Below are 112472 nucleotides of genomic sequence, written 5' to 3' on the forward strand. Positions count from 1 at the left end.
ATGGCGTAACGACTTCCCCACTGTCTCCAGCATGGGCTCAGCGAAATTGAATTCCCCGTGAAGATGCGGGGTTCCCGCGGTCAGACGGAAAGACCCTATGAACCTTTACTGCAGCTTCGCCTTGGCGTTAGCAACAACATGTGTAGGATAGGTGGGAGGCTATGAAACTTGGGCGCCAGTTCGAGTGGAGCCATCCTTGAAATACCACCCTTATTGTTGTTGACGTCTAACCGCGGCCCGTTATCCGGGTCCGGGACATGGCGTGGCGGGCAGTTTGACTGGGGCGGTCGCCTCCCAAAGTGTAACGGAGGCGCGCGATGGTGGGCTCAGACCGGTCGGAAATCGGTCGTCGAGTGCAATGGCATAAGCCCGCCTGACTGCGAGACTGACAAGTCGAGCAGAGACGAAAGTCGGCCATAGTGATCCGGTGGTCCTGCGTGGAAGGGCCATCGCTCAACGAATAAAAGGTACTCTAGGGATAACAGGCTGATTTTGCCCAAGAGTCCATATCGACGGCAAAGTTTGGCACCTCGATGTCGGCTCATCACATCCTGGGGCTGGAGCAGGTCCCAAGGGTTCGGCTGTTCGCCGATTAAAGTGGTACGTGAGCTGGGTTCAGAACGTCGTGAGACAGTTTGGTCCCTATCTGCCGTGGGTGTACGAGACTTGAGAGGATCTGTCCCTAGTACGAGAGGACCGGGATGGACACACCTCTGGTGGACCTGTCATGGCGCCAGCTGTGCAGCAGGGTAGCTAAGTGTGGACTAGATAACCGCTGAAAGCATCTAAGCGGGAAACTAACCTCAAAACAAGGTCTCGCTGAGAGCCGTGGAAGACCACCACGTTGATAGGCCAGGTGTGGAAGCGCTGTGAGGCGTGTAGCTTACTGGTACTAATAGCTCGATAGGCTTGATCGTTCTTCAGCCAAACCTATGCAAATGCTCTTTGTAGAGCTCAGACATACGATGTCTTCTTCGACTTGATATAACCAGCGCCCCTCAAAAGGCGCTGCTAGCATCCTTTTTGCTGACCTGGTGGCTATGCCGGGGGTTCCCCACCCGATCCCATTCCGAACTCGGTCGTTAAGTCCCCCTGGGCCAATGGTACTTCGTCTCAAGGCGCGGGAGAGTAGGTCGCCGCCAGGTCCGCTAAAAGGATGCCAATACCAAGTCTTCAAAGTCCAACCCTACCTCACGATACCAAACTACCGACTTCGCCGCGGGGTGGAGCAGCCCGGTAGCTCGTCAGGCTCATAACCTGAAGGTCACAGGTTCAAATCCTGTCCCCGCACCCAAGCTTAAGAACGGCCTCCTTCGGGAGGCCGTTTTTGCTTGTCCGCTCCGGCTCCGTGACGCCGGTCACGCGCTCCGCTCTCCACTTGCCTTACCGATCGATCCGAAGCCGACGGCCGGCCAGGTCCGTCTGGTCTTCGACGTCATCGGATTTCTGGCCCGGAGAACGGCAATGCCTACAGGTCGCTCGCTACATATCGGTTTGAACAGCGTTGACCCCCACGCCTACAGCGGGTGGTCGGGCCCGCTCATCGCCTGCGAAAACGATGCGGCGTCGATGAGCTCCATCTGCGCCCAGGCCGGCTTCCAGCCGCGCACCCTGCTGACGGCGGCCGCGACGCGCGCGGCCGTGCTGAACGAATTGCAACAGGCGGCCGCGCTCATGGCCGCGGGCGACACGCTCGTCATCTCCTACTCCGGTCACGGCGGCCAGTTGCCTGATCTGAATGGCGACGAAAGCGACAGCCTCGACGAAACCTGGTGCCTGTATGACGGCCAGCTCCTCGATGATGAACTCCAGGCATGCTGGGCGAGGTTTCCGGCCGGCGCGCGGATCGTGGTGTTCTCCGACAGCTGCCACAGCGGGACGGTGATCAAGATGCTCCTGATGAACGGGCGTCTGCGATCGATGGGCCTGACGCCGGAGGCGGCCGATGCGGTCAGCGCGGCGCGGACCGTCGACCCGCTGCTGCTGAACAAGGTCTATTTCGAGCATCGGGCCTTCTATGACGGGCTGCTGCGAAAGCCGGCCCCGCCGCCGGAGCCGGCCTGTTCCGTCATTCTGGTCTCGGGCTGTCAGGACAACCAGCTGTCGATGGACGGCCCCTTCAACGGCGCCTTCACCGGTGTGCTGATGGCGGTCTGGGCCAACGGCGCCTTCAGGGGCAGCTACAAGGAACTGACCGCGGCGGTCCGCAAACGCCTGCCGCCGTCGCAATCGCCGCAGTATATGGTTACCGGCGTCCGCGACGGCCGGTTCATCAGCGGTCAGGCCTTGTCGATCCAGGGGTAAGACCCCCGTCGAGCTAGAACGACAGCTCCGGCTGCATGGCGCCGGGCTGCTGGGTCTCGGGCAGGTGGCAGGTGAAGGTCGAACCGGCCCCCGGCTCGCTCTCCAGCGCCACCCAGCCGCCGTGCAGCTCGACCAGCGCCTTGACCAGGGCCAGGCCCAGCCCGGGCCCGCCGCGATCGCGGCCGACGAAGCGGTCGAAGATGTGGGCCTGGACGTGGAACGGCACGCCGCGCCCGGTGTCCTTGACGTCCAGCCGCACCTCGCCCAGCGCCCGGCGGGCCGACAGGGTGACGATGCCGTCCGGCGGCGTCTGGCGCAGGGCGTTCTCGACCAGATGGTCCAGCGTTTGGGACAGGCGCTTGAGGTCGCCGCGGATCAGGCCGACATCCTCGTCGCATTCGATGGCGACGGTCACGCCGCCCAGGGTGGCGTCCTTGCTGGCGCGTTCCCTGGCGCCGACCAGCAGGTCCTCGACCCGGATGTCCTGGATCTCCAGGGCCATTTCGCCGGCGTCGATCTGGGCCATGTCCAGCACGTCGTCGATCGAGCGGGCCAGCTGGGTGGCGGCGGCGCGAACGGCGGCCACATGGTTGCGGCCCCGCTCGTGCAGGCCGTCGGCCCGCTCCAGCAGTTCGGAATAGCCGATGATCGTGGTCAGCGGGGTGCGCAGCTCGTAGGAGACATTGCCGACGAAGTCGCGCTTCAGGCGCTCGGCCTCGGCCAGGGCGGCGGAGCGGTCGGCCAGGGCGCTTTGCAGGTCGCGGGTGTCGGTGACGTCGGTGAAGCCGATCAGCGTCGCGCCGTCCGGTAGAGGACGCGACTGATAAAGCACGATCCGACCGTCCGAGGTGCGCACTTCGCCCGAGGTCGGCGAGCGCATCTGCGGATCAGGATCAGCGACCCGGCCCTTAAGCTCGCGCCAGAATGACAGGTCGTGCAGGCGCGGCACGCACAGATCGACCACCCCCTCGAAATCGACCGCGGCCTCGAGGGCGAAGGCGGTGACGTTCCAGAAGTTCTCGAAGGCCTCGTTGTGCAGACGCAGACGGCCGTCCGAGCCGAACACGGCGACGGCGTCGTTGAGCTTGTCCAGCGTGGCCTGCTGCACCTGGATCAGGGCGTTGTACTGGGCCTTCAGGCGCAGCTCGCCGGTGATGTCGGAATAGAGCAGCAGCATGCCGCCCATCGGGTGGGGCTGGCGGATCACCTTCAGGGTGCGGCGATCGGGCAGGTCCCACAGCTCGTCGGCCTGGGGACCCAGGTCCTCGTAGTGGGCGAGTTCCTCGGCCTTCCACTTGGCGTAGTCGATGGTCTCGGGCAGGCGCCGGCGCTGGCGCAGGCGATCGAGCACCTCGCCATGGGTCGGGCGGTCGGCCAACCAGGCGGGCTCCAGGCCCCAAAGCTCCGCGAAAGCGGTGTTATAGAAGGCCAGGCGCTTGGTCTGGCTGAAGATCGCCACGGCGTCGGCGATGTGGTTCAGGGTCTCGTCGTGAGCCGCGACGTGCTTCTTCAGCGCGTCCCGCATGTCCTCGACCTCGGTGACGTCGTTGCAGAACACGCCGACGCCGCCGCCTTCGAGCGATTGGGCGGCGATGCGGAAGGCGCGGCGGCGACCCTCGACATTGACCCAGCGCACGGCTTCGCGGGGCTCACCCGTATTGGCGGCCTCGATCGCCAGGGTGTCGGCGGCGCGATCGAAGGTCTTGCCGGTCAGGGCGGCGGCCATGGACGAGGTCGCCCCCACGGCGCGCACGAAGGCCGCGTTGCCCCAGATCGCCGCGCCGTCGGCGCTGGCGATCCAGGCCGGTTCGACCTGGCTGTCGAGGAAGGCGGCGAAACGGGTGGCCGAGGGCAGGGCGGACTTGTGAGAGGTCGAGATCGACAGCCGCAGCCAGGCCAGGGCGCCGGCCGAGCGGCCTTCCACCAGGACCGAGCCGTTCTTGCCCTGGGCCTCGAACGCGCACGGCTCGCCCCGTTCGAACAGCTCGGAGAGCTTGCCGGCATGGTGGGGGTCGACCCGGATCAGGGCCGCCACCACCTGCTGCGCGTCGGCGGGCGCGCCCAGGCGTTGCGCGCAGGCCGTCAGGCTGTCGGCGCCCGAGACCAGGGCGGCGCGACCGTCCTCCACCGAGATCAGGGCGTTGTCGAACGCTTCGGCCGAGGCCTGCGCGGCCAGAACGCCGCTGCCCAGGCCGGACAGCTTGCCTTGCAGCAGGGCCAGACGCGCCTCAAAGCTGCGACGCTGGGCCAGGGCCCAAAGGGTGGCGCAGATGGCGAGGCAAACCGCGCCGGCCGCGGCCGCTAGGATCAGTTCATAAGAGGTCATCAGGCCGGTCGCTAAAGCCCCAAGCCGGTCCGTGAAGGCGGACCGCGAATCAGAATCACAGATTAGTCCGGCCGTGACCAGAGCGCGATCAGCGCCGCTGTCGCAGTGTTTCGCCGAGGCGCGCCGGATGACTGGCGAAACGGCCCAATCGGTCTATGTGGAGAGCATGGACTGGAACACCCGCCCCGCCCCATCGCTCGACGACTTCGCCGCCCTGGCCGACGCGGCCTTCAAGGCCCTGCCCGAGACGTTCCGCGCCCTGGCCGGCGACGTCGTGATCAGGGTCGACGATTTCGCCGACGACGCGGTGCTGGACGATCTGGGCATCGAGGACCCCTTCGAACTGACCGGCCTCTATCAGGGCGTCGATCTGGGTCGCCGTTCCGTGCTCGACGCCCAGGTCATGCCGTCGATGGTGTTCCTGTATCGCCGCCCGATCCTCGACGAATGGTGCGAGCGCGGCGACGTGGCGCTGGGCGAGCTGATCACGCATGTCCTGGTCCACGAAATCGGCCACCATTTCGGCCTGTCCGACGACGACATCCACCGCATCGAGGACGCCTGATGAGCCCGCCCCTTTTCGATCTCGACGCCTTCCGCGAGCGCATGAGCGAAGGCTCGTTCGCCAATGGCGCCGAGCTGGCCCAGAGCGGCGCGGTCGACCTGGTGGCGATCGAGGACGAGGTGGTCACCGCCTACGTTCAGGGCGGCGCGCTCTATGTCGTCGAAATGCGGCCGCCGGCCGACGGAACCTGCAGCTGTCCGGGGTTCGACAAGTTCGGGGCCTGCAAGCATCAGGTCGGCGTCGCCACGGCGGTCAACGCCCTTGATCCCGCCGGCCTGCAGAAGGTCCAGGCGCGGATGGCCCGGCTGCGCGACGGCCTGGCGCTGGAAAGCCAGGACGCCCTGATCGAACGACTGGTCGAACTGGCGCGGCTGCGGCCCGACGTGCTGTCGGCGCTGGAGGGCGGGCTGTGAGGTCGGCGGTCTCGCCCTGGATCGCCGGCGGGGGTTCCAGACTTTCCGAGCGTCTGCGAAGGGTGGTGAGCGGACAAAGGTCTGCCAGGTCACTGGCCCCCGAGGCTGACCGTCCGCCCAAGCTTTCGCCTCAGTCACGGTATCGAAGTCAGGAGAAGAGCCGACGTGATCAAGCAGGACTACCCTGCGACGTGAGAGGCTCCTCACGAGAAGCGGGCTGGTTGCAAAACTGCCGCGCTTGGCCATCTTGTCGGGATGGCAGTTGATCTTGCGGACCTCGCTGAGGAGAAATTCCCGCCCGAGTTCACCATCGAAAGCGAGCAGCTTGGGCCGCTTGGCTTTCGAGCGGTGTACGGGATCGATTCTCCGTACCTGACCCGCCGTGCCAGCGAGGGCTCGGACGAGGAGTTCATCGGCAAGCTCATGGTGGCCATGGGCTGGACAATGGATGGGCCTGCAAAGCTCACTGACAGGCAGCGGTCCGCTCTAGTCCGTGCTGACATGGAGGCCTTCTGCGAAGCTCTCGTTCAAAGCGAGACCTCCATCTTTGGCGAGTCGCCCCGGAGTGAAGGGGAGGACTGGCTAGCTTGCGTGCGCCGGGTTGGGGGCGATGCAATAGATAAGCGTCGCGGGCCTTTCGAGCACAGCGCGCTCCTTGACATGGAGGAGAGCATCAACCGGCACCTCAAATTGGCTGGGTTGGACCCAAGCTCTTCGGCGCTGTCGCGCAACCTCGATGCATCTTCGCATTTGAAATCTATTTTAGAGGCCCGCCTGCCCAGGTTTGAGCTGCCGCCCATCCCGCGTAATCCAATCGTAGATACGAACGCGATCCTGCACCGGGTGGAGGAACAGATCAGCCGAATGGCTGAGGTGAGTGAGGCGAGCGCTGCGATGCAGACTACGCTCAACGACTATGCCCAGAGCGCCATCACGGAAATGAAGACCGGTTCAAAACAGACGAACCGAAATGCCAGTCTGGCCCTCGGCGTTGGTGTCGTAGGTGTATTGGTGGCGGTAATCACCATTGTCATTTCCGCTAACCAGCAGAGCAAGGCGGACGCAGTGCGAAAAGAGGATGCACGTGTCGCCGCTCGGGAGCGTCAGGCTGATCGTACGCTGATGGAGCGGCAGCTCGAGGCCACCCGTCGGAACACCGAGGTTTTGGAGAAGCTGGTCGTACGCGACGCGCCCGCCAATGTGGCGAAGTAGCCGATCTGCATGTCAAGCTCACTCATCGTGTAGTGCACGAACTGCCGTCCAAGCTCGTTGAGCTCGTAGGCAAAGCTCTCCCGTATAGGAATGTGTGAGCCCACTCGGGGCGGCAACGTCCGCAACGGGTCGAAAGCACGCCTTGCCCTTCCTCCCGCAAGCGGACGCCCTTGCGTCGCGCTCATCCTTACATCTCTTGGAGGCTGCAGCGTGCCGGTCTGTCCAGGTCAGTCAAGGCCCGGTCTGCGACCGGCCGCTCTGCGGCGGCCCGGAGGGCCGGCCTTGAGTGACCTGGACAGACCGGCGATCGTCTCGCCGTGAGATTTGGGGATGGCTCCCTTCGGCGCGAAGGTGAGCTTCGCGCCCATCCCATAAATCTCCGTCATCCCGTGGCTTGTCCACGGGACCCATGGTTCCGTTGCACCGTGAGCGACCGGCGATCCGCCGACCGTGAAGCCGACAAATGGGTCCCGTGGACAAGCCACGGGATGACGGGAGTATGGGGATTGAGCACGCTCAATCCCCGTTCTTTCCGGGGCCGAGTTCAACGAAATCAACGCGCTGTAAAATAGTTGATCGCGCCAATCCTCCGCGCTGAAACCTCCCGTATTCTTGATCCTGTCCCCGTCGCAGGGGGAGGGCGCTTGGTACCGGCCCAAAGCGGCGACGGGTGATGAAGCTGAGCGGGGCCGCGACGCCCTGGGCGGCGGGTCGAAGCGGGCGGACTGTCTCAGAAGGACGGACCGGGCGCCGAGGGGCTCGTCGGCCGAGCGAGCGCGGATCACAGGGCGGGGATCAGAGTCCGCCTATCGCACATCGTCGGCGTCGAGACGGATTAGCCGATCGACAAGATGCGCGCCCGTCCGGGGGCTAGTTGGGAATCAGAGCTGAAACCGACGCTCGTGTGCCCCAATCCTCACGGTCAAGAACAGCTTGGCGAAGCGGACAGGTCGAGCCGAAACGCACAAAACACATCACGGTCATCCGGGTTCGTCCCGGCCGCTTCGCGCCTCCCCGACTAACTCAGTGGCTCATGCCGCGTGAGGCTGAGAACTCGTGTCCGCCAGACTGGCCCCCTCCTGACCTGCTGCGCAGGTCGTCCTCCCCCGTAGGGGGAAGATGAAAGGCTGCGGGGCTGTGAAGATCCACTCAAGCCAGGAGAACGCCTCCATGCCCAAGTCCAAACCGCCGCGCCGTCGTTACCGCCCGCTGCGTCGCATCAGCGACTTCGATGAGCGCGCGATGGCGGTCTATGACCAGCTGGAAGACGCCAACAACAGGTTCGAGCGACAGGTCACGCCCTTCCTCGAGCAGATTCCCGCCAAGGAACGCAGCTGGCTGCTGGCCAAGTTCGCCGAGAACCGCGCCCTGTTCGCCGAATGCCGCGCCGACATTCTGACGCCCAGCCCGACGCCCGTGCTGGACGGCCTGTTGCGGGAAGACGCCGAGCGCCGGCAAGGCGCGCGCTAGGTCCGATCGCCGCCGCTCCAGGAGCGCCGATCTTCCCCCAGCACCTCGGCCACCCACTGCGGGACCTTCTCCGTCGCCGGGCCGTAAAGTCGCTTGTCGAAGGCATGGGCGTTGTCGGAGCGGCGGACATTGATCTCGCAGGTGGGGATGCCCAGGGCGCGGGCCTCGGCCACGAAGCCGGCGGCGGGATAGACCGAGCCGGAGGTGCCGATGGCCACGAACAGGTCGGCCTCTTCCAGCGCCTGTTCGATCTGGCCCATGTGCAGGGGGATCTCGCCGAACCACACCACATGCGGCCGCGTGGTTCCGATCGCGCCGCACTCCGGGCAGACCTGCTGGGCGCTGAGCGGGCCACGATCGGTCCAGCGGCCGGCGCACAGCGTGCAGCGGGTGACGGTCAGCTCGCCGTGCATGTGAAACACCCGCTGGCTCCCGGCCTTTTCGTGCAGGTCGTCGACATTCTGGGTGCACAGGAACACCGAGCCGCCGCGCGCGGTCATCTCACGCTCCAGCCGGGCCAGGGCCAGATGCGCGCTGTTGGGCGCGGCGATCTCCAGGATCTTGCGGCGGGCCGAGTAGAAGTCGCGCACCCGACCAGGGTTTTCGGCGAAGCCTTCCGGCGTGGCCAGCTTGACCAGGTCGTTCTGGGTCCACAGGCCGTCGGCGTCGCGGAAGGTGGACAGGCCGCTCTCGGCCGAGATCCCGGCGCCGGTGAGGATGAAGAGGTTCAGCGGTTCGGCCATGGGATCCTTCAAACCTGACGCAGTCGTCACTTTTAATTTGACCCACCCCAAGGATTGAGTGGACAGTGTTTAGATCGTTGGAGGCTGGCGCAAGACCCGCCCCAACCCGGCCACCGGAGGAGCCCCCATGACGGACAAGAACATCACCAAGGACGCCATGTACGACGCGGTGGCGCCGGACGACTTCGAGTCGATGCTCGAACTGGACCGCTACAACAACCGCTCGTCGGCCTTCGACAAGATCATCTCGGCGACCCATGACCATTTCTGGGATCCGCTGGACAAGGCCTATATCGATTTCGACGTGCCGTTCGACATGGAGAACCAGGCCCTGGTTCCGGAAGATCTCGTGATCGCCCTGTCGACCGACTACGTCTCCAATCACCTCAGCGATCCCAAGACGCGCATCCGCTTCATCAACCAGTCGGTGCTGCGCAGCTTCTCGTCGATCCTGCACGGCGAGCAGGGCGCGCTGAACCTGTCGGCGTCGCTGTGCCACGTTCTGAAGGACCAGGGCGCGCAGGAATATGCCGCCAACCAGACCCGCGAAGAAGCCCGCCACGTCACGGCCTTCGCCAAATATATCAAGGCCCGCTGGGGCAAGCCGGTCGAGTGCGGCCCGGCCCTGAAGACCCTGCTGGTCGAGATCATCGGCGCGCCGGAAGTCTACAAGAAGATCATCGGCATGCAGATGCTGGTCGAGGGCCTGGCCATGGGCGCCTTCGCCACCTTCTACACCCAGATCAACGACCCGGTCGGCAAGAAGATGCTGCAGCTGGTGATGACCGACGAGGCCTTCCACCACAAGTTCGGCAAGATCTGGGCCGACCGCACGGTGCCCAAGCTGTCGCCGGAAGAGCACGCGATCATCGAGGACTGGGCGGCGCACTGCTTCCAGACCCTGCTGTTCAACCTGGTCTCGCCGCACCAGCAGCTGGATCTCTATGCCGAGTTCGGCCTGGATCCCGACAAGGTGGTCGAGGAGTACGGGAAGATCATGACCGACGACGTCCGTCGCGAGGCCATGAAGGAGCAGACCAACATCTTCCGCGTGCTGGTCAAGACGCTGCTGAACGCCGGCATCATCACCGACCGCACCAAGGCTTTCTACGCCATGTATGTCGACCTCGACGAACTTCGCGGCGAGGGCGAGCGGATGGTGGGCGACGATATCGCCGAAGAGGGCATCCGCCACCTGCAGGCCATCAACTTCAAGGACCGCCCCGTCAACGCCGTGAGCATCGCGGCCGAATAGGCGCTCTGGACGTTCAAGAAAGACCGCCCGCCAGGAACACTGGCGGGCGGTTTGCGTTTGAGTTCCCTTGTTGGCAAGGTTTGACGATGCGCAGTCTCCAGCTCACGACCGTCGGGGCCCTGCTATGTGGCGCGCTCACGGGATCGGCCCTCGCCGCGGCCAGTCCGCCCGCCAAGCCGGTGTCGACCGCGTTCTATGCGGGCAAGTGGTACGAGATCGCCCGGACGCCCAACGCCGGTCAGCGCGACTGCGAGGCGGCCAGCACCGAGTTCAAGGCCGCTCCCCCTCGGGGCGATGTGCAGTTGATCTCCGACACCGGCGCCTTTTCGGTCGTCCAGGTCTGCCGCAAGGGCGATCCGTCTGGGCCGGCCAAGGTGTTCAACACCAAGGGCAAGATCGTGATCGGCTCTCGCAACGCCAAGTTCTCGATGAGCTTCCTGGGCGGCCTGAAGACCCAGGAGTACTGGGTGATTGAACGCGCCGACGACCAGTCCTGGGCGATCATGGCGACGCCGGGCGGCAACTATGTCTGGCTGCTGTCACGTCAGGCCGTGATGGCACCCGCCGAAAAGGCCGCCGCCCTCGCCCGGGTCAGGGCCCTGGGCTATGCCAAGCTCGAATTCCCCAAACAGCCCCCCGCGTGAGACCCCTCATGAAGATCCAGATCCCAACCCTCGCGGGCGCAGCGCTGCTGCTGACCGCCTGCATCGCCGGGCCGAGCGGCAACCCCAGCCCGCCGCAACCCGCCAAGACGGTCGATCTCGAACGCTATGTCGGCAAATGGTACGAGGTCGCCCGCTACGACATGCGGTTCGAAAAGGGCTGCGAGGGCGTCACGGCCGAATATTCCAAACGGTCCGATGGGCTGATCCGGGTGCTCAACACCTGCCGTCAGGGCGCGGTCGATGGGCCGGTCAAGACCAGTGAAGGCAAGGCCCGCGTGGTCGATACGGCCACCAACGCCAAGCTGAAGGTCTCCTTCTTCGGCCCGTTCTGGGGCGACTACTGGGTCATGGACCATGCCGACGACTACAGCTGGAGCATCGTCGGCGAAGGGTCTGGCAAGTACCTGTGGCTGCTGTCGCGCAAGCCGCCCAGTGCGCTGGAACGCGAAGCGCTGACAGCTCGCGCCAAGGCCCTGGGCTATGACGTGTCGATGCTGCGACCCACAAAGCAGCCCGCGCCCTAGGGTCTTGATCGGCGAACAAAGCTGGAACATGATCGTTCCATGGACGTCGTCATCGACCTTCGCCCTTCGCGGCCCGAGACCACCGACGCGGTCACCCGCGGGGCCGCGCGGTTCTTGGTGTCGCTGGGCTATGCGCCGTTGCTGGAGGTCAGGCTGCCCAACGGCCGGCGGGCGGATCTGATGGCTCTGGGCCCCAAGGGCGACATCCTGATCATCGAGGTGAAGTCCGGACTTGAGGACTTCCGCATCGATCGCAAGTGGCCTGAATACGCGCCCTATTGCGACGGCTTCTACTTCGCGGTGGCGCCGCACTTTCCAGAGGGGATCCTGCCGGAGGAGCCTGGCCTGATCGTCGCCGACGCCTTCGGCGGCGCCGTCATCCGCGAGGCTCCGGTGATCCCGCTGGCGCCGGCGCGCCGGAAGGCCCTGACCCTCGCGTTCGGACGACTGGGCGCGATGCGGGCGTCTGGCGTGGTCACCGACCAGCTCTAGTTCTCCCGCACCACCTTCAGCACCGCTTCGCCGTAGCGATCCAGCTTGCCCTGGCCCACGCCGCCGGCTTTGGCCAGGGCCGGGAGGCTGCCCGGACGCGCGGCGGCGATCTCGGCCAGGGTGGCGTCGTGGAAAATCACATAGGGCGGGACGTGCTGGGCCTGGGCCTGTTCCCGACGCCAGGAGCGCAGGGCCTCGAACAGGGCCTGGTCCTCCAGCGGCACGGTCAGGGCCTTGCCCTCGCGGCGCTTGCGGGGCGCGCCGGAGCGCGTGGTCGGGTCGGAGGCCTCCACCTGCTGGCGCAGGCTGACCCGGCGCTCGCCGCGATAGACCGCCTTGACGCCCTCGACCTCGCCCAGACCGATCAGGGGGCGGCCATCATTGGGGTCTTCGCGGAGCAGGCCTTCGAACACCAGGGTGTCGAGCAGGTCGCGCCAGGTGACCGGGCTGAATTCGCGGCCGATGCCGAAGGTCGACATCTGGGCTTCCTGCGGGGTGACATCCTTGGTCTTGCCCAGCAGATGGTCGATCAGCCGGCCCCGCCCGAACCGTCCGCCCAGGCGGTGCGCGGCCGACAGGGCCTTCTGCGCCGCCTCGGTGGCGTCGATCCCCTTGGGCGGCGAGGTGCAGATGTCGCAGACGCCGCAGACGGCCACGCCCTCTTCGCCGAAATAGCGGCGCACCGCGGCGGCGCGGCAGGTGGTCCCCTCCAGCATCGCGTAGAACTGCCGCAGCTTGCGCGACTGAACCTGGCGGACCTCGTCGGGCGCCTCGCGGCCCTCGATGCGCTTGCCCGCCCAGGCCATGTCGGCCGAGCCATAGAGGGTGATGCCCTCGGCAGGCTGGCCGTCGCGGCCGGCGCGGCCGATCTCCTGCCAATAGGCCTCGATGGCGGCGGGCGGATCGGCGTGGATCACGAAGCGGACGTCTGGCTTGTCGACGCCCATGCCGAAGGCGATCGTGGCCACCATCACGGCGGCGTCGGCCTCGAGGAACTCTTCCAGCCGGCGGGCGCGGACGTTCTTGTCGAGGCCGGCGTGGTAGGCCAGGGCCGGAATACCCTCGGCGATCAGCTTCTCGGCCAGCTTTTCGGTGGAGTCGCGGCTGCCGGCATAGACGACGCCGGCCCGGTTGGGACGCTCCAGAACCAGCTCGACAACGCGGTCATGGCCCTTGCCGCGCTTGCGCTCGGCGCTCAGCGCCAGTTCGGGGCGGGCGAAGCTGTCGACAAATTCGGCCGCGCCCTCCAGGCGCAGTTCGGCGCGGATGTCGTCGCGGGTTCGGGCGTCGGCGGTGGCGGTGACGGCCAGGCGCGGAACATTGGGGAACACCTCGGCGATGCGGCCCAGCATCCGGTATTCGGGCCGGAAGTCATGGCCCCACTGGCTGACGCAGTGAGCCTCGTCGACGGCGACCAGGGCCAGGTTCAGCCGCGACAGCCGGTCCAGCATCGACGGCTGCATCAGGCCTTCGGGCGATAGGTAGAGCAGATCGAGTTCACCGGCGTCGATGCGGCGCCAGATGTCGGCGCGCTCGCCCGGCAGGGTGTTGGAGTCCAGCCGCTCGGCCGCGACGCCGGCCTGCTGCAGGCCCGCCACCTGGTCGGCCATCAGCGCGATCAGCGGCGAGACCACCAGGCCCAGGCCCGGCCGGATCAGGGCGGGGATCTGGTAGCACAGGCTTTTGCCGCCGCCCGTGGGCAGCACGGCCATGGCGCTGCGCCCGGCCAGCAGTTCGCCGATCACGCCCGCCTGCAGGCCCCGGAAATCGGCGTGACCGAAAGTCCGGCGCAGCACGTCGCGGGCGGTGTCGAGAGGGGCGGAATCAACGATCGTGGGCACGGCGGACTTGTGACAGCGGGGAAGCGCAGCGCCAAGGCATTCCTCGCGCCGCCGCCGGATTACAGATCCCATGACTCAACCCAAAATAGCAATATCCTGTGGTATATCGCGCGGCCACAACAGCGCCGTGTTCCACGTTCACCTCTCGTCAATCTTGTCGCGCGTTCTGTGGGCTTCGGCTAAACGGGGCGCTGGCGCGCGCGCCGCGACGCACCCTCGATGCACCCTTGGGATAAGGACGATATGGCCAACGGTACCTTCGGCGGGAACAGGCCGGCGAAGCCGCAACGCACGCCGCTGCAGGCCACGCTCTACTGGGGCGCGGTGGTCGGCGTCTGGGGCCTGATCTTCATCGTCGCCTTCTTCGCCGTGTTCGCCAGCGACCTGCCCGACACGTCCAAGCTTTATGACGTCAAGCGCCAGCCCTCGATCAACTACCTGGACCGTTCGGGCGCCCTGCTGGCCGTGCGCGGCAGTCAGTACGCGCCGCCTGTCGACATCGACGCCTTGCCCGAATATGTGCCGGCCGCCTTCGTCGCCATCGAGGACCGCCAGTTCTATCACCACTTCGGCTTCAACCCCTGGGGCATCATCCGGTCGGTCGCCTGGAACATGACCCATGACGGGCCCCAGCGCGGCGGCTCGACCATCACCCAGCAGCTGGCCAAGAACCTGTTTCTCAGCCCCGCCCAGACCTATCGCCGCAAGGCCCAGGAGCTGATCCTGGCGGTGTGGCTGGAGATGAAGTTCTCCAAGAAGCAGATCCTGGCCCTCTACATGAACCGGGTCTATTTCGGGGCCGGCGCCTATGGCATCGAGGCGGCCTCGCAGCGCTATTTCAACAAGCCCGCCTCGCGCCTGACGATCGGCGAGGCCGCGTTGCTGGCGGGACTGATGAAGGCCCCCGCCCGCTATTCGCCCGTGTCGGCCAGCGAGCGGGCCGCCCGCCGCGCCACGGTCGTGCTGGACGAAATGGTGCGCACCAAGGCCATTACCGCCGAGGAGATGGAAGCGGCGATCAAGGAGCCGGTCCGCGTCTCGGCCACCCTGGCCAACCAGCGCGCCCAGTATTTCACCGACTATGTCGACGCCCAGGTGCGCGCCCTGGTCGGCGAGCCGACCGAGGATCTGGTGGTCGAGACCACCCTGGACCTGCCGATCCAGGTCGCCGCCGAACGCTCGGTCAAGCTGGGCGTCGAGGGCCACATCAAGCAGGGCGTCGAGCAGGCGGCCCTGGTGGCCATGGACGGCGAAGGCCGCATCCGCGCCTATGTCGGCGGCGCCGACTATGCCGAGACCCAGTTCGACCGCGCCACCACGGCCCGTCGCCAGGCCGGCTCGGCCTTCAAGCCGTTCGTTTATCTGACCGCCATGGAGCAGGGCCGCACGCCGGCCGTGATGGTGGTCGACGAGCCGGTGAAGATCGGCAACTGGGAGCCGAAGAACTATACCAACAAGTATCTGGGCCCCATGACCCTGCAGACCGCCCTGGCCCAGTCGATCAATACGGTCGCCGCGCGCCTGGCCAACGAGGTCGGCACCAGCAACGTGGCCTCCACCGCCCGCCGTCTGGGCATCGGCAGCAAGATCCAGCTGGATCCGTCCATGGCCCTGGGCGCCGTCGAGGTCAGCCCGCTGGAAATGGCCCAGGCCTATGCGCCGTTCTCGAACGGCGGCTTTCTGGCCAAGGGCTATGGCATCGAGCGCATCCGCACCGCCAGCGGCAAGGTGCTGTACGACCACGGTGTCGAGCGCGCGGCGCGCCCGGCGGTGATCGGTTCGCCGGCCCTGCAATACATGAACCAGATGATGCGCCAGGTGGTCACCAGCGGCACGGGCGCCCGCGCCAAGGTCGCGGGCTATGACATCGCCGGCAAGACCGGCACCACCAGCGACTACCGCGACGCCTGGTTCGTCGGCTACAGCGGCGGCTTCGTGGCCGCCGTCTGGACCGGCAAGGACGACAATTCGCCGATGAAGAAGGTGACCGGCGGCGGCGCCCCCGCCGAGATCTGGCGCAACTTCATGACCGCCGCCCTGCCGCGCCTGAAGGCCACCCCGATCCCCGGCGGGATCATCGAACCGCCGCCCTTTGTTGGCGAGGACCCGATCGGCGACCTGATCGACCCGGCCGCGACGCCCGAGGGCCCCACCGCCGAAATCCCGGCCTCGGCCGGAGCGCCGCCGGCGGACCAACTGCCTTACTAGGGTCATGGCGGCCTCCTGGCGCTTCAAGATCCTCCCCCAAGCGGGGGAGGTGTCGGCATAGCCGACGGAGGGGAAGTCCCTTCTGTTCATGGCATCCCCTCTCCGTCGCCCTCCGGGCGACCCCTCTCCCACAGGGAGAGGATCTTGGAGCGCACGGCTTCTCGCCCTCGCGCGAGATCACTCGCTGAGTTAGGTGGGGAGGCGCGAAGCGGCCGGGACGAACCCGGAGACCGTGATGTGTTTTGTGCGTTTCGGCTCGACCTGTCCGCTTCGCCAAGCTGTTCTTGACCGTGAGGATTGGGGCACACGAGCGTCGGTTTCAGCTCTGATTCCCAACTAGCCCCCGGACGGGCGCGCATCTTGTCGATCGGCTAATCCGTCTCGACGCCGACGATGTGCGATAGGCGGACTCTGATCCCCGCCCTCTTCAACCCGCGCTCGCTCGGCCGACGGGCCCCTCGGCGTGCGGTCCGTCCTTCTGAGACAGTCCGCCCGCTTCGACCCGCCGCCCAGGGCGTCGCGGCCCCGCTCAGCTTCATCACCCGTCGCCGCTTTGGGCCGGTACCAGGCGCCCTCCCCTTGCGACGGGGACAGCCTCAAGAATACGGGAGGTTTGAGCGCGGAGGATTGGCGCGATCAACTATTTTACAAGCGGTTGATTTCGTTGAACTTGGTGTTGGAAAGAACGAGGATGCAGCGCCCTCTATCCCCATACTCCCGTCATCCCGTGGCTTGTCCACGGGACCCATTTGTCGGCTTCACGGTCGGATGATCGCCGGTCGCTCACGGTGCAACGGAACCATGGGTCCCGTGGACAAGCCACGGGATGACGGAGATTTGTGGGATGGGCGCAAGCGCCTTCGCGCCGAAGGGAGCCATCCCTAAATCTCACGGCGAGACGATCGCCGGTCTGTCCAGGTCACTCAAGGCCGGCCCTCCGGGCCGCCGCGGAGCGGCTGGCCGCAGGCCAGTCCTTGACCAACCTGGACAGACCGGCACGCTGCAGCCTCCAAGAGATTTAAGGCTTGGCGCGACGCAAGGCGTCGGATTCCCGGAAGGAGGCCAAGGCGTGCTTTCAACCCTAAGCGGGCCTTTCTTCGACTAGGCTTTCTGCCTGCTCCAAAATTTTGTGAAGGTCAGCCCCGGGCGTGGTGGCCTGCAGGCGGATGTTTTCGAGTTCGGGATCGGTGATCGGGACGCTCTCAAACTCATCCCAATCCCACTGACCGCCGCTGTTATCGAGGAAGTCACGGAGGAAGCCGACGACTTCGTTAGCAGTGCGATCGACAGTTTTTTTTCCGGGCCAAAGGCCAAAAAGTAGCGCGAGCGGCAAGGCTATTGGGGCGAGCAAGATAGCGCGCCAGCCGGTGATCACTGCAGGTGAGGTCCGCTGCATGGAGCCCACGATACCCGAATGGCCAATATCCGCCATCCACCCATTGCCGACCCTCGACATGTCCGCGTGCCGCGCAAGCGGCCGGGTCTGCAGACGCCGCTGTATCCTCGTCACCTCAGGGCGCACTACCGAAGCTGTCGCAGGCTGAGCCCTCTCACGCCGAGATCGCGTGCAGCTCCGCCGCATGGGCCCGCAGCCAAGCCCGGTGCGGCGCCGGATCGCCCACCAGGCGCTCGCACAGGGCCCAGAATTTCGGCCCGTGATTGGCCTCGATCAGGTGGGCGCATTCGTGGGCCACGACATAGTCGGCCACGGCGGCCGGGGCCAGGATCAGGCGCCAGCTGTAGCGGATCGCCGCCGGCGCGCCGGGGCGGGCGGGGCGGCACGAGCCCCAGCGAGCCTTGGGGTCGGCCACGGCGACGCTGGGCGTCGGACGGCCCAGGGCGTCGGCGTGAACGATGGTGCGCTCGGTCAGCACTGACAGGGCCTCGCGCTTGGCCAGGCGGATGATCTTCAGGCCCCAGTTGGCGTCGTCGGGGGCGAGGATCCGGTCGCCGTCGATGCGGGCGCGGCCGGGGCCGACCTCCAGGCGGTAGGCTTGGTCATACAGCCGCAAGGTCCCGCCGGGGGCGATCTGGATGCGGCCGGGCAGGGCGGCCAGCTGGCCGGCGATCCAGGCCGACTTGGCGTGGGCGAACGCGACCGCTTCCGACAGACGGCGCGGCGTGGGGGCCAGGGCCACCACCTCGGATCTGGCGCGATCGACCCGCAACGAGATGCGCCGCGCCCGTCCGTCGACCTTCAGGCGCACCGGACAGCCGGCCACGTCCAGTCGGTCGCCGTCGGAAAAGCGCTGCGCAGCGGTGAACAGACCCATGGTCCCTACATCGCGTTTGCGTGGGCGGGATGCAAGGTCGGTGCGTGATCCCCGCCCTTGCCCCTAGACCTCGTCGGGGAAGTTCGGATCGCTCTTGCGGATGAACGACCGGACGCGGGGATAGATCTCCTCGCGGAACCGGCGGCCGTTGAAGACGCCGTAGTGGCCGACGCCGGGCTGGACGTAGTCAGTCTTCATCTCGGCGGGGAGGTTGGGGGTCAGGCCGTGGGCGGCCTGGGTCTGGCCGATGCCGGAGATGTCGTCGTTCTCGCCCTCCACCGTCATCAGGCCGATGTCGGTGATCAGGTCGGGGCGCACCAGGCGGCCGCGATGCTCCAGCTCGCCCTTGGGCAGCAGGTGCTGCTGGAAGACGATGTCGATGGTTTGGAGATAGAACTCCTCGGTCAGGTCCAGGACCGACAGGTACTCGTCATAGAATTCCAGGTGCTTGTCGGCGCTGTCGCCGTCGCCCGAGACCAGGTGGCTGAAATAGCGACGGTGGGCCTCGCGGTGCTTCTCGGCGTTCATGCTCATGAAGCTGGCCAGTTGCACGAAGCCCGGATAGACGCGCCGGCCCGCGCCCACATAGGGCGGCGGCACGGTGTAGATCATGTTGGACTGGAACCAGGCGAAGGGCTTTTCCTCGGCCAGGTTGTTGGTCACGGTCGGCGACAGGCGCGCGTCGATGGGCGAGCCCATGAAGGTCATGCTGGCCGGTCGCGAGGGGTGGTTGTCCTGCGCCATCAGGGCGGCGGCGGCCAGGACCGGCGGGCCGGGCTGGCAGACGGCCACCACATTGGGGCGCGGGCCCAGCACGGCCAGCATCTGGATGATGTGGTCGATATAGTCATGGAAGTCGAAGCGGCCTTCCAGCATCGAGACTTCCCGGGCGTTGACCCAGTCGACGATGAACACCGCGTGGTCGGGCAGGAAGGCTTCGACCGTGCCGCGCAACAAGGTCGCGTAGTGACCCGACAGCGGCGCGACGATCAGCACGGCGGGGTCGAGGCTGAACTTCCCGGCCCGGCGCATGTCGGCCATGTCGCGGTCGAACTGGATCAGGCGGGCCCAGGGGCTTTCCCAGACCACGGTGGGGCGCACCCGCACATCGACCTGGCCGACCTTGATGGTGTCGATGTTCCAGGCCGGCTTGCCGTAGCGCCGGGTGACGTTCGAGAACAGATCGGCGCCGGCGTGCATGCGGCGGCCAAGATCGGTGTTGGCGGCGGGGTTTAGCGGCGAGCCCCAGAAGTCGCGCGCGACGCGGGCCGCTTCGCGCAGGGGGGAGGAGGCGTAATAGGCCGCTTCATGAAGGGCGTAGAGCATGGCGCATCCAATATGTTGCGCCGCAGCATAGCATATCGAAAGCTAAGAAAGTCCACCCACAAGCATGCGGCGGCTTGTCCCGGCGGAAAATCGGCCCAGGTTCAGCCGCCGCGCATCGCATCCGCGATACGGCGCGCGATGTCCTCGGGCGGCAGGTTGTAGGGGATCACGGTGACGAACCGGCCCTTGGGATCCATCAGATAGATCGCGGTGGAATGGTCGACCGTGTAGCCGGGTCCGTCGCCGACCTTGGCGTAATAGACGCGATAGGCCTTGGCGGCCGCCGCCACCTGCTCGGGCGTGCCGGTCAGACCCAGTGTGGTCTTGGGCACGTAGTCGGCCGACAGATAGGCCTTCATCTGCTTGGCGTCGTCGCGGCCCGGATCGACCGAGACGAAGACGATCCGCAGGTTCTTGGCCTTGGGGCCCAGGATGTCGGTCGCCGCCGCCAGGCCCTGCAGCGTGCCGGGGCAGACGTCGGGGCAATAGGTGAAGCCGAAGAACACCGCGTTCCACTGGCCCTTGAGGACCTTTTCGGTGGTCGGGCGACCATCCTGATCGACCAGCTGGAAGGGCCCGCCGACCGCCGCCGGAGCGGGCGCGGAATTGAAGACGCCGGCCCTGAACGCCAGTCCAGCCGTGACGAGAGCGGCCACGACGCAGGCCAGGATCAGGTAGAGGCGGTGACGCGGCATGAACATTTCACCTTTGGCGCTCGCCAGATGCGTTTTTCTGGACAATCCTGCGACATGGCTGACGTTTCGTTCGCAAGAGCGCCCGACGACCAGCGTACGAAGGGGCTCGATAAGCCGGGTGCGGATCCGGCGCAAGATGATGACTGGTCCTGGGCCGCCCCAGGACTGCGTCGGGGACGTCTGCGGGTTCGCTCGCTCCTCGCGCAGCGCTGGTTGGCGGTGGCTGGTCAGACCCTTGCGATCCTCTTTGTCGGTCTGGTCCTCAAACTGCAGGTGCCCTGGGCGCTGTGCTTTGCCCTGATCGCGTTGTCGGCCTGGCTGAATGTGCTGCTGGGCCTGGCCTCGACCGGTCAGAGGCTGGCGCGAGAGGGCGAGGCCACGGCCCAGATCGCCTTCGACATCCTGCAATTGGCGGGCCTGCTCTATCTGACCGGCGGGGCGCAGAACGTCTTCTGCCTGCTGCTGATCGCGCCGGTCACCCTCGCGGCGGCCACCCTGCCGGCCCGCTTCGCCCTCGGGCTGGGCCTGCTGGCTATCGCCTGCCAGATCGCCCTGGCCTTCCTTCACATGCCCGTGCCCGTTCTGCAGGGCGCCCCGCCCGCGCCCGGGCCCACGGCGCCGATGATGATCACCATGGTGATGGCGCGGATCCTGGGGATCGTCATCACCGGCGCCTATGCCTGGCAGGCCGCCAGCGAATCGGCGCGCATGGAGCTGGCCCTCAACGTCACCGAGACGGTGCTGGCCCGCGAGCAGCGGCTTTCGGCCCTGGGCGCCCTGGCCGCCGCCGCCGCGCACGAGCTGGGCACGCCCCTGGCGACCATCTCGGTCGTGGCCCGCGAAATGGCCCGCAACGCGCCCGACGAGCAGACCCGCGAGGACGCCGAGCTGATGATCGGCCAGGCGGCCCGCTGCCGCGAGATCCTGCAACGCCTGACCGAGATGCCCGAGGCCCAGGACGCCGTGCATGAGCGGATGAGCCTGGTGCAACTGGTCCAGGACGTCATCGAGCCGCACCTCGTGCATGGCGTTCGCGTCGAGGCGGTGGTCAACGGTCCCTCGGGTGAGACCGCCCCCGACATCTGGCGGCGGCCCGAGGTGATCCACGCCATGACCTCGATCGTCGAGAACGCGGTCGATTTCGCCCGGGCCGAGGTGCTGGTCATCGCCCGCTTCGACGCCCGCTCGGTGGTGATCGAGGTGCGCGACGACGGCGCGGGCTTCTCGCCCGAGGTGCTGGCCAAGCTGGGCGAGCCCTATGTGACCACGCGCCCGGGAGCTGAGGGTTCCCGCACGGGGCACATCGGCATGGGCCTGGGCTTCTTCATCGCCAAGACCTTGTTGGAACGAACAGGGGCCGCGGTCGATTTCAGGAATGGACGGCGGGGCGGGGCGGTGGTCTCGGCGCGCTGGCCAAGGTCGGCGCTCGAGGCTCCCGGCTATACGGGGGCTTGATGCGGGCGTCGGAAGAGCGACATGATGGGTGACGACGACACCCGGTTGAGTAGTGGCGCGGGGAGGCGCTGACTTTCATGGTGGACATCAGTGAGCTGGTCGCGGCCCTGCCCGACAAGACACTCCTGCTTCTTGACGACGATGCGCCGCTGAGGACGCGGCTGGGGCGAGCCCTGGAACAGAGGGGTTTCGTGGTGACCCTCGCGGCCTCGGTGGCCGAGGCGCTGGCCCTGCTGCGCGTCCACGCGCCCGCCCATGCGGTGCTGGACATGCGCCTTGAGGACGGCACGGGGCTGAAGGTGGTCGAGGCGGTGCGGGACGCGCGGCCCGACGCCAAGATCATCATGCTCACCGGCTATGGCAACATCGCCACCGCCGTCGCGGCCGTGAAGGCCGGGGTGGTGGACTACCTCTCCAAGCCCGCCGACGCCGACGACGTGGCCCGCGCCCTGCTGGCCGCCAAGGACGCGGCCCCGGCCCCGCCCGACAACCCAATGAGCGCCGACCGCGTGCGGTGGGAACACATCCAGCGGGTCTATGAGATGTGCGGCCACAACGTTTCGGAGACGGCCCGCCGGCTCAACATGCACCGGCGCACCCTGCAGCGGATCCTGGCCAAGCGCGCGCCGCGTTAAGAACAGGATGTCATCCCGGACGGCCTGAAAGGCCGATCCGGGACCGTCGGAAACTTCGGGTCTTGCCGTGGTCCCGGCTCGGCGCGCTGACGCGCTTGGCCGGGATGACAGCTTTAAAGGTCACATCGCCGAGATGCCGCCGTCGACCTTGATCTCGGCGCCGGTCATGAACTTGCTCTCGTCGCTGGCGAGATAGAGCACGGCGTTGGCGATGTCGTTGGGTTCGCCGATCCGGCCCAGGGGCACCTGCCGCGCCAGCTTGGCGTGGGCTTCTTCCTTGCCGAACCGCGCGGTGAAGCCGTCGAGGATGGGCGTGTCGATGAAGGTCGGGTGGATCGAGTTGGAGCGGATATCGAGCTTCATCTTGGCGCAGTACAGCGCGATGTTCTTGGACAGCAGCCAGACCGCCGCCTTGGAGGCGTTGTAGGCTGGCGAATTGCCGTTGGCGATCAGGCCGGCGATCGAAGACAGGTTGATGATCGAGCCGGGTTGATGGGCCCGCATGTGGGTCAACGCGTGCTTGGCGCCCAGGAAGACCGAGTCGACATTGACCGACATCACCTTCTTCCAGAGCGCGAAATCGAGGGTCTCGATCGGGCCGTCGCCGCCGATGCCGGCGTTGTTGACCAGCACCGACAGGCCGCCCATGGCCTGGGTCGCCTTTTCCAGCACCTCGATCCATTCGTCTTCCTGGGTGACGTCCAGCTGGAAGGCGAAGGCCGTGCCGGCCCCGTGGGCGGCGTTGATCTCGTCGGCCACGGCCTGGGCGCCCGCCAGATTGATGTCGGCCAGACTGACCTTGGCGCCTTCCTTGGCCAGCATCCGTCCCGCCGCCGCGCCCAGACCCTGGGCTCCACCGGTGATGAAAGCCTTCTTGCCGGCGACCCGGCCCGTGTTCTGCGCCATTTGGCGTCCTCCCAAACTATTCAAACATTAGTTTGAACCGGAAGGGGCGGAGGCGGAAGGGGGAAACGGTGGGGCAAATCTGTGAGCACTCGTCCCACAAAGCTTGTCATCCCGGGCGGCGTAGCCGACCCGGGACTCAAGGGCTGGCGCATTGCGGTTACCCCTGGGTCCCGGCGCTCCGCTTCGCTGCGGCCGGGATGACAATTTTTGATGTCGGTGGGCTAGAGCCGCTTATCCCGCCGCCCCGTCCATGAACCTGGCCAACGCCACGTCCAGCTCCGTCACCCCGTCGGCGTCATGCGTGGTCAGCAGCACTTCGACGCGGTTGTAGACGTTGAACCATTCGGGATGGTGGTCGAGCTTGTCGGCCATCAGGGCCACGCGGGTCATGAAGCCGAAGGCCGCGTTGAAATCGGCGAACCCGAACGTCTTGACGATCGCATCCTTGTCGGGCGCGGCGGTCCAGCCGGAAAGCTGGGCGATGGCGGCCGGGGCGCCGATCTTGGCGGGGCGGGTCATGGCGACTCCTTGAAAGCGGTCAGCCCTCTCAGAACGCCAATCCGGTCGCCGCCGCAAGCTCGGCCAGGGCCTGGTCTTCCGTCGAGACCTTGATGGCGGTCATCCCCAGAGCGGCGGCGGGTTTGCAGTTGATGCCCAGGTCGTCGAGATAGACGCAGTTTTCGGGCCGCACGTTGAGGGCCTCGCACATCATCAGATAGATGCGCGGATCGGGCTTCCTGACCCCGGCCTTGGAGCTTTCGATCACCACCGCGAAATGGCTCATGATCTGCGCGACGGCGGCGGCCTTTTCAGCGGTCGACGCCATGCCCGCGCCGTGGCCGGTGGTGACGTTGTTGGTGATGCAGCCGACCTTGAACCTGGCCTTGCAGGCCAGCAGCGCCGCCAGCACCCGGGGGCGCAGGTCACCATACAGCAGGGGAAGGACGTCGGCGCCGCGCACCGGATGGCCCAGGCGCGTGGCCTCTTCCAGGAACAGGGTGTCGAACCGGGCGGCGTCGATCTCCGAGCGCTCGAACCGGGCCCAGGCGTTGACGTCGGGATCGGTGGAATTGACCCGGCGGATGAAGTCGGCGGGCAGGCCGCGCTCGGCTTCATAGCGCCGGAAGGCCTCGAACGGGGAGGTGGTGAACACCCCGCCGAAATCCCAGATCACCGCCTCGATCGCCATGTCGCCCCCTCAAACGCCCGTTTGATTTCACGCTAGGGCCGCGCGCGTGAGGTGACAAGCCGGCGTCATCGCTCGCGCGCCGGGTGAACGCTGCGGCCATGGCGCAAGGAAGGTGGTTCGGTGCCGCCTCTGGAGTTTCTCATGTCCCTGACCCGCCTCTCGCTCTGCCTGCTCGCCACGGTGCTGACCGGCGGCGCCGCCATGGCGCAGGGCGGCGATCGCGGTCTGGCCGGCGGCCTTCCGGTGTCGCGGCCGGGCCTGCCGCTGGATCCGGAACTTCTGCCGCCCAACACCGCGCCGGGCGACTGCGTGACGCGTCGCGTCACCGGCCCGGGCGGCGCCTATCGCTGGGACCGCGTCGAGTGCGACGCCGAGCGCGGCTGGGCCGGCTTTGACCAGTGGGGCTTTGGCCGCCGTCCGATCGCGGTCGAGACCCTGCCGCCTCAGGGCCTGGACCGTCGCCATGGGGAGCGTGGTCGCGAGCAGGCTTTCGAGCACGGGCGGGAGGGGCGGGGAGAGGATCTTCGTCGGGAGCGTCACACCTACGTCACTGGAACCAGCGCAGGCTATTTCGCGGACGCTGATGACAGACCTGACGACCGATACGGTCCGCCGCCACCGCGGCGGACCGACTACCGCTATGCGGGGCGCGACGCCGACGGCTACCTCGTGTGGCCAGGCAAGACGCCCTGATCTGGCGCGAGGCTTGCGAGAAATCTTCGCAATGAACCAATTTGGGACGGGGGGACCAATCATCATGCGCACGCCAACGAGGCCATTTTTCAAGCTCTACGAGCTGATCGCCGTCGCCGCCTTCGTGGTGGCCGCCGTGGCGGTCAGCAGCCTGGGCCTGGTCTACTAGCCAGGCTTCCGGACGCGATAATGGAACAGGACCGCCCCACCCGCGCGTTGTGCAGGGGTCACCGGAGGTCCTGGTTCTGTCCGAACATGTCCAAACCCTGTCCCGGCCCCGGGTGGGCGAACGTCTTCGCGCGCGCTGGCGCCTGATTCCGCCGCCGGCCCGGTGGGGCGCCATCGCGGCCGTGGCGCTGTTCGCGGCGGTGGTCGCCTTCCTGGTGATCTTCGACTGGAACTGGATGCGGGGGCCTGTCGGGCGCATCGCTTCGGCCCAACTGAACCGCAAGGTCGAGATCGTCGGCGATCTGCGCGTTCACCCATGGTCGCTGTCACCGCGGGTCGAGGCGCTGGACGTCCGCATCGGCCAGCCCGACTGGGCCCTGAAGGCCGATCCGACGCGGCCGCCGATGGCGCGGATCCAGCGCCTGGCCGTGGTGTTCAAGGTGCTGCCCCTGTTCCGCGGCCAGATCATCCTGCCGCTGCTGGCGGTCGACCGGCCCGATCTGCGGCTGATCCGCGACGCAGGTGGCCAGGCGAACTGGGTGTTCGGGGCCAGGAAGGCCAACGCGAAGCCCCTTAAGCTGCCCGCCATCCAGCACTTCATCATCAATGACGGCGCGCTCGAGGTGGATGATCGCCAGCGCGATGTGCTGTTCATCGGCTCGGTCAGTTCCAACGAGCAGGCCAGCGGCGACGGTCGCGGCCGGTTCGTCCTGGAGGGTAAGGGCAGCCTGAACCGCGCGCCGTTCACGGCCAGTGTCACGGGCGGTCCGCTACTGAACATCACGCCAGACCGGCCCTATCCGTTCGACGCCCGGGTGGCCGCCGGCGCGACCCGCATCGTCGCCAAGGGATCGGTGATCCGACCCTTCGACCTGGGCCGCTTCGAAACCGCCCTGACGGTGTCCGGCTCGGACATGAACCGTCTCTATGCGCTGACCGGCCTGACCCTGCCCAACACCCCGCCCTATCGGGTGAGCGGCACGCTGACCCGCCGGGGCGGCCGGTTCGACTTCGACGACATGACGGGCAAGATCGGCGACAGCGACATTTCCGGCGACGTCTTCGTGCTGACCGACCGTGAGCGGCCGTATCTGGAAGCCGACCTTCAGTCGCGGCGGCTCGACTTCGACGACCTGGGCAGTCTGGTCGGCGCCGCGCCGGCCACGGGCAGGGGCGAAACCGCCTCGGCCGGCCAGAAGGTCGAGGCCGTCCGGCGTGACGCGACCCAGCGTCTGCTGCCCGACGCCACCCTGCAAACCGAGCGTGTCCGGGCCATGGACGCAAAGGTCAAGTACCGCGCCCTGGCTGTGAACGCCCCCGGCTGGCCGCTCAGGAAGGTTCGGGTCGAGGCGAATCTCGACCGCGGCGTGCTGACCCTGGATCCGATCGCCTTCACCTTCTCGCGCGGCGACCTGGCCGGGAAAATCGTGCTGGACGCCCGGCCCGACGTGCCGCGAACCGAATTGGACCTGCGTCTGAGCAACGCCAAGCTGGAAGACTTCATCACGGTGAAGAGCGGCGGCAAGCCGATCATCGAAGGCCCCGTGATGGCGCGCGCCAAGCTCTCGGCCGTGGGTAACAGCATTCACCGCGCCGCCTCCAACGCCAATGGCTCGATGACCCTGGTCTCGCCGCACGGACAGGTGCGCCAGGCCTTCGCCGAACTGCTGGGCGTCAATGTCTCCAAGGGGCTGATCCTGCTGCTGTCCAAGAACAACAAGGAGACCAGCGTCCGCTGCGCCGTCGCCGACTTCTCGGTGAAGAATGGCGTGGCGACTACCAACCATCTGGTCGCCGACACCGGCGTGGTGCTGGTGCGTGGCAAGGGCCAGATCAACCTTGAGACCGAACGGATGGATTTCCGGATCGGGGGCGACAGCAAGAAGCCTCGTCTGGTTCGTCTGTTCGTGCCGATCACCATCTCCGGGCCCCTGGTGGCGCCCAAGGTCGGGTTCAAGCCCACCCAGATCCTCGGCCAGGGCGGCGTGGCCGCAGCCTTGGGGACCCTGGTCAACCCGCTGGCCGCCCTGCTGCCCTTCATCACCACCGGCGAGGCCAAGAACGCCGACTGCGAAGGCCTGGTGGCCGACGCCCGGGGCCAGGGCGTGGCGGTCAAGGTGGCGCAGACGACGGCGGCGAAGGCGGCCAAGTAGGGAGCTTGTGGCTCTTGAGGCGGCTCTGGCGTTCGCGCTATAACGCGGTTCTCCAACCTCCAACGGTGGTTTTATGTCCGAGATTGTAAGCGAGGCCCGGGCCTAACAGGCTTCGGACCTCCGGTTCGTAAGTCGATCAGGCCCTGATCCGTCCGCAAGTTCCCGCGGACGCGACAGGTCGCGTCCGTACTCTGAGAAGGAGTGGGTCTCTTTGAGACCCGGGGCTTTGCGAAGTCACGCCTCGATCCTCGGACAATTTTCGTGAACATCTCCAAGCCGCAGCAACGCACGCTGCACGCGCTGGCGCAGGGCGCCCGCATCGAACCCGTACGCGACGACAACGGCCGCATCGTCGATGTCGACTGCATCACCCGCGAAGGCTGGTGCCTGAGCGACTGCTCACTCAGCGTCTTCAAGGCGCTGAAGAAGCGGCGTTTCATCGCCAGCAGCGGCGGCGGACCCTACCGCATCACCCGCGACGGGGCGGTCAGCCTGCGCTCCCAGGCCGACAACCGCGTCACCATGCGGGCCTGGTAGCTAGTCGGCCACCTTCAGGAACAGGACACGCGCGGCGCCATAGTCGCGCGTGTCCAGAACCGTGAAGCCGGGAACGACGGGGTCGATCTCGTCGCGACCGCGCTCGAACATCACGATCGCGCCGGGGTTCAGCCAGCCGTGGGCCAGAAGCTGGGCCAGGGCCTTCTCGCCCAGGCCCTTGGCGTAGGGCGGGTCGACGAAGGCGATGTCGAAGGGCGCGCCGACGCTGGACGGGCGCGGGCCAAGGTCGGTGGCGTCGCGGCGGTGCACGCGGGTGACGCCGAACAGGCTCATGGCGTCGATGTTCTCGCGGATCGCGCCGCGCGCCGGATCGGCGGTCTCGACGAACAGGCAATAGCCGGCCCCGCGCGAGACGGCCTCCAGCCCCAGGGCGCCCGAGCCGGCGAACAGGTCGATGACCCGCGCGCCGTGCAGGTCCGGCGCCCAGGCGGCGTGCTCCAGAATGTTGAACACCGCCTGTCGCGCGCGATCCGAGGTGGGCCGCGTGGCGTCGCCGGGCGGAGCGATGATGGCCTTGCCGCGATACTGGCCCGAGACGATGCGCATCAGGTTTCGGCTTCCATTGCGGGCGATTTCGAGAGGCGGGCGACCCAGCGGCCGAGCGCCGTCACGCCGACGATCAGGGCGGCCATCAGCGCCCAGCCCCAGCTGTGGACGAGGCTGAAGAACGACAGCCCGCACATCAGGCCGGGCAGCAAGGCCACCCGCGCCATAACGAAGATCGCTTCGGGCTTGCCCACGGGATAGGCCAGCTTGCCGATGAAGGCCGCGTAGCCCCACAGGATGGCCAGCGCCAGACCGATCAGGGCCACCAGCGCCACATAGACGGGGAAGGCCTGCCCGGAGACCTGTTCCCACAAGAGCTCGGTGGCCAGGGGCAACAGGGCGATCAGGCCCAGGACGATGAAGTTCAACGTGTCGAGCACGCCGTTCGCCCGGGCCAGTCGCGAGAAGATCCGGCGATGACTGACCCAGTAGATCCCGACCACGGCGAAGCTGACGGTGTAGGCGGCCAGCTTCGGCGCCATCAGCTCCATCAGATGGGCGATGCCGTTCCAGTGCTCGGGCGGATGGATCTCGATGGCCAGCAGGGTGATGGCGATCGCGAAGACGGCGTCCGAGAACAGGACCAGCCGATGGAGGTGCGCCTCGCCTTGATCCGTGCCGCTCATGATCATCCCCTGAACTTCCGAGCGATGTGTGCCGCTGTCCGCGCCGGAGGGCAAGGTCGGCGCCTTTACAACCCGCTCCTGGCGCTCTCTTAGTCGCTTCAGGAGCAGGGATGTCGACGACGCGATGGCCATGGGCGTGATCTTCGAGGCGATGCGGGAGTCGCGGGTCTTCGCGGACCTGACGCCGCGCGATCGCGACGGACGCCTGGTGGCGTTGACCGTTCCCGTCGGGTTGCTGGCCGCGGTGGTGGCCGCCCTGCTGGGCGCGGCCTCGGCCTGCCTGATCGTCATGGTCGTGGTCAGCGGACTTGACGGCGCCCCGGCGGCGGCCGCTCTGTTCGCGGTGTTCGACGATCCTGCGCGAGCGTCCAGCGAGGGGGTCTCCTCGCTGTTCCTGCTGTCGGTTCTGGCCGGCGCCAATGGCGCGGCCGCCCTGGCCTTCGTCGGGGTCGCCGGCGGTCTGATGCACCGCGCCATCCGACGCTACGCCTTCCCCGGACCGCTTTTCCGCACCCGCCTGACCGTGGCGGGGCTCTCCGCTGTCGGCGTTGTGATGGGCGTCGTCGTGCTGGCCGGCTGGCTGCTGGGCGCCAAGCCGCCGAGCCCGCCGGTGCTGGATCTGGCGTCGACCACCTTTGGCCGGGCGACCTATGTGGGTTTCGCTGTGGTGCTGCTGGTGCTCGCCGCCGCCGCCGAGGAGGTGGTGTTCCGGGGCTGGCTTCTGAAGCAGACCGGGGCCTTGACGCGCAATCCGGCGATCCTGATGGTGTTCAACGGGCTGCTGTTCGCGACCATCCACTTCGACCCCAATCTCAGCGCCTTCCTGGTCCGCGCGGCCATGGGCGCGGGCCTCACCTGGATGACCCTGCGGACCGGCGGCATCGAGCTGGCGATCGGGGCCCACGCGGCCAACAACATCGTCATCCTGATGCTGCTGCGACCGCTGTCGATCCAGCCGGAAGCGGCGCAACCCTTCGAGGCCGGATCGCTGGTCAGCGCGGTGGCGATCGCGGTCAGCTATGCGGGCCTGGCCGAGGCGGTGGTGCGCTGGCCGGCCATGACCGGCTGGATCGGTGGCCGGGGCGATCCAGCGCCCGTCTAGGCCAGACAGGCGCGGATCGGAGATCAGCGCGGCTTCTTGGGGCCCTTGTACGGACGCGGGGCGCCCAGCTTGGCGTCGAATGCCGCCGGAGCCGACCGCGCGGGCTTACCCGCCGCAGGCTTCGCGCCGGGCTTGCCGAAGGGCTTGCCGCCCGTCCTGGCCGGACCCTCGGAGCGCGTTTCAAACTCGCTGGCAGCGGACCGCGGCGGCTTGGCAGACGACGGTTTCGAGCCTGACCGGTCGAAGGGCTTCGCGGCGCCCGTCCCGGCGGGCTTGCCGGCGAAAGGTTTGCCGCCGGTCCTGGCGGGATCAGCCGACCGGCCTTCGAAGCCACCGGCACGCGCCGGCTTGCCGCTGGTCGAAGGCTTGCCGCCGGCCTTGTCGAACGACCGGGCGCTGGCCACGCCGCCGGCCGCCTTGGCGCCGAACGACTTGGCCGCCGTGGACGGCCTGGCCCCGCGCGGCGAAAGAGGATCGGGGCCGATCATCTTGGTCTCGATCGACTTGGGCGCGCGCTTGATCGGCTTGACGCCGGCGATGACGACCTTCTTTTTCGGCTTGGCCCAGCCAGCCTTGTAAACCGGCTTTTCAACGGTGCGCTCGCCGGGCTCGAGAACCTTGGGCAGGGGCGCCGACTTGATGGCCCGGCGTTGCAGTTCGCCGCCCTTGGCGGTGCCCGGGGCGTGCAGCGGATCGGCGATGCCGATGAACTGCGGCTTGTCGCCCTTGGGCATGTCTTCTTCGGCGACCAGATCGGCCAGCAGTTCGCGGATCACACGGGGGCCGACCTCTTCCACCTGACCCGGCAGCAGGGTCGCCAGGGCGAAGGGGCCGTAGGAAAGACGGATCAGGCGATTGACCTTCAGGTCCAGGTGCTCGAGCACCCGGCGGATTTCGCGGTTCTTGCCCTCGGTCAGCGAGATGGTGATCCAGATGTTCTTGCCGCCGACCTTGTCCTGGGCCTTGTCGAGCTTGGCCTCGATCGAGCCGTAGCGGACGCCTTCGATCGTGACGCCGTCCTTCAGACGGTCCAGGCGCGCCTGGTCGGTGTTGCCGAAGGCGCGCACGCGATAGCGGCGCACCCAGCCGTTGTTCGGGGCTTCCAGCTTGCGCGACAGCTCGCCGTCATTGGTCAGCAGCAGCAGGCCTTCGGAGTTCAGGTCCAGACGACCCACCGAAATCAGGCGCGGCAGCTCGCGCGGCAGGGCCTGGAACACCGTCGGGCGCTCCTTGGGGTCGTTGTGGGTGGTCATCAGCCCGGTGGGCTTGTGATAGCGGAACACGCGGGTCGGCTCGCGTTCGGCCACCAGCTTGCCGTCCACCGTCAGAAAGTCGCCCGGGCCGATCTTCACCGCCGGAGTGGTCAGCACCTTGCCGTTGATGGCGACGCGACCGGCCTCGATCAGCCGCTCGACCTCGCGCCGCGAGGCCACGCCCGCGCGGGCCAGGGCCTTGGCGACGCGCTCGCCCGTCGACGGATCGTCGAGGTCGCCGTCCTGGCCGGGATCGTATAGGGGGTCGTGTGGCGTGCTGGTCATACTCGTTCCTTCGAGGGGCTGGGCGCATCTCACGATGGGCTTTTGGGCAAATGCGCACCGATCCTCCGGACGATCAAGACCAGCGGGCCCAAGACCAGCATTCCATGGCCCTGGCCCTGGACGAGGCCCGCGCCGCCGCCGCGCGGGGTGAAACGCCGGTGGGCGCGGTGATCCTGGATCCGAAGACGGGCGAAATTCTGGGCGCGGCCGGCAATGGTCCGATCGCGGCGCATGACCCCACGGCTCATGCCGAGATCGCGGTGATGCGGCAGGTGGCGGCCAGGCTTGAGAACTATCGTCTGACCGACCTGACGCTGGTGGTGACGCTGGAGCCCTGCGCCATGTGCGCCGGGGCGATCAGCCACGCGCGGATCGGGCGGGTGGTGTTCGGGGCGGAAGATCCCAAGGGCGGGGCCGTGATCCATGGCCCGAAGTTCTTTGCTCAGCCCACCTGCCACTGGCGGCCCGAGGTGACAGGCGGCGTGATGGCCCAGGAGAGCGCCGACTTGCTGCGCGGCTTCTTCCGTGAGCGGCGCGGGAAGGCGAGGCCCTAGTTCAGCAGGGCCGAGCCCAGCAGGACCTTGCCGCCTGGCTTTCCCAGCACCTTGTCGCAGGCCTTCTGCAGTTCCTGTCCCAGATATTCGACATCCGGCGGCGTTCCGCGACGCATGCCGGCGGCGTAGCTCATCAGCACCTGGGCGAAGGCGGCGCGCAGGCGGGGTGTCGACTGCTGGGCGCGCTCCATCAGCTTGGGGTCCTTGGCCTCGATCCCGGCCTCCAGCACCAGCACGCCCCGGCGACCGTCGCGGCGCAGGGCGACGGCGGTCAGGGGCTGCAGCGCGAAGTAGGTGACCGGCGCGGCCTTCTCTTCTTCCTTGCCATGTCCAGCCAAGGCGGGGGTCGGCGCGGTCGATAGGACACAGGCCAGGGCGAGCGGAATGAGGGCGAGGGCGCGGCGCATGCGGCATGATTACCGCGGCCGGGTTGACGTCCTCTTTACGCCTAGGCGCGACAAAGGAGCGTTAACCACGAATCGCAATCCTCGCGGATCTTCGCGGCGGGGGCGACAGGAGGCTGAATTGGGCCGTTTTTCTCCGAAATCCCTGGATCTGGACGGCAAGGTGATCCTGGTCACCGGCGGCACCGGATCTTTCGGGCGGCGCTTCATCGAAACCGTCCTGAAGCTGTCCAATCCCCGCAAGGTGATCGTCTACTCCCGCGACGAATTGAAGCAGAGCGACATGCAGATGGAGCTGCGCGAGCAGTTCGACGACGCCACCTACGCCAAGATGCGCTTTTTCCTGGGAGACGTGCGTGACCGCGAGCGCCTGACCCTGGCCCTGCGTGGCGTGGACATCGTCATCCACGCCGCCGCCCTGAAACAGGTGCCGGCGGCCGAATACAATCCGTCCGAATGCATCCACACCAACGTGCTGGGCGCCGAGAACGTGGTCTGGGCCAGCCTGACCAATGGCGTGAAGAAGGTGGTCGCCCTGTCGACCGACAAGGCCTGCAACCCGATCAACCTGTACGGCGCGACCAAGCTGGCCTCGGACAAGACCTTCGTGGCCGCCAACAACCTGTCGGGCGATATCGGCACCCGCTTCGCGGTGGTTCGCTATGGCAATGTGGTGGGGTCGCGCGGCAGCGTGGTGCCGCTGTTCAAGCGCCTGCTGGCCAACGGCGCCACCGAGCTGCCGATCACCGACGAGCGCATGACCCGCTTCTGGATCACCCTGAACGAGGGCGTGAACTTCGTGCTCTCGTCGCTGGAGCTGATGCGCGGCGGCGAGATCTTCGTGCCCAAGATCCCGTCGATGACCATGCCCGATCTGGTCAAGGCCATGTCGCCGACCGCCGGCGTCAAGGTCATCGGGATTCGCCCGGGCGAGAAGCTGCACGAGATGATGATCAGCGCCGACGACGCGCGGGCCACGGTCGAGCTGTCCGATCGCTACGTGATCGAGCCGACCTTCGTGGAGTATCCCCGCCAGCGCTTCGGCCCCGAGGACGGCGCTCAGCCCGCTGCGGAGGGCTTCTGCTACAGCAGCGACAACAATGACGACTGGCTGTCGGCGCCGGGCCTGCTGGCCATGCTGGAGGAGAAGGCGGGCTGATGACGACGTCTCCGCCCTTCCTGCCCTACGGTCGCCAGACCATCGAAGACGACGATGTCGCCGCCGTGGCCGCCGCGCTGCGCGCCGACTTCCTGACCACCGGCCCGACGGTTGAGGCGTTCGAGACGGCCTTCAAGACACAGGTGGGGGCCGAGCACGCCATCGCCGTGGCCAACGGCACCGCCACCCTGCATCTGGCCATGCTGGCCCTAGGCGTGGGGGAGGGCGATGTCTGTATCGCGCCGTCGATCACGTTTCTGGCGACCGCCAACTGCGCCCGCTATGTCGGGGCCGAGGTGGTGTTCGCCGATGTCGATCCTCACTCGGGCCTCATGACGCCGGACACCCTGGCCGCCGCCCTGGCGCGGTGCGGCGACAGGCCAGTCAAGGCGATCCTGCCGGTGCATCTGCGCGGCGATGTCTGCGACCTGCCGGCGATGCGCGGCATGGCCAGCGCGGCCGGGGCTGTGCTGGTCGAAGACGCGCCCCACGCCCTGGGCTCGGTCGCCACCTTTGACGGGGTGGAGCATCCGGTCGGCGACGGCGCTTACTCAGCCTTCGCCAGCTTCTCGTTCCATCCGGTCAAGACCCTGGCCACCGGCGAGGGTGGCATGCTGACCACCAATGACGCGCAGCTGGCGGCGCGGGCGCGGTCGCTGCGCGGCCACGGCATGGTGCGGCCGCCGGGGGCCGATCCCTGGTGGTACGAGATGCCGGAGATCGGCTTCAACTATCGCATCCCCGACGTGCTGTGCGCGCTGGGCCTGTCGCAGCTGGCCAAGCTGGATCGCTTCGTGGCCCGCCGGCGAACCCTGACGGCGCTGTATGTCGAGCGGCTGGCGGACCTGTCACCGCGCGTGCGACGGGCGACCAGCCCCGACTATTCCAACCCGGCCCTGCACCTGTTGACCGTGCTGATCGACTTCGACGCCCTGGATCTGTCGCGCCGCATGGTGGTGGATGGCCTGAAGGCCCACGGGATCGGCAGTCAGGTCCACTACATCCCGGTGCACCAGCAGCCCTATTACGTGAAGCGCTATGGCGCGCTCGACCTGCCCGGCGCCCAGGCCTGGTACGACCGCTGCCTGACCCTGCCGCTGTATCCGACCATGGCCGACAGCGACGTCGACCGGGTGGTCGACGCCCTGAGCAAGGTGCTGGCCCGCTAGACCTGACTGCTAGACTGGCGCGCTGACCTGGGCGATCGGCGCGATGTCGGTGAAGTTGACGATATCGGCCAGCACGCCCGGCGCATTGGGGCCGCTCATCGACGCCGCAAGGGCCTCGGCGTCGCGGAACGTCAGGTGAGCCATGGCCACATAGGGCGCGGCCGAGCCATCGCCCGCCGATAGCCCCCGCAACACCTGAACGCCGGTCAGGCCGGTCGCGGAGAAGGCGGTCTTCACCAGCGGGATGTGGGTGGCGTTGTAATAGTCATGGTCAAACCGCGCGCCTTCGGACGCCGGATACAGCACGCTGAAAACCACCATCTCATCTCTCCAGGCGCGAGCGTCGCGCGGAACCGGTCAGGTCGAAGAGACGTAAGGCGTTGCGGGCGAAATGTTCAAGCGCTTGCGCGCCGGAGCGTCAGGCGGCCTGTTGCTGAACGAGACTGCGGATCAGTTCCATGGTCGCGGGCGAGGCCGCCAAGGCTTCCCGGGCCTCGGGCGCGCGGGCCAGTTTCAGGGCTTCTATCCGGGCGCGATCGGCCACGGGCCCGGTCGGTCCGGCCTCGCCCGTGGCCAGCTTGGCCAGAAGGGTCAGGCGATGGTGCAGGGGCGCGGGCGCGCGGACCAGCATGGTCAGCAGCCGCGTGTCGACCTCGACCAGCGAGCCCAGTTCGCCCAGCTTGGCGCAGAGCGGCTGGAAATCCTCGGCCACGAGGCCAGACCGTGTGACCGAGCGCTGCAGGGCCGCCAGGGAGGCCAGCTTGGCGACCGGCGAATCGGGCCCCTGGCGGGTTTCCTTCTCGAAGCGCATGGCGGTGATGTTGGCGTTGAGCCAGCGCGCCGCCTGGCGCTTGTTGACCGCGCCCATGACGTTTTCCGCCAGGCGCACCAGCATGTCGATCTCCTCGCGGGCCGAGCGATCGCGACCCAGCAGGGCCTCGATGAACTCGCCGTTGAGCAGGGTCTTGGACCGGGTGGTGAAGGCGGCCTGGATGTCCTCGGGCGGCAGAACCCGGCCCGCAGCGGCCGTCAGGCTCATGGCCAGGGCGCGCAGATATTCGATCTCGGCCTCGGCGTCGGTCGGCTTGAGCCGGCGCACGCCGTTCAGTTCGTCGAGCACGCGCTTGGCGATCGAGACGCGGACGGGGGCGAAATGGTCGCCGGCTAGCCAATCGCCCAGGCGCTTGGCGGTGCCCGACAGCTCGGGCATGCAGGCGCGGACCTGGGCCTGCATGCGGATCAGGGCTTCCACATTGGCGCCGCCGGTCAACCGGATCATGGCCGCCAGGGTGGAGCCCAGGTCGTCGCTGGTGCCCAGCAGGTCGGCCATGCCGGCCCGGGAGCCGATGATTTCCGACAGCGGCTGCTCGATGGCGTGCAGGGCCAGGGCGCGGGGACCGGGTTCGGTCGGCGCCGCGTCGGCTAGGTCCAGCAGGCGCGCGATCTTCTCCGACCAGCTGGTGGCGGGCGCGATCGAGGCCGCGACGCCGGCGCCCAGCAGGAAGGCGCGGTCAGGGTCATTGGCCAGGCGGACCGCCGCCTTGGCGAAGCCTTCCTTGTCGAGGTCCGGCAGGGCCCCCTTCTTGAAGGCTTTCATCAGGTTGCCGATCGAGCGTTCGATCAGACCCTGAAAGTGGCGGATGACTTCGTGGACCGAAACGCCGCGCGCCTCGGCCTCGGGAATGGCGATCTTCTGCAGGGCGTGTTGCAGGTCGGTGCCGGAGGCTTCCAGCCGCTCGACAAGGTCGGGGCGGTGCAGCAGCTCAAACGGCGTGGCCTTGTGGCGATTGAGCCAGCCCTCGAGCAGGCGGCCGATACGGTCGCGGGCGTGGGCGGTGTAGAGGTCGGCCGGCTGCACGCACAGGGGGTCGCGTTCCTCGACCTCCTTCTTGGGCTTGCCGCCGTCGACCATGCCCTTGGTGAAGATGGCGATGGATTTGTATTCGCCGGACTCGCGGTCCAGGGTTTCCTTGCTGACCCGCACCGCGATGGCGCGGCCCGAGGTCAGCACTTCCTCGGCGTTCTGGATCGCGGTCGTGCGAACTTCCGTGGCCATCTCAAGTGTCCACTGCGCGCCGACCTTGCGGCGCACGAAAAGTTCGTAATGGACATCGCTCATGGGCTAAGGGCTCCCCGAGCTTCGGTTATGGGATACAACACCTTAAAACGAGGTTGAGGCGTCGTTCTTTGGTTTAGACTTCCCGGAGGGGGGCCGATGCAGCCGCATTGGCGCCATGCGACAGCCGCAAAGGTCGCGGAAAGCTTTGCTTCACGGCGCGTTGAAGCTGAGGCGGGCGGTCGATAGGATCGCCAGACGAACGATGATGAAGGATCAGACGGGCTCCATGGCCGCTATCACGCTCATTGACGACGACGAGAACATCGTCGCTTCCGTCTCGCTGGCCCTCGAAAGCCACGGCCACACGGTCAAGGCCTACTACGACGGGGCCTCGGGCCTGGAGGCGGTCGAGAGCCAGGCTCCGGATCTGGTGATCCTCGACGTCAAGATGCCCCGGATGGACGGCATGGAAGTGCTGCGCCGCCTGCGCCAGACCTCCGAGATTCCGGTCATCATGCTGACCTCGAAGGACGACGAGATCGACGAGATCCTCGGCTTCAACCTCGGGGCCGACGACTACATGCACAAGCCGTTCAGCCAGCGGCTGCTGCTGGAGCGGGTCAAGGCCGTGCTGCGGCGCGCCCGTCCGGAAGAGGACGAGCCGTCCTCGACCCCCGGCGCGGCGGGTTCGAAGATGATGAAGCGCGGCAAGCTGACCCTGGACGCGGCGCGTCATGACAGCCTGTGGGACGGCAAGCCCGTGCGCCTGACCGTCACCGAGTTCCTGCTGCTGCAATCCCTGGCCCAGCGTCCTGGCTTCGTGAAGAGCCGCGACAACCTGATGGACGCCGCCTACGACGATCAGGTCTATGTCGACGACCGCACGATCGACAGCCACATCAAGCGGATGCGCAAGAAGTTCCGCCAGGTCGATCCCGAGTTCGACTCCATCGAAACCCTGTATGGCGTTGGTTACCGCTATCGCGAAGCCTGAGGCGGACGCGGGTCGGCGCCGTTGGCGCTGGCCGCGCGGCTCGCGCCTGGGGCGGTTGATCATCGGCCTGAACGTGCTGGCGCTGGCGATCCTGGTGATCGGGGCGCTGGTGCTCAACGAACTGCGCAGCGGCCTGGTCAACGCGCGGATCGACGGCCTGACCACCCAGGGCGAGCTGATCGCCAAGATCATCGACCAGTCGGCCACGGTGGGCGAGCCCGAGCCGGCGCTTGACGCCTATACGGCCAGCACCATCCTGCAGCTGCTGTTTATCCCGCGATCGCAGCGGGCGCGGCTGTTCGACGCCCACGGCAATGTTCTGGCCGACAGCTTCGTGGTCGCCGATCGCGTCGATTGGAAGGTGCTGCCGCCCGCCCGAAAGCCGGGGCAGAACGACGACGCGACCCGCAAGGACCCCGCCGCCGAAGCCAAGGCCGAAAAGGCCCGCAAGGCCCTGAGCGGCGAGGTCAGCCAGGCGCTGCAGGGTACCTCGGTCGCCGGAACGCGCGTTTCCGAAAGCGGCGACCGGGTCGTCTCGGTGTCGATCCCGATCCAGCATGTGCGCGCGGTGCTGGGCGTGCTGACGCTTGAGGCCGGCGATGTCGACGAGATTATCGCCGCCGAGCGTCGCGCCCTGCTGCCCTTCATCCTGGTCGCCATCACCGCCACCCTGATCTCGTCGATCCTGCTGCATCGCCTGATCGCCGAGCCGGTGATGCGCCTGGCGCGGGCCGCCGACCGGGTGAGGCTGGAGGGCGCGCGCGCCATCTCCCTGCCAGACATCGCCAAGCGTCAGGACGAGATCGGCGACCTGTCCCGCGCCCTGGAGGAGATGACCCATTCGCTGTCGGAGCGGATGGACGGCATCGAGCGCTTCGCCGCCGACGTGGCCCACGAGATCAAGAACCCCCTGACCTCGATCCGTTCGGCCATCGAGACCCTGGATCTGGTCTCCGACCCCGTCGCCCGGGCCCGGCTGCTGGCCATCCTGCAGAACGACGTCAATCGTCTGGACCGGCTGGTCACCGATATCTCCAACGCCTCGCGCCTGGACGCCGAACTGTCGCGCGAGGCTCCCCGCGCCCTGGACCTGGCCAAGCTGCTGGCCGAGGTCGCCAGTCTGTATGAGGCCCAGCTGCGCCCCGGCGAGGCGCCGGGCAGCGTGCGCGTGACCATCTCGACCGGCGATCCGCTCACGCCGGCCCGGCTGATGGCGCGCGAGACGCCGATCGGCCAGGTGTTCCGCAATCTGATCGACAACGCCCGCTCGTTCAGTCCCGCCGACGGCGAGGTGCGGGTGTCCCTGGCCCGCACGCGCGGGCGGCTGATCTCGACGATCGACGATGACGGCCCGGGCATTCCGCCCGAGAACCTGGAGACGATCTTCGAGCGCTTCTACACCTCGCGACCCAAGGGGCGCGCGTTCGGCGGCAATTCAGGCCTGGGCCTGTCGATCGCCCGCCAGATCGTCGAGGCCCACGGCGGCTCCCTGACGGCCGAGAACCGCCTCAACGCCGCGGGTGGGGTGATCGGGGCCCGCTTCACCGTCGACCTTCCGGAATTGCGCGAATGATCCGCCACGCCGGGCTGATCGCCCTGCGCCAGGGCGGCCGCTGGCGCGGGGTCCTGATCGAGGGGCCGTCTGGCGTCGGCAAGAGCGATCTGGCCCTGCGCGCGCTCGAATCGGGCTGGCGTCTGGTGGCGGATGATCGCGCCGTCGTCTTCGCCTCGGGCGGGCGACTCTACGGCAAGGCGCCTGATTCCCTCGCCGGCCTGATCGAGGTTCGAGGCCTGGGTATCCTCTCCATGCCGGCGATCGGCTTCGCCGAAGTGGTGGCGGTGGTGCGCTGCCTCGACGCGCCTTCGGGCGTTGAACGCCTTCCAGAACCTCGACTTGAGACCGTTAGCGGCGTGAGCGTTCCCGTTTTCGACCTGTGGCCGCTGGAACCCGCCGCGCCCGCGAAAATCAGACGCATGCTGGAGCATCTTGGAGTCCCTCTCTAACGAGCGTATCAAGTGCGCCCGCGCGGCTCCTCCCGGCCGCCACGGGTTATGGGGATCCCGGTTGAGAAATCAGGCATGATCGGGCTCGTGATCGTTACGCACGGGCGTCTGGCGGAAGAGTTCGTCTCCGCCATGGAACATGTCGTCGGCCCGCAGACCGCGGTGAAGGCGATCTGCATCGGTCCGGAAGACGACATGGAACGTCGCCGTTCCGACATCCTGAAGGCGTGCGCGGTCGTCGACAGCGGCGGCGGCGTGATTCTGCTGACCGACATGTTCGGCGGCACGCCCAGCAATCTGGCCATCTCGGTGATGGAACAGACCCGCGCCGAGGTGATCGCCGGCCTGAACCTGCCGATGCTGATCAAGCTGGCCAGCGTGCGCCAGCGCGAGGACCTGCAGTCCTGCGTCGCCCACGCCCAGGAGGCTGGACGGAAATATATCTCCGTGGCCTCCTACGTGCTCGCGGGAGAAAAATGAGTCGCATGGCGGAACGGACGGTCGAAATCGTCAACGAGCGGGGCTTGCACGCCCGGGCTTCGGCCAAGTTCGTGAAGATGGCCGCCGGTTTCGACGCCGAGGTGACGGTGACCCGTGACGGCGCCTGCGTGGACGCCCGCTCGATCATGGGCCTGATGATGCTGGCCGCCGGCATCGGTTCGACCATCGACATCGCCGCCGAGGGCCCCGAGGCCGACGCCGCCGTCGAGGCGCTCAGCGAACTGGTCGCCAACAGGTTCGACGAAGAGCGCTGAACCCTGAGCCCTCCCCTTTGATGGGGGAGGGTTGGGTGGGGGTGATGGGCCGTTCAGCTGGACAGGGCTTTGCAGGCGGACCCGCCGCATCACCCCCATCCCCGGCCCGTCCCCCATCAAGGGGGAAGGGGGCCGTCCCTACTTCACCGGCTTGCCATCCGCGTCGACGACGATGACGTCGCCGAACTTCAGGTCGCGGATGTCCTTTTCGATCTTGGCGCGGTCGCCGACCACCACCCAGATCATCTCCGACGGGCGGACGATCTGGGTCGCGACGCGGGCGCTGTCGGCCAGACTGGCGGCGCGGATATTGGCCGCGTAGGTGCTGAAGTAATCGTCCGGAAGGCCCAGGGTGACGATCTGCGACAGCGAGCCCTGGACGGCGGCGGCGGCTTCCCAGCGACCGGGCAATGAGTCGGTCAGGCCGCTCTGGGCCTTGGCCAGTTCATCGGCGGTGACGGGACGCGCGCCGACCAGGTCGGTCAGCTCCTTGCGCATCTCGATCAGCGATTCCTTGGTCTTGTCGGTCTGGACCGGGGCGGTGGTCGTGAACTGACGCGGGCCCAGCGAGCCGCTGACGCCGCTGCGCGCGCCATAGGACCAGTGTTTGTCCTCGCGAAGGTTCATGTTGATGCGGGACACAAAGGCGCCGCCGAACACGCGGTTGGTCAGTTCCACGGCCGGCTCGTCAGCCGTGTTGCGTTCCGGCGCCAGGGCGGTGGCCAGGATCACCGACTGGGCCGCGCCGGGCTTGTCGATCAGGTAGACCGCCGGCTTGGCCGTCGCCGGCGTCGGCAAGGTCAGCGGCGCGGGCGGCGCGGCGGGCTTCCAGCCGCCGAACCGGGCTTCCAGCTTGGGCAGGAGCTCGGCCAGGGTGGTGTCGCCGACCACGACCAGGGTCGCGGCCTGCGGACGCAGATAGGCGTCGTGCCAGGCCTTCATCTCGGCGGAGGTCTGGCTGTTGATGGTGGCTTCCGTGGTCAGGCGGCCGAACGGGTGCTCGGGGCCATAGACCAGCTGGCCGGCGACGCGGCTGGCGACGCTGCCCGGGTCCTGGCGGATCTGCTGCAGGTTGGCCAGTTCCAGCTTCTTGATGCGGTCCAGGTCGGCCTCGTGGAAGGCCGGGTGCAGCAGGACGTCGGCGAACAGGTCCAGCGAGGGATCCAGGCGCGCCTTGAGGGCCGAAAGGTTGGCCGATGCGTACAGCGTGCCGCCGCCGAGCGACAGCTGGGCGCCGTTCTCGTCCAGCTCGCGGCTGATGGTCTGGGCGTCGCGGGTGGTGGTGCCCTCGTCGAGCATGGCCATGGCCATGCCGGGCAGGCCGGGCCTGGCCTGCGACTGCACGGAGGGCCCGACGCGGAACAGGGCGCTCATCTGCACGATCGGGGTGTCGTGCCGCTCGGCCAGCATCACCTTCATGCCGTTCGACAGGGTGGCGCGCTGGAACGAATCAAAGCGGGATTCGACGCTGGTGGCGGCCGCCGGAATCTTGGTCCGATCGACGCCCGCCGTTGTCGAATAGGCGGGGAACGGCGTCAGGTTCAGCACGAAGCCGCCATCGGTCAGCCAGCGCTTGCCGGCCCCCGTCAGGTCGGCCGGCGTGGCCGAGGCGATGCGGGCCTCGATGGTCTTGTAGGCGGCCGGATCGCCCAGATAGGTCTGGTTGCGGGCCAGGATGTCGGACTTGCCGCCGAAGCCGCCGATGCGCTCGGCGCCGCGGATGAACCCGGCCGCGTGCTGGGTCTTGACCTTGGCCAGCTCGGCCGGGGTGGGACCATCCTTCAGCAGCCGCGCCAGTTCCTCGTTGAAGATGGCCTCGATCTTCGCCAGGTCGACGCCCGGCTTGGCGGTGATCATGGCCAGGAACTGGCCGCCGATCTCGTCGCCGCCGGAATAGACGCTGACGTCGGTGGCCAGCTGGTCGCGGAACACCAGGCGGGTGTAGAGGCGCGAGGTCTTGCCAGAGGCCAGCACGTCGCTGAGCAGGTCCAGATAGTCGGCGTCGGCCGCGCCATATTCCGGGGTGTTCCAGACCTTGTAGAAGCGGGCCTGCGGCACGCGGTCCTGAACGCTGGCGCGCTGCTCGCCGGTGCGCTTGGCGATCCAGACCTTCTGCTTGGCCACCGGCGGGCCCGAGGGGATGTCGCCGAAGTACTTGGTCGCCTTGGCCCTGGCCTCCTCGACCGTGATGTCGCCGGCCAGAACGAGGGTGGCGTTGGCGGGGCCGTAATAGGTCTTGAACCAGGTCTTCACGTCGTCGAGCGAGGCGCTGTCCAGGTCGGCCAGCGAGCCGATCACCGAGTGACCATAGGGATGGTCGCGGTGGTAGGTGCTCTCGGTGATGATGTCCCAGGCCACGTTGTAGGGCTGGTTGTCGCCTTGGCGCTTCTCGTTCTGGACGACGCCGCGCTGTTCATCGAGCTTGGCCTTGTCGATCGCGCCGACCAGGTGGCCCATGCGGTCGCTTTCCAGCCACAGCACCTGATCGAGCGAGCCTTTGGGCACGTTCTCGAAATAGTTGGTGCGGTCGGTGTTGGTGGTGCCGTTCATGTTGGTGGCGCCGATCTTCTCCAGCGCCTTGAACCAGTCGTCGTTGAAGTTCTCCGAGCCGTTGAACATCAGGTGTTCGAACAGGTGGGCGAAACCGGTCTTGCCGACGGGCTCGTTCTTGGAGCCGACGTGGTACCAGATGTTCACCGCCACGATCGGGGCCTTGTGATCCTCGTGCACGATCACCGTCAGGCCGTTGGCCAGCTTGAAGGTGGCGTGGGCGATGTCGACGGTCGGCAGCGGCGCCGTGGCGGTGGCGGGTTTGGCCTTGGGCTGGGCGGCGACAAGCGTCGGCGACGCGATCAGCAGGGCCGCGACGGCGGCGGAAGCGAACAACTTCATGGAGAGCCCCGATAGGACCGCGTCAGAACGCGCGAAGCCTGCACCATAGGTTGCGTCTTGGCGTGGGCAAGCCCGAGCGACGAGCCCCGGTCGAATTTTCTCTGAAATCGCGCCTATTCGGCGGCGACGGCCGCCGCCTGCCGCGAACCCATCGGACGCAGGTTCAGATCGGCGAACAGCCTGGAATCTTCATCCATCCCGGGCAGCGGCGTGGTCAGCAGCTTGCCGCCGACGAAGATCGAATTGGCGCCCGCCAGGAAGCACAGGGCCTGCAGCTCGCGGCTCATGTCGTCGCGGCCGGCCGAAAGGCGAACCATCGATTTGGGACAGACGATGCGGGCGACGGCGATGGTGCGGACGAACTCGATCGAGTCGATGGCCTGTTCGCCGTCCTTCAGGATCTTGTCGCCCAGCGGCGTGCCGCTGACCGGCACCAGGCCGTTGATCGGCAGGCTGTCGGGGTGGCTGGGCAGGGTGGCCAGTTGATGCAGCAGGCTGGCGCGGTCACGGCGCGTCTCGCCCATGCCGACGATGCCGCCGCAGCAGGTGCTCATGCCGGCGTCGCGGACATAGGCCAGGGTGTCGAGGCGCTCCTGGTAGGTGCGCGTGGTGACCACGTCGCCGTAGTATTCCGGGCCGGTGTCGAGGTTGTGGTTGTAGTAGTCTAGACCCGCGTCCTTGAGCTGCTTGGCCTGGTCTGCCGTCAGCATGCCCAGGGTGGCGCAGGTTTCCAGGCCCAGCGCCTTTACGCCGCCGATCATGGCGGCCAGCTTGGGCAGGTCGCGATCCTTCAGTTCGCGCCAGGCCGCGCCCATGCAGAAGCGTTGCGCCCCACCGTCGCGCGCCTCGCGCGCCTTGGCGATGACAACGTCGGCGTCCAGCAGCTTCTCGGCCTTCAGGCCGGTCTTGAAGTGCGCGCTCTGGCTGCAATAGCCGCAGTTTTCCGCGCAGCCGCCGGTCTTGACCGACAACAGTTGCGACAGTTGCACCTCGGAGGGATCGAACCACGCCCGGTGGACGTTGGCTGCCTGGAACACCAGGTCCATGAAGGGCTGATCGAACAGGGCCTCGACTTGCGCGAGCGTCCAGTCGTGACGGGGTTGTGCGGCGTTGATCTGCGTCATGGCGCGCACGTTTGAACCGGGGCAAGACGCTTGGCAAGTCAGGGCGGGGGCGGCATACGCCTTTAAGGCAAGCCGCGCACGCACGACTGGGGTCGGATCATGGACCGCGAGATCGAGCTGAAATTCCTGATCGCGCCGGAAGCGGCCGACGACATCCTGACGCTGCTGATCGGCGAGGGCGCGGTGCGCCAGCTGGACGCCACCTATTTCGACACCGAGGCCCACGCCCTGCGCAAGGCGGGCTTTGGCCTGCGGGTGCGCGACGGCGAGGGCGGCCGTAAACAGACCCTGAAATCGGCGTCGGCGGGCGGTATCTTCGCCCGGGGCGAATGGGAGACCGCCATCGCCGGCCCGGGGCCGGACGACGCGGCCCTGGCGGGGACGCCGGCGGCGGGGGTCGTCAATGGCGAGGTCCTGCGCCCTGTCTTCACGACCCGCGTCGAGCGCACCGTACGCATGATCCGCAGGGGTGAGACGGTGATCGAGGCGGTCGTGGATCGCGGCGAACTGATCGGCGAGCAGCGCCGGGCGCCGGTCTGCGAACTGGAACTGGAACTGAAAAGCGGCCCGGCCTCGGCCCTGTTCGATCTGGCCCGCGATCTGGCCGCCCGCGCCGCGCTGCGCCTGTCGCTGGTCAGCAAGGCCGAGCGCGGCTACGCCCTGGCCATGACCGCCGAGCCCGCCGAAACCCCGCGCCGCGCCAGCGCCCGGCTCGAGCCCGACATGACGGTGGGCCAGGCGCTGCAGGCGATCGGCCGCGCCGCCCTGTCCCATCTCTGCGCCAGCGTCGAGGCCCTGCGCGAGCGGCCGGGTCCCGAGGGCGTGCACCAGTTGCGCGTCGCCGTGCGTCGCGCGCGAGTGATGCTCAAGATCTTCAAGCCGCTGGCGGGCGATGACGCGGCCAAGGGCCTAGTGCGCGATCTCAAATGGCTGGCCGGCGAGCTGGATGCTGCCCGGGATCTGGATGTCTTCGTCGCCGAGGTCTGGCGGCCGGCGACGGAGCGCGATCCGGCTCCGGACCTGGCCGCCTTTGGTCGCGCCCTGCTGGCGGCCCAGACCGCGGCCTATCTGCGGATGGAGGTGGCGCTGGAAAGCCCGCGTCAGCGCAGCCTGCTCCTGGAGCTGGCGGCCTGGCTGGAGGCGGGGGCGTGGACCACCGATCCGGCCCTGGCCGCGTGTCGCGACGGATCCGCCGCCGCCTTCGCCGCCGCCAGCCTCAGCCACCTGCGGCATGTGGTGGTCAAGCGCGGTGCGGCGCTGGATAGCCTGGACCGGGAGACACGCCACAAGCTGCGCCTCAAGGGCAAGACCCTGCGCTACGCGGCCGAGGACCTTTCAGGCCTTTTCCCCGAACACCCGAAGCGCGTGGAGCGCCTGATCGCGGCCAGCAAGGCCTTTCAGGATGCGCTGGGTCGGCTCAACGACCAGGCCGCCCGCGCCGAGCTGGCCCGCGAGGTGGCGATGACCAATGGCGAGGCGCAGGCCGCCTTCGCGGCGGGGCGGCTGACGGCCGAACCCGACGCCGACGCCGGCATGGCCGACGCGCTGGCGGCCCGCGACGCCCTGGCCGACGCCAAGGCGTTCTGGCGGGCCTAGGGCTGGGCCACGGCCTTGGGCCATTGCGCCATCACGCTCTCGCCGCGCACGACCCGGACGCGGTCGATCCTGGCCGTGACGAAGCATTGACGGTCCTTCACGACGAACCGCGTATTTCCGGTGCGTTCCAGCGAGGTCAGCTGGCCGCGGTAGTCGCCGCAGAACACCTCCGGCTCTTGGCCAAGGCTGGTGATCTCGCCCTCGACGACGACGTTCATCGTCTTGGCGAGCCTCCAGGCCGTGTCCTTTGACGCCCGAAGCTGGTTGATCACCAGGGGGGTGAAGCCCGCCGGCAATCCGGAGACGCCGCCTTCCTGATAGGGGATGGCCAGGCCATAGCTGCTAGCCATGGTCGAAACGCCCATGTCGTAGGCGTATTCGCGGCTCTGGCTGATCCGCGAGAACGGCGTGGGGCGGGAGCGAGATTCGACGTTGAAGACCAGCGATTGCAGAGGGGGCAGGCCGTGCAGCTTGCTGCTCTCGAAGCGGTTGAAGTTGCTGGCGGTGATCTCGCCAAGGCCGATCGAGGTGACGAGCACCTTGCGGCGAGTGTCATAGGTCCAGCGCGCCGATTGCTTGAAGGCCCGGTACTTGCGCACCCGTTCCTCGGTAAACGGCAGCACGATGCGAAAGCGCTGACCGGCCAGACGCTCGGGGCTTGCGGCCTGGCTGGCCTCGACCATGGCCTGCGCCAGGCTGGTCTGGTCCAGCGGCGCGGCGGAGGGTTCGGCGAGAAGGGCGACCAGGAGCAGGCTTAACATTGAGCAACCTCCGACACACGCCTATAGCGTGTGAAAAATCTCCGGCCGTCAAGAATCAGCGCCGCGCATGTCGGTGATATAAAGATATCTTTATGCGTTAATTGCCCGGAAGGGCTCTCAGGGTTATAAGCGGGCCAAGACATCATCCGACCGCAGGAGCCCGACCGTGGCCGACTACATCGTCAAGGACATCTCGCTCGCCGATTACGGCCGCAAGGAAATCGCCATCGCCGAGACCGAAATGCCCGGTCTGATGGCCACCCGCGCCGAATACGGCCCGGCCCAGGTCCTGAAGGGCGCCCGCATCGCCGGCAGTCTGCACATGACCATCCAGACCGCTGTGCTGATCGAGACCCTCACCGCCCTGGGCGCTGAAGTCCGCTGGGCGTCGTGCAACATCTTCTCGACCCAGGACCACGCCGCGGCCGCCATCGCCGCCTCGGGCGTGCCGGTGTTCGCCTTCAAGGGCGAGAACCTGGTCGAGTACTGGGAATACGCCCACAAGATCTTCGAGTGGCACGACGGCGGCTATCCGAACCTGATCCTCGACGACGGCGGCGACGCCACCCTGCTCTGCGTGCTGGGCCCCAAGGCCGAGAAGGATCCCTCGATCCTCAACAACCCGCAGAACGAGGAAGAAGAAGCCCTCTACGCCGTGATGAAGAAGTACCTGGCCGAAAAGCCGGGCTTCTACACCGCCATCCGCAACGCCATCACCGGCGTGTCGGAAGAAACCACCACGGGCGTCCACCGCCTGTACCAGATGGCCGCCAAGGGCGACCTGCCGTTCCCGGCCATCAACGTCAATGACAGCGTCACCAAGTCCAAGTTCGACAACCTGTATGGCTGCCGGGAATCGCTGGTCGACGCCATCCGTCGCGGCACCGACGTCATGCTGTCGGGCAAGGTCGCGGTGGTCTGCGGCTATGGCGACGTGGGCAAGGGCTCGGCCGCTTCGCTGCGCCAAGGCGGCGCTCGCGTGATCGTCACCGAAGTCGACCCGATCTGCGCGCTGCAGGCGGCGATGGAAGGCTATGAGGTCCAGACCCTGCAGGACGTCGCCGGCAAGGCCGACATCTTCGTCACGGCGACCGGCAACAAGGACGTCATCACGCTGGACGACATGCGGATGATGAAAAACAACGCCATCGTCTGCAATATCGGCCACTTTGACAGCGAAATTCAGATCGCCGCCCTGCGTAACTACAAGTGGGACGAGATCAAGCCGCAGGTCCACCACGTGGAATTCCCGGACGGCAAGAAGCTGATCGTGCTGTCCGAAGGTCGCCTGGTGAACCTGGGCAACGCCACGGGCCACCCGTCGTTCGTGATGTCGGCCTCGTTCACCAACCAGACCCTGGCCCAGATCGAACTGTGGACCAACCGCGCCCGGTACGAGCATCAGGTCTACACCCTGCCCAAGCACCTGGACGAGAAGGTCGCCTTCCTCCACCTGGAGAAGCTGGGCGCCAAGCTCTCGACCCTGCGCCCCGATCAGGCCGCCTATATCAACGTGCCGGAAAACGGCCCGTTCAAGCCGGATCACTACCGCTACTAGGATCGCCTCACGGGGATCGGATCAGGCCCGCTCGCGGAAACGCGGCGGGCCTTTTTCGTGGGCCCGGCGCCGAAAGCGCCGCCGTCGCGTTGATAGGGGGCAGGAGCTCCCAATGTCCGCTGAACACGACGCCACGCTTGCCAATCTGATCATCGAAAACGCCCTTGGCTACGCGATCTTCACCATGGACCTGAACGGCAGGGTGACCAGCTGGAGTCGGGGCGCCGAGACGGTTCTTGGCTATGACCGGAACGAGGCGATGGGCATGACGTTCAGCGCGCTGTTCACCCCCTCGGACCGGGAAGCCGGCGCCGACCAGCTCGAACTGGACAACGCCAAGCAGCGGGGACGGGCCGAAGACACCCGCTGGCACCTGCGCAAGGACGGCTCGCGGTTCTGGGGCAACGGTATGACCATGGGCATCTATGAGCCCGGCCTGACGGGTCTGATGAAGATCCTGCGAGACGAGACCCCCGCCAAGCTGGCCGAAGATCAGCGGGTGTTGCTGCTCAACGAGCTGAATCACCGGATCAAGAACACCCTGGCCACGGTGCAGTCGATCGCCGAGCAGACCCTGCGGGCGGCCAAGGTCGATCCGCGTGTCCGGCGCGAGCTGACCAACCGCCTGATGGCGATGTCGGACGCCCACAATGTGCTGGTCGACCAGACCTGGTCGGGCGCCGATCTTGGCACCATCGTCCGGCAGGCGGTGGCGCCGCATGACCACCCGGGCGAACATCGTTTCGCGATCGACGGCCCCCTGGTCTGGCTCAGCCCCCAGCAGGCGGTGGCCATGGCCCTGGCCCTGCACGAACTGGCGACCAACGCCCTGAAATATGGCTCCCTGTCCGTTGATGGCGGACAGGTCGAACTGAACTGGAACCTCGCGCACAACCAGCTCGGCGCTCGCCATGTCAGCCTGCTCTGGCGCGAGCATGGCGGACCGCCCGTCACCCCGCCCGCCCACACCGGGTTCGGCACCCGCTTGATCGCGCGCACCTTCGGCCAGGACAGCGGTGGTCAGGCCCGGATCGACTACCTGCCCCAGGGCGTGCAATGCGTGATGCAGCTTCCGCTGTCGGTGCGCGGCGAAGATCCGGCGTCGTGGTCCGCGCTCGTCGCCGACCAGATCGCGCCGGCGCGCGTCGAAGCCGTCGTCGAGGCGCCCTCCAACGACGCCTCCGGTGCGCCGATTCCCTGAAGGTTCGCCGCTTCCGCCACGTGACGCCCTGTTCAAGTTCGCCAGGGTCCGGTAAGCCGCTTGCCATGCCTTTAGCCCTGATCATCTCCAGCCATGTCGCCGGCAGCCGGGTCGGCGCGTCGGCCCAGGCCGCCGCTCTGGTTCAGTTCCGCATCGACTCGATGGTCGTGCCCACCGTGCTGTTCGGCCGCCATCCCGGCTGGGGCATCCCCGGCGGGGCCCCCGCGCCGCTCGAGGTGGTCGAGGGCATGCTGGACGGGATCGAGGCCAACGGCCTGTTTGGCCTGACCGACGTGGTCATAACCGGCTATTTCGCCTCGGCCGCCCAGGTGCGGGCCGCGGCCCGGGCCATTGACGCCGTGCGCGAAGCGCCGCGCGAGGGGGCCGCCAGCCGCAAGCCGTCGATCATCGTCGACCCCACCATGGGCGACGCCGGCAAGGGCCTGTACGTTCTGCCTGAAGTGGCCGAGGCCATCGCCGCAGAACTGATCCCGCGCGCCGACGTGGTGGCCTGCAACGCCTGGGAGCTGCAGAAGCTGACCGGCGCCGACGCCCGCGATCCGCAGTCGGCGATGCGCGCCGCGCGGCTTCTGGGCAAGCAGACCCTGGTTTCGTCCGTGCACCGTGGATCGGAAATCGGGGTGGTCCTGGCCGACCGCAAGGAAGCCTGGCTGGCCGCCCACGCCAAGGTGGAGCGCTCGCCCAACGGCACCGGTGATCTGCTGACGGCCCTCTACGCCGCCTCGATCCTGGAAGGCCAGACCCTGTCCTACGGCCTGGCCCGCGCGGTCGGCGGCGTGGCCGAGACCGTGACCGCCGCCAATATCTGGAACGCGCCCGAATTGCCGATCGTCGCCATGGGGGCGCGCATCAAGCAGACCTCGCCCACGGTGCGGATCGAGCGGCTGGCGTAGATAGATCTGTCATCCCGGCCAAGCGCGAAGCGCGCCGAGCCGGGACCGCCGGAAGCGCCGAGCCTGTGGCGGTCCCGGGTCTTCGCTGCGTTACGCCCGGGATGACAAGGGTGTTGGCCCTGCGCTAGACCGCTTCCATGACCGACATCACCGGCCTTTGCCCCGACCGCTTCTCCGCCGTGCGGGAAGCTTTCACCGCCAACTTCGAAGACGGCGGCGAGCTGGGCGCCCGCTTCGCCCTGGCCGTCGACGGCGAGATCGTCGTTGACCTGATGGGCGGGTTCGCCGACCGCAAGCGCGAGATCGCCTTCGGTCCCGATACCCTGACGCCGCTGTTCTCGACAACCAAGGCCGTCGCCGCCCTGATGGTGGCCCGGCTCGTCGACGAAGGGCGCCTGGCCTATGACCAGCCCGTCGCCGACGTCTGGCCCGAGTTCGCCCAGAACGGCAAGGCGGCGGTCACGGTCGAGCAGGCCCTGTCGCACCAGGCCGGCCTGTCGGGTTTCCTGGACGAGACCGATCCCTCGATCTGGTTCGACTGGGACGCCACCTGCGCCAAGCTGGCGGCCATGGCCCCGATCTGGCCGGTCGGCTCGGCCAGCGGCTATCACCCGATCACCTTCGGCTATCTGGCTGGAGAGATCTTCCGCCGCGTGGATGGCCGCACGATGGGAACTGCCCTGCGCGAGGACATCGCCGGTCCGCTGGGGCTGGACCTGTGGATCGGCCTGCCCGACAGCGAGCACGACCGCTGCGCTGAGCTGATGCGGCCCAGCGCCCTGCCGAAGTTCGGCGCGATGAACGACGCGGTGAAGGCCGCCTTCCTGACGCCCTGGGCGGCGCCGGGCGGACGCGGCACGGGTGACTGGCGCCGCGCCGAGATCCCTTCCGCCAACGGCCACGCCACCGCTCCGGCCCTGGCGCGGCTGATGGGCGCCCTGGCCAATGGCGGAGCCCTGGATGGCCGTTCGCTGATCACCCCGGCTGGGATCATGGCGGCCAGCGCCGAGCGGATCGTCGGCCAGGACCTGGTCCTGCCCTTCGTGATCAGCTGGGGCGCGGGCTTCATGCGCAACACGCCCAACATGTTCTACGGCCCCACGGCCGAGGCGTTCGGCCATTCCGGCTGGGGCGGATCATGCGCCTTCGCCGATCCGGCCACCGGCGTGTCGGGCGCCTATGTGATGAACAAGCAGGGCAGCGCGCTGATCGGCGATGAGCGGGCGGTGAGGCTGATCGAGGCGGCCTACGCGTCCTTGTAAACAGTCATCCCGGCCAAGCGCGGAGCGCGTAGAGCCGGGACCGCCGGAAGCTCTGAGCCTTTCGCGGTCCCGGGTCTCCGCTACGCTGCGCCCGGGATGACAGGTTCCTTCAGGCCGCCACCGCCCGCGCCCGCTTCCACGCCCCATAGGCGAACACCGCCACGCCCGCCCAGATGAAGACGAACGACAGCGCCCGCATCGGGGTGAAGGCCTCGCCCAGCGCGACGCCGACGCCGAACTGGATCGTCGGGGCGATGAACTGCAGGAAGCCCATGGCGCTCAGCGGCATGCGGCGGGCCGACCAGGCGAACAGGGCCAGCGGCACGACCGTGGCCGGTCCGGCCAGCAGCAGCAGGGTGGTGACACTCGCGCCGGCGCCGAAGTGTCCCGCGCCGGTCGATTGCAGGTGCAGCACATAGAGCAGACCTGGAATGGCCAGATAGGCGCACTCGATGAACAGGCCTGTCTGGGCGTCGGCCTTCACCTGCTTGCGCAGGATGGCGTAGGCGCAAAAGCTGAGCGCCACGCCCAGCGAGATGATCGGCACATGGCCCAGGGCGGCGGTCTGGATGGCCACGCCCACCGCCGCCAGCCCGATGGCGATCGCGCCCTCGCGGGTGATGCGTTCCCGGAACAGCAGCGCGCCGGCCGCCATGTTCATCAGCGGGTTGATATAATAGCCCAGGCTGGTCTCGATCACGTGGCCGGCGTTGACCGCGAACACATAGATCGACCAGTTGATGAAGATCGCCGCCGTCGAGCACGCCAGGATCAGCAGGGTCTTGGGCTGGCGCAGCACGGCCGCGACCTGTCCGGCCTGCCGGGCCAGCAGCACGGCGAGGAACGCCCAGGGCGCCGACCACAGGGTGCGGTGGGCGATCATCTCCCAGGAGCCGACCCCCAGCCTGGACAGCAGGTGGAAATAGAGCGGCAGGAAGCCCCACAGCAGATAGCAGCCCACCCCGGCGATCAGCGCGGTCCGGGCTTCGTCCGGGCTCTTGTTCAAGTCAGCCGACATCACGTCGTCCTTCAGTCCAGAATGAAAAAGGGCTCCCGGGACCTTAAGTCCCGGGAGCCCCTGAAACGTCCACCCGCTTGTTGCGGAAGGCGGTTTAGGCCGGGACTTTCTGCTTGATCAGACCCTTGTCATGCAGAAGCTGCGCGATCTGCACGGCGTTCAGCGCCGCGCCCTTGCGCAGGTTGTCGGCCACGCACCACAGAACGATGCCGTTCTCGACGGTGGGGTCGGTGCGGATGCGCGAGACATAGACCGGGAACTCGCCGGCGCTTTCCTTGGGCGTCATGTAGCCGCCGTCCTCGCGCTTATCGATGACTTCCACGCCGTCGGCGTCGCGCAGGATCTCGCGGACATCGTCCTCGTCCAGCGGGGTCTCGAACTCGATGTTCACCGCCTCGGCGTGACCGACCATGACCGGCACGCGCACGCAGGTGGCGACCAGCTTGATCGACGGATCCAGGATCTTCTTGGTCTCCGCCATCATCTTCCACTCTTCCTTCGTGAAGCCGTCCTCCATGAAGCTGTCGATGTGGGGGATGACGTTGAAGGCGATCTGCTTGGTAAACTTCTTGGGGGGCGGCGCGCCCAGGACGAAGACGCCCTTGGTCTGCTCCCACAGCTCGTCCATGCCTTCCTTGCCCGCGCCCGACACCGACTGGTAGGTCGAGACGACGACGCGCTTGATCTTGGCTTCGTCGTGCAGGGGCTTGAGCACCACGACCAGTTGCGCGGTCGAGCAGTTGGGGTTGGCGATGATGTTCTTGGGCAGCTTGTTGACGGCTTCCGGGTTCACTTCCGGCACCACCAGCGGCACGTCCGGATCCATCCGGAAGTGGCTGGAATTGTCGATCACGATCGGACCGGCCGCGCCGATCTTCTCGCCCCATTCCTTGGAGATGGCGCCGCCGGCGCTCATCAGCACGATATCGACCGTGCTGAAGTCGAATTGGGCCAGGTCCTCGCACTTGAGGATCTGATTGCCGAACGAGACCTCGACGCCGATGGATTTCCGGCTGGCGATGGCGTGCATCTTGTCGACGGGGAATTTCACTTCCTCGAGGATGTTGAACATCTCACGGCCAACATTGCCCGTGGCGCCGACCACGGCGACCCGGTAACCCATAGCGGTCTCCAATTCGTCTTTCCTTCCGACAGTGAAGGGTGCGCCCCGTTACGCCCCGGGGGCGCGATAGGCAAGGCGAGGGTTTCTCGCGGAGCCTATAGATAGGGCGCGGCGCGGCAATTTTTCACCAGCCCTGGCGCGTTTTCTCGGCCTTCACGAAATCCACGAAGGCCCGCAGCGGCGCGGGCATGTGGCGGCGGCTGGGATAGTAGAGCAGGGGGCCGGTGAACGGCGGCAGCCAGTCGTCGAGCACGCTTTCCAGGCGGCCGGCGGCCAGGTCCCCGGCGACGAAATCCTCGAAGGTGGCGATCAGGCCGACGCCGGCGATGCAGGCTTCCAGCTCCAGGTCGATGCTGGTCGAGATCAGTGGGCCGGACGGGCTGATGCGGATGACCTCGCCGTCCTTCTCGAACTCCCAGGCGTGGCTGACTCCGCTGGGAAAACGGTGGCGGATGCAGGCGTGGTCCAGCACCTCGCGCGGATGGACCGGCCGGCCATGGGCGGCGAAATAGGCTGGCGCGCCGACGACCACGAACCGTTGCGGCCCGGCCAGGGGCGTGGCGATCATATCCTTCTCCATCCGCTCGTCATAGCGGACGCCCGCATCGAAGCCGGCCGCCAGCACGTCGATGAAGGTGTCCTCGGCCGTGACCTCGATCGAGACGCCTGGGTTGGCCGCCAGGAAACGTGGCAACAGGCGGGGCAGGATCACCCGCGCCACCACGGTGGGCACGTTCAGGCGCAGGGCGCCCCTCGGGCTGTCGCGGAAGGCGTTGACCTCGTCCAGGGCCAGGGCGACGTCGGCCAGGGCGGGGGTCAGGCGCTCCAGCAGCTTCTGGCCGGCCTCGGTGGGGGTGACGCTGCGGGTGGTGCGGTTCAGCAGCCGCACCCCAAGCCGCGCCTCCAGCCGGCGCACCGCCTCGCTCAGCGACGAGGCCGAAACCCCGCGCACGCTGGCCGCGCCGCGAAAGCCCCGGGCGCGGGCCACGGCGGTGAAAGCGTCGAGATCGGCGAAGTCGGCGTCAGAGGCCATTGTGCGTAATTCCGAACGGGTCGTGCGGCATTGGCCGGATTATCGCACGGCGCACCGGGGCGCATAACCCCTCCACGAGATTTGGAGACACACCATGAAGACGCATCAACTCGGCAAGACCGGCCCCGTCGTTTCGGCCTTCGGCCTGGGCTGCATGGGTATGTCCGACATGTACGGCCCCACAGACCGGGCCGAGAGCCTGGCCACCTTCGACGCCGCCGTGGAGCAGGGCGTGACCCTGATCGACACCGGCGACTTCTACGGCATGGGCCACAACGAGATGCTGATCGGCGAGGCCCTCAAGCGCCACAGGCGCGAAGACCTGGTGCTCAGCGTCAAGACCGGCGCCCTGCGCGATCCGGCCGGGGCCTTCCTGGGCTATGACAGCCGGCCCAACGCCATCAAGAATTTCCTGGCCTACAGCCTCAAGCGGCTGGGCGTCGATCACATCGACATCTACCGCCCCTCGCGTCTGGATCCGACCGTGCCGATCGAGGACACCATCGGCGCGATCGCGCAGATGGTGCAGGCTGGCTATGTCCGCCATATCGGCCTGTCTGAAGTGGGCGCCGAGACCATCCGCCGGGCCGCCGCCGTCGCGCCGATCGTCGACCTGCAGATCGAATATTCGCTGGTCTCGCGCGGGATCGAGGCTGACATCCTGCCCACCTGCCGCGAGCTGGGCATCGGGATCACCGCCTATGGCGTGCTCTCGCGCGGCCTGATCAGCGGCCACTGGAGCAAGGACCGCGCGGCCGCCGGCCGCGACTTCCGCGCCTTCAGCCCGCGCTTCCAGGGCGACAATCTCGACTCCAACCTGGCCCTGGTCGATGCCCTGCGCGCCGTCGCCGAAGCCAAGGGCGTGACCACGGCCCAGGCCGCGATCGCCTGGGTGGCCGCTCAGGGTGACGACATCGTGCCGCTGATCGGCGCCCGCCGTCGCGATCGCCTGACCGAAGCGCTGGGCGCGCTTGAGGTCTCGCTGTCGCCTCAGGATCTGGCGGCCATCGAGGCGGCGGTGCCCAAGGACGCGGTGGCCGGCACGCGCTACGCCGAGGCGATGATGGCCCACCTCGACAGCGAACGCTGAGGCCTTCGCCGCCAACCGCGCTCCTGGTCGGAACCATCCGTTCCGGCCAGGGGTTTGGCCGTCACCCGGGCGCAGCAGGAGTGGCGGACAATGGCCAGCGAATTCAAGACCGACATCGGCAAGGGCGGCGAGACCCATCAGCACATTCCCGACAAGGGCCCCCACGACGGCGAGGCCCACCTGACGACCAATCAGGGCATCCGCGTCTCCGACAATCAGAACCAGCTGAAGAGCGGCGAGCGCGGTCCGGTGCTGCTGGAGGACTTTGTCCTTCGCGAGAAGATCTTCCACTTCGACCATGAGCGCATTCCCGAGCGCATCGTCCATGCCCGGGGCACGGCCGCCCACGGCTATTTCGAGCTCTATGAGTCGCTGGCCGACCTGACCAAGGCCGACATCTTCCAGCGGGCCGGCGAGAAGACGCCGCTGTTCACGCGGTTCTCCACCGTGGCCGGCGGCGCGGGCAGCGTCGACACGCCCCGCGACGTGCGCGGCTTCGCGGTCAAGTTCTATACCAAGGAAGGCAACTGGGATCTCGTCGGCAACAACATCCCGGTGTTCTTCATCCAGGACGCCATCAAGTTCCCCGACCTGATCCACGCGGTGAAGATGGAGGCCGATCGCGGCTATCCGCAGGCCGCCAGCGCCCATGACACCTTCTGGGACTTCATCAGCCTGATGCCGGAATCCACCCACATGATCATGTGGGCGATGAGCGACCGCACCATCCCGCGCTCCCTGCGCACCATGGAAGGCTTCGGCGTCCACACGTTCCGGTTCGTCAACGCCGCCGGCAAGTCGACCTTCGTCAAGTTCCACTGGAAGCCCAAGCAGGGCGTGGCCTCCACCCTGTGGGACGAGGCGGTCAAGCTGGCCGGCGCCGATCCCGACTTCCAGCGCCGCGACATGTTCGAAGCCATCCAGCGCGGCGACTTCCCGGAATGGGAACTGGGCATCCAGGCCTTCGACCAGGCCTTCGCCGACAGCCTGCCCTTCGACGTGCTGGACCCGACCAAGCTGATCCCCGAAGAGGTGCTGCCCGTCCGCATCGTCGGCCGGATGGTGCTGGACCGCTATCCCGACAATTTCTTCGCCGAGACCGAGCAGGTCGCCTTCTGCCCGGCCAATGTGCCGCCGGGCGTCGACTTCACCAATGACCCGCTGCTGCAGGGCCGTCTGTTCAGCTATCTCGACACCCAGAAGAGCCGCCTGGGCACGGCCAATTTCCACCAGCTGCCGATCAACGCGCCCAAGTGCCCGGTGATGAACTTCCAGCGCGACGGCCAGATGCAGATGGCGGTGCCGAAGGGCCGCGCCAACTATGAGCCCAACAGCCTGACCGAGACGGCCGGCGAAGAGGGCGGGCCGCGTGAATGCCCGATGACCGGCTTCACGACCTTCCCGTCGGCCGATGTCGCAAACGAGCAGGGCGACAAGCTGCGCATCCGCCCCGAGAGCTTCGCCGACCACTACAGCCAGGCGCGGCTGTTCTTCCGCTCGCTGGATGCGGCCGAGCAGGCCCACCTGGCCTCGGCCATCGTCTTTGAGCTGTCCAAGGTGGGCATCGAGGCGGTGCGGACGCGGATGATGTCCAATCTGGTCAATGTCGATCCGGACCTCGCCAAGCGGGTTGGCGCGGGCCTCAACATGCCCGTGCCCAAGGCGTCGAAGACGGCGGCGCCGGTGCAGGATCTGGACCTGTCGCCGGCCCTGCGGATCGTCAACGGCCCGCGCGCCCCGGCCGACATCAAGGGCCATGTCATCGGCATCCTGGTGGCCGACGGCTCCGACGCGGCGGCGGTCGACACGCTGAAGGCCGCGCTCAAGAAGGCCGGGGCCGTGGCGAAGGTGATCGCGCCGAAGATCGGCGGCGCCAAGGGCGCGGACGGAACCCTGATCCCGGCCGACGGCCAGCTGGCCGGAACGCCCTCGGTGACGGTGGACGCCATCGCTCTGGTGCTGTCCGACACCGGCTGCGCGGCCTTGCTGAAGGAGGCCGCCGCCGTCCAGTTCGTCATGGACGCGTTCGGCCACCTGAAGGCCATCGGCGCGACCGATGCGGCCAAGCCGCTGCTGGACAAGGCCGGCGTCGAGCCTGACGACGGCGTCGTGGGCCTGGGCGCCGACTTCATCGCCGCGGCGGCCAAGCGGTTCTGGGACCGCGAGCCGAAGGTGCGCATGCTGGCTTGACCCAGATCCTCCCCCTGTGGGGGAGGCGGCGCGAAGGCGCCGGTGGGGGGAGCAGGCCCACCTCGGCAAACTCCCCCCTCCGTCGGCTGCGCCGACACCTTCCCCGCCAGGGGGAGGACCTACCCCATCAGATGCGCCCGCCACGTCGCGCGAAGCACCTTCTTGTCGATCTTGCCCGTGGCCGTCAGGGGTACGGGGGCGAAGACCACGTCATCGGGGGTCCACCATTTGACGATGTGCGGGGCCAGGTAGTCCAGCACCTCGGCCTTGGTCAGCGCCCAGCCCTCGTGGACCTCGATGATCAGAAGCGGCCGTTCCTCCCACTTGGGATGCGGCACGCCGATCACGGCGGCGATCTTCACCCCCGGACAGCCGACGGCGAAATTCTCCAGGTCGATCGAGCTGATCCACTCGCCGCCCGACTTGATCACGTCCTTCTGACGGTCGGTGATGCGCATGAAGCCGTATTCGTCCAGCGTGGCGATGTCGCCGGTGTCGAACCAGCCGTCGTCCTGGGCGGCGTCGGCGTCCTGGCGGAAATAGCGCTTCACCACCCAGGGGCCGCGCACCTTCAGGGCGCCGGAGGTCTCGCCGTCGCGCGGCGCGTCGGTTCCGTCATCGGCCTCGACCTTCAGCTCGATGCCGAACTGCAGTCGGCCCTGGCGGGTCCAGATCGCCTCGTCCATGGCCTCCTCGCCCAGGGCGGCCAGGGCCGGGGTGGGGGTGGCGACCACGCCCAGCGGGCAGGTCTCGGTCATGCCCCAGATCTGCAGCACGCTGACGCCGTAGAGACGCTTGAAGGTCTCGGCCATGGCCCGCGGCACGGCGCTGCCGCCGATCACCACCCTTTTGAGGGTGTCCGGCCGCTGGCCGGTCTGCTCCAGCCAGGCCAGATACATGGTCCAGATCGTGGGCACGCCGCCGGTGAAGGTGACGCCCTCGCCCTGGATCAGGGCGTGCAGGGACGCGCCGTCCATCTTGTCGCCGGGCAGGACCAGCTTGGTCCCGCACAGCGGGGCGGTGAAGGGCAGGCCCCAGGCGGTGGCGTGATAGAGGCTGGAACACGGCATCACCACGTCGAAGGCGGTGAAGCCAAAGGCGCTGTTCAGGCCGCCGGCCATGGCGTGCAGCACCACGGCCCGATGCGAATACAGCACCCCCTTGGGGTCGCCGGTGGTGCCCGAGGTGTAGCAGAGGAAGGCGCCGGCGTTCTCGTCGAAGCTGGGCCAGGTCAGGCTTTCGGCCTCGTCGGCGATCAGGGTCTCGTAAGAGATCGCGCCCACCGCTCCGGGAAGCGTCCGCGCGTCGTCCGACAGCATGACGAAGGTCTTCACCGTGGTCAGGTAAGGGGCGATGCGGTCGATCAGGTCGGCGAAATTTCGGTCGAAGAACAGGACCGCGCTTTCCGCGTGATTGATCGTGTAGATGATCTGGTCATCGAACAGGCGGGGATTGGCGGTGTGCAGCACCGCGCCGATCCCGGGGACGGCGTAGAACAGCTCCAGATGCCGGTGGGTGTTCCAGGCCAGGCTGGTGATCCGGTCGCCGGGCTGGACGCCCAGTCGCTTCAGCGCGTGGGCCAGCTGGGCCGAGCGCCGAGCCAGACCCGCATAGTCATAGCGCCAGACCGGCTCGTCGATCAGCTTGGAGACGATCTCGCGCGCGCCATGGGCCTGCTGGGCATAGGTCAGGATGCCGCTGATCATCAGCGGGGTGGTCTGCATCAGGCCCGGTAACATGCGCTTGCTCCCTTTTTCGTTGGGCTCAGCCTAGGGCCTATGGCGGGGTCTGGGGAAGAGCCGCTTGCCCCCTACGGGCTGCTGCGCCTCCATCTTCCCCCTACGGGGGAGGACGACCTGCGAAGCAGGTCAGGAGGGGGCAAGTCTGGCGGACACGGCTTCGCCGCCTCGCGCTTTCGCTGCGATGGTGATGGGAAGGGTCGCGGAGCGTCCGGGCCTCGCCCGGATGTGTGAGTAGTGAATACCGTTTTCGACGAAGACGAACGCTCCGCGTGATCGTTATCCCTCTGGCCGGCACGCGCGGGTCTCGTTCAACCCTTTGCACCCCTCCCGGGCGCTCCTCCTCGCGACGGACCCAGCCTTGGGCTGCAGCCTCGCCGATTCCGGAGGACCCGGAACGAACCTTCGGACGGGCGGAGGCTTTGGCCTTCCTCCGATGGACAGGTTTACGTCACCTGTCCTCTCAACCCGCTCGACCACCCCTCAAAGCCCGTCGGGTCGCCGGCCGGACGTCCCTTCCCCTGCTTCAGGGTGAGATCATTATGCGGGCGGTTTGAACGCGGAGGATTGGCGCGATCAACTATTTCACAAGCCATTGATCTGGCTGGATTTCATTCCGGAAAGAACGGGGATCCAGCCCGCTCTGTCCCCGTGGCGCCGCGCTTCGAAAGACGTCGAGCGCGGCCCGGGGTCAGTTGGGGATCACCGGCGCGCCGCCGCCCTGCATGCGGTCCTGGGCGCCGTCGACGTTGCGGCGCTGGGCCTTGCGCTGTTCGGGCGTGGTGCAGACCTTGACCGGGAAGCGGCTGCCGGTCGGGGTGTCGGTGGTGCAGACCAGGCCCGCCGCCTTGGCGCCCTTGGGCTTGTCCTTGCCGGGCTCGGGCGCGGCCGGCGCGGTGGGGGTGTCGGCGAAGGCTGGGGCCGTCAGGGCCAGGGACAGGATAAAAGCGGACACCAGACGACGCATGGAGATTTCCCCGGTTCACGAAAGGCCCGCAGGAAGGCCGTGGGCGCGGGAAGGCGTCAAGTTACGAAAAGGCCATGCGCCGGCGGGCTCGCGCATTACGCCGAATTCATCCTGCCGCGTGGCACGGCGCCTAGGCGCGCTACGCATGTAGCGCTACAAGTGTAGCGAACCTGCTCCATGGAAGCCGCCATGATCGACGCCCTGCCCCGACGTGAACGCGAGGTCTTCGAGACCCTTTGCCGGCTGGAGGCCAGCACCGCCGCCGGAGTTCGGGCCGCGCTGTCCGATCCGCTCAGCGACTCGGCGGTTCGCACCATGCTGTCGCGGCTTGAGGCCAAGGGCCTGGTCGAACGCTCGGCCGGCGCCGACGGCTTTGTCTACAGCCCCGTCCAGCGGGCCGAGGCCGTGGCGGCCGGGGCCCTGCGGCGGGTGATCGACACCTTCTTCGCCGGATCGGCGGCCAGCGCCGCCACCGCCCTGCTGGGTCTGGGCCAGAGGCTGACCGCCGAAGAGGCCGCCGCCCTGGAGCGGGTGATCGACCAGGCCGTGGAGCGCAAGCCATGACCTGGACCCTGCTGCTGGCCCTGCTGGTCAAGTCCAGCCTCGTCTCCGGCGCGGGCCTGGCCTGCGCCCGTTTTCTGGCCCAGCGCCCGGTCGACCGGGTCGACATCCTGCGCGCGACGGTCTGCCTGCTGCTGGCCCTGCCGGTGGTGATGAACGTGCTGCCGGCGCTGGACCTGGCCCTGCTGCCCGCGACGCCGCCCTATGCGCCGCCCGCTGACCTGGTGGCTGGGACGGAAGCGGCGACGGCGTCCGCCGCGACATGGCCGCCGTCCGTCCAGATGGTCGGCGGGCTGTGGCTGCTGGGCGTGGCCGTCGTCGTCGGCCGCCTGCTGCTGGGTCTGCTGACCCTGGAGCGCTGGACCCGTCAGGGCCGCCCGGTGGCGTGCGCGGACTGGCTGGCGCCGCTGGAAGGCCTGTCGCCGGTCGACCGCCCCGGCCTGGTGTCCAGCGACCGCGTCTCCAGCCCGCTCAGCTGGGGCGTCGCGCCCGGCTTCATCGTGGTGGATCAGGCCAGCCTGGCCGAGCGCCACGCCGCCCCGGCCATACTGGCCCACGAACTGGCCCATATTCGCCGCCATGACTGGGTCTTCCTGGTGCTGTCGCGGCTGGCCCTGGCGCTGTTCTGGTTCAACCCGCTGGTCTGGCGGCTGCACGCCGTGCTCGTCGAGCGGTCGGAGGAAGCCGCCGACGCCGCCGCGCTCGAGACCGTCGATCGCGCCCTCTACGCCCGCACCCTGGTGCGCCTGGCCGCCCATCCCGCGCCGCGTCTAGCCGGCCCTCGCCTCGCGACGGCCATGGCCGCCGACGCCCGAACGCTGAAGACAAGGATCGCCTGCATCATGACCCACACGTCCGCCCGCCGTCGGCCGCTCACCGTGGCCCTGACCGTCGTCGCCCTGGCCGCCGTCGCCACGCCGCTGGCCGCGCTGGGCGTCAGCCGGCAGGTCTGGATCGAGGCTCCCGCGCCGCCTCCTCCGCCGCCGCCGGCTCCGCCCGCGCCCCCCGCGCTGGCGGCCGTGGCCGCGCCGCCCGCCCCGCCGGCGCTGCCCGCTCTACCCGCGCTGCCCGCTCCGCCTCCAGAGCCGCCCGCGCCGCCCGCGCCGCCGGAAGATGTCGCCTACAGCGATTTCCGTGTTCCGACGGCTGACGAGCTGCGCCGGGCGCAGGAGGCTGGCCTTCGCGCCGGAGAAGCCCGCGCCCTGGCCGTCGAGGCCCGCCGCATCGCCGCCGAAGTGCGCGCCCGGGCCGGAGACGTCCGCCAGGCTGTTGAGGAAGCCCGACGCCACGCTGACCTGGCCCGGATTGACGGCCAGCGCGCGCGGGAGATCGGCGAGCGCGCGCGCGCCGATGCGACCCGACACATGGCCCTGGCCCGTGTCCAGATGGCCAAGGGCGCCGAGCAGATGCGCCAGGGCGCCCGGGAGATGCGCGCCGAAGCGGCCCGCCTGCGCGATCCCGCCTATCGCGCCCGACAGATCGCCGAGAACCGCGCGCGGGGCAGCGATGTCACCGACGCCGAACTGAAGGCCCTGGCCGACAGCCTGCCGGGCCAGGCCGACGACCTGGAACGCCAGGCCGACCGGCTGGCCGAAGAGGCCCGCAAGCCGGTCTAGCGCGGGGTGAAGGGGCTCAGAGCCCCTTCAGGACCGCGTCGCCCATTTCGACCGTGGTCAGCGATCCGCCCAGGTCGCCGGTGCGGGCGCCGCCGTCCAGCGCCGCCTTGACCGCCGCCAGCAGGGCGTTGGCGGCGTCGCCGCGGCCCAGCGACCAGCGCAGGGCCATCTCGAACGACAGGATGGCGGCCAGCGGATTGGCCACGCCCTTGCCGGCGATGTCTGGGGCCGAGCCGTGGATGGGCTCGTACAGGCCGGGCTTGCCCGGGGCGCCGAGGGCGGCCGAGGGCAGCATGCCCAGCGAGCCGGTCAGCATGGCGGCGGCGTCCGACAGGATGTCGCCGAACAGGTTGTCGGTGACGATGACGTCGAACTGCTTGGGCGAGCGGACCAGTTGCATGGCGCAGTTGTCGGCCAGGATGTGCTCCAGCTGAACGTCGGCATAGTCACGGGCGTGCAGCTCGGTGACGACCTGCTTCCACAGCAGGCCCGACTCCATCACGTTGGACTTCTCGGCCGAGGCCACGCGGTTGGACCGGCCCCGGGCCAGTTCGAAGGCGACGCGGGCGACGCGCTCGATCTCGGCGGTGGTGTAGACTTGGGTGTCGACGCCGCGCTTCTGGCCGTCGCCCAGATCGGTGATGCCGCGCGGCTCGCCGAAATAGACGCCGCCCGTCAGTTCACGGACGAACATGATGTCCAGGCCCGAGACCAGTTCGCGCTTGAGGCTCGAAGCGTCGGCCAGGGCTTCGAAGCAGTAGGCCGGGCGCAGGTTGGCGAACACGTCCATGGCCTTGCGCAGGTTCAGCAGGCCGGCTTCCGGGCGCAGGTGGCGCGGGGCGTCCTTCCACTTGGGACCGCCGACGGCGCCCATCAGCACCGCGTCGCTGGCCAGGGCCCGGTCACGGACCTCGTCGGTCAGGGGCGTGCCGTGGGCGTCATAGCTGGCGCCGCCATAGATGGCCTCTTCGACATTGAGGTCCGGCGTCAGGGCGGCGGCCACGCGGCGGACCTGGGCGGTGACTTCGGGACCGATGCCGTCACCCGGCAGGAGGAGAAGCGTGGACATGGAGGGCTCTCTTCAGATTTCGCGGTAGGCGGAAACGTCGAACGACGACATGCGGCGCTCGCCCATGCCCAGCTCCGGCCAGCAGGCGCGCCAGGCGGCCATGTGCGGACTGGCGCGGTGGAAGGCCAGGGCGTCTTCGTCGACGAAATGCTCATAGACCCGGATCAGGCCCGGATCGAGCGGATCCTCGGTCAGGGCGTAGTCCAGGCAGCCCGGCTCGGCCCGGCTGCCCTCGACCTGGGCGCGCAGGTGCGGACGCAGGTCGGCCAGGCGTTCGGGCGGGAGGCGGACGGTGCCGGCGAGGATGATGGTCATGTCAGCACTCTCTCCCTTCCCCCTCGATGGGGGAAGGGCGGGGATGGGGGTGAAGGCGGTTCAGGATGTGGCGATGCCGAGCCGAAGCCCGCTGGCGGTGTCACCCCCACCCCTGCCCCTCCCCCATCCAAGGGGGAGGGAAGAGATCTAGACTTCCAGCCAGGGCTCGCTGATCGCCCGCTTGCTCTCATAGAGGTCGATATCGCCGCCGTGCATCATGGTCTCGCCGATGGCGTCCAGGCCGCGCAGCATCTTGTCCTTGCGGACCGGGTCGATCTGGAAGGCGAAGGTCTTGCCCGAGGGCGAGATCACCGTCTGGGCTTCCAGGTCGATGCTGACCATGTGGTTGCCGCCCTTGGCCTCGTCCATCAGGACGGCGATTTCCTCGGGGGCCAGCACCACTGGCAAGAGGCCGTTGTTGAAGCAGTTGTTGTTGAAGATGTCGGCGAAGCTGGTCGAGATCACGCACATGATCCCGAAGTCCATCAGGGCCCAGGGGGCGTGCTCGCGCGACGATCCGCAGCCGAAATTGTCGCCGGCGATCAGGACGGACGAGCCCTTGTACTCCGGCCGGTTCAGCACGAAGTCGCTGATCTCGTTCCCCTCGCCGTCGAAGCGGAAGTCGTAGAACAGGCCCTTGGCCAGGCCCTCGCGCTCGACGGTTTTCAGGAACTGCTTGGGGATGATCTGGTCGGTGTCGATATTGGCCAGGGACAGGGGGACGGCGCGGCCGTCGAGGCGGGTGAAGGCCTGCATCAGACGGTCTCCTCAAGGAAGGTGCGCACATCGACGAGGTGGCCGGCAATCGCCGCCGCCGCCGCCATGGCGGGGGAGACCAGGTGGGTGCGGCCGGCGCGGCCCTGGCGGCCTTCGAAGTTGCGGTTGCTGGTCGAGGCGCAGCGCTCGCCCGGCTGCAGCTTGTCGGGGTTCATGGCCAGGCACATCGAGCAGCCCGGCTCGCGCCAGTCAAAGCCCGAGGCCTTGAAGATGGCGTCCAGGCCTTCTTCCTCGGCCTGTTCCTTGACCAGGCCCGAGCCCGGCACGACCATGGCGGTGACATGCTGCGCGACAAGGCGGCCGTGCAGGAAGGCCTCCTGCACCACGGCGGCGGCGGCGCGCATGTCCTCGATCCGGCTGTTGGTGCAGGAACCGATGAACACGCGGTCGATGCGGGCTTCCGAGATCGGCTGGCCGGCGGTCAGGCCCATATAGTCCAGGGCGCGATGGGCGGCCGAGCGCTTGTCCGGCGTGGCGAAGCTCTCAGGGTCAGGCACATTGCCGGTCACCGGGATGACGTCTTCGGGGCTGGTGCCCCAGGTGACCATCGGGACCAGGGTCGAGGCGTCGATCGTCACGGTGCGGTCGAAGACGGCGTCCGGATCGGAGAAGAAGGTCTTCCAGTGGCTCTTGGCCATGTCCCAGGCCGCGCCCTTGGGGGCGGCGGGCTTGCCCTGGATATAGGCGTAGGTCTTGTCGTCGGGCGCGATCAGCCCGGCCTTGGCCCCGCCCTCGATGGTCAGGTTGCACAGGGTCATGCGGCCTTCCATCGACAGGGCCGAGATGGCCTCGCCGGCGAACTCGATCACATAGCCGGTGCCGCCGGCGGTGCCGATCTCGCCGATCACGGCCAGAGCGATGTCCTTGCCGGTGACGCCGGGGCCCAGCTGGCCGTCGACGCGGACCAGCATGTTCTTCGACTTCTTCTGACGCAGGGTCTGGGTGGCCAGGACGTGCTCGACCTCGGACGTGCCGATGCCGTGGGCCAGGGCCCCGAAGGCGCCGTGGGTCGAGGTGTGGCTGTCGCCGCAGACGATGGTCATGCCCGGCTGGGTGCGGCCCTGCTCGGGACCCACCACGTGGACGATGCCGTTGCGGATATCGCCCATCGGGAAGAACTGGATGCCGTTGTCCTTGACGTTGCGGGCCAGGGTCTGCAGCTGCAGGCGGGCCTCCTCGTCCTTGACGGCGTCGACGCCCAGGGCCTGGCCCTCGGTCGGGATATTATGGTCGGCCACCGCCAGGGTGCGGTCGGGGCGGCGCACCTTGCGACCGGCCGCGCGAAGGCCGGCGAAGGCCTGCGGGGTGGTGACCTCATGGATCAGGTGCAGGTCGATATAGAGGATGGCCTCGCCGTCGGCTTCGCTGACGACGTGGGCGTCCCAGATCTTGTCGTAAAGGGTCTTTGGTGCATGGGCCATGATACCCGCGCATCTAGGCCTTGAGGGCGCGCGCGTAAAGCCGGGAAACGCCTAAAATTCGCGGCGGTTGGTGAGGCAAGCGGTGGATCGTGCCCCATATTCCTATCGCCTAAGCCCAACGGCGCATGTTTCTTGCGCCTTTGTCGAGGGGCGGCGACGAAAGAGGGCGCGCCGTTCGAGCGCGCCCTCGTGTCGTTATTTGGTTTCGTGACCTGAAGCCTTTGAAACCGGCCACACCCTGCAAGGGAGCGGTCTGAAACCCCATCGCCATGGCGGCGGGGGCGTCATCACGGTCCGCCCAAAGACGGCTTCTGTCAATAAGTGTGCGAACGCACTAAAGGGCGATATCAACCCGTTGGGGCGAGAGCGGCCCAGAAAATCGCGGCAAAGAAAAAGGCCCCGGCGTTTCCGCCGGGGCCTCGTTCAATCACCAGGAAGGGCAGCCTATTCGGCGGCGCCCTTTTCCTTGCGGATCGTCTGGCGTTCGGCGATGCGGGCCGACTTACCGCGACGGTCGCGCAGATAGTAGAGCTTGGCGCGACGGACGACGCCGCGACGCTTGACTTCGATGCTTTCGATGTTCGGCGACAGCAGCGGGAACAGACGCTCCACGCCTTCGCCGAACGAGATCTTGCGGACCGTGAAGCTCTCATGGATGCCGGCGCCCGAGCGGGCGATGCAGACGCCCTCGTAGGCCTGAACGCGCTCGCGCTCGCCTTCCTTGATCTTCACGTTGACGCGCAGGGTGTCGCCCGCCTGGAATTCCGGGATCGCCCGGACGGCCAGCAGACGCGCGGATTCTTCCTGCTCGAGTTGCTTGATGATGTTGATAGCCATGTCTTCAGTCTCCTTTGGGCTTACCCGTTTTCGGGCCGCCTTTTGCCTGTTGATTGGCGAGATGCGCTTCCCAAAGATCGGGCCGCCGCTCGCGAGTAGTTTCTTCACGCATACTGTTCCGCCACTGGGCCACCCGCTTGTGGTCGCCCGACAGCAGCACCTCGGGGATATCCAGTCCTTCGAACGTCCGCGGTCGCGTATATTGCGGATGCTCGAGGAGGCCGTCCTCGAAGCTTTCTTCCAGCGTGCTCTCGATGTTCCCCAGCACACCCGGGGCAAGTCGAACGCACGCCTCGATCACGACCATCGCCGCCGCCTCGCCACCGGCGAGCACCGCGTCTCCGACCGAGACCTCCTCGAACCCCCGGGCGTCGAGCACCCGCTGGTCCACCCCCTCGAAACGGCCGCACAGGACGATGATCCCGGGCGCCTCGCTCCATTGCCGAACACGCGCCTGGGTCAGGGGCCGACCCCGGGCGCTCATGTACAAAAGCGGCCGCCCACCGACCTCCACGCTGTCCAGCGCGGCGGCGATGACGTCCGCTTTGAGTACCGCTCCCGCGCCGCCACCCGCAGGGGTGTCGTCGAGGAAGCCGCGCTTATCCTTGGAAAAGGCCCGAATGTCCAGTGTTTCCAATCGCCACAGGTCCTGCTCCTTCCAGGCGGTCCCGATCATCGAGACGCCTAGGGGGCCGGGGAAGGCCTCGGGGAACATGGTCATGACGGTGGCTGTGAACGGCATGGGCGCTGTTTAGCGCCGCCGCGCGGGATTGTCGAAGCGCCCGGGGGCGGCGGCCATGTTCATCACGGGCATTGGCGGCTTGTTCACCCTCTTGCGGCAGGATCACGGCTCGAATTTCGTCCGGACCTGGTCATGATCGCACGCCGCCGCCTCTTTCAACGTCTGAGCGCCAGCCTGGCCGGCCTGCTCGGACGCCTGCGGCGCGACGAACGGGGCGCGATCGCCGTGCAGTTCGCCTTCCTGGCCCTGCCCATCGCCATCCTGGCCTTTGGCCTGATCGACATGAACCGCATCAGCCTGCAGCGGCGACAGCTGCAGGACGCCCTCGACGCCGCCACCCTGATCGCCGCCCGCTCGACCGCCACCACCGACGCCGCGCTCGACACCGTGGGCGACGCGGCCTTCCTGGTCGAGATGAACGGCCTGGGCGTGACCCTGACCGCCGCCAATTCCACCTTCAAGGCAGGGACGGGCAATCGCGTCATCGGCACGGTGTCGGTGACCATCAAGCCGATCATCACCAACCTCTGGACCCGGACCGACCCCACCATCACCGCCACCTCGGACGTGCTGCGCTCGGTCAACAAGCTGGAAGTGGCCCTGGTGCTGGACAACACCGGCTCGATGGCCAGCACCCTGGGGTCCGGGGGAACCAAGATCGACGCCCTGATCGATGCGTCCAAGAGCCTGGTCGACACGCTCTATGCCGCCGCCGCCCGGGCCTCGGAGGCCGACGCGGTCAAGATCGCCGTCGTGCCGTTCTCGATGACGGTCAACGTCGGCAGCGCCTACAAGAACGCGGCGTGGCTGACCGGGACCCTGCCGGCCGAATATGGCAGCGACGTCTTCGCCACCCGCTCCAACCGCTTCGCGCTGCACACCGCCATGGGCACGTCATGGACCGGCTGCGTGGAAAGCCGGCCCGACCCCTACGACATCGCCGACACCGCGCCGTCGTCCTCGACGCCGGCCACGATGTTCGTGCCGTATTTCGCGCCGGACGAGCCGGACTATTCGTACCGCATCTACAAGTACAGCAGCGGCAGCACGACGCAGACCAACTACAACTATTACACGGCCAACGACTACGCGACCGACTACGCCGCCAACCCCAACGCCTATGGCACGCCGACCGACTGGTTCACCCGCCAGGGCGTCCTGGCCAAATATACGTCAAGCTCGCTGCGCGGCGGGGCCACGGCCTTCGACTCCGGCCCCAACGAGGGCTGCGGCATCACCAGCGTGCTGCGCATGACCAATGTCCGCACCAGCGCCGGCGCCACGACGGTCAAGGACAAGCTCGACCAGATGGTCGCCACCGGCAACACCAACGTCGCCATGGGCGTGGTCTGGGGTTGGCACATGGTGTCGCCAAACGCGCCGTTCGCCGACGGCTCGGCCTATGGCACCGCCAATGTCAGCAAGGTGCTGGTGCTGCTGACCGACGGCGACAACGTCATGAGCGAAAGCAACAACGACAACGACTCCACCTACAGCGGCTACGGCTATGTCTGGCAGAAGCGGCTGAAGAACGCCTCGAACGTGGCGCTCGACGTCGGGTCGACGGCCAACCAGCGGCGCGACGCCATGGACAGCCGCCAGACCAAGGCCTGCGCCGCCGCCAGGGCCAGGGGCGTGGTCATCTACAGCATCGGCGTGGGTGTCTCCACGCACTCCAAGGCGGTCCTGCAGGGCTGCGCCTCGACGAGCGACAAATATTACGACGTCACCGACTCAGCCCAGCTGGCGGCGGTGTTCGACTCGATCGCCGGCTCGATCCAGAACCTGCGGATCGCCAAATAGAAACGGCCCCGCCGGCACGACCGGCGGGGCCCCTGTTCTTGCTCGCCCTCGCGGCGGTCAGGCCAGCTTGATCTCGCGCAGGCGCTGCTGGAGGAACTCGTCGGCGGTGATCGACTCCGGATAGCGGTCCGGATTTTCCGGCGTGATGCAGCCGGGCAGGGTCTTGATCTCGTAGTCCGACGCGAAGTGCAGGAAGAACGGCGTCGAATAGCGCGGGATGTGGCGGCGCTCGGGCGGCGGGTTCTGCACGCGGTGGATCGTCGAGGGCAGGACGTGGTTGGTCAGCCGCTCCAGCATGTCGCCGATATTGATCACGATGCAGCCCGGCGGCGGGTTGATCGGCAGCCAGTCGCCGTTGCGGTCCAGCAGCTCCAGCCCGCCTTCCTCGGCGCCCATCAGCAGGGTGATGGTGTTGATGTCGCCGTGCGCGCCGGCCCGCACGCCCGTGGCGTCGAGCGGGATCGGCGGATAGTGCAGCAGGCGCAGGACGCTGTTGCCGTTTTCGATGGTGGGTTTGAAGAAGTCGCGGTCCAGCTTCAGATAGACGGCGATCGCCTCCAGAACCTTGCCGCCCATGCTGTCCAGCGCGTTGTAGAACCAGCTGACGTCATGCTTGAAGGCCGGGATCTCGGCCGGCCAGACATTGTCGGCCATGGTGGCGCGGAAGCGGTGGCCGGGCGGCAGGTCGCGGCCCATGTGCCAGAATTCCTTCAGGTCGTAGTGGGTCGCGCCCTTGGCGGTTTCGACGCCGAACGGGATGTAGCCGCGCGCGCCGCCCTTGACCCCGGCGTACTGCTTCTTGATGTCGACGGGCAGGGCGAAGAAGGCCTTGGCGTCGGAGAGGGCCGCGTCGATGCGGTCCTGGTCCAGGTCGTATTCCGACAGGACGGCGAAACCATAGCGCTCGAACGAGGCGCCCAGCGACTGGGCGAAGCCGGCGAAGTCTTTTTGATACAGGGTGAAAGAGACCGGTTCGATCGCGGACGTGGACACGGGGGCGAAGCCTTCAGCAAGTCATTCGGAAAAGGAGTAAGCGCCGGCTTACTACACCGGGATGGCCAAGGCGCGAAGACCCGTTCATCGCGCCGTCATGTGCGATAATGGAACTTGACCATGGGACAGGCGTTTGCCCTGTCGATGAACAAGCGTGACCACGCGCGCCAAGAACACGGAAGACGCCGACCATGATGAAGAAGACCGCTCTCGTCGCCCTGCTGATGGGCGCCGCCGCCCTGACCGCCTGCACCACCACCGATCCCTATACCGGCATGCCGGTGCGCAACAACACGGGCACGGGCGTGTTGACCGGGGCCGGCGTCGGCGCGGTGCTCGGCTATCTGACCAACACCAATTCGGGCGAGCAGGGCCGCAAGAACGCCCTGATCGGCGCGGGCATCGGCGCCCTGGCCGGCGGCGCGGTCGGCAACTACATGGATCGCCAGCAGGCCGACTTCCGCCGCAGCCTGGAAGGCTCGGGCGTGATGATCCGCCGCAACGGCGACCAGATCGTGCTGGTCATGCCCAGCGACGTGACCTTCGCGGTCGACCAGTCGGACGTGCAGCCGCAGTTCACCCGCGTGCTCGACGACGTGGCCCGCACGCTGAACGCCTATCCGCAGACCACCATCGACGTGGTCGGCCATGCCGACTCCAGCGGCCCGGACGCCTATAACCAGACCCTGTCGGAACGCCGCGCCAGCGCCGTGGCCAGCTATCTGGTCGGCGCCGGCCGGGTGCTGGGCGACCGCGTCTTCGTCGCCGGCATGGGCGAGCGCCAGCCGGTCGCCGACAACGGCACGGCCACGGGCCGCAGCCAGAACCGCCGGGTCGAGATCATCCTGCGCCCGATCACGCAGTAAGGTCAGCGGCCAAAAGTCCTCCCCCTGAAGGGGGAGGCGGCCGGAGGCCGGTGGGGGAAGACCGCAATGAGTCAGCAGCACTTCCCCCTCCGTCGCCTGCGGCGACACCTCCCCCGCTAGGGGGAGGATTGGATCTAATCCGCCCCTTCCGTCTCCGCGCGCTCGCGCAGTTCCTGTTCCAGGCTCGCCGTGTCCCATGCCCCGCCGGCGTCGCCCGGGCGCATGCGCGAGAGGTCGGCGGCCAGCAGGCGGTCCATGGTCTTGGCGGCGTCGCGCGAGGCCAGGATATAGGCTTCTTCCTGGCCCCACATCGGACGCAGCTCCTCGAAGCTGCGGCGGTCGTGGCGGCGGAAGAACGAGGCCGCGCGGTGCGCGCGGTGCGCCCGGAAGCCCAGCTTCTGCAGGGCGACTGTCCCCAGCGACAGGGCCGACTCGAAGGTCTCGCGCTCGACCGCGTCGGCGCCGTTGGCCAGCAGGTCATAGGCGTGACGGCGGTCCCAGGCCCGGGCCAGGATCACCAGGTCGGGGAAGGCCTTGCGGGCCGTCTCGACCAGCTCGACCGTCTTTTCGCGATCATCAAGCGCCACGATCAGCATCCGGGCCCGCTCGATGCCGGCGGCCCGCAGCAGGTCCATCCGCGTGGCGTCGCCATAGTGCACCCGACGGCCGAAGCGCCGCAGCAGGTCGATCTGCTCGATGTCGCTGTCCAGAACCGTTGAGCGGAAGCCGTTGGCGGTCAGCAGGCGGCCGGTGATCTGGCCGAAGCGCCCGAAGCCGGCGATGATGATGTCGGGCTCGCCGTCCTCGAAGTCGCCGGTGTCGGGGACGACGTCCGGAATGGCCGCGTCCATCAGGGCCGCCACCCGCTCGTAGAGGATCATGGCCAGCGGTGTCAGGGCCATCGACACGGCGACGGCGGCGGTCAGCAAAGCCGCCAGCGTGGCCCCGATCACCCCCGCGCCGACCGTGAAGGTCAGCAGCACGAAGGCGAACTCGCCGCCCTGGGCCAGGGCCGTGGCCACGGCGGCGGCCCCGCGCAGGGGCGCGCCGAACAGCCGAGCCAGGCCCAGCATGACCAGGAACTTCAGCACCATCAGCCCCACGACCAGGCCGATCAGGGTCAGGGGCTGGCTGGCGATCAGGGGCAGGTCGACGCCCGCGCCCACCGTGATGAAGAACAGGCCCAGCAGCAGCCCCCGGAAGGGCTCGATGTCGGTCTCCAGCTCGCGGCGGAACTCGCTTTCGGCCAGCACCACGCCCGCCAGGAAGGCCCCGAGGGCGGGGGACAGGCCCACCATCTGCATCAGGCTGGCCACGCCCACCACGATCAGCAGGGCGGCGGCGGTGAAGATCTCGCGCAGGCGGGACTCGGCGATGAACCGGAACAGCGGGCGCACCAGATAGCGGCCGCCGCCGACCACGGCGCCGACGGCGGCGAACACCGACAGGCCCTGCGCCCAGATCGGCAGATTCGCCACCAGGCTGCCGCCGCCATGTCCGCCGGCGTCGGCATGCGCGGTCGGGGCGATGGTGGCCAGCAGCGGCAGCAGGGCGAACATCGGAATGACCGCCAGGTCCTGCAGCAGCAGCACCCCGAACGCCGCGCGGCCCACGGGGCCTTGTCGCAGGCCCTTCTCGTCCAGGGTCTGCAGCACGATGGCGGTGGACGACATGGCCAGCACCAGCCCCACGGCCAGGGCCGTCTGCCAGGGCAGGCCCAGCAGCATCGAGACCCCGGCGATGGCGAGGGAGGTGCCCACCACCTGGGCGCCGCCGAAGCCGAAGATCGCCTTGCGCATGTCCCACAGGGTGGAGGGCTGCACCTCCAGACCGATCAGGAACAGCAGGATGACCACGCCGAACTCGGCGAACTTCATCACGTCGGCCTGCGCGCCGATCAGCGACAGGGCGTGGGGGCCGATCACGACGCCGGCGATCAGGTAGCCGAGCACCGAGCCGAGGCCCAGGCGCTTGGCGATCGGCACCGAGATCACGGCGGCGCCCAGATAGACCAGGGTCTGGGTGAGGAAGGATTGCACCGGTCAGGCCCCCTTTTTCTCGGAAAGCGTCTTCTGGGGCAGCAGGGAGGCGACCCGGGCCTTGTAACGCTCGGCCTCGGCCTTCAGGGCCTCGTCGTCCTTGACCGCCGCGCCATGCACGACGAACGGCGTCTCCCAGACCATGCCGCACAGGTGGGCGGTCTGTTCCAGCGGGCGCAGGAACTCGTCCATCGTGAAGCGGTTGTAGCCCTGGGCGTGATAGGCCTTGGCGCTGGCCCCGGTGGTGCAGGCCACGAACAGCCGCTTGCCCCGCAGGGCCACGCCGTCATGGCCGTAGGCGAAGCCGTGCAGCCAGACCAGGTCCAGCCACTCCTTCATCAGGGCCGGCGTCGAATACCAGTAGAGCGGGAACTGCAGGGCGATGACGTCGTGCGCCACCAGCAGGGCCTGCTCGGCCTCGATGTCGATCGCGAAGTCGGGATAGGTCTCGTAGAGGTCGCGGAAGGTGACGCAGGACAGGCTCTTGGCGGCCTTGGCCAGGGCCCGATTGGCGCGAGAGCGTTCAAGCGCCGGATGCGCCAGCATCAACAGCACGCCGGAGGTGGCGGGCGTCACGGAGCCGGTGTTAGCGTCAGGTGTCACGCGGACTCTCCGAACTCGAAAACTGGGGTTTGGGAAAATTTATTCATCAAGGGTTGAATTTCTTGGGCGACCGGGCGAGACCCTTCGCCGAACACCGGAACGCCAGATACCGGATGCGGAGGACCCATGGTCGACAAGCGAAGCAAGGACGCCGCCGAAGCCCTGTCGGGGCTTCTGTTTGACGGCATGACCATCATGGCCGGGGGCTTTGGCCTGTGCGGCATTCCGGAAAACCTGATCGCGGCGATCCGCGAGACGGGCGTCAAGGACCTCACGGTCGTCTCCAACAATTGCGGCGTCGACGGCTTCGGCCTGGGGATCCTGCTGGAAAATCGCCAGATCAAGAAGATGATCAGCTCCTATGTGGGCGAGAACAAGCTGTTCGAACAGCTCTACCTCAGCGGCGAGCTGGAACTGGAGTTCAATCCGCAGGGAACCCTGGCCGAACGCATTCGCGCCGGCGGCGCGGGCATTCCGGCCTTCTTCACCAAGACCGGCGTCGGCACCCTGGTGGCCGAGGGCAAGGAAGTGCGCGAGTTCGACGGCGAGCTCTATGTGATGGAGCGCGGCCTGACGGCCGACCTGTCGATCGTCAAGGCCTGGAAGGCCGACGCCGAGGGCAACCTGATCTACCGAAAGACGGCCCGGAACTTCAATCCGATGATGGCCACGGCCGGCAAGGCCACCGTGGTCGAGGTCGAGGAGATCGTCGCCGTCGGTTCGCTCGACAAGGACAACATCCACACCCCGGGCATCTATGTCGACCGCGTGCTGAAGGGCGCCAAGTTCGAAAAGCGCATCGAGCGCGTCACCACCCGCCCGAGGGAAGACAAGACTGGGGAGACCGTCTGATGGCCTGGACCCGCGACGACGTCGCCGCCCGCGCGGCCAAGGAGCTGAAGGACGGCTTCTATGTGAACCTGGGCATCGGCATCCCGACCCTGGTGGCCAACCACATCCCCGAGGGCATGAGCGTGACGCTGCAGAGCGAGAACGGCATGCTGGGCATGGGCCCCTTCCCCTATGAGGGCGAAGAGGACGCCGATCTGATCAACGCCGGCAAGCAGACGATCACCGAACTGGACTCCAGCTCGTACTTCTCCAGCGCCGACAGCTTCGCCATGATCCGCGGCGGTCACATCGCCCTGTCCATCCTGGGCGGCATGCAGGTGTCGGAAAACGGCGACCTGGCCAACTGGATGGTGCCGGGCAAGATGGTCAAGGGCATGGGCGGGGCCATGGACCTGGTGGCCGGCGTCAAGCGCGTGGTGGTGGTGATGGACCACTGCGAGAAGTCCGGCGCGCCCAAGCTGCTCAAGCGCTGCTCGCTGCCGCTGACCGGCGCGGGCGTGGTCGACCTGCTTATCACAGAGCTGGGCGTCTTTGAGATCAATCGCGGCAAGACGCCGGTGCGGCTCATCGAGCTGGCGCCGGGCGTGACCGTGGACGAGGTGAAGGCCAAGACCGAGGCGGCGTTCGAGGTGGCGGTCTAGAGTCTGTTAGATCCTCTCCCTATGGGAGAGGTGTCGTCCGAAGGGCGACGGAGAGGGGCTGCCATGAACAGCAGGGACTTCCCCCTCCGGTCGCTTCGCGACCACCTCCCCCCTCAGGGGGAGGATCTCTATTTCTCCGCCGCCTTCGGCGCCGGCGGCAGCCCCGTCACCGGATCGCGGGGCAGGGGCTGGAACCCCTCCGCCACGAACAGGTCCGTCCGCCGCGAACGCTTGCGGTCCAGGCCAACCCGGACGATCTGCAGCCCCGAGACCCTGGCGAAGTCCTGCTCGATCTCGGGCCGGTAGCCGCCCTCTAAACTCGCGATCAGGGCTCGGCGGCCCAGGGCGGCGTTCAGCGGCGCCTCGGTCTCGGCCTGGTTCTGGGGACGGGCCTCGTGCACCCACATCCTCAGCGGCGGCGCGCCCGGCTTGCCGAAATAGTCGCGGCCGTAATAGGCGGCGGCGTTGAACAGGAAGCGGTCGTCCATGGCCACGGCGGTCAGGCCGCCCCGCGACTGCTCTTCGCGCGAGCGTTCGACGATGGCCTGGACGCTCTGCTCCCAGCCGCGCACCCGCTTGAAGCTGTTGGCCGCGCCCAGGGCGTCGGCGGCGCGCGGATTGACCATGCACAGCAGGAAGACGGCGGCGAACAGCGCCTGCATGGCGACGGCGGCGATCAGCCAGCCCCGGGCCTTCCAGCGCATCAGCCAGGCGGCGGCCAGCACCGCGCCGGCGACATAGGCCGCGCCGGCCCAGTTGGCGTTGGCGCGCGACACGAACGCCTGGACCGTCACCACCACCAGCGGCGGGGCGGCGAAGCACAGCAGCAACACGTCGGCGGGCGCCAGGCGTCGCCGCGCGCCCAGCCAGATCGCGCCGCCGGCCAGCACGGCGAACGGGATGGGACCGAAGACGCCCAGCTGCGAGACGATGAATTCCATCAGCTCACGGATGTTAAATAGTGACCCGGCGTTCCAGTTGGCGTTGGAGGCGGTGTGCTCCAGCGTCGAGAAATGGTGGTTCAGGTTCCACAGCAGGTTGGGCGCGAAGACCAGGGCCGCGACGCCCAGGCACAGCGCGATCATCGGCGCGGTCCAGCAGCGGCGCGCCTCGGCCGACAGCGCCAGATGCGCGGCCAGTCCGCCGACGGCGTAGATCGCGGCGTATTTCGACAGGAAGGCCAGGCCCAGGCTGGCGCCCATGCCCGCCGCCAGCAGCAGGCGCCGGCGGGTGTCGGCGGTCGGCAGGCTGACATAGGCCCAGATCGTCAGGGCCAGGAAAAACAGCAGCGGCGCGTCGGTGGTGATCACCCCGGACGACAGCTGAATGGCCGGCATAAGGCTATAGAGCATCGCGGCCGCCAGGCCCGTGCGGGCGTCATACAGCCTCTGGCCGATCCGCTGGATCACCAGGGCCGTGGCGCCGTGCAGCAGCAGGGCCGAGACCCGCACCCAGGGCTCGGCGTCGCCGCCGACATGGGTGGTGGCCCAGATCAGCCAGGCGATCAGCGGCGGCTTGGAGAAATAGCCGAACGCCAGTTCGCGCGACCACAGCCAGTACTGGGCTTCGTCCGGATACAGCTCCAGCGGCGTCGTGAACAGCGCCACCAGCCGCAGGATCGTCAGCACGCCGACCAGACTCAGGGTCAGGCGCCAGGCGCGGCCGGGCGCGCCGGCGATATCGGAGGGGGGGGTCATGAACCCTCCTTAGCCAAGTAAGCGAAAACTGACCAATTCTTCCGCAGGGGACTGCATTCGTGACAGTTTCCTGGCGATCGTGGCCTTTCCGTCACCAAACCTTCGAAATGTTTCGTTAAACCCCGCCAACGATGCCGTTTCATGCTGCCTTTTCGCGGACGCGTCAGAATATGAGGGGTACTAACAACATGATGACGAAAAAAATCGCCTGTCTGGCGTCCACCGCGCTGGTCGGCTGCCTTCTTGGCGCGACGGGTGCTTTCGCTCAATCGACGGGTAGTGAAGCCGTCGAACAGGTCGTGGTCACGGCCGCGACCCTGAAGACCCAAAACGGCACGATCGTCGCCCAGACGGTGCCGAAGTCGCGCTCGAGCATCACCCAGGAGTTCATCTCCCGCCAGGTTCCGGGCCAGACCGTTCTGGACTCGCTGAACCTGATGCCGGGTGTCAACTTCACCAACAATGACGCGTTCGGCTCGGCCGGCGGCGACATCAACATTCGCGGGTTCGACTCGCAGCGCGTCGCGCTGCTGCAGGACGGCATCCCGCTGAATGACAGCGGCAACTACGCCATCTATCCGAACCAGCAGATGGACTCGGAACTGATCGGCAAGGTCGAAGTCAACCTGGGCACGACCGACGTCGACAGCCCGACGGCCGCCGCCGCCGGCGGCACGATCAACTACTCGACCCGCAAGCCCTATGAAGATTTCGGCGTTGTCGTCGAAGCCCAGGCCGGCGAGCAGAACTTCCAGCGCTATTTCGCCGTTCTCGACACGGGCAAGGTCGGCCCCTGGGGCACCAGCGCCTGGATCAGCTATGCCGACGCCAAGAACGATATCTTCAACGGCCCGGGCAAGATCCACAAGACGCAGTTCAACGCCCGGATCTATCAGCCGATCGGCGACAACGGCGACTTCATCAGCTTCATCGCCAACTACAACGAAAACCGCAATAACTTCATCAACCGGATGAGCCTGGCCGCGTTCCAGGCGGGCACCGGCGTCGGCTATTCCGACGCCGTTTCGGGCACCGCCCTGGCCGGCACCTGCAACCGCGCCACGCCGGTCGGCGGCGCCGTCAACATCGATATCAACGCGGGCAACTGCTACAAGTACAACATCAACCCGTCCAACACGGGCAACATCCGCGGTCAGTCGCTGTTCCATCTCGGCGAGAGCTTCATCCTGACCGTTGACCCCTCGTTCCAGTACGTTCTGGCCAATGGCGGTGGTCGCGGCCTGTTCCGTGAAGACGCCAGCACGACCGGCAGCGGTCTTCTGCGCGGCGCCTCGCTCACGGGCGCCAAGGATCTGAACGGCGACGGCGACACCCTGGACTCGGTGCTGCTCTATTCGCCCAACACGACCAACACCCGTCGTTACGGCGTGACCTCGTCGCTGATCTACAAGTTCGGCAACAACCAGAGCATCCGCGCCGCCTACACCTGGGATCGCGCCCGCCACCGCCAGACCGGCGAGTACACCAACTTCGACCTGAACATGAATCCGGAAGACGTGTTCGGCGGCAAGGACGGCTACGGCTCGTCGATCAAGCTCTCGGACGGCAGCATCCTGCGCAAGCGCGATCGCCTTTCGATCGCCACGCTGAACCAGTTCTCGGCCGAATACCGTGGCCGCTTCATGGACGACAAGGTTCTGCTGAACGTTGGCGTCCGCGCGCCCTTCTTCAAGCGCGAACTGAACAACTTCTGCTATCAGGCCGACACGTTCACGGCGTACTGCACCAACCAGACCCCCACCGCCGTGGTCGGCACCGATGACGGCGCGGGCCAGACCCTGGTCACCCTGCCTGGCCAAGGCGCGACCCAGTACGGTCGTCCGCGTCAGTTCACCAAGAAGTACGACAAGGTTCTGCCGAACGTCGGCGTCAGCTACGCTCTGGCCGACCATCAGTCGGTCTACTTCAGCTATGCTGAAACCCTGTCGGCGCCGCGTACGGACGACCTGTACGACCGGAAGCTGACGAAGCCGAACCCTGAAACCGCCCACGTCTACGACTTCGGCTATCGCTATCAGTCGCCGGTCGTGCTGTTCGCGGCTTCGCTCTGGGCCAACAACTTCACCAACCGCATCGAGCGCGCCTTCAACGAGCAGGACAACATCGCCTTCTCGGTCAACGTCGGCGACGTGGAACTGAAGGGCCTCGACGCTCAGTTCGGCTTCAAGCCGGAAGAGTATCTGAGCTTCTACGCCTCGTTCTCGTATGTTGACTCCGAACTGAAGGAAAACATCCCCGGCACCGCGCTGGGTGCGGTTCTCCTGACCAAGGGCAAGGAACTGTATGAGACCCCGAAGTATCAGGGTGGTCTCCGCGTTGACTGGGACATCACCGAGCAACTGAGCGTCGGCGTCCAGGCCAAGATCGTCGGCGAGCGTTGGACCAACCTGACCAACACCGAAAAGGCTCCGAAATACAGCCTGTTGGACATGGATGTCCGCTACACGCTCGACAAGCTGGGCATGGAACACTCGTACGTTCAGTTCAACGTCAAGAACCTGGCTGACGAGAAGTACCTGGGCGACCTGGCCGTGAACCCGTCGGGCACGGGCCTTGGCCAGCCGGGCTATCCGCGCACCTTCAGCGCGACCCTGCACGCCGCGTTCTAAAGTCGAACGATCGTGAGATGAGAAGGGCGGCCCCGCGCGGGCCGCCCTTTTTGTTTTGTCGCAGGGATTTGCTAGAACCCGCGCTTGACCCCCGGTCCGCGAGGGGCCATTTGCGCCGTCCGTTTTTGATCCAGGTTTCGCCGACATGACTCCGACCGTTCCCGCCGAGTGGGCGCCGCACCGTGCGATGTGGGTGGGTTTCCCCAGCCACCCCGACGTCTGGAAGGAAGACCTCGAGGTCGCCCAGTCCGAGGTGGCCGGCCTGGCCCGCGCCCTGGCCGATCCGGGCGGAGAGCGGGTGCGCCTGATGGTGGTCGGCGACGAAGCCGAGGCCGCCGCCCGCGCCCTGCTGGGCGACACCGCTGTCGAGATCGTTCGCGGCCAGTTCGGCGACATCTGGCTGCGCGACACCGGCCCGATCTTCATCGAAACGGCCCAGGGCCCGGTGGCCGCCGGCTTCGAGTTCAACGGCTGGGGCGGCAAGTACGAGATGGAGGGCGATGATCTGGTCGCCGAGCAGATCGCCGCCGCCTCGGGCACGCCCTTGGCCCGCAACGGCTTCGTGCTGGAAGGCGGTTCGCTGGACCATGACGGCCTGGGCACCGTGCTGACCACCCGCCAGTGCCTGCTCAACGAGAACCGCAACGGCGACTTCGACGAGGCCAAGGCCAGCGCCGCCCTGGCCAAGGCCCTGGGCGTCAAGAAGGTGCTGTGGCTGGGCGACGGTCTTCTGAACGACCACACCGACGGCCATATCGACAACCTGGCCCGCTTCGTCGCGCCCGGCGTGGTGGCCTGCCCTATGGCCTATGGGACCGACGATCCCAACGCCGAGGTCTATGCCGACACCGCCCGCCTGCTGGCCGGCATGACCGACAGTCGCGGCTCGCCCCTGCAGGTGGTCCGCATCCCGTCGCCGGGCAGGATCACCAATGAGGACGGCGAGATCGTCCCGGCCTCGCACATGAACTTCCTGATCGCCAACGAGGCGGTGATCGTGCCGATCTATGCCGAGGCCTCGGGCGCCTTCGCCGTCGAGGTGATCCAGGGCCTGTATCCCGAGCGCGAGGTCATCGGCCTGCCGTCCACCGCCATCCTGACCGGCGGCGGCTCGTTCCACTGCATCAGCCAGCAGGAGCCCGCATGACCCGGATCCTGAACGTCGCCGCGATCCAGACCTCGTACGGGATGGATCTGCAGGCCAATATCAAGAAGACCGAAGGCTTCATCCGTCAGGCCGCCGCCGGCGGCGCGCAGGTGATCCTGCCGTCCGAGCTGTTCCAGGGGCCGTATTTCTGCGTCACCCAGGAAGAGCGCTGGTTCGCCGAAGCCCATCCGTGGCGGGAGCATCCGGTGGTCAAGGCCATCGCGCCCCTGGCCGGCGAACTGGGCGTGGTGATTCCGATCTCGATCTTCGAACGCGAAGGGCCGCACTATTTCAACAGCGTGGTGATGGCCGACGCCGACGGCAGCCTGCTGGGCCTGTACCGCAAGAGCCATATCCCCGACGGCCCCGGCTATCAGGAGAAATACTATTTCCGGCCCGGCGACACCGGCTTCAAGGTCTGGGACACGCGTTTCGGCCGCCTGGGCGTCGGCATCTGCTGGGACCAGTGGTACCCCGAGGCCGCCCGCGCCATGGCGCTGATGGGCGCCGAGGCCCTGTTCTATCCCACCGCCATCGGCACCGAGCCGCATGAGCCGACCCTGAACACCACCCTGCCGTGGCAGCGGGCGATGCAGGGCCACGCGGTCGCCAATGTGATCCCGGTGATCGGCGCCAACCGCGTCGGTTTCGAACCCTGGGACGGCTATCCCAACGGCGGACAGCGGTTCTACGGCTCCAGCTTCATCGCCGACCATCGCGGCGATCTGGTCAGCGAACTGGGCCATGACGAGGAGGGCCTGGTGGCGGCCTCGTTCGACCTCGACTTCCTGCAGACCCACCGCGCGGCCTGGGGTTTCTTCCGCGACCGGCGGTCGGACCTGTATTCGGCCCTGGCCAGTCCTCGACCGGCTTAAGAGAAAAGCCCTCCCCCTCGATGGGGGAGGGTTGGGTGGGGGTGATCGGGCGCTTGCCGGCTGACCTGCCGCATCACCCCCATCCCCGATCCTTCCCCCATCAAGGGGGAAGGGAGTCTAACCAGCGCACCCTTTCGGCGCGCCGGTCGTGCGCGACGCGGCGACCTCCGCCCTGGCCGTCGCCAGATCCGTCTCGAACGCCGCGTCGCCGTGCAGGCGCGAGACCATGGCCGAGCCCAGATAGCGGCCGGCTTCGACGTCGCTCTGGAAGTGGACCCCGCAGATGACGCGGCTGTCGCCGAACGCCCGGCCGCGCGCCAGGATCTGGCTGGCCCTGGCAGGGGCGACCTCCGAGATCACCAGCGCCCATGACCAGCCGATCAGGCCGTGACCGGACGGATAGGATCCGTCCGTGGCGATCCACGGCTCGCGCGGCACGCAGATCGGCCGGGTGTTGCCCACCGGCGGTCGCGCCCGCTGATAGGCCGCCTTGGCCGGGCGGTAGATCGTCGCCGCGTCGCTGGTCATCCGCAGCAGCATCCGCGCCAGGGTCGGGGTCGCCTCGGGGCTGATGGTCACCCCGGCGGCGCAGGAAAAGCTCTTCAGGCCCTCGCGACCGGAGAGGTCGGCGTCGGCGATGGCCTGGGTCCAGGTCGGGGTGTTCACAAACTTGCGGGTGGCGTTGAAAGCGGCCCGGTCGGCCTTGCCGCGCGGGGAGTCCGGTGTCGGTGGCGGGCCGATCACCAGGGCGCCGTCCAGGCCCGGATTGTCGCCCAGATAGCCTGGCGGCGGTTCGGCCCAGCTCGACGCGGCGGCCGCCAGCACGGGCGTCACCGGCCTGGCGAATAGGTCGTGGACGGGCTCCAGCGCCGAGCAGCCGCTGATGAAAAGCCCGGCCAGGGCCAGCGGCGCCAGCATGTTGCGGGTCATGGATGGCCTCTCTTTGGTCATGGCGTCACAAAATGCCGCCGGCCAGCCGCGTCAAGCGAGAAGCGGGTTGACGACTCGATATGTTATTTCATAACACCTAGCAAAGGCCGCTCCCCCGGCCAAGGTTCAGGAATATCCCATGTCGCGTCGCGTCCCTTTCTACGCCGTGAGCCTGCTGGCTCTGGCCGCCGCCATGAGCGCCCACGCCGCCGAGACCGCCGCCCCCGCCGTCGCCGCGCCGGACGATGAGGCCGAGGTGTCGCGCGTCGTCGTCACCGCCGCGCCCTATGCGGTGTCGCTGGACAGCATCACCAGCAGCGTCAACGTCATCAGCCGCGATCAGCTGGATGTCGCTCCGCCCGTCGGCCTGGGCGACGCCCTGAACGGTTTGCCGGGCCTGCGCTCGACCGCCTTCGGCCCAGGCGCCTCGCGGCCGGTGATCCGGGGTCTGTCGGGCCCGCGCGTCATGGTGCTGCAGAACGGCGTCGGCCAGGTGGACGCCAGCGCCCTGTCGCCCGACCACGCCGTCGCCTCCGATCCGGGCGAGGCCTCGCGCATCGAGGTGCTGCGCGGCCCCTCGACCCTGGCCTATGGCGGCTCGGGCATCGGCGGGGTGGTCAACATGATCGACGAGCGCGTGCCCTCGGCCCGCGCCGACAAGGGCGTCGAAGGCCGTGTCGCCGCCTCGGCCTCGTCGGTCGATGACGGCCGCGCCATCAGCGGGGCCCTGAAGGTCAATGCCGGCCCGCTGGTCTTCGCCTTTGACGCCGATCACCGCACCAGCGGCGACTACTCCATTCCGACGCCCGCGGTTTCCGGCCGCCTGGCCAACCGCGACGGCCTGACCGTCGATCCCCAGAAGAAGGTGCTCAATTCCGACGTCGAGATGGACGCCTACGGGGCGGGTGTCTCGTACGTCCACGACACCGGCTTCTTCGGCGTTTCGGTCAAGCGCACCGACACCACCTATGGCGTGCCCTACGAGCAGATCCTGGCCCCGATCGATCCGAACGCCGAGGGCCCCGTCTCGATCCACCTGCAACAGACCCGCTATGACCTGCGCGGCGAGCAGCAGGTCGATCTGGGCCCGTTCGAGACCGTGCGGCTGTCGGTCGGCCACGCCGACTACGAGCACGCCGAGGTCTCGGTCGAGAGCGGCGAGGTCGGCACCCGCTTCCTGTCGAACGGCACGGAAGGCCGGCTGGAGCTGGTTCAGAAGGAACGCGACGGCTGGCAGGGCGCGGTGGGCTTCCAGGCCCTGACCCGCGACTTCGAGGCCATCGGCGACGAGGCCTTCGTGCCGTCGGTCACCGTCAAGGAGCTGGGGGTCTTCACCCTGCAGCGCCTGGACAAGGACAGCTGGGGTATCGACGCGGGCCTGCGCCTGGATCGCCGCACGCTGGACACCGCCGCCCTGAAGCGGGACTTCGACAATGTCTCGGCCTCGCTGGGCGTGTTCATCAAGCCGGCCGACCATCAGTTCTACGCCCTGACCCTGTCGCGCAACGGCCGCGCCCCGACCGAGTTCGAGCTGTTCGCCGACGGCCCGCATCCGGGCACCGGCGGCTATGAGGTGGGCGACAACACGCTGGACTCCGAAAAGGTGACCTCGCTGGAGGCCACCGCCCGCTGGACCAGCGATGACCTGCGCGTCGAGGGCCACCTGTGGGCCGCGCGCTATGACGGCTTCATCGAGGAGACGCCCACGGGCGCCGTTCAGGACAGCCTGCCGGTCTACCAATATTTCCAGACCAACGCCGACTTCCATGGCGCGGAGCTGGAGACCAGCTATGTGGCCTGGCGCGCCGGCCAGCACAGCCTGAAGCTGGAAGGCTCCTATGACTGGGTGCGGGGCGAAACCGACCTGGGCGTGCCGGCCCGCATCCCGCCCTGGTCGCTGACCAGCCGGGTCGTCTGGACCGCGCCGCGCGCCGAGGCGCATGTCGAGGTGCGCCGGGTGGCCAGCCAGGGTCGCGTCGCGACCTTCGAGACGGCCACCGACGGCTACACCACGCTGAACGCCATGGTGACGGTCAAACCCTTCGCCAATCCGGCTCTGAGGCTGTTCGTCGACGGTCGAAACCTGACCAACGAGGAGATCCGCGAGCACGTCTCGTTCCTCAAGGATATCGCGCCAGGGGCGGGCCGTTCGGTGCGCGCGGGCATGGCCTGGCGGTTCTAGACGGCTGATCCGGGGCGAACGCCGTTCGCCCCGGAGTGGAAAGGGCGGGCGTGTTCTCCCCAGTGGAGACGGGTCGATTGCCGCGATCCCCGGGATCGGCTAGAAGCGCCAAGCCTTTAACGGCCGCCTGAGCGTCTCGCGCGGTCCGCCCTTTCAGCTTTTTTGTAGAGCTATCAATGGAATCGACTCAGTCCGCCGGCGGCATCACCGGCAACGTTCTGTTCTACGTTTCGCCGGAGCCGCTGAACCGCGAACAGCATGCCAAGCTGGCGCTCGTCCACAACGACAAGCCCTACAGCTTCGCGTCGGCCGGTACGGCCGTGCCGCTGACGGTGACGGAATTCGCGCCGGCCGCCCTGTCGTTCCCGGTGATCTTCGCCGGCGAGGAACGCGTTCCGCTGGCCGTCATGGGCCTGAACAACGGCGAGAACCTGTTCGTCAACGCCGACGGTTCGATCGACGCGGGCGTCTATATCCCCGCCTATGTGCGTCGCTATCCGTTCGTGCTGGCCAATGACGAGACGCAGGATCGCCTGATCGTGTGCATCGACAAGGGCTCCAGCCTGCTGTCGGAAACCGGCCAGACCCCGCTGTTCGACGAAAAGGGCGAGCCGACCGAATACACCCAGAACTGCATCAAGTTCTGCGACGACTTCGAAGTCGAACGCCGCCGCACCGACTCGTTCGTGCAGCTGCTGAAGGACAACGACCTGTTCGAGCTGAAGACCGCCGTCTTCACCCCGACCGACGCCGCCGGCAATCCGGGCGAGCCCCAGACGGTCGCCGAATATTTCGGCGTCTCGGAAGACAAGCTCAACGCCCTGCCGATCGAGAAGCTGAAGGAGCTGCAAACCAGCGGCGCCCTGGCCCAGATCTACGCGCACCTGGTGTCGCTGGTCGGCTGGGACAAGCTGATCGCCGTGGCCATGGTTCGCCAGCAGTCGGCGGCCAACGCCAACTAAGGCTTTCCCCGGAAAGTCCGGAATTGAAGGGCGGCGGGGCTTCGGCTTCGCCGCCCTTTTTCTTGGCTGGCGACGGAGAAGACGGGGTTCAGGTGTTCACGCCCTCGTGCGAACGCTCCATGGCGCGCTTGTAGGCGTCGCGGCCGGTGGTGCGGGCGAGATAGGCCTGTTCGGCGTCGCCGAGGGTGATCCCGCAGGTCCGTTGGCCCAGGTTCAGGGCATAGGACACCGAGATGTCGGCGGCCGTGAAAGCCTCACCGGCGAGGTAGGGCGAGCGGGCAAGCCGTTGGCTGACCAGCTTCAGCCGCTTCTGGAACGACTTCAGGCACCACGTCGCGCCCCAGTTCTCCCGCTCGGCCTCGGGCGCGATGAAGCGGCTGACGATGACGGGCATCATCAGGGTGGCGAGGCCGGCTTCGCCCAGGTGCAGAAACTGCTGATAGGCAGGGAAGGTCGGATCCTGCGGCGCGGGGGCCAGCGGCGTCGGCCCGTAGCGGGCCATCAGGTACTCCATGATCGCGATCGACTCGACCATGACGACGTCGCCGTCCTGGATGGCCGGGATGTAGTCGGCGGGATTGACCGCCAGGAATTCGGGATCCCGCTCGGCGGCCAGCATGTCCACCTGCCGCACGCGGTAGGGAAGGCCCATCTCCTCCAGCACCCAGACGACCCGGATCGATCGCGAGGTCTGTCCGCCCCAGACGGTGATCATGCGCCGGCCCTTTCCTGCTGTGACCGAGAAACGACCTGGAGGGCGCCGGCGCTCCAGGCCCGTCTCCCCTACCGCGCGAAGATGCTCCGCGTCAGGCAGGAGAAGACCAGGCGCCCGGCTTCGTCCAGCAGGTCGTGCTGGGCGATGATGATGCCCTTGCCCTCGCCGACGGGGTCCTTGCCCATCACCGTCATGCGGCCGCGCAGCAGTTCGCCCACCGGCGGGTTGCGCATCCAGCGCAGGGCGTCGACGCCCAGGCGCTTGGTCTGGGGCCAGTCGGCGCTGCACTCCGCATCCAGCCGGGCCCAGATCGCGTATGTCATGGCGTCGGGCGCGCCGTTCTCGGCGGGCCAGCCTGGCGTGAAGGCGGCGATAAAGGCTTCCAGCGCCTTGCCGTCCACCGCGCGTGTCCCCAAGGAGACGACTTGACCAATCTCGATATCGTCGAAGGCGGCGGGCATGTGAGGTCTCGCAATGAATCGTTTCAGACTGTCCATGGTCGGTCGGTCCTTGTCGAGAGCGTGCGTCCGGGCCATGTGTCACCGACAGGTTCTCGCCCGAAAGACCATCGCCGCATGTTGATCCGGAAACTCCTCGCGGCCCTGCAGGGCGTGCTCCTGGCCGGGCTTCTGGTCGGGACCGCCTCGGCGGGACCGGTCAACAGCGGGCATCTGGAGGCCGAGCTGGTCGCCCAGGACGCCGCCGCGGTCCCCGGCGGGACGATCTATGTGGCCCTGCGCCAGAAGATCCAGCCGGGCTGGCACACCTATTGGCGCAATCCGGGCGACGCGGGCGACGCCACCAAGATCGTCTGGACCCTGCCGACCGGCTGGACCGCCGGCGACATCGTCTGGCCGACGCCGGAGAAAAGCCGCGTCGGGCCGCTGCTCGACTATGCCTATACCGGCGAAGTCCTGCTGCCGGTGCCGATCACCGTGCCGGCCGACGCCAAGGTGGGCTCGACCGTCACCCTGAAGGCCGCCGCCGCCTTCCTGGTCTGCGAGCAGATCTGCGTGCCGGAAGACGCCGTGCTCACCCTGGACCTGCCGATCGTCGCCGGCGCCCCGTCGCCCGACCCCAAGTGGGGCGCGGCCGTCGCCAGGACCCTGGTCGACGCGCCCAAGGCGGCGGGCCTCAAGGCCGTGTTCAAGCTGGACGGCAAGGTGCTGAAGCTGGCCGTGACCGGCGGCCCGCTGAAGGGCGCCGACATGGCCGGGGCCTATTTCTATCCCTATTCCGGCAAGGTCATCGATCATGCCGCCGAGCAGGTCATCGAGCGTGGGCCCGAGGGCCTCACCCTGTCCCTGACCCCGGGCTACGATTTCACCGCCGGGACCCCGCCGACCGAGCTGGCCGGCGTTCTGGCCCTGAAGGGGCAGGCCTATGAGGTCACGGCCAAGGCCGGCGATCCGCCGGTCGCCGCGTCCGGCCTCGGCGCGCCGGCGGCCAGCGGCAAGGCCCCGGCGGGCGGGACCGGCCTGGCCGCCGCCCTGCTGTTCGCCTTTCTGGGCGGGCTGATCCTGAACCTGATGCCGTGCGTGTTCCCGGTGCTGTCGATGAAGGCCGCCAGCCTGGCCGGCCACGCCCACGATCCGGGCAAGACCCGGCTGCAGGGCCTGGCCTTCCTGGTCGGCGTCGTCGCCACCTTCCTGTCCCTGGCCGGCCTGCTGATCGCGGTGCGGGCCGGCGGCGCTGCCGTGGGCTGGGGCTTCCAGCTGCAGTCGCCCGTCGTGGTCGGGGCCCTGGCCCTGGTCATGCTGCTGGTGGCCCTGAACATGTCGGGGGTCTTCGAGTTCGGCACCTCGGTGCAGGGCGTCGGCGGCGGCGTTTCGGCGCGCGGCGGCGTCACCGGGGCCTTCTTCACCGGCGCCCTGGCCGTGGTGGTGGCCGCGCCCTGCACCGCGCCGTTCATGGCCGGAGCCCTGGGCTTCGCCCTGGTGCAGCCGCCGCTGATCTCGCTGTCGGTGTTCCTGGCCCTGGCGCTGGGCTTCGCCGCGCCCTTCGTGCTTCTGACCTTCGCGCCGGCTTTGCTGGCCCGTCTGCCGCGCCCCGGCGCCTGGATGGAGACCCTGAAGCACGCCCTGGCCTTCCCGATGTACGGGACGGCCGCCTGGCTGGTCTGGGTGTTCAGCCAGCAGACCGGCTCGATCGCCCTGGGCGAGATCCTGGCCGCCGCCGTGCTGGCCGGCTTCGCCGCGTGGCTGTGGGGCCACGCCCAGACCCGCCGCGCCGTGGGCAAGCCCAGCCTGGTGTCGGCCCTGATCGCCGCCCTGGCCCTGGCCGGCGCCGTCGCCCTGACGGTCCTGACCGTGCAGGCCCCTGGCCCCGTCGTCGCCGGTCCCGCGTCTCCGGCCGCCGCGCCCGCCGGACCGGGCCTGGCGTCCGAGCCCTGGTCGCCGGAAAAGCTGGCCGCGCTGCGGGCCGAGGGCCGGCCGGTGCTGGTCGACTTCACCGCCGCCTGGTGCGTGACCTGCCAGGTCAACGAGAAGGTCGCCCTGTCCAGCGCCGGCGTCGCCCAGGTGTTCAAGGACCGCAACGCGGTGCTGCTGCGCGCCGACTGGACCAACCGTGACGCTGCGATCGCCGCCGCCCTGGCCGAGCATGGCCGGGTCGGGGTGCCGCTGTATCTGGTCTATCCGGCCAAGGGCGGCGCGCCGGTGATCCTGCCGCAGCTGCTGACCGAGGGCATGGTGGTCGAGGCGATCGAGAAGGCGGCGTCCTGAGCCTTGCGTCCTTCGAGGCCCGCTGCGCGGGCGCCTCAGGATGAGGGGCTTTGTACAGACGTCCTCATCCTGAGGTGCGCGCCCTTGGGCGAGCCGCGAAGGACGCAGGGCGACGACCGTCAGGCCGCCCTGACCTACGCCGGCGGTGTCGGCGGCGCGGTGATCACTTCGACATTGTCGTTGAGCAGATAGACCATGTCGCGCAGGGCCAGGTCCTGGTCCTTGACGGTCTTGGCGGCGCCCATGGCGGCCAGCTTCTCGGGCAGGTCCACGGAGATGCCGCGCAGGATGCACTTGAGGTCGTCGACCGCGCCGCGTTCCTTCAGCGTCACATGGCCCTTCATGTCGAGGGCCGACAGCTCGCCGATCCTGGCCCCGAAGGCGTCGAAGCCCTTCAGCGCCAAGGCCGGGGCGGCGGGATCGGCGCCCAGGGCCTTGCGATAGGCCTCGACCTGCAGCTTCAGCTTGCCCGCCCGGCTGACGATGTCGGCGAACAACGGCTCGGACGCCACCGAGGCCGGCGCGCTGACGGCCGGGACGGCGCTGGGCGTCGAGACCGGACCGGCCGAGGCCAGCCACAGCATGGCGGAAAAGGCGACAGCATCGCAGGACATGGCGTTCTCCCCGCAAAAAACGTCATTGGTCTTCATGACGTCGCGGTATCCGTTTGGTAAGCCCGCATGGGTAAACGCCGATTTACCAAACCCGCAAGGAACGCTCGCATGGCCGATCTCGACGCCGCCTGGACCCGCCTGGAAGCCGCCGCCAAGGCCGCCGGCGACAAGCGCATCGTCGAGATGTTCGACGCCGAGCCCGACCGCATGGCCGATCTGACGCTGGACGTCGCCGGCCTGCACATCGACCTGTCGAAACAGGCCTGGGACGAGGCCGGGCTGGAAGCGGCCCTCGACCTGGCCCACGCCGCCGACGTCGAGGGCGCCCGGGCCCGGATGCTGGCCGGCGAGGCGATCAACAGCTCCGAAGGCCGCGCCGTCCTGCACACCGCCCTGCGCGCCCCGGCCGGGGCCGACATCAAGGCCCAGGGCGTCCCCGTCATGGCCGAGGTCGAAGCCGTCCGTCAACGGATGAAGGCCTTCGCCGAAGCCGTCCGTTCGGGCCAGATCAAGGGCGCCACGGGCAAGCCGTTCAAGGCCATTCTGCACATCGGCATCGGCGGCAGCGACCTGGGCCCCCGCCTGCTGTGGGACGCCCTGCGGCCGGTGAAGCCCGAAATCGACCTGCGCTTCATCGCCAATGTCGACGGCGCCGAGTTCCTGCTGACCACGGCCGACCTCGACCCCGCCGAGACGCTGGTGATCATCGTCTCCAAGACCTTCACCACCCAGGAGACCCTGTCCAACGCCACCGCCGCGCGGGCCTGGCTGGCGGAAGCCCTGGGCGAGGCCGGCGCCAACCAGCACCTGGCCGCCATCTCGACCGCCCTGGACAAGACCGCCGCCTTCGGCGTCAGCGACGACCGCGTGTTCGGCTTCTGGGACTGGGTCGGCGGCCGCTATTCGCTGTGGTCGTCGGTCAGCCTGTCGGTGGCCGTGGCCTGCGGCTGGGACGCCTTCCAGGGCTTCCTGGACGGCGCCGCCGCCATGGACGCCCACTTCGCGTCCGCGCCGCTGGAGAAGAACGCCCCGGTGCTGCTGGCCCTGGCCCAGATCTTCAACCGCAACGGCCTGGACCGCCGGGCCCGCTCGGTTGTTCCGTACTCGCACCGCCTGCGCCGCCTGGCCTCGTTCCTCCAGCAGCTGGAGATGGAGAGCAACGGCAAGTCGGTCGGCCCCGACGGCCAGCCGGCCAAGCGCGGCACGGCCACGGTGGTGTTCGGCGACGAGGGCACCAACGTCCAGCACGCCTATTTCCAGTGCATGCACCAGGGAACCGACATCACGCCCATGGAGCTGATTGGTCTTGCCAAGTCCGACGAGGGCCCGGCCGGCATGCATGAAAAGCTGCTGTCCAACCTGCTGGCCCAGGCCGAGGCCTTCATGGTGGGCCGCACGACGCAGGACGTGATCGCCGAACTCACCGCCAAGGGGATTGATGCGGCCGAGATCGCCACCCTGGCCCCGCAGCGCACCTTCGCCGGCAATCGTCCGTCCACCCTGCTGCTGCTGGAGCGCCTGACGCCCCAGACCTTCGGCGCCCTGATCGCCCTCTATGAGCACAAGACCTTCGTCGAGGGCGTCATCTGGGGCATCAACAGCTTCGACCAGTGGGGCGTTGAGCTGGGCAAGGTGATGGCCGGCCGCATCCTGCCGGAGCTGGAAAGCGGCGCGGTGGGCAGCCACGATCCGTCGACGGCGGCGCTGATCGGGCGGTTGAAGGTCTAGGTCCTTCTCCCTTCCCCCTTTGATGGGGGAAGGGTGGGGATGGGGGTGACACCGCCGGACGATTTCACGCCGGCCGCGCCCCATCCGGAACCGCTTTCACCCCCATCCCCAACCCTTCCCCCATCAAGGGGGAAGGGGGCGATCACAGCTCCTCCTCCGCCTCCTCCAGATCAAAACCGCCGCCCAGATAGTCCGCCCCCTCCAGCCGGGCGCGCCAGTCGTCGGGGGCGGGCTCCAGGCGCTCCACAAGGTCCAGCGTCTTGAGCAGGTCCCGATAGCTGCCCCGCAGCATCAGCTCCTTGACGGCCAGATAACGGAACGCGGCCACCTCGTCTTCCAGGCGTTTCAGTTCGGCCGTGCGGTCCTCGAGGGCCTGGGCCGACGGGGTCCGGTCGCCGGGCGGGAAGGGGATCACCGTCGCCTCGGCGGGCGGGGCGGGCAGACGACCCCGATCCGGACCGCGCGGGCGATTTCAGCCCGCGCCTGGCGCGCGTCGTCCGGGCGTCGCCAAAGGGAGTTCCCGGCGGTCCGGGCCCGGCTTCATCACAGGGCGTCCCCGCAAGGACCGCCCCGCTCCGCCAGACCCCATCGGGCCTCTGACAACGGCCGACGGGCGCTACCCGCTCGACCGCCCCCATCACCCGTCAGATCGCCAGCTGGACGTCCTCCCCGGTGACGAGGCGAGACTCAGTATGGGGGCGGTTTGGAAGGGGCGGATAAGTTTGTCATCGTGACGGTGGTTGCGGGGCTTAGGGCGTTGAAATCCTTGGCGGCGAGAAGGGTCTATCCCCGTGTGGGAACGGGGATAAGCCCTTCTCCCCTTGCGGGAGAAGGTGTCGGTGTAGCCGACGGATGAGGGGTCGAAAGCCCAGTCGGAAAGGCCTGCGCGACCCCTCACCCGACCCCGGCCTTCGCCGAGGCCACCCTCTCCCGCAAGGGGAGAGGGGATTTACACACCTTAGATGTTCTTGTAATACTCTCATCATGGTTGATCGCCCCGAGCAACTCGCGTTCGCCCGTTGTCTGCGCCGCGAGCCGCCGATGACCGAGCGCCTGCTGTGGAAGCTCCTGCGCGACCGCCGCCTCGACGGCCTGAAGTTCCGCCGTCAGGTCCCACTGGGCCGCTATGTCGCCGACTTCGTCTGTATGCGGCATCGTCTGATCGTCGAGGCTGACGGACCACACCATGAAGACAGCCTCACCGACGCGGATCGCGACGCCTGGCTACGCGGTCAGGGCTTCCAGGTGTTGAGGTTCAGCAACAAGGCCATCCAGGACTTCCCCGACACCGTCCTGACCCAAATCCTCACCGCGACCCTCCCTTCTCCCCTTGCGGGAGAAGGTGGCCGCGAAGCGGACGGATGAGGGGTTGAAAGCCTGACCGGAAAGGCCGCGTGACCCCTCACCCGACCCCGGACTTCGCCGGGGCCACCCTCTCCCGCAAGGGGAGAGGGAAAGGCGAGACCGCCCTAGGTCGGAGCCATCCTTACATCTCCTGGAGGCTGCAGCGTGCGGGTCTGGGCAGGTCAGTCAAGGACCGGTCTCCGACCGGCCGCGTCGCGGCGGTCCGCAGGGCCGGGTCGGTGGAGTGACCTGCCCAGACCCGAGATCGTCTCGCCGTGAGATGTAAGGAGGGGTTTCCTTCCCTGGGGAGGGCCCGTCAGGGGGCTTCTATCTTGGCGATCTGAAACTGGGCGGTCGCCTATCTGCATCTCTGAATGGCAACCATCAAAGAACAATGTTATATGAAGTGGGCGCTGCTGCCAGTCTGATCGCATGTGGCTGGTTCCCGCTCCTGCGGAGGCTAGGCGGCAGTAGAATTTAGGTACCGTTGTCGTTCTTGGCGCCTATTATCGCTTCTAATATTTCACTATCAATCCAAACTTGAAATATCTCAAGTGTACAACAGAGTTGTGAGTGTAAATCCGAGAATTGGAGCAATCATGACTGCCAAATTTAGATTCCTAAACGATGACTCCGTACTTGATGGTGTCTCACCTATCGGGGACAGCGCGTTTTCCCCAAGAACGAGATATTTGGCCGGAAGTCTTGAGGGTAGAGTTGGCCCGATTAAATTTTCACATCCATTTTCATGCTCTTTTTACTATACATCACTGCAATTTTGGAAGGGATATAGGGCAAAATTTTTGATTAAAAGCCCGAATGGGTCAATAAATACAGACACAGTACTTACAAATGGGTGTCGCGCCATAGCGAATCACAGTGGCGGCCCCCTCCAAAATAATGAATTTATTGCATGTTTTGATAATATAAAATTTTCGCCAGATGGTTCGTTGCGGTGTGTACACATGATTATAATATTAAAGGGAGATTATAGACTGCCGCCAATTCCGCCAATGCATATTGAGTTGGAGTTATATAATTCAACCCCAGTATGGGCCGACGGATCTCTTTATGAAGCGAAAGAACATATCCAGTCTAACAAGGATTTAGACATTGAAGTTGATTGGATCTCTCTCGAAGAGGGCGAAGATCCTCCAATATTCATTGTTAAGGCCGGTGGTCCAATTTTCTCTGAAACAATCGAACTGTCTGTGGATCGGGGTGGATGGGGCGGGTCAGGTCGAGGCAAGGATGGTGGCTGGGTAAGTTCTGGTTGAATATCCCGCTGGGGCGGGATGGCCTGTCGTGCGACGCTAACCGGCCCAACTCTAGGGTGATTGAGCTCCACCACTCATCTTTCTCATTCTGAATGAGTAAGCCATGTCACAGCGTGGCGCGCGGCTTTAAGTTTCCCGCCGACTTTTGGGAGGCGACAATTTCAAGCGTTCGCCCCCTGCCGCAAGCTCTATGGGTACTCGGGTAATAGCCCTGCGTCTTGGCCCATGCCTGCCGTGGGAAGGGAGCAGACATATAGCTCTTCCCTCACCCCTTCCCCCCCGCCGCCGCATCCGCTATAGCCCGCCCGCCATGACCCGCACGCCGCACCATCACGGTCGCCACCACCATCCGACCTCGCCTCGCGGGATCGGCCGGGTCCGCTCGCTCTAGAAGCAAGCCCCCTGCCTGAGCCCCGCCTAGCGGATGGGGCTTTGCTGCAAGCGCCATCCGTCGAAGCCTTGAAGTTCTAAGGACGACGATGCCCAACGCCACGAACGACTCCCCCGCGACCACGACCGAAGCCCAGACCTTCCGCCCCGAAGCCCGCGCCCCGCGCGGCTTCGCCGACAAGCGCGCCCGCGACCTGCGGGCCGAGCGCGCCATCCTGGAGGCGGTGTCGGCGGTCTATGAGCGGCACGGCTTCGAGGCGCTGGACACCGGGGCCTTCGAATATGCCGACGCGCTGGGCAAGTTCCTGCCCGACAGCGATCGTCCCAACGAGGGCGTGTTCGCGTTGCAGGACGACGACGATCAATGGATGGCGCTGCGCTACGACCTGACCGCGCCCCTGGCCCGCTTCGCCGCCCAGAACTGGGAGACCCTGGCCAAGCCGTTCCGCCGCTATGCCTATGGCCCGGTGTGGCGCAACGAGAAGCCCGGTCCCGGCCGCTTCCGCGAATTCATCCAGTGCGACGCCGACACGGTGGGCTCGGCCCGGCCCGAGGCCGACGCCGAGATCATCGCCATGGCCGTGGCGGGTCTGGAAGCCGCCGGCCTGCCGCGCGGCTCGGCCGTGCTGCGGATCAATAATCGCAAGCTGCTGAACGGCCTTTTGACCTCGGCCGGGGTCGAGACCAACGGCCAGAAGCTGGGCGTGCTGCGCGCCGTCGACAAGCTGGACCGGCTGGGCGTCGAAGGCGTGCGCCTGCTGCTGGGCGAGGGGCGTCTGGACGAGAGCGGCGCCTTCACCAAGGGCGCGGGCCTGGCGGGGAAGGCGATCGACGCGGTGCTCGACTTCGTCCAGGCCGGCTCCGGCGGGCGGTCGGAGACCTTGAGCAAGATCGCCAATGTCATCGGCGGTTCGGCCGAGGGCGACGAGGGGCTCAACGAGCTGGCCCTGATCGACGCGGCTCTGAAGAGCCTTGGTGTCGCGGACGACCAGGCGATGTTCGAGCCGTCGATCGTGCGCGGGCTGGAATACTACACCGGCGCGGTGTTCGAGGCCGAGCTGCTGCTATCCACCCTCGACGAGAAGGGGAACAAGGTCTCGTTCGGCTCGATCGGCGGCGGCGGGCGCTATGACGACCTGGTGGCGCGGTTCACCGGCCAGCAGACACCGGCCACGGGCTTTTCGTTCGGGGTGTCGCGCCTGGCCTCGGCCCTGCGGGCGGCCGGTCGCGAGCCGGGCGGGACGGCGCGCGGGCCGGTGGTGGTCATCGTCTTCGACCAGGCCCACATGGGCGAGTATTTCTCGGTAGCCTCGGAGCTGCGCAACGCCGGCATCGCCGCCGAGGTGTATCTGGGAACCTCCGGCATGCGGCCGCAGATGAAATATGCCGACCGCCGCATGGCGCCGGCGGCCATCATGCTGGGCGGCGATGAGATCGCGGCCGGCACGGTGACGATCAAGGATCTGGATCTGGGCCGCGAGCTGGCCTCCGGCGTGGCCGACAACGCCGCCTGGAAGGCCGAGCGTCCGGGCCAGCAGACCATCCCGCGCGGCGAGCTGGTGGCCGCCGTGCGTCGCATCATCGCCGGCGGGGAGAGCGGCCAATGAGACTGGAACGCGCCATTCCCGCCGCCGCGCTGGAGGCGATCCGCGCGCCGTTCGCCGCCGCCGGCGCCGTGCTGACCGACGCCCCGGTGCTGCAGCCGTTGGGCCTGCTGCTGGACCTGGCCGGCGAGTCGATGCGCTCGCGGCTGTTCGTGGTGTCGGGCGACGGGGGCGAGGAGGCCTGCCTGCGTCCCGACTTCACCGTGGCCATCGCCCGCGCGCACATCGAGGCGGGCGCGGCGTCGGGCCGCTATCTCTATGACGGCAAGGCCTTCCGCGTTGCCCCGCGCGGCAGCGACCGGGCCGAGGAATTCCTGCAGATCGGCGTCGAGGCTTTCGAGGCCGGCGATCCCGTTGCCGCTGACGCTGAGATCGCCGCCCTGGCCTGGGCCTCGTCCGCCGCTGGCGGGCGCTCGGACCTGTCGCTGGTGCTGGGCGATGTGGGGCTGTTTGCGGCCTTCATCGACAGCCTGGACCTGGCCGCGCCCCTGGCCGCGCGCCTGACGCGCGCCTTCGCCCGGCCCCGGCAGCTGAAGGCCGAGCTGGAAGGCGGCGTCGAAGTCACCGCCGAGCAGAGCCGCATCGCCGCCCTGCTGGCGGGTCTGCCGGAAGGCGAGGCTTCCGCCGTGCTGCAGGAGCTGTGGTCCCTGGCCGGCATCGAGCCGGTGGGCGGCCGCCGTCCCGCCGAGATCGCCCACCGCCTGGTCGAACGGGCCCAGGCCGCCAGGGCCGGTCGTCTGTCGGCGGAGCAGGCCGACGCGGTGCGGGCCTTCCTGGCGGTCAGTGATCGTCCGGGCGCGGCGCTGGACGCCATCGCCGCCCTGGCCGGTCCCCGCCGCGCGGCGCTGGACGCGGCGCTGGACGGCTGGCGCGCGCGCCTGTCCGGCCTGGTCGCCCAGGGCGTGCCCGAAGACCGCATGGTGCTGACGGCCGCCTTCGGCCGGGCCTTCGGCTATTATGACGGCTATCTGTTCGAGGTGCGCAGCGACGCCCTCGGCGACGAGCGGCCCGTGGCGGCCGGCGGTCGCTATGACGGCCTGCCCGCCCGCCTGGGCGCGGAACGTAAGACTGGCGCGGTGGGCTGCATGGTCCGTCCGGCTCGAGCCTATGCGGGAGGCGGCGAATGACTGCTCAGATGATCTTCGCCATCCCCTCCAAGGGGCGGCTGAAAGAACAGGTCGAGGCCTGGCTGGGCGAGTGCGGCTTCCGGCTGGACATGACCGGCGGTTCGCGCGGCTATTCGGCTGAACTGTCGGGCCTGCCCGGCGTGTCGGTGCGGCTGTTGTCAGCCGGCGACATCGCCGCGGGCCTGGACGCCGGTGAGCTGCACCTGGGCGTCACGGGCGAAGACCTGCTGCGCGAGCGCGGCGACGACATGGACAGCCGGGTGATGCTGCTGCGCGCCCTGGGCTTTGGCCGCGCCGATCTGGTGGTCACGGCCCCCAAGAGCTGGCTGGACGTCGACACCATGGCCGATATCGACGAGGTCGGGCACGCTCATCTGGCCAAGACCGGCCGCCGCCTGCGGGTGGCGACCAAGTACGTCACCCAGACCCGGGCCTTCTTCGCCCGCCATGGCGTGGCCGACTATCGCATCGTCGAGAGCAGCGGCGCCACCGAGGGGGCCCCGGCCGCCGGCGCGGCCGAACTGGTGGTCGACATCACCACCACCGGCGCGACCCTGGCGGCCAACGGCCTGAAGATCCTGTCGGACGGCGTGATCCTGAAGAGCCAGGCCCAGCTGACCGCCTCGCTGATCGCCGACTGGTCGCCCGCGCAGCTGGACTCGCTGCAACGGCTGCTGTCGGTGGTCGAGGCCAAGGGCCGGGCGCGGACGCTGGCCACCCTGGTCTGGCCGTCGGAGCAGGACGAGCAGGCCCAGGCCGCCGTCGCCGGCTTTGTCGCCCGGGGCGGCTCGCGCCGCGCCAATGGCGCCCTGCTGGCCGCGAGCGATCTGTTCGACGCCGCCGCCGCCCTGGCCGCCGCCGGGGTCGAGCCGGTCACCGTCTCGCGTCCGGACTATGTGTTTGAGGCGCGTTCGCAGGTGCTGGATCGACTGGTCGAACGACTCGCGCGCTAACTTTTGACTCTATCGTCAAAAATAGCCTAAGAGATCAATGATAAGTTTGACTCGCCCGTCCAAACTACGGCCGGTTCGTCAAAAAAGCGCTCAACCCGTTACAGAAAGCCGCTTTGTGGCGTTGACACAGTCACGATTTTGACGTTTCTACACCCTGCAAGGAAGAACAAAGCCCATCAGAGAGCTTACTTCCTTCGGCGTTTCGGGGAGGAAACGCCCGCCTAGATCGAATGATCGAGAAAATAGCCAGCCCGTCGCGATTATCCCCCGCGGCGGGTTTGGTGTATCTGGGCCCCAGTTTCCATATTTGACTCTTTTGTCAAAAATAGAGACCGCTCGGCGTCGATGGCCCATCGCGTCCGCGGCGGTCCTTGCGGATCGCGCGCGAGGTCGCGGATGATCGCGCCGCGCCGTTCCGCGCGCCTGTCGATTCGCCCGCGTGCGGAGGAGGGATCCCTGTGAAGCCCCTGGGCCTGCTTCTGCCGGCGCTGATCCCGTCCTGGAACTTCTTCGACGTGATCGCGCCGTCACCGCGCATCGAATATGCCCTGGCCCCCTCGTCCGCCATTCCGCAGGATGGCTGGGTCGAATTCAGGCCCCGGCCCCAGCGGCTGTCGACTCTGGTCGTGCTGCGCCGGCTGTTGTGGAATCCGCGCTGGAACGAGACGCTGTTCCTGGTCAGCTGCGCCGAGCGGCTGATCAACGCGCCGACCGATCACAGTCAGAACGAGATCTTTTCACGCCTCGCCGCCGGGCTGCGTCACGCGCCGGACGCGTGGCTGAGCTTTCGGCTGGTCTTCGTGAGCCGCGAGGATCTGGCGATCCAGCGCGAGGTGCTGTTCCAGTCGGCGCCGCGCCGACTTGCGGACATCGCCGCCTGATGACCCTGGACGCCGCCTCCCGCCTGACCGAAGGACTTCTGGCCCTGGCCTTGCTGCAGCAGAGCCTGGAGCATCTGAACGGCCCGCGCGCCGACCGCCCGCTGTTCCTGGCGCGGATGGCGCTGTGCGGGCTGGTCATCGTCGGGGCGGTCTTGCCCTGGCCGCTGGTCGCGCTCGCGGGCCTGGTGGGCCTGGCCGGCTTGTCGCTGCTGATCCTGCAGCGCTTCCAGGGCCCCTATAACGGCGGCAGCGATCGCATGGGCCTGCTGGCCCTTTGGTGCCTGACCCTGTCGCGACTGGCGCCGACCCCGGCCCTGGCGGAGCTGTTCTTCGGCTATCTGGGCCTGCAGCTGATGCTGTCCTATGTCATCTCCGGCGGGGTGAAGATCGTCAATCCGGACTGGCGCAGCGGCCAGGCCCTGGCCGACGTCTTCCGGTTCTCGGCCTATCCGGTCAGCGAGGACCTGCGCCGCTGGGCGGACCGGCCGCGCGTGCTGCTGGCCATGTCGTGGGCGGTGATGCTGTTCGAACTGGCTTTTCCGCTGACCCTGCTGTCGCGCGAGAGCCTGATCGTGGGGCTGGTGATCGCCGCGACCTTCCACCTGGCCAATGCCTGCCTGTTTGGCCTCAACCGGTTTTTCTGGACGTGGCTATCGGTCTATCCGGCCATCCTGTGGCTGCAGGCGCGGGTGGTGTGAGGCGCGGGGCGATCCTCTGTTCACAGACCAGGCTGTGATCCTGTTTGACCGGCGCCGCGCATCCCCTCGCGGCGCCGGAACGCGTTTGAGGACCGCCGGTCGCCCGGCGGCCCTCGTGTCGCGCGATCCGTCAGGCCTCAGGTCGGCGAGACGGAGAAGACGATCGGGATCGTCACCTCGCCGCCGGCCACCGGCTGGCCGTCGAGGGTCTGGGGGCGCATCTGGAAGATCTGGGCCAGTTGCAGGGCCGCGGCGCCAAAGCCCTGGTCGCCGGGGGTCTCGCGCAGGGTGGCGCAGCCCGTCAGGCGGCCCTCGGCGGTGACCCGGCAGTTGATCACCGCGAAGCCTCCGGTCTTGGCGGCGGCCGCGGCGGCGGGATAGTAGCGGGCCATGTCATTGCCGGTGGGCTTGACCGCCCAGTCCGGCTTGACGATCGCGTGGGCGGGGCGAGCCTCGGCGGCCCAGACCGCGCCGGCGCCGGCGAGGCCGACGAGCGCGGCCAGGGCGAGGCCGGCGACTTTTCGCGGGGCGCTTCTGGCGGGAATGTTCAACATGGCGAGTCTCTCCTTCAGGGGATGAGCGCCGCCGGCCGGCCAATGGCAGCCGAACGGTACGACGCGGGGAGCCAGCAGGGTGTCGAGCAGCGTCTCGGCATAGAGCCGGCGCGCCTCCGGGCGACGGATGAGCACGGCCTCGTCGCAGGCCATTTCCTGGTCGAGGCGCAGGCGATGCGCGCCCAGGTGAACCAGGGGATTGAACCAGGCCAGGCACTGGACGGCCACGGCCAGGGCGTTGGCGATCGCGTCGCCGCGCGCCAGGTGAACCCGCTCATGGGCCAGCACAAGGTCGCGGGCCTGACCCTGGAAGCGGGCGTCGAAATCGGCCGGAACCACGATGCGCGGCCACGGGCAGGCCAGCACCATCGGGCCGGACCCAAGGTGGCGGCCCTGCAGCAGGGCCGGGTCGGCCGGATGGGGCGCCAGGCGTCCCAGGGACCTTGTGAAACGGGCCTGGCGGACGGCGAAGAGCAGGGCGGTGACGATCACCCCGGCCAGCCACACCAGCACGACCAGCGACGCGGCCGCCGGGGTCGCCAGCGCCGGCGGAAGGGCGTCGCGAGCGGCCTTGCTGGCGGTGAGGACCAGCGGCGCCAGCGGCGCGGCGTTGATCGGCGTCGGGGCCAGCGCGGCCAGGCCGCACAGGATCGGTGTCAGCCACAGCAGATAGGCGGACAGGGCGCCGAAGCGGCGGCGGACCGGTCCGCGCAGGGCCAGCACCGCCACGACGCTCCCGGCCAGGGCCAGGTTGGCGCCGGCCAGCGTGGAGACGATGGCGGCGCTCATTTGCCGATCCTTTCGACCAGCGCCTTCAGCTCGGCGATGTCTTCGTCGCTGAGCTTGTCGCCCTCCGAGAAGTGCATGACCAGCGGCGCCAGCCGGCCCTGGAACAGGCGGTCCAGCAAGCCCTGGCTCTCGGCCCCGACATAGGCCTCGCGCGTCAGCAGCGGCGCATACTGATAGCGCCGCCCGTCGGCCGTGGCCCCGACGGCCTTCTTCTTGACCAGTCGGCTGATCAGCACCTTCACGGTGCCGTCGGTCCAGCCCTGGGGCTCGCACACCTCCGTCATGATGGCCTCGGAGGTTAGCGGACTGCGCCGCCACAAGGCCTCCATGACGACGCTCTCGGCGGCGCTGATCTTCATGCGTCTCTCCCGATGACAAGTGTCAACGAATCGACGTTGACACTTGTCATCCATCCCGTCAATCGGCGTTCGATGAGCGGGGCTCGCAGAGACTCCGCGACTTTCAGGACCGTCCGTTTCTGACCACCGTGTCGGAAAGCGCCTGCGCTAGGCTGCCGCCGTGGCCCTGGAGGATGAGCTTTCCAATGTTCGCGCGCGGCGCTGGGAGGCGTTGACGGTTGTCACGAAGCCATGGCAACTCATTCGCATAACGAGGATATTCAAAATCTCCAAACTGCTTTGCGCCAAGACGCGCGGGGGACACGCATGAGCACGACACCAAACCAGACGCCGTCGAAGGACTTGGCGTTCTTTCGAACCACCATCACGGCCATGGCCATCGTCGAGATCGCCGGCTTTGTCATTCAACTGGCCATGGGGCGATCAAGCTTTGGCGCGCCGCTGATCGTTCATCTGCATGCGGTCGTCTTCATGGGCTGGGTGGCGATCCTCGTCACCCAGGCGTGGCTGGCGGCCGGCGGCGGGGTGCGCCTGCACCGTGCGTTGGGCGGGCTGGCGGTGATCTGGATGCTGGCCATGTCGGTGCTGGGGCCGCTGGTGACGATCGCCTCGGCGCGCACCGGGCGCGTGCCGTTCTTCTTTCAGCCCCAGCATTTCGTGATCGCCAATCCGGTGACCCTGCTGGGCGCTGTCGGCCTGTTCGTCGCCGCCGTCGTCTTGCGCAAGAACCGTGAGTGGCACCCGCGCCTGCAGGTCGGGTCCTTCATGATGCTGATGGGGCCGGGCGTTGGCCGCATCATCCCCATGCCGTTCCTCAAGCCCTATGCGTTCGAGATCGCCACCGGGCTGGCGGTGATCGTGCCGCTGATCGGCATCGTGCGAGACTGGCGGGTGCGCGGTCGGCCCCATCCGGCCTGGTTCTGGGCGATCGGCGTGCTGGTCGCGACCTTGGTCGTCGCGCGCGTCGTGGCGCTGTCGCCTGCCGGGGAGGCGATCTTCGCCGCCGCCACGGCCGGCAGCCCCGCCGCGCATACGGACGGTCTGGTCTATCCCAAGCCGCCGCCGCTCTAGGTTTTTGTTTTCACGCGCGTTTCATTCCGAAAACCGGTTCCCACTTTTCGGAACGCGCTCTAGCGGCCAGACGCAAAAAGGGCCGGTGATCGCTCACCGGCCCTGATCGCGGCCCTGGATTAGAGCCAGGGAGAAGGCGGTCTGGCGACTACCAGATCTTCACCCGGTCTTCCGGCGCGACGTACAGCTTGTCGCCCGGCTTGATGTCGAACGCGCTGTACCAGCCCGGCTGGTTCCGGATGGTGCCGTTGACGCGGTAATAGGCCGGCGAGTGCGGGTCGCTGGCGACCTGCTGCTTGAGGGCGTCGTCGCGAGTCTTCTGACGCCACACCTGGGCCCAGCCCAGATAGACGCGCTGGTCGCCGGTGAAGCCGTCCAGCACCGGGGCGGGCTTGCCCTTCAGCGAGGCGTGATAGGCGTCCAGGCCAAAGCCCAGGCCGCCCATGTCGCCGATGTTCTCGCCCATGGTCAGGCCGCCGTTGACCTTGATGCCGGGCAGGGGCTCGAACGCCGAATACTGGGCGCCCAGCTTGTCGGCCTGGACCTTGAACTTGGCGGCGTCTTCCGCCGTCCACCAGTCGCGCAGCACGCCGTCGCCGTCGGACTTGCGGCCCTGGTCGTCGAAGCCGTGGCCGATCTCGTGGCCGATCACGCCGCCGATGCCGCCGTAGTTGACGGCCGGATCCGCGTCCGGATGGAAGAACGGCGCCTGCAGGATGGCGGCCGGGAACACGATCTCGTTGTTGACCGAGTTGTAGTAGGCGTTGACGGTCTGCGGGGTCATGCCCCACTCGGTCTTGTCGACCGGGCCGTTCAGACGCTCGACGTCATGGCGCCATTCGAAGATGCCGGCGCGCTGGGCGTTGCCATAGGCGTCGCCCTCCTTCACCTCGAACTTGGAATAGTCCTTCCACTTGTCGGGATAGCCGATCTTGACGGTGAACTTGGTCAGCTTGTCCTGGGCCTTGACCTTGGTCTCGGCGCTCATCCAGTCGAGGTTGTCGATGCGGACCTTCAGGACGTCGCGGATGTTCTTGACCAGGTCATCCATCTTGGCCTTGGAGTCGGGCGGGAAATAGCTGGCGACGTAGTCCTTGCCGACCGCTTCGCCCAGCATGCCGTTGACCATGCCGACGCCGCGCTTCCAGCGGGGACGCTGTTCGGGCTGGCCCGACAGGGTCTTGTTGCGGAACTCGAAGCTGGCGTCGACGAAGCGCTTGGACAGCATCGGGGCCGCGCCGTCGGTGACCTTGAACGCCTGCCAGGCCTTGAGGGTCTCCAGCGGGGTCTCGCTGTAGATCTTGGCGTACTTGGGGAACGAGGTGTTGGTGGTGACGATGAAGCGGTCGACCTTGGGCAGCTCGGTGCCGACCAGGTACTTGTTCCAGTCATAGCCGGGCGTCAGGGCCTGCAGGCCGGCCAGGTCGACGGGGTTATAGGTCTTGTCGCGGTCGCGGCGCTCGACGCGGGTCCACGAGGCCTCGGCCAGCTTGGTCTCGAAATCGACGACGGCCTTGGCGTTCTCGGCGGGCTTTTCCCAGCCGGCCAGGGTCAGCATCTTCTCGACATAGACCAGATAGGCGGCCTTCTTGTCGGCGAACTTGGCGTCCAGATAATAGTCGCGGTCGGGCAGCGAGGTGCCGCCGGTCGACGAATAGACGGCGTAGGCCTTGGGGTTCTTGGCGTCGGTCGAGATGCCCACGCTGATCAGGCTGGCATAGGGCGAGACCGGGCTGGTGCCCATCAGGGCCGTGAACTGGTCCTTGGTCTTGACCTTCTTGACGCCGTCCAGCCACGGCTGGATCGGCTTGGCGTCCAGCTTCTCGATGGCGGCTTCGTCCATGAAGGCGCGGTAGGCGGCGCCGACCTTGGCGGTGTCGCCGGCGGCGGCCTTGTTGGCGGCGGCGGCCTCGATGATCGCCCGGGTGCGGGCTTCCGACAGTTCCGCCAGCTTGTCGAAATTGCCGTAGCGGGTGCGGTCCGACGGAATCGCCGTCTTGGCGTCCCACGCGCCGCTGGCGAACTTGTAGAAGTCGTCGCCCGGCTTCACGGACGTGTCCATGCCCGAGAGGTCGAAGCCCCAGGTCCCGTACTTGGGGGATTCAAGCGAGGTCACGTCGCCGGCCACGCCTTCGGCGAGGGCGGGCAGCAGCGACTGCAGGGTGCAGGCGTCATCAATACAGGGGTGCTGTTCGGACGCTTGCGCGCCAAAGGCGGATAGAGACAACGCGGCCACGGCGGCGGCGGCGAACCAGACTCGTTTCATGGAAATAGGCATCCGTTGGTGTGAGCTGGCGGCAATCTGCCTCGCCGTGGAAAAAATGCTCCCTTACAAATTTGTCATGTCCGCCCAAAACGATGGACTAGTGATGCTGGTGCTCAGCGGCTGATCCCATGGGCGCCGAGGTGGCGGCGCTCTGGACGGTCATTTCGATGTTCGCGCGAAGGCCATTGTCGAAGAGCAGCGTTACCGGAACTTTTTGCCCCAGCGTCAACGGCTGTTTCAGCCCCAGAAGCATGAAGTGATAGCCGCCCGGGGCGAAGGCCTGCTGGCCCTTCGCGGGGATGGTCACGCCCTCGTCCTGGCGGCGCATGCTCATCACCCCATTGGTCATGGACGAGCTGTGCATCTCGACCTTGCCGGCGACCGGGCTCTGCGCCGACAGCAGCTTGACGGGTTTGGCGCCGGCATTGGCGATGACCATGAAGCCGACGCCGTTCATCCCGGCCATGGCCGGACGGGTCCAGGGCTGCTGAACGGTGAGGTCTCCGGCCTTGTAATCCGCGGCGAGCGCCGGGGCGGCGAAGGCGACGGCGGCCGCGAGGGCCAGGGCGAACTTGCGCATCAGGGTCTCTCCTAGAACTTGTCCGAGACGAGGGCGAACACGCCGCGTCCCTTGCCCGGCGATCGCCTCGGCCTGAGGATGGCCCCTCTCTTAAAGGAGAAGGCGGGCTTTGCCATCACAAGGCTGGCCTAGTGCCCGCCCGCTGCGGCCGGCTTCTTTTTCGGCGCGCGCGCGAGCATGCCCCTGGCGATCTCTTCCTCGCCGATCAGGGCGTGGCTGGCGCCCATCGACTTGAGCAGCAGCACGTCGGCGTCGGTATAGGCGCGGGCGATGATCTCGGCCTTGGGGTTGGCGGCCCTGGCCTGTTCGATGATCCGGGCGGCCTCGAACGGGCTGGGCACGGCGACGAACAGGTGCGTGGCCTTGGCCAGGCCCGCCTTCAGCAGCACCTCGGGCTTGACGGCATTGCCGTTGATCGTCTCGAAGCCGGCGGCGCGCAGTTCGGCGGCCCGTTCGGGGTCGTCCTCGATCACCACCAGCGGCGAGCGGCCCTTCAGGCCCTCGGCCACCCGCTTGCCCACGCGGCCATAGCCGACCAGCAGGGCGTGCGGCCTGTCGGCGGCGATCAGGGGCGGTTCGCCGGCGGCCTCGCGCTCGTCGGCGATCATCCGGGGCAGCACACGGTCGAGGATCGCGAACAGCAGCGGATTGACCAGGATCGACAGGATGGCTCCGGCCAGGATCAGGTCGCGGCCGTCGTCGGGTAGCAGCTTCAGCGACACGCCCAGGCCGGCCAGGATGAACGAGAACTCGCCGATCTGGGCCAGGCTGGCCGAGATGGTCAGGGCCGTGCTCATCGGCCGGCGGAAGGCCAGCACGATGATCAGGGCGGCGATCGACTTGCCGACCACGATGATCGCCAGGGCGCCCAGAACCGCCAGCGGCTCGCGCAGCAGCACCATCGGGTCGAACAGCATGCCGATCGAGACGAAGAACAGCACCGCGAAGGCGTCGCGCAGGGGCAGGGTCTCGTTGGCGGCCTGCTGGCTCAGCTCGCTCTCGGCCATGATCATGCCGGCGAAGAAGGCTCCCAGGGCGAACGACACGCCAAACAGCGCCGCCGAGCCGAACGCGACGCCAAGGGCAATGGCCAGAACGCCCAGGCGGAACAGCTCGCGCGAGCCGGTGTGGGCGATGCGGTGCAGGATCCAGGGGATCACCCGCCGGCCGACGATCAGCATGAAGGCCACGAAGGCGGCGACCTTGCCCAGGGTGATGGCGAAGGCGCCGGCCACCCCGCCCGGTCCCGGCGCGGCGGCCTCGCCGCCCAGCATCCCCGAGAACGCTGGCAGCAGCACCAGGGCCAGCACCATGGCCAGATCCTCGACGATCAGCCAGCCCACCGCGATCTTGCCGCGGCCGGTCTCGATCAGTCGTCGCTCCTGCAGGGCGCGCAGCAGGACGACGGTCGAGGCGACCGACAGGGCCAGGCCAAAGACGATGCCCGCGCCCAGCGTCCAGCCCAGCAGGTGCGCCAGGCCCATGCCCATCACCGTGGCCGCCGCGATCTGCACGATCGCGCCGGGGATGGCGATCTTGCGCACCGCCATCAGGTCCTTCAGCGAGAAGTGCAGCCCCACCCCGAACATCAGCAGGATCACGCCGATCTCGGCCAGCTGCGGCGCCAGTTCCTGGTCGGCCACGTAGCCCGGCGTGAACGGCCCCACCAGCACCCCGGCCAGCAGATAGCCGACCAGCACCGGCAGCTTCAGCCGGTTGGCGATGGCGCCGAAGATGAAGGCCAGCCCCAGGCCCGCGACGATGGTGACGATCAGCGAGGTATGGTGCAAAGGCTCTCCTTGACGGTCAACTTTTTCGGGCGTACTCAACCAATATGGGTGACGATGCCCGGATGTGCCAGATGCCACACGCAAAAATTCTCCTGCCGGCCCAGTGCCGCGGCGCTCGCGGCCTGCTCAGCTGGTCCCAGGGCGAGCTCGCCGACCGGGCGGGTGTGTCGCGCAGCACGGTCAAGGACTTCGAGACCGAGCGCCATGCGTTGCACCATAGCACTGAACGGCTGCTGATCGAGGCGATCGAGGCCGGGGGGGTGACTCTGATCGCCCCCGACGAGGCCGGGGCCGGCGTGCGTCTGAAGCTGGCCAGCTAGCGGACAGGAGAGGGAGAGCGCGTGCAGCACGAGGTTTCACCAGCGGACTACAAGGACCTGGTCCTGTTCCTGGCCACCGCGGGCGTCGTCGCGCCGATCTTCAAGCGGCTGAAGATCAACCCCATCCTGGGCTTCCTGCTGGCCGGGGTGATCCTGGGGCCCTTCGGCCTGGGCCGCTTCATCCACGTGGCGCCGTGGCTCGACTATGTCACCGTCGACAATCCCGACGAGATCGCCCAACTGGCCGAGTTCGGGGTGGTGTTCCTGCTGTTCATGATCGGGCTGGAGCTGTCGTGGGAGCGCCTGCGACTGATGCGCCGGCTGGTGTTCGGCCTGGGGGCCATGCAGGTGATCGGCTGTTCGCTGGCCCTGGGCGCCGGCGCGATGCTGCTGGGCCAGTCGCCCGTCGCCGCCCTGGCCATCGGCGCGGCGCTCACCCTGTCATCCACCGCCATCGCCGTGCCTGTCCTGGCCGAGCGGCGCAGGCTGCATTCCGATGGCGGACGAGCGACCTTCTCGGTGCTGCTGTTTCAGGACCTGGCCGTCGCGCCGATCCTGATCACCCTGACCATCCTGGGGCGCGGCCACGGCGCCTTCGCGCCGCAGGACCTGCTGGCCCTGGCCCCCGCCGCCCTGGGGCTTGGCGCCATCGTGCTGTTCGGACGCCTGTTCCTGCGACCGATGCTGAAGTCCGTCGCCAAGGCCAAGAGCGAAGAGATGTTCATGGCCGCCTGCCTGTTGGTGATCATCGGCGCGGGCATGGTCAGCGCCCTGTCGGGCCTGTCGATGGCGCTGGGCGCCTTCGTGGCCGGGGTGCTGCTGGCCGAGACCGAGTATCGCCACGAGGTCGAGGTCAAGATCGAGCCGTTCAAGGGCCTGCTGCTGAGCCTGTTCTTCGTTTCGCTGGGCATCCGCCTGGATCTGTCGCTGCTGGTCGCCGAGCCCGTGCTGATCCTGGGTGTCGGCCTGGGGCTGCTGGCGGTGAAGGCGGCCATGGTCTTTGGCCTGGGCTGGGGGATGCGGCTGGGGACCAAGGCCTCGGCCGAGGCGGCCCTGATCCTGGCGGCGGGCGGCGAGTTCGCCTTCGTCATCCTCGACAACGCCATGGGCGCGCGGGTGGTGCCGCGCGATATCGGCCAGGCCGTGCTGGTCTCGGCGACCCTGACCATGTTCCTGATCCCCGCCCTGGCGGCGCTGGGCGCGCGGCTGGGGCGCAAGGTCGCCGTCGCCAAGACCTCCGAGGCGCCCGCCCGCGACGGTCAGGCCGACGAGCCCGATCGGGTCGGACCCGAGCCGTCCGGCCAGGTGCTGGTGATCGGCTATGGCCGGGTCGGCAAGCTGGTGGGCGACATGCTGGGTCGCCACGACCTGCCGTGGATCGCCGTGGAGCGCGACGCGCGGCTGGTCGAGCAGGGCCGTCGCGACGGCAGCCGCATCTATTACGGCGACGCCTCGCGGCTTGAGCTGCTGGAACGCTGCGGCCTGGCCAATGCCCGGGCGGTGGTGGTGACCATGGACGCCCCGGAAGCGGCCGAGGCGGTGGTGGCCGCCGCGCGCGGGGCGCGTCCCGACCTGACGATCGTGGTCCGGGCCCGCGACGCCCGCCACGCCGCCCGACTCTATGAACTGGGCGCCACCGACGCCGTTCCCGAGACCATCGAGGCCAGTCTGCAGCTGTCCGAGGCCGTGCTGGTGGATATCGGCGTGCCGATGGGCCTGGTCATCGCCTCGATCCACGAGCGCCGCGACGAGTATCGCAAGAAGCTGAATCGTCCCGACGCCCTGGGCGGCCGCCGCCGCCGCCTGAGGGACACCTCGCTGCGCTAGGTGCTCCTCAAGGGACTGGAGCTGGCCGAGATGTGGACCAGTCTGTCCGCGCTCGGACTGTTCGTCATCGTGGTCGCCGGCGCGGCGATGGCGCGTTGCAGAACGACGCTCGACTGATCGGGGGGAATCTTCCCCCGAAGCGCGAAGAACGGCGCGGGTGTGGCCGTGCTGCGACAAAGCGCCGCCTTTTCATGCGGCAAGCCCTTGCGCGACCCGGTTTCACGTGCGAACCAACAAACTGGCGCTCTCAGCGGAAGATTTCAGCCGATACGCTCGGAAGTTGATTTTGTGGGGCAGTCTTGTTTGGCTTCCTGGAGCGAATATCCAGGGCAGCGAAACCTGACGAGTGTGGCTTTGCTGACACTTTCCCGGGACGTTCGCCTTGGTATAACGATGCTCGGCCGTCTTCGGCCGGAGCAGGGCAATAGAGGGCTCTTGATATGAAATTCAAACTCCTGGCGGGAGTCGCTCTGGCTGCGGTTTGCGCCGCGTCGGGCGTCTCCGCTCAAGAGACCGGCTGGTACGGCGCGGTCGACCTTGGCTATCACTGGCCGACCGGTCTGAAGACCGAATCGTCCGCCAACGCTCCGGACGGCGCGCCCTATCTGTGGCAGTGGTCCTCGGACAAGGACTGGACCGGCTTTGTTCGCCTTGGCTATCAGTTCACGCCCAACTGGCGCGCTGAAGTCGAAGGCGGCTATCGCCCCGGCGACCTGACCTCGGTTCGCGGCAACGCCGTTCGCCAACAGCCGCGCGGCCTCTGCACCCCGGGCGTCGTGCGTTCGACGACCGCTGCGACCTGCGGCTCGCCGTCGGGCTCGATCGACTCCTGGACCCTGATGGCGAACGTCCTGTACGACTTCGCCCCGGACGCCTGGCTGAACCCGTACGTCGGCGCCGGCATCGGCCTGAACCGTCTGGACGTGAAGGCCCTGGGCCAGTTCAGCGGCGTGGGCGCCGTCACCGGCACCAACGTGGCTGTCCAGAACCTGTCGGTTGACGACGACGACATGGCTGTCGCCTGGCAAGCCATCGCCGGCGCCTCGATCAAGGCGACCGACAAGCTGAAGATCGACGTCACCTATCGCTACCTCGCCGGCACGGACAGCTCGTTCGTTTCGACGGGTTCGGGCCTGCTGCAACCGGGCACCTTCGAAGGCCAGTACAAGGATCAGTCGCTGACCGTGGGTCTGCGCTATTCCTTCGCTGCTCCTCCGCCCCCGCCGCCCCCGCCCCCGCCGCCCCCGCCGCCTCCTCCGCCCCCGCCGCCGCCGCCCCCGCCGCCTCCCCCGCCGCCTCCGCCGGCGTATGAGGCTCGCGAATTCATCGTCTACTTCCCGTTTGACCAATCGGTCCTGACGCCGGAAGCCCAGTCGGTGGTTTCGGAAGCCGCGAACTACGCCAACGCCGGCAAGGCGACGAAGCTGGTGGTCGTCGGTCACACCGACACCTCGGGTTCGCCGAAGTACAACGCCAAGCTCTCGGAACGCCGCGCCAAGGCCGTCGCCGACGCTCTGGTGGGTCAAGGCGTCGCCGCCGCAGCCCTGGCTGTCGACTGGAAGGGCGAAAGCGCTCCGGCCGTCGCCACCGGCGACGGTGTCAAGGAACCGCTGAACCGCCGTTCCACGATCTCGATCAACTTCTAAAGATCGCGATCCATCTGATCTGGGAGGGCCCGGCGGAAACGCCGGGCCCTTTCTTTTTGTCCCGACCTTTTTGGCTGGCGCGGGGCGCCTGCCGGATTGTTTTTGTGGTCATCCTGTGGGCGGACGCCGATGTCCGGGGGCGGATCGAGTCGGGCGTCTTGCGACCCACTGTCGCGGCTGCGAAAAGTTCAGTCAGGCAACCCTTTGATCC

Annotated in this window: 100 protein-coding genes, 1 tRNA gene and 2 rRNA genes (1 of these 103 running past the window's edge); 59 read left to right on the forward strand and 44 right to left on the reverse strand. The window is 67.7% G+C overall.

Features of this window, described 5'->3' with window-relative positions; all coding sequences use genetic code 11:
* The 4 genes from ACQY9P_RS08330 to ACQY9P_RS08345 form a co-directional block, all read left to right on the forward strand.
* Positions 1-917, forward strand: a 23S ribosomal RNA gene (locus tag ACQY9P_RS08330); it begins 1872 nt to the left of the window's first position.
* 113 nt (positions 918-1030) lie between these two features.
* A 5S ribosomal RNA gene (rrf, locus tag ACQY9P_RS08335) occupies positions 1031-1145 on the forward strand.
* A gap of 72 nt (positions 1146-1217) precedes the next feature.
* A tRNA-Met gene (locus tag ACQY9P_RS08340) sits at positions 1218-1294 on the forward strand.
* Positions 1295-1464: 170 nt separating this feature from the next.
* On the forward strand, positions 1465-2304 hold the full coding sequence (locus ACQY9P_RS08345; RefSeq protein ID WP_421739720.1) for a caspase family protein: 840 nt from the start codon (positions 1465-1467) through the stop codon (positions 2302-2304).
* Between the two features lie 13 nt (positions 2305-2317).
* Here ACQY9P_RS08345 and ACQY9P_RS08350 read toward each other — a convergent pair whose 3' ends face one another.
* On the reverse strand, positions 2318-4630 hold the full coding sequence (locus ACQY9P_RS08350; RefSeq protein WP_421739719.1) for an ATP-binding protein: 2313 nt from the start codon (positions 4628-4630) through the stop codon (positions 2318-2320).
* A gap of 166 nt (positions 4631-4796) precedes the next feature.
* On the opposite strand from ACQY9P_RS08350, the gene ACQY9P_RS08355 reads away from it, so the two are divergent.
* From ACQY9P_RS08355 to ACQY9P_RS08370, 4 genes are all read left to right on the forward strand, one after another.
* Positions 4797-5195 carry a metallopeptidase family protein gene (locus ACQY9P_RS08355; protein ID WP_421740131.1) on the forward strand — a complete coding sequence of 133 codons (399 nt, stop codon included), beginning with the start codon at positions 4797-4799 and terminating at the stop codon, positions 5193-5195.
* Complete coding sequence (locus ACQY9P_RS08360) at positions 5195-5608, forward strand: SWIM zinc finger family protein (RefSeq protein WP_421739718.1); 414 nt, start codon at positions 5195-5197, stop codon at positions 5606-5608. Before ACQY9P_RS08355 ends, ACQY9P_RS08360 begins: the two co-directional genes overlap by 1 nt.
* 255 nt (positions 5609-5863) lie before the next feature.
* Positions 5864-6820 (forward strand): hypothetical protein, encoded by a 957-nt coding sequence (locus ACQY9P_RS08365; RefSeq protein WP_421739717.1) that lies wholly within the window; start codon positions 5864-5866, stop codon positions 6818-6820.
* Between the two features lie 1170 nt (positions 6821-7990).
* Positions 7991-8290: a hypothetical protein gene (locus tag ACQY9P_RS08370; RefSeq protein WP_421739716.1), complete on the forward strand. Its 300-nt coding sequence runs from the start codon at positions 7991-7993 to the stop codon at positions 8288-8290.
* On the opposite strand, the gene ACQY9P_RS08375 is transcribed toward ACQY9P_RS08370, so the two are convergent.
* Complete coding sequence (locus ACQY9P_RS08375; RefSeq protein WP_421739715.1) at positions 8287-9033, reverse strand: NAD-dependent deacylase; 747 nt, start codon at positions 9031-9033, stop codon at positions 8287-8289. The genes ACQY9P_RS08370 and ACQY9P_RS08375 overlap by 4 nt on opposite strands.
* A 127-nt stretch (positions 9034-9160) precedes the next feature.
* On the opposite strand from ACQY9P_RS08375, the gene ACQY9P_RS08380 reads away from it, so the two are divergent.
* From ACQY9P_RS08380 to mmcB, 4 genes are all read left to right on the forward strand, one after another.
* A complete protein-coding gene (locus ACQY9P_RS08380) occupies positions 9161-10288 on the forward strand; it encodes a ferritin-like domain-containing protein (RefSeq protein WP_421739714.1) in 1128 nt (375 codons plus the stop codon).
* An 86-nt stretch (positions 10289-10374) separates the two neighbouring features.
* Complete coding sequence (locus ACQY9P_RS08385) at positions 10375-10932, forward strand: lipocalin family protein (protein WP_421739713.1); 558 nt, start codon at positions 10375-10377, stop codon at positions 10930-10932.
* A gap of 8 nt (positions 10933-10940) precedes the next feature.
* Positions 10941-11477 carry a lipocalin family protein gene (locus tag ACQY9P_RS08390; RefSeq protein WP_421739712.1) on the forward strand — a complete coding sequence of 179 codons (537 nt, stop codon included), beginning with the start codon at positions 10941-10943 and terminating at the stop codon, positions 11475-11477.
* A 39-nt stretch (positions 11478-11516) separates the two neighbouring features.
* Entirely contained in the window at positions 11517-11969 is a 453-nt protein-coding gene (gene mmcB / locus ACQY9P_RS08395) for a DNA repair putative endonuclease MmcB (protein WP_421739711.1), read from the forward strand.
* Here the strand turns inward: mmcB and recQ are convergent.
* The gene (gene recQ, locus ACQY9P_RS08400; RefSeq protein WP_421739710.1) at positions 11966-13810 is read right to left on the reverse strand and encodes a DNA helicase RecQ; all 1845 of its coding nucleotides are present in this window, start codon (positions 13808-13810) and stop codon (positions 11966-11968) included. The genes mmcB and recQ overlap by 4 nt on opposite strands.
* A 243-nt stretch (positions 13811-14053) precedes the next feature.
* Between recQ and ACQY9P_RS08405 the strand changes: the two genes are divergently transcribed.
* On the forward strand, positions 14054-16018 hold the full coding sequence (locus ACQY9P_RS08405) for a transglycosylase domain-containing protein (protein ID WP_421739709.1): 1965 nt from the start codon (positions 14054-14056) through the stop codon (positions 16016-16018).
* 1081 nt (positions 16019-17099) lie between these two features.
* On the opposite strand, the gene ACQY9P_RS08410 is transcribed toward ACQY9P_RS08405, so the two are convergent.
* From ACQY9P_RS08410 to ACQY9P_RS08425, 4 genes are all read right to left on the reverse strand, one after another.
* Positions 17100-17450 (reverse strand): hypothetical protein, encoded by a 351-nt coding sequence (locus ACQY9P_RS08410; RefSeq protein WP_421739708.1) that lies wholly within the window; start codon positions 17448-17450, stop codon positions 17100-17102.
* A 118-nt stretch (positions 17451-17568) separates the two neighbouring features.
* Complete coding sequence (locus tag ACQY9P_RS08415) at positions 17569-18291, reverse strand: M48 family metallopeptidase (protein WP_421739707.1); 723 nt, start codon at positions 18289-18291, stop codon at positions 17569-17571.
* A gap of 63 nt (positions 18292-18354) precedes the next feature.
* Positions 18355-19617 carry a polyhydroxyalkanoate depolymerase gene (locus ACQY9P_RS08420; RefSeq protein ID WP_421739706.1) on the reverse strand — a complete coding sequence of 421 codons (1263 nt, stop codon included), beginning with the start codon at positions 19615-19617 and terminating at the stop codon, positions 18355-18357.
* 101 nt (positions 19618-19718) lie between these two features.
* Positions 19719-20312, reverse strand: coding sequence for an SCO family protein (locus ACQY9P_RS08425; protein ID WP_421739705.1), 594 nt, complete (start codon positions 20310-20312; stop codon positions 19719-19721).
* Positions 20313-20366: 54 nt separating this feature from the next.
* Here ACQY9P_RS08425 and ACQY9P_RS08430 point away from each other — a divergent pair, with 54 nt between their 5' ends.
* Both ACQY9P_RS08430 and ACQY9P_RS08435 read left to right on the forward strand, forming a co-directional pair.
* Positions 20367-21767 (forward strand): ActS/PrrB/RegB family redox-sensitive histidine kinase, encoded by a 1401-nt coding sequence (locus tag ACQY9P_RS08430; RefSeq protein WP_421739704.1) that lies wholly within the window; start codon positions 20367-20369, stop codon positions 21765-21767.
* A 77-nt stretch (positions 21768-21844) separates the two neighbouring features.
* Positions 21845-22402 carry an ActR/PrrA/RegA family redox response regulator transcription factor gene (locus tag ACQY9P_RS08435; protein WP_421739703.1) on the forward strand — a complete coding sequence of 186 codons (558 nt, stop codon included), beginning with the start codon at positions 21845-21847 and terminating at the stop codon, positions 22400-22402.
* Between the two features lie 120 nt (positions 22403-22522).
* Here the strand turns inward: ACQY9P_RS08435 and ACQY9P_RS08440 are convergent, their stop codons facing one another.
* From ACQY9P_RS08440 to ACQY9P_RS08450, 3 genes are all read right to left on the reverse strand, one after another.
* Positions 22523-23308, reverse strand: a complete 786-nt coding sequence (locus ACQY9P_RS08440; RefSeq protein WP_421739702.1) for an SDR family oxidoreductase — start codon at positions 23306-23308, stop codon at positions 22523-22525.
* 231 nt (positions 23309-23539) lie between these two features.
* Entirely contained in the window at positions 23540-23827 is a 288-nt protein-coding gene (locus ACQY9P_RS08445; RefSeq protein WP_421739701.1) for a 4a-hydroxytetrahydrobiopterin dehydratase, read from the reverse strand.
* A gap of 28 nt (positions 23828-23855) precedes the next feature.
* On the reverse strand, positions 23856-24497 hold the full coding sequence (locus ACQY9P_RS08450; RefSeq protein ID WP_421739700.1) for an HAD-IA family hydrolase: 642 nt from the start codon (positions 24495-24497) through the stop codon (positions 23856-23858).
* A gap of 141 nt (positions 24498-24638) precedes the next feature.
* Between ACQY9P_RS08450 and ACQY9P_RS08455 the strand changes: the two genes are divergently transcribed.
* The 4 genes from ACQY9P_RS08455 (at position 24639) to ACQY9P_RS08470 (ending at position 28048) form a co-directional block, all read left to right on the forward strand.
* A complete protein-coding gene (locus tag ACQY9P_RS08455) occupies positions 24639-25190 on the forward strand; it encodes a hypothetical protein (RefSeq protein WP_421739699.1) in 552 nt (183 codons plus the stop codon).
* A gap of 64 nt (positions 25191-25254) precedes the next feature.
* The gene (locus ACQY9P_RS08460) at positions 25255-25359 is read left to right on the forward strand and encodes a hypothetical protein (RefSeq protein ID WP_421739698.1); all 105 of its coding nucleotides are present in this window, start codon (positions 25255-25257) and stop codon (positions 25357-25359) included.
* Positions 25360-25471: 112 nt separating this feature from the next.
* Positions 25472-27511, forward strand: a complete 2040-nt coding sequence (locus ACQY9P_RS08465; RefSeq protein WP_421739697.1) for an AsmA family protein — start codon at positions 25472-25474, stop codon at positions 27509-27511.
* A gap of 261 nt (positions 27512-27772) precedes the next feature.
* Complete coding sequence (locus ACQY9P_RS08470) at positions 27773-28048, forward strand: YjhX family toxin (protein ID WP_421739696.1); 276 nt, start codon at positions 27773-27775, stop codon at positions 28046-28048.
* On the opposite strand, the gene rsmD is transcribed toward ACQY9P_RS08470, so the two are convergent.
* The gene (rsmD, locus tag ACQY9P_RS08475; RefSeq protein ID WP_421739695.1) at positions 28049-28615 is read right to left on the reverse strand and encodes a 16S rRNA (guanine(966)-N(2))-methyltransferase RsmD; all 567 of its coding nucleotides are present in this window, start codon (positions 28613-28615) and stop codon (positions 28049-28051) included.
* Positions 28615-29241 carry a TMEM175 family protein gene (locus ACQY9P_RS08480; RefSeq protein ID WP_421739694.1) on the reverse strand — a complete coding sequence of 209 codons (627 nt, stop codon included), beginning with the start codon at positions 29239-29241 and terminating at the stop codon, positions 28615-28617. Before ACQY9P_RS08480 ends, rsmD begins: the two co-directional genes overlap by 1 nt.
* 124 nt (positions 29242-29365) lie before the next feature.
* Here ACQY9P_RS08480 and ACQY9P_RS08485 point away from each other — a divergent pair, with 124 nt between their 5' ends.
* Positions 29366-30343, forward strand: a complete 978-nt coding sequence (locus ACQY9P_RS08485; protein ID WP_421739693.1) for a CPBP family intramembrane glutamic endopeptidase — start codon at positions 29366-29368, stop codon at positions 30341-30343.
* A 23-nt stretch (positions 30344-30366) separates the two neighbouring features.
* Here ACQY9P_RS08485 and ACQY9P_RS08490 read toward each other — a convergent pair whose 3' ends face one another.
* Positions 30367-31881, reverse strand: coding sequence for a pseudouridine synthase (locus ACQY9P_RS08490; protein WP_421739692.1), 1515 nt, complete (start codon positions 31879-31881; stop codon positions 30367-30369).
* A 50-nt stretch (positions 31882-31931) separates the two neighbouring features.
* Between ACQY9P_RS08490 and ACQY9P_RS08495 the strand changes: the two genes are divergently transcribed.
* Entirely contained in the window at positions 31932-32435 is a 504-nt protein-coding gene (locus ACQY9P_RS08495) for a nucleoside deaminase (protein WP_421739691.1), read from the forward strand.
* Here the strand turns inward: ACQY9P_RS08495 and ACQY9P_RS08500 are convergent.
* Positions 32432-32842 carry a hypothetical protein gene (locus ACQY9P_RS08500; protein WP_421739690.1) on the reverse strand — a complete coding sequence of 137 codons (411 nt, stop codon included), beginning with the start codon at positions 32840-32842 and terminating at the stop codon, positions 32432-32434. The genes ACQY9P_RS08495 and ACQY9P_RS08500 overlap by 4 nt on opposite strands.
* A gap of 118 nt (positions 32843-32960) precedes the next feature.
* On the opposite strand from ACQY9P_RS08500, the gene pseB reads away from it, so the two are divergent.
* Both pseB and pseC read left to right on the forward strand, forming a co-directional pair.
* Positions 32961-33998 carry a UDP-N-acetylglucosamine 4,6-dehydratase (inverting) gene (gene pseB / locus ACQY9P_RS08505; RefSeq protein ID WP_421739689.1) on the forward strand — a complete coding sequence of 346 codons (1038 nt, stop codon included), beginning with the start codon at positions 32961-32963 and terminating at the stop codon, positions 33996-33998.
* Positions 33998-35167, forward strand: a complete 1170-nt coding sequence (gene pseC / locus ACQY9P_RS08510; RefSeq protein WP_421739688.1) for a UDP-4-amino-4,6-dideoxy-N-acetyl-beta-L-altrosamine transaminase — start codon at positions 33998-34000, stop codon at positions 35165-35167. Before pseB ends, pseC begins: the two co-directional genes overlap by 1 nt.
* Before the next feature lie 9 nt (positions 35168-35176).
* On the opposite strand, the gene ACQY9P_RS08515 is transcribed toward pseC, so the two are convergent.
* Positions 35177-35488: an EthD family reductase gene (locus tag ACQY9P_RS08515; RefSeq protein WP_421739687.1), complete on the reverse strand. Its 312-nt coding sequence runs from the start codon at positions 35486-35488 to the stop codon at positions 35177-35179.
* A 97-nt stretch (positions 35489-35585) separates the two neighbouring features.
* Positions 35586-37286, reverse strand: coding sequence for a hypothetical protein (locus ACQY9P_RS08520; protein WP_421739686.1), 1701 nt, complete (start codon positions 37284-37286; stop codon positions 35586-35588).
* Positions 37287-37512: 226 nt separating this feature from the next.
* On the opposite strand from ACQY9P_RS08520, the gene ACQY9P_RS08525 reads away from it, so the two are divergent.
* From ACQY9P_RS08525 to ACQY9P_RS08545, 5 genes are all read left to right on the forward strand, one after another.
* Entirely contained in the window at positions 37513-38220 is a 708-nt protein-coding gene (locus tag ACQY9P_RS08525; protein ID WP_421739685.1) for a response regulator transcription factor, read from the forward strand.
* Entirely contained in the window at positions 38195-39793 is a 1599-nt protein-coding gene (locus ACQY9P_RS08530) for an ATP-binding protein (RefSeq protein WP_421740130.1), read from the forward strand. Before ACQY9P_RS08525 ends, ACQY9P_RS08530 begins: the two co-directional genes overlap by 26 nt.
* On the forward strand, positions 39790-40224 hold the full coding sequence (locus ACQY9P_RS08535; RefSeq protein ID WP_421739684.1) for an HPr kinase/phosphorylase: 435 nt from the start codon (positions 39790-39792) through the stop codon (positions 40222-40224). The genes ACQY9P_RS08530 and ACQY9P_RS08535 overlap by 4 nt, the downstream gene beginning before the upstream one ends.
* Before the next feature lie 75 nt (positions 40225-40299).
* Positions 40300-40704 carry a PTS sugar transporter subunit IIA gene (locus ACQY9P_RS08540; RefSeq protein ID WP_421739683.1) on the forward strand — a complete coding sequence of 135 codons (405 nt, stop codon included), beginning with the start codon at positions 40300-40302 and terminating at the stop codon, positions 40702-40704.
* Positions 40701-40979 carry an HPr family phosphocarrier protein gene (locus ACQY9P_RS08545; protein ID WP_421739682.1) on the forward strand — a complete coding sequence of 93 codons (279 nt, stop codon included), beginning with the start codon at positions 40701-40703 and terminating at the stop codon, positions 40977-40979. The genes ACQY9P_RS08540 and ACQY9P_RS08545 overlap by 4 nt, the downstream gene beginning before the upstream one ends.
* Before the next feature lie 138 nt (positions 40980-41117).
* Here the strand turns inward: ACQY9P_RS08545 and ACQY9P_RS08550 are convergent, their stop codons facing one another.
* Together ACQY9P_RS08550 and bioB are read right to left on the reverse strand one after the other, a co-directional pair.
* Positions 41118-43871 (reverse strand): M16 family metallopeptidase, encoded by a 2754-nt coding sequence (locus tag ACQY9P_RS08550; protein ID WP_421739681.1) that lies wholly within the window; start codon positions 43869-43871, stop codon positions 41118-41120.
* Between the two features lie 113 nt (positions 43872-43984).
* Complete coding sequence (bioB, locus tag ACQY9P_RS08555) at positions 43985-44995, reverse strand: biotin synthase BioB (RefSeq protein ID WP_421739680.1); 1011 nt, start codon at positions 44993-44995, stop codon at positions 43985-43987.
* A gap of 99 nt (positions 44996-45094) precedes the next feature.
* Between bioB and ACQY9P_RS08560 the strand changes: the two genes are divergently transcribed.
* On the forward strand, positions 45095-46591 hold the full coding sequence (locus ACQY9P_RS08560; RefSeq protein ID WP_421739679.1) for a CHAD domain-containing protein: 1497 nt from the start codon (positions 45095-45097) through the stop codon (positions 46589-46591).
* Here the strand turns inward: ACQY9P_RS08560 and ACQY9P_RS08565 are convergent.
* Positions 46588-47352, reverse strand: a complete 765-nt coding sequence (locus ACQY9P_RS08565; protein WP_421739678.1) for a hypothetical protein — start codon at positions 47350-47352, stop codon at positions 46588-46590. The genes ACQY9P_RS08560 and ACQY9P_RS08565 overlap by 4 nt on opposite strands.
* A 166-nt stretch (positions 47353-47518) precedes the next feature.
* Between ACQY9P_RS08565 and ahcY the strand changes: the two genes are divergently transcribed.
* From ahcY to ACQY9P_RS08585, 4 genes are all read left to right on the forward strand, one after another.
* A complete protein-coding gene (gene ahcY / locus ACQY9P_RS08570; RefSeq protein ID WP_421739677.1) occupies positions 47519-48910 on the forward strand; it encodes an adenosylhomocysteinase in 1392 nt (463 codons plus the stop codon).
* Between the two features lie 112 nt (positions 48911-49022).
* Entirely contained in the window at positions 49023-50111 is a 1089-nt protein-coding gene (locus tag ACQY9P_RS08575; protein ID WP_421739676.1) for a sensor histidine kinase, read from the forward strand.
* A 65-nt stretch (positions 50112-50176) separates the two neighbouring features.
* Positions 50177-51025, forward strand: coding sequence for a pyridoxal kinase (locus ACQY9P_RS08580; RefSeq protein ID WP_421739675.1), 849 nt, complete (start codon positions 50177-50179; stop codon positions 51023-51025).
* A gap of 137 nt (positions 51026-51162) precedes the next feature.
* Positions 51163-52287, forward strand: coding sequence for a serine hydrolase domain-containing protein (locus ACQY9P_RS08585; RefSeq protein ID WP_421739674.1), 1125 nt, complete (start codon positions 51163-51165; stop codon positions 52285-52287).
* Positions 52288-52396: 109 nt separating this feature from the next.
* Here ACQY9P_RS08585 and rarD read toward each other — a convergent pair whose 3' ends face one another.
* From rarD to ACQY9P_RS08600, 3 genes are all read right to left on the reverse strand, one after another.
* Positions 52397-53305: an EamA family transporter RarD gene (gene rarD / locus ACQY9P_RS08590; RefSeq protein ID WP_421739673.1), complete on the reverse strand. Its 909-nt coding sequence runs from the start codon at positions 53303-53305 to the stop codon at positions 52397-52399.
* Between the two features lie 94 nt (positions 53306-53399).
* On the reverse strand, positions 53400-54428 hold the full coding sequence (locus tag ACQY9P_RS08595; protein ID WP_421739672.1) for an aspartate-semialdehyde dehydrogenase: 1029 nt from the start codon (positions 54426-54428) through the stop codon (positions 53400-53402).
* Positions 54429-54552: 124 nt separating this feature from the next.
* Positions 54553-55461, reverse strand: coding sequence for a LysR family transcriptional regulator (locus ACQY9P_RS08600; protein WP_421739671.1), 909 nt, complete (start codon positions 55459-55461; stop codon positions 54553-54555).
* 94 nt (positions 55462-55555) lie between these two features.
* Between ACQY9P_RS08600 and ACQY9P_RS08605 the strand changes: the two genes are divergently transcribed.
* Positions 55556-56551 (forward strand): aldo/keto reductase, encoded by a 996-nt coding sequence (locus ACQY9P_RS08605; RefSeq protein WP_421739670.1) that lies wholly within the window; start codon positions 55556-55558, stop codon positions 56549-56551.
* A gap of 90 nt (positions 56552-56641) precedes the next feature.
* Complete coding sequence (locus ACQY9P_RS08610; RefSeq protein WP_421739669.1) at positions 56642-58741, forward strand: catalase; 2100 nt, start codon at positions 56642-56644, stop codon at positions 58739-58741.
* A 119-nt stretch (positions 58742-58860) separates the two neighbouring features.
* Here the strand turns inward: ACQY9P_RS08610 and ACQY9P_RS08615 are convergent, their stop codons facing one another.
* Positions 58861-60480: a long-chain fatty acid--CoA ligase gene (locus tag ACQY9P_RS08615; RefSeq protein ID WP_421739668.1), complete on the reverse strand. Its 1620-nt coding sequence runs from the start codon at positions 60478-60480 to the stop codon at positions 58861-58863.
* Between the two features lie 691 nt (positions 60481-61171).
* Entirely contained in the window at positions 61172-61447 is a 276-nt protein-coding gene (locus ACQY9P_RS08620; RefSeq protein WP_421739667.1) for a hypothetical protein, read from the reverse strand.
* 177 nt (positions 61448-61624) lie between these two features.
* Between ACQY9P_RS08620 and ACQY9P_RS08625 the strand changes: the two genes are divergently transcribed.
* On the forward strand, positions 61625-62011 hold the full coding sequence (locus ACQY9P_RS08625) for a BlaI/MecI/CopY family transcriptional regulator (protein WP_421739666.1): 387 nt from the start codon (positions 61625-61627) through the stop codon (positions 62009-62011).
* A complete protein-coding gene (locus tag ACQY9P_RS08630; protein WP_421739665.1) occupies positions 62008-63624 on the forward strand; it encodes a M56 family metallopeptidase in 1617 nt (538 codons plus the stop codon). The genes ACQY9P_RS08625 and ACQY9P_RS08630 overlap by 4 nt, the downstream gene beginning before the upstream one ends.
* A 16-nt stretch (positions 63625-63640) precedes the next feature.
* Here the strand turns inward: ACQY9P_RS08630 and leuB are convergent, their stop codons facing one another.
* The 6 genes from leuB to trmD all read right to left on the reverse strand — a co-directional run bounded on the left by leuB (position 63641) and on the right by trmD (position 68785).
* On the reverse strand, positions 63641-64693 hold the full coding sequence (gene leuB, locus ACQY9P_RS08635; protein WP_421739664.1) for a 3-isopropylmalate dehydrogenase: 1053 nt from the start codon (positions 64691-64693) through the stop codon (positions 63641-63643).
* 12 nt (positions 64694-64705) lie between these two features.
* Positions 64706-65008 (reverse strand): putative quinol monooxygenase, encoded by a 303-nt coding sequence (locus tag ACQY9P_RS08640; RefSeq protein ID WP_421739663.1) that lies wholly within the window; start codon positions 65006-65008, stop codon positions 64706-64708.
* Between the two features lie 147 nt (positions 65009-65155).
* Positions 65156-65764: a 3-isopropylmalate dehydratase small subunit gene (leuD, locus tag ACQY9P_RS08645; RefSeq protein ID WP_421739662.1), complete on the reverse strand. Its 609-nt coding sequence runs from the start codon at positions 65762-65764 to the stop codon at positions 65156-65158.
* Positions 65764-67206 (reverse strand): 3-isopropylmalate dehydratase large subunit, encoded by a 1443-nt coding sequence (gene leuC, locus ACQY9P_RS08650; RefSeq protein WP_421739661.1) that lies wholly within the window; start codon positions 67204-67206, stop codon positions 65764-65766. The genes leuD and leuC overlap by 1 nt, the downstream gene beginning before the upstream one ends.
* Positions 67207-67650: 444 nt before the next feature.
* Positions 67651-68043 (reverse strand): 50S ribosomal protein L19, encoded by a 393-nt coding sequence (gene rplS, locus ACQY9P_RS08655; protein WP_421739660.1) that lies wholly within the window; start codon positions 68041-68043, stop codon positions 67651-67653.
* 4 nt (positions 68044-68047) lie between these two features.
* A complete protein-coding gene (trmD, locus tag ACQY9P_RS08660; RefSeq protein WP_421739659.1) occupies positions 68048-68785 on the reverse strand; it encodes a tRNA (guanosine(37)-N1)-methyltransferase TrmD in 738 nt (245 codons plus the stop codon).
* A gap of 132 nt (positions 68786-68917) precedes the next feature.
* Between trmD and ACQY9P_RS08665 the strand changes: the two genes are divergently transcribed.
* Complete coding sequence (locus ACQY9P_RS08665) at positions 68918-70588, forward strand: TadE/TadG family type IV pilus assembly protein (protein WP_421739658.1); 1671 nt, start codon at positions 68918-68920, stop codon at positions 70586-70588.
* A gap of 57 nt (positions 70589-70645) precedes the next feature.
* Here the strand turns inward: ACQY9P_RS08665 and ACQY9P_RS08670 are convergent, their stop codons facing one another.
* Positions 70646-71581 carry an isopenicillin N synthase family dioxygenase gene (locus tag ACQY9P_RS08670; RefSeq protein ID WP_421739657.1) on the reverse strand — a complete coding sequence of 312 codons (936 nt, stop codon included), beginning with the start codon at positions 71579-71581 and terminating at the stop codon, positions 70646-70648.
* Positions 71582-71772: 191 nt separating this feature from the next.
* Here ACQY9P_RS08670 and ACQY9P_RS08675 point away from each other — a divergent pair, with 191 nt between their 5' ends.
* Positions 71773-72447 carry an OmpA family protein gene (locus ACQY9P_RS08675; protein ID WP_421739656.1) on the forward strand — a complete coding sequence of 225 codons (675 nt, stop codon included), beginning with the start codon at positions 71773-71775 and terminating at the stop codon, positions 72445-72447.
* A gap of 134 nt (positions 72448-72581) precedes the next feature.
* On the opposite strand, the gene ACQY9P_RS08680 is transcribed toward ACQY9P_RS08675, so the two are convergent.
* Positions 72582-74486 carry a monovalent cation:proton antiporter-2 (CPA2) family protein gene (locus tag ACQY9P_RS08680; RefSeq protein ID WP_421739655.1) on the reverse strand — a complete coding sequence of 635 codons (1905 nt, stop codon included), beginning with the start codon at positions 74484-74486 and terminating at the stop codon, positions 72582-72584.
* A 3-nt stretch (positions 74487-74489) separates the two neighbouring features.
* Positions 74490-75032, reverse strand: a complete 543-nt coding sequence (locus ACQY9P_RS08685) for an NAD(P)H-dependent oxidoreductase (protein WP_421740129.1) — start codon at positions 75030-75032, stop codon at positions 74490-74492.
* Positions 75033-75215: 183 nt separating this feature from the next.
* On the opposite strand from ACQY9P_RS08685, the gene ACQY9P_RS08690 reads away from it, so the two are divergent.
* Together ACQY9P_RS08690 and ACQY9P_RS08695 are read left to right on the forward strand one after the other, a co-directional pair.
* A complete protein-coding gene (locus ACQY9P_RS08690; RefSeq protein WP_421739654.1) occupies positions 75216-75941 on the forward strand; it encodes a CoA transferase subunit A in 726 nt (241 codons plus the stop codon).
* The gene (locus tag ACQY9P_RS08695; RefSeq protein ID WP_421739653.1) at positions 75941-76582 is read left to right on the forward strand and encodes a 3-oxoacid CoA-transferase subunit B; all 642 of its coding nucleotides are present in this window, start codon (positions 75941-75943) and stop codon (positions 76580-76582) included. Before ACQY9P_RS08690 ends, ACQY9P_RS08695 begins: the two co-directional genes overlap by 1 nt.
* Positions 76583-76710: 128 nt before the next feature.
* On the opposite strand, the gene ACQY9P_RS08700 is transcribed toward ACQY9P_RS08695, so the two are convergent.
* Complete coding sequence (locus ACQY9P_RS08700) at positions 76711-78279, reverse strand: ArnT family glycosyltransferase (RefSeq protein WP_421739652.1); 1569 nt, start codon at positions 78277-78279, stop codon at positions 76711-76713.
* A 191-nt stretch (positions 78280-78470) separates the two neighbouring features.
* Between ACQY9P_RS08700 and ACQY9P_RS08705 the strand changes: the two genes are divergently transcribed.
* The 3 genes from ACQY9P_RS08705 to aguB all read left to right on the forward strand — a co-directional run bounded on the left by ACQY9P_RS08705 (position 78471) and on the right by aguB (position 82931).
* On the forward strand, positions 78471-80909 hold the full coding sequence (locus tag ACQY9P_RS08705) for a TonB-dependent receptor (protein WP_421740128.1): 2439 nt from the start codon (positions 78471-78473) through the stop codon (positions 80907-80909).
* Between the two features lie 145 nt (positions 80910-81054).
* Entirely contained in the window at positions 81055-82056 is a 1002-nt protein-coding gene (locus tag ACQY9P_RS08710) for an agmatine deiminase family protein (protein WP_421739651.1), read from the forward strand.
* A complete protein-coding gene (gene aguB, locus ACQY9P_RS08715; RefSeq protein ID WP_421739650.1) occupies positions 82053-82931 on the forward strand; it encodes an N-carbamoylputrescine amidase in 879 nt (292 codons plus the stop codon). Before ACQY9P_RS08710 ends, aguB begins: the two co-directional genes overlap by 4 nt.
* Positions 82932-83048: 117 nt before the next feature.
* Here aguB and ACQY9P_RS08720 read toward each other — a convergent pair whose 3' ends face one another.
* On the reverse strand, positions 83049-83861 hold the full coding sequence (locus tag ACQY9P_RS08720) for an acid phosphatase (RefSeq protein WP_421739649.1): 813 nt from the start codon (positions 83859-83861) through the stop codon (positions 83049-83051).
* A 139-nt stretch (positions 83862-84000) separates the two neighbouring features.
* On the opposite strand from ACQY9P_RS08720, the gene ACQY9P_RS08725 reads away from it, so the two are divergent.
* Both ACQY9P_RS08725 and ACQY9P_RS08730 read left to right on the forward strand, forming a co-directional pair.
* A complete protein-coding gene (locus ACQY9P_RS08725) occupies positions 84001-86043 on the forward strand; it encodes a TonB-dependent receptor (protein ID WP_421739648.1) in 2043 nt (680 codons plus the stop codon).
* A 176-nt stretch (positions 86044-86219) separates the two neighbouring features.
* Positions 86220-87005: a SapC family protein gene (locus ACQY9P_RS08730; RefSeq protein ID WP_421739647.1), complete on the forward strand. Its 786-nt coding sequence runs from the start codon at positions 86220-86222 to the stop codon at positions 87003-87005.
* Positions 87006-87093: 88 nt separating this feature from the next.
* On the opposite strand, the gene ACQY9P_RS08735 is transcribed toward ACQY9P_RS08730, so the two are convergent.
* Positions 87094-87720 (reverse strand): glutathione S-transferase family protein, encoded by a 627-nt coding sequence (locus ACQY9P_RS08735; RefSeq protein ID WP_421739646.1) that lies wholly within the window; start codon positions 87718-87720, stop codon positions 87094-87096.
* A 68-nt stretch (positions 87721-87788) separates the two neighbouring features.
* A complete protein-coding gene (locus tag ACQY9P_RS08740) occupies positions 87789-88181 on the reverse strand; it encodes an acyl dehydratase (protein ID WP_421739645.1) in 393 nt (130 codons plus the stop codon).
* A gap of 114 nt (positions 88182-88295) precedes the next feature.
* Between ACQY9P_RS08740 and ACQY9P_RS08745 the strand changes: the two genes are divergently transcribed.
* A complete protein-coding gene (locus tag ACQY9P_RS08745) occupies positions 88296-90443 on the forward strand; it encodes a protein-disulfide reductase DsbD family protein (RefSeq protein WP_421739644.1) in 2148 nt (715 codons plus the stop codon).
* Between the two features lie 134 nt (positions 90444-90577).
* Here the strand turns inward: ACQY9P_RS08745 and ACQY9P_RS08750 are convergent, their stop codons facing one another.
* Positions 90578-91057 carry a hypothetical protein gene (locus tag ACQY9P_RS08750; RefSeq protein WP_421739643.1) on the reverse strand — a complete coding sequence of 160 codons (480 nt, stop codon included), beginning with the start codon at positions 91055-91057 and terminating at the stop codon, positions 90578-90580.
* A gap of 108 nt (positions 91058-91165) precedes the next feature.
* Here ACQY9P_RS08750 and pgi point away from each other — a divergent pair, with 108 nt between their 5' ends.
* Positions 91166-92785 (forward strand): glucose-6-phosphate isomerase, encoded by a 1620-nt coding sequence (gene pgi / locus ACQY9P_RS08755; protein WP_421739642.1) that lies wholly within the window; start codon positions 91166-91168, stop codon positions 92783-92785.
* Positions 92786-92927: 142 nt separating this feature from the next.
* Here pgi and ACQY9P_RS08760 read toward each other — a convergent pair whose 3' ends face one another.
* Positions 92928-93200: a hypothetical protein gene (locus tag ACQY9P_RS08760; RefSeq protein ID WP_421739641.1), complete on the reverse strand. Its 273-nt coding sequence runs from the start codon at positions 93198-93200 to the stop codon at positions 92928-92930.
* A 569-nt stretch (positions 93201-93769) separates the two neighbouring features.
* Here ACQY9P_RS08760 and ACQY9P_RS08765 point away from each other — a divergent pair.
* From ACQY9P_RS08765 to ACQY9P_RS08795, 7 genes are all read left to right on the forward strand, one after another.
* Positions 93770-94150, forward strand: a complete 381-nt coding sequence (locus tag ACQY9P_RS08765; RefSeq protein WP_421739640.1) for a DUF559 domain-containing protein — start codon at positions 93770-93772, stop codon at positions 94148-94150.
* A gap of 578 nt (positions 94151-94728) precedes the next feature.
* Positions 94729-95406 (forward strand): hypothetical protein, encoded by a 678-nt coding sequence (locus ACQY9P_RS08770; protein WP_421739639.1) that lies wholly within the window; start codon positions 94729-94731, stop codon positions 95404-95406.
* Between the two features lie 479 nt (positions 95407-95885).
* Positions 95886-97403 (forward strand): histidine--tRNA ligase, encoded by a 1518-nt coding sequence (gene hisS, locus ACQY9P_RS08775; RefSeq protein ID WP_421739638.1) that lies wholly within the window; start codon positions 95886-95888, stop codon positions 97401-97403.
* Entirely contained in the window at positions 97400-98527 is a 1128-nt protein-coding gene (locus tag ACQY9P_RS08780) for an ATP phosphoribosyltransferase regulatory subunit (RefSeq protein WP_421739637.1), read from the forward strand. Before hisS ends, ACQY9P_RS08780 begins: the two co-directional genes overlap by 4 nt.
* Complete coding sequence (gene hisG / locus ACQY9P_RS08785) at positions 98524-99480, forward strand: ATP phosphoribosyltransferase (protein ID WP_421739636.1); 957 nt, start codon at positions 98524-98526, stop codon at positions 99478-99480. Before ACQY9P_RS08780 ends, hisG begins: the two co-directional genes overlap by 4 nt.
* A gap of 371 nt (positions 99481-99851) precedes the next feature.
* Complete coding sequence (locus ACQY9P_RS08790) at positions 99852-100361, forward strand: hypothetical protein (protein WP_421739635.1); 510 nt, start codon at positions 99852-99854, stop codon at positions 100359-100361.
* Entirely contained in the window at positions 100361-101059 is a 699-nt protein-coding gene (locus ACQY9P_RS08795; protein ID WP_421739634.1) for an HTTM domain-containing protein, read from the forward strand. Before ACQY9P_RS08790 ends, ACQY9P_RS08795 begins: the two co-directional genes overlap by 1 nt.
* Positions 101060-101196: 137 nt before the next feature.
* Here the strand turns inward: ACQY9P_RS08795 and ACQY9P_RS08800 are convergent, their stop codons facing one another.
* Positions 101197-102402 carry a TonB family protein gene (locus ACQY9P_RS08800; RefSeq protein ID WP_421739633.1) on the reverse strand — a complete coding sequence of 402 codons (1206 nt, stop codon included), beginning with the start codon at positions 102400-102402 and terminating at the stop codon, positions 101197-101199.
* A complete protein-coding gene (locus tag ACQY9P_RS08805) occupies positions 102399-102761 on the reverse strand; it encodes a BlaI/MecI/CopY family transcriptional regulator (RefSeq protein WP_421739632.1) in 363 nt (120 codons plus the stop codon). The genes ACQY9P_RS08800 and ACQY9P_RS08805 overlap by 4 nt, the downstream gene beginning before the upstream one ends.
* Before the next feature lie 231 nt (positions 102762-102992).
* Between ACQY9P_RS08805 and ACQY9P_RS08810 the strand changes: the two genes are divergently transcribed.
* Positions 102993-103832, forward strand: a complete 840-nt coding sequence (locus tag ACQY9P_RS08810) for a hypothetical protein (protein WP_421739631.1) — start codon at positions 102993-102995, stop codon at positions 103830-103832.
* A 148-nt stretch (positions 103833-103980) separates the two neighbouring features.
* Here ACQY9P_RS08810 and ACQY9P_RS08815 read toward each other — a convergent pair whose 3' ends face one another.
* From ACQY9P_RS08815 to ybaL, 3 genes are all read right to left on the reverse strand, one after another.
* The gene (locus ACQY9P_RS08815; protein WP_421739630.1) at positions 103981-106098 is read right to left on the reverse strand and encodes a M13 family metallopeptidase; all 2118 of its coding nucleotides are present in this window, start codon (positions 106096-106098) and stop codon (positions 103981-103983) included.
* Positions 106099-106195: 97 nt separating this feature from the next.
* Positions 106196-106678 carry a copper chaperone PCu(A)C gene (locus ACQY9P_RS08820; RefSeq protein ID WP_421739629.1) on the reverse strand — a complete coding sequence of 161 codons (483 nt, stop codon included), beginning with the start codon at positions 106676-106678 and terminating at the stop codon, positions 106196-106198.
* 128 nt (positions 106679-106806) lie between these two features.
* The gene (ybaL, locus tag ACQY9P_RS08825; protein WP_421739628.1) at positions 106807-108468 is read right to left on the reverse strand and encodes a YbaL family putative K(+) efflux transporter; all 1662 of its coding nucleotides are present in this window, start codon (positions 108466-108468) and stop codon (positions 106807-106809) included.
* Between the two features lie 71 nt (positions 108469-108539).
* Between ybaL and ACQY9P_RS08830 the strand changes: the two genes are divergently transcribed.
* From ACQY9P_RS08830 to ACQY9P_RS08840, 3 genes are all read left to right on the forward strand, one after another.
* Positions 108540-108788 (forward strand): helix-turn-helix domain-containing protein, encoded by a 249-nt coding sequence (locus ACQY9P_RS08830; RefSeq protein ID WP_421739627.1) that lies wholly within the window; start codon positions 108540-108542, stop codon positions 108786-108788.
* A 21-nt stretch (positions 108789-108809) separates the two neighbouring features.
* Positions 108810-110615, forward strand: coding sequence for a cation:proton antiporter (locus ACQY9P_RS08835; RefSeq protein ID WP_421739626.1), 1806 nt, complete (start codon positions 108810-108812; stop codon positions 110613-110615).
* Between the two features lie 440 nt (positions 110616-111055).
* Complete coding sequence (locus ACQY9P_RS08840) at positions 111056-112261, forward strand: outer membrane beta-barrel protein (RefSeq protein ID WP_421739625.1); 1206 nt, start codon at positions 111056-111058, stop codon at positions 112259-112261.
* The last annotated feature ends 211 nt before the right edge of the window (positions 112262-112472 follow it).

The organism is Caulobacter sp. (assembly GCF_965279145.1).
GTDB lineage: Bacteria > Pseudomonadota > Alphaproteobacteria > Caulobacterales > Caulobacteraceae > Caulobacter.

Coding starts and splice junctions, on each gene's coding strand:
- ACQY9P_RS08725 (WP_421739648.1), top strand. CDS start 84,001: ATGTCGCGTCGCGTCCCTTTCTACGCCGTGAGCCTGCTGGCTCTGGCC.
- ACQY9P_RS08770 (WP_421739639.1), top strand. CDS start 94,729: ATGACTGCCAAATTTAGATTCCTAAACGATGACTCCGTACTTGATGGT.
- ACQY9P_RS08740 (WP_421739645.1), bottom strand. CDS start 88,181: ATGCCCGCCGCCTTCGACGATATCGAGATTGGTCAAGTCGTCTCCTTG.
- ACQY9P_RS08560 (WP_421739679.1), top strand. CDS start 45,095: ATGGACCGCGAGATCGAGCTGAAATTCCTGATCGCGCCGGAAGCGGCC.
- ACQY9P_RS08495 (WP_421739691.1), top strand. CDS start 31,932: ATGCGCACCGATCCTCCGGACGATCAAGACCAGCGGGCCCAAGACCAG.
- ACQY9P_RS08440 (WP_421739702.1), bottom strand. CDS start 23,308: ATGGCGCAGAACACGGGCCGGGTCGCCGGCAAGAAGGCTTTCATCACC.
- ACQY9P_RS08480 (WP_421739694.1), bottom strand. CDS start 29,241: ATGAGCGGCACGGATCAAGGCGAGGCGCACCTCCATCGGCTGGTCCTG.
- ACQY9P_RS08640 (WP_421739663.1), bottom strand. CDS start 65,008: ATGACCATCATCCTCGCCGGCACCGTCCGCCTCCCGCCCGAACGCCTG.
- ACQY9P_RS08600 (WP_421739671.1), bottom strand. CDS start 55,461: ATGGCCTCTGACGCCGACTTCGCCGATCTCGACGCTTTCACCGCCGTG.
- ACQY9P_RS08585 (WP_421739674.1), top strand. CDS start 51,163: ATGACCGACATCACCGGCCTTTGCCCCGACCGCTTCTCCGCCGTGCGG.
- ACQY9P_RS08765 (WP_421739640.1), top strand. CDS start 93,770: ATGGTTGATCGCCCCGAGCAACTCGCGTTCGCCCGTTGTCTGCGCCGC.
- ACQY9P_RS08805 (WP_421739632.1), bottom strand. CDS start 102,761: ATGAAGATCAGCGCCGCCGAGAGCGTCGTCATGGAGGCCTTGTGGCGG.
- ACQY9P_RS08420 (WP_421739706.1), bottom strand. CDS start 19,617: ATGCTCTACGCCCTTCATGAAGCGGCCTATTACGCCTCCTCCCCCCTG.
- bioB (WP_421739680.1), bottom strand. CDS start 44,995: ATGACGCAGATCAACGCCGCACAACCCCGTCACGACTGGACGCTCGCG.
- ACQY9P_RS08370 (WP_421739716.1), top strand. CDS start 7,991: ATGCCCAAGTCCAAACCGCCGCGCCGTCGTTACCGCCCGCTGCGTCGC.
- hisG (WP_421739636.1), top strand. CDS start 98,524: ATGACTGCTCAGATGATCTTCGCCATCCCCTCCAAGGGGCGGCTGAAA.
- ACQY9P_RS08500 (WP_421739690.1), bottom strand. CDS start 32,842: ATGCGCCGCGCCCTCGCCCTCATTCCGCTCGCCCTGGCCTGTGTCCTA.
- ACQY9P_RS08710 (WP_421739651.1), top strand. CDS start 81,055: ATGACTCCGACCGTTCCCGCCGAGTGGGCGCCGCACCGTGCGATGTGG.
- ACQY9P_RS08375 (WP_421739715.1), bottom strand. CDS start 9,033: ATGGCCGAACCGCTGAACCTCTTCATCCTCACCGGCGCCGGGATCTCG.
- ACQY9P_RS08410 (WP_421739708.1), bottom strand. CDS start 17,450: ATGGCGGATATTGGCCATTCGGGTATCGTGGGCTCCATGCAGCGGACC.
- ACQY9P_RS08695 (WP_421739653.1), top strand. CDS start 75,941: ATGGCCTGGACCCGCGACGACGTCGCCGCCCGCGCGGCCAAGGAGCTG.
- ACQY9P_RS08840 (WP_421739625.1), top strand. CDS start 111,056: ATGAAATTCAAACTCCTGGCGGGAGTCGCTCTGGCTGCGGTTTGCGCC.
- ACQY9P_RS08385 (WP_421739713.1), top strand. CDS start 10,375: ATGCGCAGTCTCCAGCTCACGACCGTCGGGGCCCTGCTATGTGGCGCG.
- rplS (WP_421739660.1), bottom strand. CDS start 68,043: ATGGCTATCAACATCATCAAGCAACTCGAGCAGGAAGAATCCGCGCGT.
- trmD (WP_421739659.1), bottom strand. CDS start 68,785: ATGCCGTTCACAGCCACCGTCATGACCATGTTCCCCGAGGCCTTCCCC.
- ACQY9P_RS08700 (WP_421739652.1), bottom strand. CDS start 78,279: ATGACCCCCCCCTCCGATATCGCCGGCGCGCCCGGCCGCGCCTGGCGC.
- leuD (WP_421739662.1), bottom strand. CDS start 65,764: ATGCAGGCCTTCACCCGCCTCGACGGCCGCGCCGTCCCCCTGTCCCTG.
- ACQY9P_RS08545 (WP_421739682.1), top strand. CDS start 40,701: ATGAGTCGCATGGCGGAACGGACGGTCGAAATCGTCAACGAGCGGGGC.
- ACQY9P_RS08550 (WP_421739681.1), bottom strand. CDS start 43,871: ATGAAGTTGTTCGCTTCCGCCGCCGTCGCGGCCCTGCTGATCGCGTCG.
- ACQY9P_RS08430 (WP_421739704.1), top strand. CDS start 20,367: ATGGCTGACGTTTCGTTCGCAAGAGCGCCCGACGACCAGCGTACGAAG.
- ACQY9P_RS08575 (WP_421739676.1), top strand. CDS start 49,023: ATGTCCGCTGAACACGACGCCACGCTTGCCAATCTGATCATCGAAAAC.
- ACQY9P_RS08380 (WP_421739714.1), top strand. CDS start 9,161: ATGACGGACAAGAACATCACCAAGGACGCCATGTACGACGCGGTGGCG.
- ACQY9P_RS08360 (WP_421739718.1), top strand. CDS start 5,195: ATGAGCCCGCCCCTTTTCGATCTCGACGCCTTCCGCGAGCGCATGAGC.
- ACQY9P_RS08815 (WP_421739630.1), bottom strand. CDS start 106,098: ATGAAACGAGTCTGGTTCGCCGCCGCCGCCGTGGCCGCGTTGTCTCTA.
- ACQY9P_RS08795 (WP_421739634.1), top strand. CDS start 100,361: ATGACCCTGGACGCCGCCTCCCGCCTGACCGAAGGACTTCTGGCCCTG.
- ACQY9P_RS08350 (WP_421739719.1), bottom strand. CDS start 4,630: ATGACCTCTTATGAACTGATCCTAGCGGCCGCGGCCGGCGCGGTTTGC.
- ACQY9P_RS08365 (WP_421739717.1), top strand. CDS start 5,864: ATGGCAGTTGATCTTGCGGACCTCGCTGAGGAGAAATTCCCGCCCGAG.
- ACQY9P_RS08690 (WP_421739654.1), top strand. CDS start 75,216: ATGGTCGACAAGCGAAGCAAGGACGCCGCCGAAGCCCTGTCGGGGCTT.
- ACQY9P_RS08705 (WP_421740128.1), top strand. CDS start 78,471: ATGACGAAAAAAATCGCCTGTCTGGCGTCCACCGCGCTGGTCGGCTGC.
- ACQY9P_RS08485 (WP_421739693.1), top strand. CDS start 29,366: ATGGCCATGGGCGTGATCTTCGAGGCGATGCGGGAGTCGCGGGTCTTC.
- ACQY9P_RS08355 (WP_421740131.1), top strand. CDS start 4,797: ATGGACTGGAACACCCGCCCCGCCCCATCGCTCGACGACTTCGCCGCC.
- mmcB (WP_421739711.1), top strand. CDS start 11,517: ATGGACGTCGTCATCGACCTTCGCCCTTCGCGGCCCGAGACCACCGAC.
- ACQY9P_RS08745 (WP_421739644.1), top strand. CDS start 88,296: ATGTTGATCCGGAAACTCCTCGCGGCCCTGCAGGGCGTGCTCCTGGCC.
- ACQY9P_RS08425 (WP_421739705.1), bottom strand. CDS start 20,312: ATGCCGCGTCACCGCCTCTACCTGATCCTGGCCTGCGTCGTGGCCGCT.
- ACQY9P_RS08515 (WP_421739687.1), bottom strand. CDS start 35,488: ATGGTGGTTTTCAGCGTGCTGTATCCGGCGTCCGAAGGCGCGCGGTTT.
- ACQY9P_RS08450 (WP_421739700.1), bottom strand. CDS start 24,497: ATGGCGATCGAGGCGGTGATCTGGGATTTCGGCGGGGTGTTCACCACC.
- leuC (WP_421739661.1), bottom strand. CDS start 67,206: ATGGCCCATGCACCAAAGACCCTTTACGACAAGATCTGGGACGCCCAC.
- ACQY9P_RS08415 (WP_421739707.1), bottom strand. CDS start 18,291: ATGGGTCTGTTCACCGCTGCGCAGCGCTTTTCCGACGGCGACCGACTG.
- ACQY9P_RS08435 (WP_421739703.1), top strand. CDS start 21,845: ATGGTGGACATCAGTGAGCTGGTCGCGGCCCTGCCCGACAAGACACTC.
- ACQY9P_RS08445 (WP_421739701.1), bottom strand. CDS start 23,827: ATGACCCGCCCCGCCAAGATCGGCGCCCCGGCCGCCATCGCCCAGCTT.
- ACQY9P_RS08780 (WP_421739637.1), top strand. CDS start 97,400: ATGAGACTGGAACGCGCCATTCCCGCCGCCGCGCTGGAGGCGATCCGC.
- ACQY9P_RS08525 (WP_421739685.1), top strand. CDS start 37,513: ATGGCCGCTATCACGCTCATTGACGACGACGAGAACATCGTCGCTTCC.
- ACQY9P_RS08610 (WP_421739669.1), top strand. CDS start 56,642: ATGGCCAGCGAATTCAAGACCGACATCGGCAAGGGCGGCGAGACCCAT.
- ACQY9P_RS08810 (WP_421739631.1), top strand. CDS start 102,993: ATGGCAACTCATTCGCATAACGAGGATATTCAAAATCTCCAAACTGCT.
- ACQY9P_RS08490 (WP_421739692.1), bottom strand. CDS start 31,881: ATGACCAGCACGCCACACGACCCCCTATACGATCCCGGCCAGGACGGC.
- pseC (WP_421739688.1), top strand. CDS start 33,998: ATGACGACGTCTCCGCCCTTCCTGCCCTACGGTCGCCAGACCATCGAA.
- ACQY9P_RS08685 (WP_421740129.1), bottom strand. CDS start 75,032: ATGCTGGCGCATCCGGCGCTTGAACGCTCTCGCGCCAATCGGGCCCTG.
- ACQY9P_RS08675 (WP_421739656.1), top strand. CDS start 71,773: ATGATGAAGAAGACCGCTCTCGTCGCCCTGCTGATGGGCGCCGCCGCC.
- aguB (WP_421739650.1), top strand. CDS start 82,053: ATGACCCGGATCCTGAACGTCGCCGCGATCCAGACCTCGTACGGGATG.
- leuB (WP_421739664.1), bottom strand. CDS start 64,693: ATGTCCACGCTTCTCCTCCTGCCGGGTGACGGCATCGGTCCCGAAGTC.
- ACQY9P_RS08540 (WP_421739683.1), top strand. CDS start 40,300: ATGATCGGGCTCGTGATCGTTACGCACGGGCGTCTGGCGGAAGAGTTC.
- hisS (WP_421739638.1), top strand. CDS start 95,886: ATGCCCAACGCCACGAACGACTCCCCCGCGACCACGACCGAAGCCCAG.
- ACQY9P_RS08720 (WP_421739649.1), bottom strand. CDS start 83,861: ATGACCCGCAACATGCTGGCGCCGCTGGCCCTGGCCGGGCTTTTCATC.
- ACQY9P_RS08535 (WP_421739684.1), top strand. CDS start 39,790: ATGATCCGCCACGCCGGGCTGATCGCCCTGCGCCAGGGCGGCCGCTGG.
- ACQY9P_RS08630 (WP_421739665.1), top strand. CDS start 62,008: ATGACCTGGACCCTGCTGCTGGCCCTGCTGGTCAAGTCCAGCCTCGTC.
- ACQY9P_RS08595 (WP_421739672.1), bottom strand. CDS start 54,428: ATGGGTTACCGGGTCGCCGTGGTCGGCGCCACGGGCAATGTTGGCCGT.
- ACQY9P_RS08800 (WP_421739633.1), bottom strand. CDS start 102,402: ATGAGCGCCGCCATCGTCTCCACGCTGGCCGGCGCCAACCTGGCCCTG.
- ACQY9P_RS08820 (WP_421739629.1), bottom strand. CDS start 106,678: ATGCGCAAGTTCGCCCTGGCCCTCGCGGCCGCCGTCGCCTTCGCCGCC.
- ACQY9P_RS08750 (WP_421739643.1), bottom strand. CDS start 91,057: ATGTCCTGCGATGCTGTCGCCTTTTCCGCCATGCTGTGGCTGGCCTCG.
- ACQY9P_RS08665 (WP_421739658.1), top strand. CDS start 68,918: ATGATCGCACGCCGCCGCCTCTTTCAACGTCTGAGCGCCAGCCTGGCC.
- ACQY9P_RS08615 (WP_421739668.1), bottom strand. CDS start 60,480: ATGTTACCGGGCCTGATGCAGACCACCCCGCTGATGATCAGCGGCATC.
- ACQY9P_RS08460 (WP_421739698.1), top strand. CDS start 25,255: ATGCGCACGCCAACGAGGCCATTTTTCAAGCTCTACGAGCTGATCGCC.
- ACQY9P_RS08620 (WP_421739667.1), bottom strand. CDS start 61,447: ATGCGTCGTCTGGTGTCCGCTTTTATCCTGTCCCTGGCCCTGACGGCC.
- ACQY9P_RS08520 (WP_421739686.1), bottom strand. CDS start 37,286: ATGAGCGATGTCCATTACGAACTTTTCGTGCGCCGCAAGGTCGGCGCG.
- ACQY9P_RS08580 (WP_421739675.1), top strand. CDS start 50,177: ATGCCTTTAGCCCTGATCATCTCCAGCCATGTCGCCGGCAGCCGGGTC.
- ACQY9P_RS08455 (WP_421739699.1), top strand. CDS start 24,639: ATGTCCCTGACCCGCCTCTCGCTCTGCCTGCTCGCCACGGTGCTGACC.
- pgi (WP_421739642.1), top strand. CDS start 91,166: ATGGCCGATCTCGACGCCGCCTGGACCCGCCTGGAAGCCGCCGCCAAG.
- ACQY9P_RS08345 (WP_421739720.1), top strand. CDS start 1,465: ATGCCTACAGGTCGCTCGCTACATATCGGTTTGAACAGCGTTGACCCC.
- ACQY9P_RS08405 (WP_421739709.1), top strand. CDS start 14,054: ATGGCCAACGGTACCTTCGGCGGGAACAGGCCGGCGAAGCCGCAACGC.
- ACQY9P_RS08830 (WP_421739627.1), top strand. CDS start 108,540: ATGCCACACGCAAAAATTCTCCTGCCGGCCCAGTGCCGCGGCGCTCGC.
- rsmD (WP_421739695.1), bottom strand. CDS start 28,615: ATGCGCATCGTCTCGGGCCAGTATCGCGGCAAGGCCATCATCGCTCCG.
- rarD (WP_421739673.1), bottom strand. CDS start 53,305: ATGTCGGCTGACTTGAACAAGAGCCCGGACGAAGCCCGGACCGCGCTG.
- ACQY9P_RS08390 (WP_421739712.1), top strand. CDS start 10,941: ATGAAGATCCAGATCCCAACCCTCGCGGGCGCAGCGCTGCTGCTGACC.
- ACQY9P_RS08565 (WP_421739678.1), bottom strand. CDS start 47,352: ATGTTAAGCCTGCTCCTGGTCGCCCTTCTCGCCGAACCCTCCGCCGCG.
- ACQY9P_RS08605 (WP_421739670.1), top strand. CDS start 55,556: ATGAAGACGCATCAACTCGGCAAGACCGGCCCCGTCGTTTCGGCCTTC.
- ACQY9P_RS08730 (WP_421739647.1), top strand. CDS start 86,220: ATGGAATCGACTCAGTCCGCCGGCGGCATCACCGGCAACGTTCTGTTC.
- ACQY9P_RS08625 (WP_421739666.1), top strand. CDS start 61,625: ATGGAAGCCGCCATGATCGACGCCCTGCCCCGACGTGAACGCGAGGTC.
- ACQY9P_RS08735 (WP_421739646.1), bottom strand. CDS start 87,720: ATGATCACCGTCTGGGGCGGACAGACCTCGCGATCGATCCGGGTCGTC.